This window comes from Mesorhizobium sp. M0047 (assembly GCF_040323315.1).
Taxonomy (GTDB): Bacteria; Pseudomonadota; Alphaproteobacteria; order Rhizobiales; family Rhizobiaceae; genus Mesorhizobium.
Map to the genome: position 1 here is coordinate 1 of NZ_JAMYUW010000010.1, position 110,761 is coordinate 110,761.

A 110,761-nucleotide genomic window follows, 5' to 3' on the forward strand; every position below is an offset into this window, starting at 1 on the left:
GCAGGATGTGCTCGCGGGTCTGCGGCATCGGGCCGTCGGCGGCCGACACGACCAGGATCGCGCCGTCCATCTGCGCCGCACCGGTAATCATGTTCTTCACATAGTCGGCGTGGCCGGGGCAGTCGACGTGAGCGTAGTGGCGGTTGGCCGTCTCGTATTCGACGTGCGCCGTCGAGATCGTGATGCCGCGCGCCTTTTCTTCAGGGGCAGCGTCGATCTGGTCGTAGCGCTTGTACTCGCCAAAATACTTGGTGATCGCCGCCGTCAGCGACGTCTTGCCATGGTCGACGTGGCCAATCGTGCCGATGTTCACGTGAGGCTTGTTACGCTCGAATTTACCTTTTGCCATAGTCTCTTTCCTTGGACGGCCCGGATCTTCAGTTCGGTCGAAGACCTTCAGTTCAGTCGAATGCGGGGCGATTAGCGACAAAGGCCAGAAAACACAAGCGTCTTTTGGCCGGGTGCCGTCCCGCTCAGTCCGAACCATCGATCCGATTGCTGGATGTGGCCCGGATATAGGAAAGCTCAATACCAAATGAAACGGGTGACAAGCCGATCGACTGAAGCCGCGTTAGCGCTGCCGTGCTTGCGTAATCCCCTGTCTGATCCACGGCCGGGCCATGGACCATTGCTGAAGTCATCGAGGTCTGATCTCCTGACCGGATGCATTTCATCCCACCCTCAATCCGTGGCCCGTTGTTCATGATCGTTTCGACGGGATCGTATCTCGTCAACGACACGATGATGAAACTCGCCACGTCAGGCCTGCCGTCCTACGAAGTGCTGTTTCTGCGCGGTACCGCGGCGACACTCTGGGGCTTTCCGCTGTTGTTCGCACTGGGCTACGGCAAGCAGATTCCGTTGATCTTCGACGGCCGTGTGCTGCGCAGAAACCTGCTCGAGATGGCGGCGATCCTCTGCTATGTCGTCGCGCTCGCCAACATGCAGATCGCCGATTCCACCGCGCTCGGACAGATCACGCCGCTCTTGATGCTGGTCGGCTCCTCGATCCTGTTTGGCGAACGGATCGGCGGGCAGCGCATGGCGCTGATCGGGCTCGGCTTCATCGGCGCGCTGATGGTGGCGCAGCCGACCATGCAAGGCATTTCCGTCTACGCCCTGCTGGCGCTCGGCAACGCAGCCCTTGCGGCGGCGCGTGACCTTGCCGGCCGGCGGGTTTCGGCCGAGGTGCCGGGGATGATCGTGGCGATTTCCGCCGTCGTGGTGGTGCTGATCGGCGCCGGTGCCGCGCATCTGGTTTCCGAGCGCTGGGTGATGCCCGGGATGCACCACCTGCTGCTGATGGCCGGTGCCGGATTTTTCCTGATCTTCGGCCACTTCTTCATCTTCATGGCCTACCGCGTCGGACCGACCAGTGCCGTGGCGCCGTTCTACTATTGCTTCACCGTCTGGGCGGTAATTTCAGGCCTGCTGGTGTTCGGGCAATTCCCCAACGCGCTGGCGGTCTGCGGCATCCTGCTGGTTGTCGGCAGCGGGCTGACCATCGTGTCGCTGGATCAGCGCAAGCGCCGGCTGACTGTCGTCGCGTAGCCACGCTCGTCGAGCCAAACAGCACCCGCGCCTTGCGCGGCGTTCCGGTCTACCGATCTACCGATCGTAGGAATGAAAATCTGGAGCGGGTAGCGGGAATCGAACCCGCATATTCAGCTTGGAAGGCTGCTGCTCTACCACTGAGCTATACCCGCGCCTTTCCTGAAGTACCGGATTCACCCGAAAAGCGCCATGCACTTTTCGGTCCGATTCTTCTGCGTTTCAGGGCTTCCGGGCCGGCAGTGGTGGAGAGGGTTGGATTCGAACCAACGTAGGCTAAGCCAACGGATTTACAGTCCGTCCCCTTTAACCACTCGGGCACCTCTCCAATCTGCCGCCGGAGCCATGCAACGAGGCATTCGCGCCAATCCGGACCCGAGATCTGTCTTCTCCGAAACCAGCGCAGCGCCTTATGGCGGCAAGCCCATTGGGTGTCAACCGCGCAACCAGGGTTTTTCGTTTCTGTTCGCCGGCTGCGGCGACGGGCCATATCCTTGGCCGGAGGACACGGCTATAGAAGCCAGCCATGAGCGATAAAACCAACACCCCGAAAGACACCCACTACGCCAAGCTGCGCCGCGCCTATCGCGACGAGAAAAGCGGCGGCGCACCGACGTTCAGGCCGCGGCAGCCGGTTCCGCCGGGCGAAAATGCCGCGGACGGCCTGGTGCGGCTCTATGGCCTGCACACGGTGCGGGCGGCGCTCGACAACCCGCGCCGCAAGATCAGGAAGATGCTGGTGACGCGCAATGCGGCCGAGCGCCTCGAAATCGCCGATCTCGCCGCCCTGCCCTTCAAGACGGAACTGGTCGAACCCAGGGACATCGACAAGGTCACCGGCTCGGACGCCGTGCACCAGGGCGTGGTGATCGAGGCCGAGCCGCTGAAACCGAAGCGGCTTGATGCACTTGGCGATGCCAAGCTGGTGCTGGTGCTCGACCAGATCACCGATCCGCACAATGTCGGCGCCATCATGCGCTCGGCAGTTGCCTTCGGCGCCGGCGCGCTGATCACCACGGCTCGCCACAGCCCGCAGGAATCCGGCGTGCTGGCAAAATCCGCCTCCGGCGCGCTGGAGCATATCGACCAGATCGAGGTGAAGAACCTCGCCGACGCGATCGGCCAACTGCACGAGGCCGGCTTTCAGACCATCGGCCTTGACTCGGACGGCCCGGCGGAACTCGAAACCAGCTTTGCCGGTGACAAGATAGCGCTGGTGCTGGGTGCGGAGGGCAAGGGCCTGCGCCAGAAGACGCGCGAGACGGTGACGACGCTGGCGCGGCTCGACATGCCCGGCGCCATCCATTCGCTCAACGTATCGAATGCCGCGGCGATCAGCCTTTACGTGGCGCGGACATTCTTGAAGCGCGGCTGAGCCAGAACAGCAGAAACATCTCGAAACGAAGAAACGGGTTTTCGCGACAGACGCCGGAACCCGCTCTTCGACGGGAAAGAGTTGGCGGCTTGGGAACGTTACGCCGCCCCTCGCCTGACCTATGCCGCTTTGCCCTTGGTTTCGGCTGCTCCGCTGCCGACCTCGAAATTCGCCATCCGCTCCAGCGCCCTGACCAGGGCCGAATGATCTTCCCTGGCGCCGCCATTGGCCGCGCAGGAGTTGAACAGCTGCTGCGTGGTCGAGGTGTTGGGCAGCGACACGCCGAGCGCCTTGGCACCCTCCAGCGCCAGGTTCAAATCCTTCTGGTGCAGTTCGATGCGGAAGCCTGGCGCGAAGGTGCGCTTGACCATGCGCTCGCCATGCACTTCCAGAATGCGCGAAGCCGCCAGCCCGCCCATCAGCGCCTGCCTGACCTTGGCCGGATCGGCGCCGGCTTTTGAAGCAAAAACAAGCGCTTCGGCGACGGCTTCAATGGTCAGCGCGACGACGATCTGGTTGGCGACCTTGGTGGTCTGACCAACGCCGTTGGGGCCGACCAAAGTGATGTTCTTGCCCATCTTCTCGAAGATTGGTTTGGCGCGCTCGAACGGCTTTTCCTCGCCACCAACCATGATGGTCAGCGACGCAGCCTTGGCCCCGACCTCGCCGCCCGAGACCGGCGCGTCGAGATAGTCGCAACCCAGCTCGTTGATCTTCCTGGCAAAAACCTTGGTCTCGATCGGCGAGATCGAGCTCATGTCGATCACCAGCTTGCCCTCCGTCAGGCCGGACGCGACGCCATTGTCGCCGAACAGCACGTCGGCCACCTGCGGGGTGTCCGGCACCATCAGGATGATAATGTCGGCATCCTTGGCCACGGCGGTATGACCAGAGACCGACTTCAGGCCCTTGGCGACGAGATCTGCAGGCGGCTTGGAGCGATGGTCGCTGGCGATCACCTCGTAGCCGGCGTCCAGCAGATGCCCAGCCATCGGCGCGCCCATGATGCCGAGGCCGATGAAACCGATGACTTCCATTGTGGTTCTCCAAATGACTGTGTGAAACGCCCCCTCATCCGGCCCTTCGGGCCACCTTCTCCCCGAGGGGAGAAGAGGTCGCCAACGGCGGTGCCTGTCTCTTCTCCCCACCGGGGAGAAGGTGGCCGCGCAGCGGCCGGATGAGGGGGCCTCTAGTGCTTACGCCGCCGCACTGCCCTGCCCGGCCAATTCCTTGAACCAGCCCAAGCCAGCTTCCGTGCCGGCCTTCGGCTTGTATTCCGCCCCGATCCAGCCGGAATAGCCGATGCGGTCGATGTGCTCATAGAGGAAGGGATAGTTGATCTCGCCCGTCCCCGGCTCGTGACGGCCGGGATTGTCCGCAAGCTGGATATGCGCGATGCGGCTGAGATTAGCCTCGATTGTACGGGCGAGATCCCCCTCCATGATCTGCATGTGATAGATGTCGTATTGCAGGAACAGGTTCTTCGACCCGATACGATCGATCAGCGCCAGCGCCTGTTCGGAGTGTGTGAGGAAGAAACCCGGAATGTCGCGCGTGTTGATCGGCTCGATCAGCAGCCTGATGCCGGCCTGTTCCAGCTTCTCCGCCGCGAAGGCGAGATTTTCGGCAAAGACATCCTCCAGCACCTTGCGGTCGGCGCCCGCCGGCGCGATGCCTGCCAGGCAGTTGACCTGCTGGCAGCCAAGCGCTTGCGCATAGGCGACCGCCTTGGCGATGCCCTGGCGGAATTCCGGCACGCGGTCCGGCAATGCGGCAATGCCGCGCTCGCCCTTGCCCCAGTCGCCCGCCGGCAGGTTGAACAGCACCTGGGTCAGGCCGTTCTTCTTCAGCCGGGCAGCGACGATTTCGGGCGCATGGTCATACGGGCCGATATATTCGACGCCCTTGAAGCCGGCGCGGGCGGCCGCGTCGAAACGGTCGAGGAAGTCATGCTCGCCAAAGAGCATCGACAGATTGGCTGAAAATCGTGGCATTCTTCTTGTCCTTCTTTTCAATCCAACATCACGATCGCCGTCGGCGCATCTTCCTGATGCTCGGCAAGGTCCTCGAATTCGGTGATCTTGTCGATCTCGGTGCCCATGGAGACGTTCGTGACGCGTTCGAGGATGAATTCGAGCACGACCGGAACCTGGTGTTCTTTCATCAGCCGCTGCGCCTCCTTGAAGGCGGCGGCGAATTCCTCGGGCTTGCGCACCCTGACCGCCTTGCAGCCCATCGCCTCTGCAACCGCAACGTGGTCGACGCCATAGCCGGCTTCCGGATCACCTGATCGGTTGATGTTCTCGAAGGCGAGACTGACCTCGAAATCCATCGAAAAACCGCGCTGCGCCTGGCGGATCAAGCCAAGATAGGCGTTGTTCACGACGACATGGAGATAGGGCAATCTGTGCTGCGCGCCGACCGCCAGTTCCTCGATCATGAACTGGAAATCATAGTCGCCCGACAGCGCGACGATGGTGCGGTCGGGATCGGCGGCGCGAACGCCAAGGGCTGCCGGCAAGGTCCAGCCGAGCGGGCCGGCCTGGCCGCAATTGATCCAGTTGCGCGGCTTGTAGACATGCAGGAATTGCGCGCCGGCGATCTGCGACAGGCCGATAGTGGTGACATAGGTGACGTCGCGGCCAAACGCCTTGTTCATCTCCTCGTAGACGCGCTGCGGCTTCAGCGGCACCTGGTCGAAATGCGTCTTGCGCTTCAACGTCTTCTTGCGAGCCTGGCACTCCTTCGCCCAGCCGGACCAGTCGCGCAATTTTCCTGCCGTCTTCCACTCGGTGGCAACGTCGAGCAGCATCTTCAGAGCCGCACCCGCATCCGACACGACGCCGAGGTCCGGCGCGAAGACACGGCCGATCTGGGTGGGCTCGATGTCGATATGGATGAATTTTTTGCCCTTGGTGTAGACATCGACCGAGCCGGTGTGCCGATTGGCCCAGCGGTTGCCGATGCCGAAGACGAAGTCGGCCTCCAGCATCGTCGCATTGCCATAACGGTGCGAGGTCTGCAGGCCGCACATGCCGGCCATCAGCCGGTGGTCGTCCGGGATCGCGCCCCAGCCCATCAGCGTCGGGATGACCGGAACGCCCGAGATTTCGGCGAATTCGATGAGCAGATCCGACGCATCGGCGTTGATGATCCCACCGCCGGCGACGATCAGCGGCTTCTCGGCCGCGTTGAGCATCGTCAGCGCCTTTTCGGCCTGCGCCCGCGTCATGGCCGGTTTGAACGGCGTCAACGGCTCATAGGCATCGATATCGAACTCGATCTCGGCAAGCTGCACATCGACCGGCAGGTCGATCAGCACTGGGCCGGGCCGCGAGGAACGCATCAGATGAAACGCCTTCTGCAGCACCATAGGCACCAGATAGGGCTCCATGACGGTGACCGCCCATTTCGCGACCGGTGCGGCGATGGCTGATATGTCGACGGCCTGGAAATCCTCCTTGTTCAGGCGCGCGCGTGGCGCCTGACCGGTGATGCACAGGATCGGAATGGAATCCGCGGCGGCCGAATAGAGCCCGGTAATCATGTCGGTGCCGGCCGGACCCGAGGTGCCAATGCACAGGCCGATATTGCCAGCCTTGGCGCGGGTATAGCCCTCCGCCATGTGCGAGGCGGCCTCGACGTGACGGGCAAGCACATGGCGGATGGTGCCCCTCGCCTTCATCGCCGAATAGAACGGATTGATCGCCGCGCCCGGCACGCCGAAAGCGCAGGAAATACCTTCCTTTTCGAGAACGAGAACCGCGGCATCGACAGCGCGCATCCTGGCCATTTCCAGCCCTCCACAGGGTTTGTCATTGTTGGATTGGCCAAGGATGCCAGCAAGTCAGCCATTTTTCAATTTTTTCAGAATATTTTTTCATTTCTAGAAAACTGCGACTATATCTTGATTTTATTGGATTTTCTGTTTTCCAGAAACGCATCCATCCGACCGAGTGAAAAAGTTTTTCATTGCCTGTTTGGCGAAATCGGCGAGAATGGCGACATGGAAACAACAGAAAAACGCCAGCGCGGCCGCCCGCGCGCTTTCAACGGCCCATCGGAGGCTTCGGTGCAGTCGCTCGATCGGGCGTTGCGTATCCTGGCCATCGTCGCGGAGGGCAGCGGCCTGTCGTTGAGCGAGATATCGGCGCAGAGCGGCTTGGCCGCGTCGACCGCCTACCGCATGCTGACGACGCTGCAAAACCACGGCATGGTCGAATTCGATACCAGCGATCAGTTGTGGTCGATCGGCGTCGAGACCTATCGAATGGGCGCGGCCTTCCTGCGCCGCCGCAAGCTGGTCGACCGCGCCCGTGTCGTCATGCAGGAGCTGATGGAGAGAACCGGCGAGACCGCCAATCTCGGCGTCGCCGAGGATGATTGCGTGATCTTCGTCAGCCAGGTCGAGACCCATCAGGCGATCCGCGCCTTCTTCCGGCCGGGCACACGCAGCCCTTTCCATGCGTCGGGCATCGGCAAGGCGGTGCTGGCGCATCTCGAGCCGGAGCGCGTCGGAACTATCCTGCGCAAGGCAGGGCTGCAGCGCTTCACCGACAAGACGCTGTCCGACATCTCCGCCCTCGCCCACGATCTGGCACGAATCAAGCTGCGCGGCTGGTCGGTCGACGACGAGGAGCGGCACCCCGGCATGCGCTGCGTGGCGGCCGCCATCTTCAACGAATTCGGCGAGCCGATCGGCGGCGTTTCGGTCTCCGGGCCGACCGTGCGGGTGACGCCGGAGCGGCTGGCCGAAATCGGCCCGCTGGTGCGCGATGCCGCGGCCGAGGTGACCAGGATGATCGGCGGCGTCAGCTCGGCCTGAGATCATACGAACAGCGAAAAGAGAGGCGGTGGGGCGCCCCTCTTTTCAGCTGATTGGAACGCCACCTCCTCTCAGAGCCGGCAGTAGTGACGATAGCCGTCGTGGCCGATATAGGTGTCGGAGTCGACGTCGTAGCTTGCGTAACGATCGTAGCAGCGGCGGACATGCCATGAGCCGCCGTCTTCGTCGACATAGACGGTCCGGGGCTGCTGGGAGAGCAGGCTGCCCAGTACAAAACCGCCAACGCCTGCGGCGATGCCGATACCGATGTCGCGGTTGTGATGGTTGTGGGCCGCCGAGGGCTGTACGGTGCCGAGCAGAGAGCTGGCGGCGACGGCGGTGGCGATGACGCCGGAAACGAGTGTGCGCGTGAACATGATGATCTCCTTGCTTCGTTGACCGAGGCGATCCATCCGCCTCTTGATCATCTGTCGTCGCGGCAAGGAAAAAGGTTCGAATCTTTTTTCGATTTTTCTGGAACGGCTTGGTTCGCTTGGGCCGAGGTCGTGCTGGCGGCCAGTTCGGCCCGCAGAGATCGGCGAGGACGTTGACGATGGCCAATGTCCTCTTTGCTAGGGAGATCGGTAGCTTCGCCGGCGGTGCCTACTTCGTGGCTACTCTCTCACCCCATGCCCGTGACGTGGCGAAGCCAGAAGGCGAGCGCGATGAAGCCGATGATGGTGGTCACGCCGGCCCAGTCGACATTGGCCTTCTTCACATCGTTGATGATCTTCACCAGCAGCATCCAGGCTACGAAGATGATCGGGAGAATGATGACAAATCTGATCATGCCACACCCCTGCTCGAAGCGATTGCAACGTTTCCATATGTAGGAAACAATCCGGCGGTTTTCAGGATGCCCTCCCCGACAGCCCATACGACATGCCTGATAAAACGGAGTTTTGTCTTTACTGGCGCAACAAATATGCTAACCGGAGCGCCGTGCCCTTGTAGCTCAGCTGGTAGAGCAGCGGTTTTGTAAACCGAAGGTCGGCGGTTCGATTCCGTCCGGGGGCACCATCCCTGTTATTCCCTTTCGCCGAAGCCTCTACGCTCCTTCTTCTGCCTATCCCTGAAATCGTTGTCATTTTCGGCGTACACGGCATCCCACACGAGCCTCGACGACGTTCGGGAACAGTTCGGTCGGTTTACCGCTAACCGCAATTCGATCGGTATGCTTTGCTCACTGCTCAAGCGCTTCGATATTCGCGAGGACGCGCTGGAGCAGCGACACGAGTGTGTCGACCTCCTCCGGCGACAGACCTTTCATGATATCGGCATTGCCCTGCCGCAGTATCGCGCGGCCAGCCGGCAATCGCGCAAGCGCTTCGTCCGTCAGCGATATCAGGCTCGAGCGCCCGTCGCGCGGATCGGGCTCACGCTTGACGATGCCATCGCGCTCCATCCGGGCGAGCATCTGAGCCATGGTCGGCTGCTCCACCTTCGCCCAACGCGCGAGTTCCGTCTGTGACAGTCGTTCTCCATCCTTGAGTGCCACCAGTACGGGCAACTGCGCCGTGGCGAAGCCGAGGTCGCGCAGCCGCGCGTCGCCGATACGGCTCAGTTCGCGTGCGATACGGCTGAAGTAATGGCCAGGATGGCGAAGCGGCTCCCAATCATCATCGGTATTGGGCATTGCATAGGCTCCTATGTTCATTTACATAGGCTCCTATGTACATGGAGGTTGATGATATGGCAATGGATCGGATCGCGATCATCGGCGGCGGCCCCGGCGGGCTGTTGCTGGCGAGACTGCTGCAATTGGGCGGTCTCTCCCCCGTCGTGTTCGAGCGGGATGCGCATGCCGGGGAGCGGCCGCAAGGCGGATCGCTCGACCTGCATGACGAAACTGGCCAACGCGCGATGCGGCTGGCGGGCCTAGAAGCCGAGTTCACCACTGCGGCCCGCCCCGAGGATCAGGGGGACCGGCTTTACGACGTTGACGGCACCCTGCTGTTCGACCGCAACGGGCCCGCTGACGATCGGCCCGAAATCGATCGGACGATCCTGCGTCAGATCCTTCTGGATGCGCTCACGCCCGGCACGGTGCGCTGGGGACATCGCGTCCTCGAAATCACGCCTGCCGACGATGGCCATGCGCTGATCGGCGATAGGTGGTGCGAGCGCTTCGATGTGGTGGTCGGCGCAGATGGCGCATGGTCGCGCGTTCGACCGCTGCTCAGCCATGCCGTGCCAGCCTATGAAGGCGTGACATTGGTCGAACTGGGCTTCGACGTGGAACGGCATCCCGCCATCGACGCACTGACAGGCAGTGGCAAGATGTTTGCGGTCGGCAACAATCGCGTCCTGATCACCCAGCGAAACGGGCTCGGCCATATTCGCGGATATGCCGGCCTGCGCCTGGACGAGGCGACCGCGCGGAACTGGCAGGCGGTGTCGCCCGAAAGGGTGCGCGCAGAGTTGCGTGAGCCCTTCGCCGAATGGGCTCCCGCGTTGAAGGAAATCATCGAGACCGGGGATTTCATCGCGGTCCGTCCACTCTATGCGCTGCCTGTCGGGCATCGCTGGACCAGTCGTTCGGGGCTGACTCTCCTGGGCGATGCGGCGCACCTGATGTCTCCCTTCTCGGGTGAAGGGGTGAATCTCGCGCTCGCCGATGCGGTTGATCTCGCCGAGGCATTGACCTCGGGCCACGGCTGGCAGGCCGTCAACGGATATGAAGAGGCAATGGCGGGACGGGCTGCCATCGCGGCGGTAGGGGCTGCTCAGGGCCTGAGCGGCGCCTTCTCGTCCGAGGGAGCTAGTCCGGTTCTGCAACATTACTTGTCACGGGTGAATGAACATTGACAGCCGACAAGGTGGTTGGACCCCGGTGGCACCCAGTTCACTGGCGGTAACTTAGTTACTGGCAGTCACAAGAGGCACCGATAACTTTGCAGCTTGATGAGCTTTCGTGCCCTTCTTCACCGGGCACGCGAGGTCGACTTTATGGATGTCGCGCTGTCCTACGTCGCCTTGTTCTATCTCGGCTGGATCGCGAGCGCCGGTCCAACATAAACGATGCAGCTAGCTTAGTAGGTCCGCCATTTCAAACCCCAATCGCCGCCACCAATATCCGGTTCTGCCTCCGTATCGCCGCGCGCAGTTCCGGTATCTTCGCCGCGTCGCGCCTCGCAAACTCAATGAACATCATGTTCATGTTGTTGAAGACCAGTTCGCCGAGCGCTGTCCCGTCGATGCCGCACCAGACCGAGCGCCTGCAGCCGGGCGATGAGCGCGCGGATCTGCTTGGTGAGCGCGCGGTCGAGCGCGGCGTAGGCTTGGCCGAACGGGCCCGGTTCCATCGAGCTCTGCGAAAACAGGACGGGTATCCTGTTATTAGGCGACATCATCTCTGTCGGCCCGCTGATCGATCGACTTCTATCACTCGGACATCCCCGACTTCATGGCGACGCTCACGCGCCTGCGCGACCTTGGTGTCCGTCCGCCCCGATATCTTTATGAGGCGCTCGCAATTTGGGCAGACGCGTTCGCCCTCGTGAACGTATTCCTCACCCTCACTGACTTATAGACATAAGCGGTCCAGATGCCGGTCCCTACAAACGACGCTATGGCTGCCAGCAACGCATCACCTGCGAGCACCTTGTTCACCGGATCGCCCAGAACTGACGCGATCCAGATGGTGTCGAGGATGAATACGACCGGAATTGCCAGCCACTGGAGCAGAAACAATTGCGGAAAGCGGTGGCTTCGCCGCAGCATCGAAACGAGCACAACCAACTGAAGTGCCAGAAATGCCAGATTGAGAGCAACCTCGCCATACACCGCCAGGGGCCCATTCGAGAGAGTCATGAGTTGCTGGTAGCCGTCGGCCGAATTGGCGAAGTCGGCGAGTGTGCGCAGCGGTGACAATGCCTGGCCGATCGCCAGCAGCATCAGCCAGCCGCCGATGCCTACAAGAGCCGCAGGATTCTGTGACGGCTTCGTGGCTGATCGAACAGCAAAGAAAACAGGCACGCCGATCAACAGCAGCATGATCGCCCAATGCCAGATGGAAAACGCCCCCATTTACCCCTCCCCTATTTATGCCCCTATAAGTTGTACAAGATTTCAAATTCAACTCAAGAGTCGAGCCTCGTCTGAAACCAAGTCTTATGCCGAGCGGCGATTTCTCCTGTCTGCTCCTGACTCCTCACACCCCGATCGCCGCTACCAGTAGCCGGTTCTGCCTGCGTATCGCGGCGCGTACCTCCGGGGTCCTCGCCTCGTCGCGCTTCGCGATGAACATGGTGTCATGTTGCTGAAATCAGTTCGCCGAGCGCTGCCCTCGTCGATATCACTGCCGTATAAGGCCAAGCGCCTACGGCCAGGCGACCAGGGGCAAATCCGCGCGGTGAGCGAGCGATCGGGGCCCGGTACAGGCCTGGCCGAACGGGCTGTCGGGCAGTTGTGTCGAGATCGCCATCGCCTGCCGCCACATCTCCTGGGCCAGATAGTGCAGCGAGGTGCTTGATAGGATGTCGATCACCTTCCGATTTTTTGACACATTTTGTGATTTGCACGATACCGCTAACGGGGCTCTGGTAGGCGCAGGCCTTTCCGGCTTCAGGCACTTGGCGGAATGGGCGGGGCGGGGTGAAAGGTGGCCAACCATGGCCCAGGCAAGCACCATTGTCTTAAGCGGCGACTATGGCTACACCCAGTATAAGGCATCCGGCCTGCCCGCCGACACCACCATCGATGCCACCGACGCCTCGTGGATCGTCGCCAATCAGGGAAGCCCCACCAACCTCTATCCCTTCGCGGTCGTCAACCCCGGCGCCAACCTCCTGGCATTTGGCGGCACGATCAACGGCACGGTCTCCCAAACCGGCGACTGGGAGGACATTTACGTCAACTCCGCCGCAGTCCGTATAAATTCAGCCCACAACTTTGTCATCGACGATTGGACGGTTACCCAGCCCTGGGATGGCATCCGTGTCGGCGGCACGGGCACCTTCGTCATCGAAGATAGCTATGTCGGCTACTCCCGCGACGACGCGGTCGAGGACGATGACGTCATCGGCGGCACGATCAAGGATTCCCTGTTCGACCACGTGTTTTCCGGAGTGAGCCTTGGCGACGGTGATGTGGATGGGTCTGACAACACGGTCATCATGGATGGCATGCTTCTGGGCATGGGAGAGTACCTTCGCAAAGGCGAGATGACCCACGGTTCGCCGTTTAAACTCGACAAGGGGACAGGCTCTAACGATATCGTGCCCAGCCTGCACTTTATCGATTGTGTGGTGGCGATCACCGACGTGAACCACAACGGCATGGAGCGGCTGCAGCGGGCCTGGGACAAGACGGTCGAGTCGCACGGCAACTACTATCTCAACCTCTCTGACACGCCGCTGCCGTCCAGTTATCCAATGCCGCCCGACGGTTGGACGGTCCTTCAAGGCCAGGCGGCGCGCGATTACTGGGCCAACGCCAAGGCGGTCTGGCATGCAGCCCATGACGGGACTGACCAGCCACCGTCACCGCCGACCCCGCCTACCGACCCGACCACGGGAACTACCGGGGACGACACTTTTTTCGGCACTGCCGCGGCCGATACCTATGATGCTTTGGCTGGCAACGACATACTGTGGGGCCGGGGTGGCAACGACGTGCTCAACGGTGGCGCCGGCAAGGACACCTTCGTGTTTGACACGGCCTTTGGCCCGGACAATGTCGCTACGCTCCCCGACTTCCACGCAGCGGACGACGCGCTCTATCTCGACAACGCCGTCTTCACCAGCCTCGGCCCCGGTTCCTTGTCCAGCCCGACGCAGGTGAACTCGTCCTATTTCGAGTTGCGCCAACACGCCACCAGCCATAACGATTACCTGCTCTACAACCAGACCACGGGCATTCTGTACTATGACCCCGATGGCTCGAAATCGGCCGCTCAGGTGGAAATCGCCCACCTACAGGCCGGGGCGGTCCTGACCTTCCACGACGTGTACGTCATTTGATCGCCGAGGCGATCGCACATGGCACTACGAAGCGCGGGCGTGAGGTCCGACGAACTACGCCGGATTCTGTGAAGGGTTATTGGCGGATCCGACTGCAAAGATCCCTCCCCTAGAGATGCCGCTATGGGTTGCACTTCAGGTTCGACTCAAGAGGGCTGGGCACCGTCGCCTTCCAACGATCGATGCCGCCGCCTGTTCCTGGCAATTACACCCCAATCGCCGCCACCAGTATCCGGTTCTGCCGGCGTATCGCCGCGCGTAGCTCCGGTATCTTCGCCTTGTCGCGTTTAACGAACTCGATGAACATCATGTTCATGTTGTTGAAGATCAATTCGCCGAGCGCCGCCCCGTCGATGTCCTGCCGCACAAGGCCGAGCGCCTGCAGCCGGGCGATCAGCGCGCGGATCTGTTCGGTCAGCGCGCGGTCAAGCGCGGTGTAGGCCTGGCCGAACGGGCTGTCGGGCAGTTGCGTCGAGATCGCCATCGCCTGCCGCCACATCTCCTTGCTGAGATAGTGCAGCGAGTGCTCGATATAGATGCCGACCAGCGTGTCCAGCGCATCGCCGACATTGGCCGGCGGCCTGGCGACGACGCCCTGCCCGGCATTGAGCACCTCGTTGACTTCCAGCGAGACGATGGCGCCGAGGATGTCACCCTTGTTCTGATAGTAATTGTAGATGGTGCCGATCGAGACTTCGGCCTGGGCAGCGATGGCCTCGATCTTGGCACCCTCATAACCGGCGTCGCGGAAAAGCTCCGCAGCCGCCTCGATGATGCGGCGGTGCCGATCCGCCTTTTGCCTTGCCCGCAATCCGCTCATCTTAGCCTCTTGCCATAAAAACAGAATTGACTCAATTTTAGAATTGGTTCAATTTTTTGCAAGAAGCCAAAAAGGCAAGGGAGAACACTCGATGTCCGCTAAACCTGCATCCAGGAATCCGCTTTCCACTCTGAAGAGCCATCTGCATGCGGCGTGCGCCGCCACGGCACTGCTGCTCGGGGCCAGCAGTCTCGCCCAGGCCGCCGACCTCAACGCGCTGATCTGGTGCGATCATGCCGATCCGGCGTTGCTGCAACCCTTTGAAGAGGCCAATGACGTCAAGGTCAACGTCAAGGAATTCGAGGGCACCGGCGCTGGGCTCGCCATCGTCGAGCAGTCGCAGCCCGGCGACTGGGACGTGATGGTGATCGACAGCATCGACGTGCCGCGCGGCGTCGAGAAAGGCCTGTTCGAGCCGCTGCCGGAAGACAGACTGCCGCTGGCCGACCTGTTCCCGCAGGTGAAGATGGACGGTTCCACCGTGGTCGGCGGCAAGCGCTACGGCATCACCGAAAAGTTCGGCTACAACACGATCGGCTACAACAAGACCAAGGTCGATCCGGCCGACATGCAGTCGATGGCGGCGCTGACCGGCGACAAGTACAAGGGCAAGGTCGCCATCTACGACTACTATCTGCCGGTCATCGGCATGGCCGCGCTGGCCATCGGCAAGAAGACGGCCGAGCTGACCGAAGCCGACCTGCCCGCCCTCAAGGATGAGCTTCTCAAGATGAAGGCGAACGCCAAGCTGGTCGGCGAAGTGACCGCCAGCCAGACGGCGCTGGCGACCGGCGAGGTCGACATACTTGTTGGTGGCGGCGAATGGGTGACGGCGGGGCTGGCCAAGGAAAACCCGGCGCTGGACTTCTCCATTCCCAAGGAAGGTGCGGTTCTGTGGTCGCAGTCGCTGGCCATGTTCAAGGACTCCAAAAACAAGGACATGGCGCTGAAATTCATCCAGTACATCATGGGCCCGGAAGGCCAGGCGCGGCTTGCCACCTCGTCCTGCTACTGGGGCATGCCGGCGAACACCAAGGCGACGCTGACCGACGAGCAGAAAAAGATCCTGCGTTTCGACGAGCAGCCGGGCTTCCTCGCCCGCGCCCAGTCCTATCCGGCGCCGAACGCCGATCTCGACAAGAAGATGCAGGATATGTGGACCGAAATACTGCAGGCAAAATGAGCGATTGCGGCTGATGAAGTCAATTGGAAGCAACGGGCGTGCCTTGCCCTGGGCGCTGGTGACGCCGGCGCTCAGCTGGACGCTTTTGTTCTTCGTGCTGCCCTTCATCGCCATGGGGCTGTCCAGCCTGACGGCGCATGAGGGCGGCGGCTTCACGGCGTCCAACTACAGCCAGTTCTTCACCAACCCCTCCTACTGGCAAGCGATGGTGAACTCGCTTGAGGTGACGGCGATCGTCACCGTCGTCTCCGTGCTGCTCGCCTACCCGTTTGCCTGGATCCTGGCGGAACAGGTGCCGGAACGCTGGCAACGGCTGGCGCTGATGCTGGCCGTGCTGCCGTTCTGGACCTCCTATGTCGTGCGCTCCTATTCCTGGCTTCTGGTGCTGGCGCAGAACGGCGTGGTCAACCGGGCGCTGACCGGCACCGGCCTGTTCAGCGAGCCGCTGCAACTCGCCAACACGCGCTTCGCCACCGTCACCGGCTTCGTGCATTTCTTCGTCATGCTTTTGACGCTGACGATCTTCGCCAACCTCAAGCAGCTCAGCCCGAGCTACCGCAAGGCCGCCGCCGATCTCGGCGCCGGGCCGGTGCGCACCTTCCTGCATGTCGTCCTGCCGCTGACCTTGCCCGGCATCATGGTTGGCGCCTTCCTCACTTTCGTGCTGTGCATCGGCGACTACATCACACCGCAGATCCTGGGCGGCAACAACGAACTCCTGATGCCGCAGCTGGTGATGATGCAGATCGGCCGGCGCGGCGACTTTCCGCTGGCCTCGGCGCTGTCGATCATCCTGATGGCGGTGGTCACCTTTGCCTATCTCGGCTGCGCGCGCTGGCTTAAGATCGAGCGGGCCTGAGATGGGCAGGATCGTCCGCATCGCCTCGTGGCTCTACGCCGTCCTGATCTACGGCTTCATCTTCCTGCCGGTGGTCGTGCTCGTGCTGTTTTCGTTGCAGGCCACGTCGTTTCCGATCCCGCCCTTCACCGGCCCGTCGTTGCGCTGGTACGATGCGGTTCTCTCGGACCCGCGGCTGACCTCGGCGCTGGCCAATTCGCTGCTGGTGGCGTCCATCTCGTCGCTCGCCGCCGTCACGCTCGGCTTCCTCTCGGCCTGGGGCTTTGCCCGCTTCGTCCTGCCCGGATCTGGCCTGCTGCGCGGGCTGATCACGCTGCCACTGACGGTCAGCTATCTCATCATCGGCATGGGGCTTCTGGTGCTGTTCAACTGGGCTGGCGTGCCGAAATCGCTGCTTGCGGCAGGGATCGGCCATGTCGTGATCAACCTGCCGCTGTGCTTTGCCATCATCTACAGCCAGATGGGCGACCACCAGATCAACATCGAACGCGCCGCGCGCGATCTCGGCGCGCCGGAATGGAAAGTGCTGCTGTTGATCACCGTGCCGGTCATGGCGCCGGCAATCTTCGCCGGCTTCTTCCTGTCGATGACCTTCTCGTGGGACGAGTTCGTCATCTCTTTCCTTTTGACCCGTTTCGACACGACCTTGCCGGTGGAAATCTGGAACCTGCTGCGCTCCGGCCTCAACCCGAAAACCAATGCCGTCGGCTCGCTGGTCTTCGCCGTCTCGATCGTGCTGGTCGTGCTGTTCGAACTGACATTGCTGCGCAGGAGAAGAGCATGACTGCACCCCTGGTCGACATAAGTTCCGTATCGCATCGCTTTGGCCAGCAAATCGTGCTGAAGAATGTCTCGCTCAAGATCGAGCCGGGCAGCTACACGATCCTGCTCGGACCCTCAGGCTCCGGCAAGACGACGCTGCTGTCCATTCTGGGCGGCTTCGTCACGCCCAGCGAAGGCAAAGTGTTCATCCGCGGCGAGGACTGCACCTCGGTGCCGCCGGCCAAGCGCCCGACGACGACGGTGTTCCAGGACTACGCGCTGTTCCCGCATATGAGCGTCGGCGGCAATGTCGGTTTTGGGCTGCGCATGCAGGGCGTCGACGGCGCGACCCGGGCTGCAAAGGCACGCGAGGCGCTGGCGCTGGTTGGGCTGGCCTCCGCTTTCGACAAGAAGCCGCATCAGCTCTCCGGCGGCCAGCGGCAGCGCGTGGCGCTGGCGCGTGCGCTGGTGATCGAACCGGCGGTGCTTTTGCTCGACGAGCCACTCGGCGCGCTTGACCTCAAATTGCGCCGGCAAATGCAGGACGAGTTGAAGGCGATCCAGAAGCGCGTCGGCACTGCCTTCATCCACGTCACCCACGACCAGGAAGAGGCCATGGCGCTGGCCGACCATTGCGTGGTGATGAATGACGGGCGCATCGAGGACGAAGGCCCGCCCGAGCGCGTCTATGCGCGGCCGGCGACGCGCTTCTCCGCGACCTTCATGGGCGAAAGCACGATCCTCGCCGGCACGGTTGCGGAGGCCAAGGACAGGACCAGCACGGTCGCGACGCCGGTCGGGCGGATTTCACTGCCCTGCACGTTGCCGGTCGGCTCGGCCGTCGGGCTCGCCATACGGCCGGAGCATCTCGTCTTCGGCGTGGGCAGCGGCGGTGTCAGGCTGGGTACGGCCGAGGTGAGCGACATCGTCTTCCAGGGCAGCTTCAAGCGCGTGCTCGCCGTTTCCGTCGAAGATCCGTCGCTACACTTCATCGCCAGGCTGCCGCCTACCGCCACCGTCCAGCCCGGCGACACGGTCGCGATTTCGTGCGATATCGGCGCGATCATCCTTTTGACGGATTGAACATGGGCACGCTTCGGCTCATCGACGCGCCAGACTGGTACGAGACCATCCGCATGGCCGACGGTGTCACGCTGGTCCACGAGCCGTGGATCAAGCCATTCTTCCGCTGCAACATGTGGCATGTGCGGGGCCGCGACCGCGATCTCCTGTTCGACACTGGCCTCGGCCATTTCAGCCTCAGGCGTCATGTGCCGCTGGTGAGCGAGCGACAACTGACCTGCGTCGCCAGCCACACGCATTTCGACCATATCGGCTGCCACCATGAATTTCCCGACCGCTGCGTGCACGCGGCCGAGGCTCAAATCCTCGCCGATCCGCGCAACGAATGGACCGCCGCCAGCACCTACGCGACGGACGAGATGTTCGAGGGCATGCCGCAAGGTTGGGACACGGCACGCTACGGCATTCTACCCGCACCCGCCGGTCGTCTGCTCGCGCATGGCGATGTCATCGATCTCGGCGACCGCGCTTTCGAGGTGATCCATACGCCTGGCCACTCGCCCGGCGGCATCGCGCTTTACGAAAACAGGACGGGCATCCTGTTATCCGGAGACATCATCTATGACGGCCCGCTGATCGACGATGTCTACCACTCCGTGGTCGATGACTATATCGCAACCTTGCTGCGCCTGCGCGACCTCGACGTCTCGGTCGTGCATGGCGGCCATTTCCCGAGCTTCGGAAAGGTGCGCTATCGCCAGCTTGTCGACGAGTACTTGGCACAGAAGCGGCAAGCCGGCTGCCATCTGCGGCAGCGTTCATAGCTGAGCATCCGTTGGCGCAACAGCTGGAATGTCCGCTCAATATCCGGCACCCGGTCTTCGCTTCCAGCCAGGAAGCACATGCCCGGCCAGGTCAGGTCCGAGTTACAGCGCCCTTTGCGGACAAGGCGCCCCGGCGGCATCACCACAGCGCGACGCCGTGGGTTGAGGCCGGAAGCTCGTCTCTTCGGACTGGCGCACCAGTTCGGCAAAGAGCAGCGCGAAGCTTCCCAGCATCAGAAAGACGATGATCAGGCGTGTTACCGGCAATATGACGGCCTCGACTGGCTAGCCCCACGCCACCCATCCGATGCCCGGCTAACATGACGGGTCCGGCTTTACGAGAGCTTAAGCCCGGTCTTAACCATCACATTCGCGCAGCCTCTGACATGACGCGCGAACGGCACGTCCGCAACCCGCCGTTCTGCCGTCGCCTTGCCATCCGGGATAGCCACGGCATCCGGGATAGCCACGGCATCCGGGATAGCCACGGCATCCGGGATAATGCCTCTCTTTGCAGACCTGGCCCGCCCATGCTACCCCGGCGCTGGCGCGGCCCAGCAACAGCGTGCTGCCAACCGGTCGTCGTCGGGGAACCATGAGCAAAACCGCCAGCCGCATCGCCTTCGTCTCGTCCGACACCGCCGACGCCAAGACGGCGCTGGAAAGCCTGTCGGCGCGCTATGGCCAATCCTCCGTCGAGGATGCCGAGATCGTCGTCGCGCTTGGCGGTGACGGCTTCCTGCTGCAGACGCTGCGCGAGACGATGGGGACCGGCAAGAAGGTCTACGGCATGAACCGTGGCACCATCGGTTTCCTGATGAACGAGTACCGGTCCGGCGGGCTCACCGAGCGGATCGCGGCCGCGGTCGCCGAAACGATCCGCCCGCTGGAGATGCTGGCCGAGACCTCGGCAGGCGAAACGCTTTCGGCGCTGGCGATCAACGAAGTCGCGCTGTGGCGGCAATCCTATCAGACGGCCAAGATCCGCATCACCGTCGATGAGCAAATACGGCTTGAGGAACTGAGCTGCGACGGTGTGATGATCGCGACGCCGGCCGGGTCCACCGCCTACAATCTTTCCGCGCACGGGCCCATCCTGCCGCTCGACGCGCCACTGCTGGCGCTGACCCCGGTCAGCCCGTTTCGCCCGCGCCGCTGGCGCGGCGCGCTGCTCTCCAACAAGGCGACCGTGCGCTTCGACATCCTCGAGCCGGAAAAGCGGCCTGTGAACGCCGCCGCCGACCATACGGAAGTCAAGGCGGTGACCTCGGTCACGGTCAGGGAATCGCCCACTGCGACGGCGACGTTGCTGTTTGATCCCAATCATTCCTGGAACGAACGCATTCTCGCCGAACAGTTCCGCTATTGAGCCGGCGCCGCGACCGACACCTCGATTAAGCATCCCGATTAAGGTTACAACTTCACAATCGCGCCAATCACGGCCGTTTCTGTTGACAAATCGAGGGCTTGCTCCTAATTGCAATACCAATCTTGCAGGCGCGTGGCGCTTGCCGCGATAGACGCCGTTAGACGCCGTTGCGCTTCCCCGAACCAGCCAAAGACAGCAACAATTGTCCTCAGACACCACGACCGCTCCAGAAGCGTTGACCTTTTCAGACCTAGGCCTGTCGCCGAAGGTTCTTTCCGCAGTCACCGACGCCGGCTACACGCAGCCGACGCCGATACAGTCAGGTGCCATTCCGCACGCGCTTCTCGGCAAGGACGTGCTGGGCATCGCCCAGACCGGCACCGGCAAGACGGCATCCTTCGTGCTGCCGATGCTCACAAGACTGGAAAAGGGCCGCGCCCGTGCCCGCATGCCGCGCACGCTCATTCTCGAGCCGACACGTGAGCTTGCCGCGCAGGTCGAGGAAAACTTCGTCAAATACGGCAAGAACCACAAGCTCAACATCGCGCTCTTGATTGGCGGCGTGTCGTTCGACGAACAGGACAAGAAGCTGGAGCGCGGCGCCGACGTGCTGATCGCGACGCCCGGCCGCCTGCTCGATCACCGTGAGCGTGGCAAGCTGTTGCTCAATGGCGTCGAGATCCTCGTTATCGACGAAGCTGACCGCATGCTCGACATGGGCTTCATCCCCGACATCGAGCGCATTTGCGAGATGATCCCGTTCACCAGGCAGACGCTGTTCTTCTCGGCGACGATGCCGCCGGAGATCACCAAGCTCACCGAAAAATTCCTGCATGCGCCGGTTCGCGTCGAGGTCTCGAAGGCCGCGTCCGCAGCGACCAACATCATCCAGCGCCTGGTCAAGTCCGGCTCCAAGCCATGGGACAAGCGCGAGACCTTGCGCAATTTGATCAAGGCAGAGGATGCGGAGCTGAAGAACGCCATCATCTTCTGCAACCGCAAGGTGGAAGTGTCGGAACTGTTCCGCTCGCTGCTGAAGTATGATTTCGACGCCGGCGCGCTGCATGGCGACATGGACCAGCGCGCGCGCATGCAGATGCTGGCCAATTTCCGCGATGGCAAGCTGCGCTACCTGGTCGCCTCCGACGTCGCCGCGCGCGGTCTCGACATCCCCGATGTCAGCCACGTCTTCAATTACGATGTGCCGATCCATGCCGAGGACTACGTTCACCGCATCGGCCGCACCGGACGCGCCGGGCGCTCTGGAAAATCCTTCACCATCGCGACCAAGTCGGACACCAAGTACATCGACGCCATTGAGCGGCTGATCGGCAACAAGATCGAGTGGCATGATGGCGACCTGTCGACAGTGGTCGCCAGCGAAGGCGAGGACGATGCTCCGCGCCGCGGCAAAGGCGCGCCGCGCCGTGCCGGCCGCAAGGACGACGACCGCAAGGAGCGCAAACCACGCGAACGCCACGCCAGGCCCAGCGAAGAACCGGCACCGGAAACGGTCCGCGAGGATCAGCCCAATGTGGCCGAGGGCGCGGTCGCCGACATCGGCGAACGCCGCTCGCGCAAGGACGCGATCCGATCGGAAAACACCGAGCGCAAATCATCCGATCGCAACGAGCAGCGCGCACCGGAACGCGGCGACACCAGGCCGCAACGCGACAGCAACCGCCCTGCCCGCCAACGCCACCAGGAAGACAACGACTCCACCGTCGGCTTCGGCGATGACATGCCGGCCTTCATGAAGATCGTCGCCAAGGTCTGATACGCCAGCGCTGCGCGTCCTCTTGGACGCGCAAAAGCAGCCGTTTGCGCTGGAATCGGCAATTTGCCGATTCGTATCGCCAGATCGGCACCGAGATCGACAAATCCATCGGAAAGCTGGAGGTCAACCTCGTCCCGAGGATAGGTCCGCATGTAATCCGCGATGACCCATACGGGGAAATCCGGACCGAACAGAACTGCTGCGCTCACGCGCAGGATGCCCGACGGCTCCGATCGCTGGTTGCGGATTGCAGTGCTCGCCAGACAGGAGCAATCAATTGTCGGGAAGCGGCGCCGGTGTGTCACTCAAGGTCCGCAGGTAAGCGATGAGGTCAGCTCGCTGCTTCTCGTCCTGCATACCCGGGAAAATCATATCTGTTCCGGGCAAAGCGAATGCCGGATTTGAGATAAAGGAATTGAGCTCCTCAAAGGTCCAAGTGCCGCCGGCTTCCTTTATAGCTGACGAATACGGGACATCGCTTTGTGAGGCCTTCGGCCGCCCTACGACGCCCCACAGATTGACCCGTTTGGGGATCTTAAGGTTCGGCGATGCAAGATGACAGGCCCCGCACGTTCCGTCGAAAATTTCCTTGCCTGATTCAGCGCTTGCCGATGCAAGTCGCGCCAAAATCGGCGCAACGGCCGGTCGTCCGGCGCCATGACTGCGCAAGTAGGCCACGATGTCATCGTGACCCCTGAGCTTGGCCAAATGTATGGGCGGATTTCCATTCGATGTCAGTGCGTTGACCTCTGCCCCGGCGTCCACAAGATGAATGACGCACTGAAGGCAGCCATTTTCGGCAGCCACGTGCAGCGGCGTCTGCGCTTTCGCCACCTGATTTGGATCGGCCCCATTGTCGAGCAACAGCTTCACGATCTCGGCGTGCCCAGCCTTGTTGGCGGCGTAGAGTGGCGTTCTTTGCCAGCTGACGGGCAAATTGACGTCCGCGCCATGATCGATCAGAAGTTTGGCTAACTCGACATTTCCGCCTTCGCAGGCGATGTAGAGCGCCGTAACGCCGTCAATTTCGTTAACAGCGGCGCCTTTGTCCAAGGCGGAAGCCACCGCCGCGACGTCGCCATTCCTGACAAGATCACCTAAGTTGCTCGCCTGGGCGGGCAGTGTAAAAAGGCAAAGGACGCATGAAGCTCTTGTCACCCACATGCGTCCTCGCTTGATCATTGTATCCTCCCTGAAGAGAGTTCCATGACGGGTTGATCTAGAACAAGGGCTTGCTGGTGGTGACACGGCTAGCCGAGAATGGCCGCTTTCGCCTCGGAAGCAGACATGTTGATCCAACCATGCCCGTTTATGAATTCACGCCCTAAAGCGTGTCGCGTCCGAACGGATTCAGGCAACCCGCTTTAGGTCTTTGTGTCATGCATGTCGTTGTCCCATAACCGAGGTTGGGCGACATGCATTAGCCAGCCTGGCTCGCCCGTCACATCGGTCCAGGCATCATCTTGGTCGGCTTCTCCAGCATCGGAAATTCGGCCTTACTGCATTTCACGTTCGGGTTCGTCGGACTGAACATCCCGTTCGGGTTGTCCGTCAGCCAGGCGTGAAGATCATAGTGCACGAACTCCCGCGGGATGAGCGGATAGTGCCCCTCCATCGGTCCCATGAAGGTTTGGCCGAAAAGCTTCGGAGGTTCCTTGATGTCTGGCGTCAGAGGCACCAGCCATTCCGCACCCACCAGGCGCAAACCCTTCTTGGTCGGTTCGTAAATGAGCACATTGGGGTGCATCGGGTCGAGTTTTTGGCCGACACTCGGGACGTTGACGAAATGGATACCCATGGCGCCTTTCGGGTAATCCATCGCACCCGCTATCTTTTCGCCGCTGTAGTAGACGCAGCCGACTGTCGACAGATAAAGATCGCGGACGGCTGCGGTGTAGTCTTCATATTTGGCGAGCGACTTTTTCAAGGCATCGATGTCGGCCTTGTTGGCGTCCTCGGCCCGCGCCGTAGCGACGCCCAACCATGCGCTCATCAGGCCTGTTAAAGCAAGGACGCCGCAGCGCCCAAGACTGGCTGTTCTTGGCATGCATTCCTCCCAGATTTTCTCATCTGGCCGTGCAAGACCCGAGGCGGAAAAATTTCTGAGTGCGCGGCCAGTTGCACCGCCTCATCCCCTACGGAACGGCAATTACGCTATTCCTTTCCGTGGTTGCGGGGAAGTTTTTATTTAGCATAAACTAATGTTCTGGCGCGAATCCGAAGAGCGCCCTTAACAGCCCAAACAAAAACGGCCCCAACGCGGGGCCGCTTCGCATTCCTCGCCGAACAGATCAGGTAAGCGGCGACAGCTGGATTTCGACGCGGCGGTTCTGAGCGCGCCCTTCGGCCGTAGCGTTCGATGCGACCGGACGCGTCTTGCCGAAACCGGTGACGGCGAAGCGGCGCTGATCGACGCCCTGGCCGGACAAATAGTTGGCGACCGCCAGGGCGCGGCGCTGGGACAGGTCGAAATTGTGCTGATCCCCACCAGTCGAATCGGTGTGGCCGAACACATCGACCGTGGTCTGCTTGAACTTCTTCAGCACCAGCGCGACCGAATTCAGCACCTGGTAGAAGCCGGGCTTCACTGCGTCCTGATCCGTATTGAAGGTGATATCGGAGGGCATGTTGAGGATGATCTGGTCGCCGCTACGGGTGACGCTGACGCCGGTACCCTCGAGTTGCCGGCGCAGTTCGGCTTCGTTCTGGTCCATTGTGGCGCCGATGGCACCACCGGCAAGCGCACCGATGCCCGCGCCGATCAGCGCGTTGCGGCGGTCGTTGCCGCCGGCAAGCAGGCCAAGGCTGGCACCCGCCAGGGCGCCAAGGCCAGCACCGGCAGCGGTGTTGGAAATCTTCTGGTCGCCTGTATACGGATCAGTGGTGGTGCAGGCACTCACGAGCACAGCCGTCGCCACGACGACGAGCACAGTCTTTTTCATAGGATGGTCCCTCTCCAAGTCACGCCTTGCGGTGGCGCCAAATCAGCCCTTCCGGCGACTTGTACCATGAATTGCGGCGAAAAACGGAACGGCAAAAACGCCGCCCACGGCTTTTCCGGGGATCACACCCCGGCGACGGCGCCGCATCGCCACGCCGGGGTGGCCTGAATTAGGCTACCAGAGATTCTTGCCATCGATGACCACCACTTCGACCTTGTCCAGATCGAAATCATCGAACAACCGCGAATTGACGCTGATCTTGGGATTCTCGAAATTAGGCTCGCCCGTCGACCAGTCCGGCGTTTCCGTGAAGGTGCCGCAGCCGCAGGTAGCGCAAAACCCATGCTTTACCGTTTTCGACCCCCATCGGTAGAAAGAAACGTTCTCCATCGGGCTGGTGAGCTTGAATTGCGATGGAATGTAGTAGGCCCAGAGCGAGCCGCGTTTCGAGCAGAACGAACAGGTGCATTGCGTCACAGTCTGCGGTGCCTGCGAAACCTCAAACGTCGTCGCCTTGCAATGACAGCTTCCCTTGATGGTCATCGACGAATTCCTCTCCATTGCCCGCCACCTATGCGGCAAAGGCAGCATAAAGAAGTGCTCCTGACAACCGTCTGTCATCATGCGTCCACCGAACCACGAATGCCCGGGCTGCCCAGGCATAGACAAGCTCCGGCAAGTCAGTAGCCTGCCCCATTACACGCGGCCGCGGATGTCGTGTCGTCAATAAGAGCGAGGCGGCACGAACAGGCAGATTGTCTTGCCGGCGTCGAGACCGGCCTGATGCGCGCACCAGTGGAACTCACCGTCAGGGCTGTCCTTGACGCGCTTGTCGCTCATGGGAACAACCTCACCCGTGCCGGCGATGACATAGCCCTCGGGTTTTTCCAACACTTCGCCAGTATGAGCCGTACGACAATCATAGTTGGCGCAGCATGCGAATGGGTAACTCCAGCCTAGTGGCTTTGCCGCTGTCGGTGTGGCGTCATGCGCAAAGGCAGGTGCCGTCAGCATTGCGATTGCGGCAATTGCGAACAGGGAAAACAAGAGTCGGCCGGCCGGTTCAGCGGCATGGGCCGATCTGGAAGTGGCAGCAGACATGGAAGCGTTCCTTTCAAACGAGCATCAAGCAGTTCGCTTGCCCGTTCCCGGAACGTGTCTTCCCAGCGGCCAGATCGTCAGCTTGCAGATATGCCGCGCCCGGCCATAAATGCTTTTTGTCTCCCCTCAATGCCGTGATGGTGAGCGCAAATGTGAGTCGGCGCAAGAAATTGCTGCGTTCACGAGTACCGCGGCGCATGCCAACCAATCATCCGCTACCGACCGCTGAAATCAACTTCCCGGCAAACAGGTGTCGAATAAACGGGATCGGTGCCGTGTGGTTCCAGCCTATGGCTGGTTGGCGATCACATGCTCTTGATATTGAGGCAGGCCGTCGGCATTCTCTCCTCGTCCTGGGGCGCAGGGTTCGGGTCCATCAGCACCGGCAGCGCATGAGCCGCCGTTTGCAGGCCGGCCTCACCTGAATATGAGCATACCCTTAGTCCAGGTCCGCCACTGCTTCGCCGGCACCGCCTTCGATGCGCTGCGACAATGAGGCCTCCATGAAATCGTCGAGGTCGCCATCGAGCACGCTCGACGGGCTGGTGCTCTCCACGCCGGTGCGAAGATCCTTCACCAACTGATAGGGCTGCAGCACATAGGAGCGTATCTGGTGACCCCAGCCAATATCGCTCTTCGAGGCTTCGGTGGCGTTTGCAACCGCCTCGCGCTTCTTCAGCTCCTCCTCATAGAGACGCGAGCGCAGCATTTCCCAGGCCTTGGCCTTGTTCTTATGTTGCGAACGTTCGGCCTGGCAGGCGACAGCGATGCCGGTCGCAAGGTGGGTGATGCGCACCGCGGAGTCGGTGGTGTTGACGTGCTGGCCGCCGGAGCCGGACGAGCGATAGGTATCAATGCGAACATCGGATTCGGAAACGTCGATCTCGATCGTGTCGTCGATGACCGGATAGACCCAGACGCTGGCGAAGGACGTATGCCGACGTGCGTTGCTGTCATAGGGCGAAATACGCACTAACCGATGCACACCGGATTCGGTCTTCATCCAGCCATAGGCGTTGTGGCCCTTGATCATCAACGTGGCGGACTTGATGCCGGCCTCTTCGCCGTCATGCACCTCCAGGACCTCGACCTTGAAGCGGCGCCGCTCGGCCCAGCGCGTGTACATGCGCAGCAGCATCGACGCCCAATCCTGGCTTTCGGTGCCGCCGGCGCCGGCATGGATTTCGAGATAAGTGTCGTTGGCGTCGGCTTCACCCGACAGCAGCGTCTCAACCTGGCGGGCCTTCGCTTCGCCCTGCATCGAACGGAGCGCGGCTTCGGCTTCGGCGATCACGCCCTCGTCGCCCTCTTCCTCGCCGAGTTCGATCAGGCCGATATTGTCTTCCAGCGCCTGCGTCAGCCCTCTCACCGAGGCGATGCCTTCTTCGAGGCTCTGACGTTCGCGCATCAGTTTCTGCGCTTCCAGCGGTTCGTTCCAGAGACTGGCGTCCTCGGCGCGCACATTGAGGTATTCAAGCCGTTTTATGGCCTGATCCCAGTCAAAGATGCCTCCTCAGCAGGGTGATCGCCTGCCTGATCTCGTCGACAATATTCTGCGTTTCCGCGCGCATGGCTGGCTGTTCTGTCCTGTGTTTGCTGAAATCGGTCGGCGCGATACATAGGGAGGCCGCCGCCGGCTGTAAAGCAAAATGGGCTGGCGCAAGGCCAGCCCACCCGCCCATGAAAGTCGTCAGTAGAGGCCGCCGCCGCCGGACTGGATGGCTTGATTGGCCTGTGGCGACAGCGCGCCACCTGTGGCATTTGAGCCGTCGGCGCCCATGCCGATCACCCAATAGCTGTCAGCAGGACCGGTACCCGGCTTGAAGGCTTCCGTGATGGTGCCGGGATCACCCGCTGCGGCGCGCATGCCGGTCTTGCGATTGATGGCGACCAGACTCATGCCGTCCGGAACCTTGAAGTCGACATTGGGCGTGCCATCCAGCGCCACCCGCATGAAGTCCTTGAAGATAGGTGCTGCAAGACCACCGCCGGTGGCGCCATGACCAAGGCCGCGCGGCGTGTCGTAGCCCATGTAGAGACCGACGACGAGATTGGGCGTGTAACCGATGAACCAGGCGTCCTTCTCGTCGTTGGTCGTTCCGGTCTTGCCGGCGATGTGGCGGCCGAGTTCGCCGATGGTGGCGCCGGTGCCACGCTGCACGACGCCTTCCATCATCGAGGTGATCTGGTAGGCGGTCATCGGATCGAGCACCTGCTCGGAGTTGTCGACCAGTTCCGGCTCGGGCTGGTTCTGCCATTCGGTCGCATTGCACCCCTGGCAGCCACGTTCGTCCTGCTTGAACACCGTCTTGCCGTAGCGGTCCTGGATGCGGTCGATGAGCGACGGTTTGATCGACTTGCCGCCATTAGCCATGATCGAATAGGCCGACACCATACGCATCACGGTCGTTTCGCCGGAGCCCAGCGCCATCGGCAGATAGGGGGCCAGATGGTCGTAGACACCAAAGCGCTCGGCATATTCGACGACCAGCTTCATGCCCATGTCATTGGCAAGCCGCACCGTCATGAGATTGCGCGACTTCTCGATGCCGGAGCGCAGGGTCGCCGGGCCCGCGACGGTGCCGTCGTAGTTCTTCGGCGTCCAGGTCGTGTTGCCGCTCTGGATGGTGATCGGTCCGTCCATGATCACCGAGGCCGGCGTATAGCCATTGTCGAGAGCCGCCGAATAGACGATCGGCTTGAACGAGGAGCCCGGCTGGCGCATGGCTTGCGTCGCGCGGTTGAATTCGGACTGAGCGTAGGAGAAGCCGCCGACCATGGCCAGCACCCGGCCGGTATGCGGATCCATGGCGATCAGGCCGCCTTCCACTTCGGGGACCTGGCGCAGGCTGTAGGCGCTATCGGAGCCATCGTTCTTCTGCACGAAGATGACGTCGCCCGGTTTCAACACCTCTGCCGGCGACTTGGCCTTGACGGTCTTGCCGTCGACCACATGGCGCATGGCAAAACCCATGTCCTCCTTGCTGACGGTGCCTTCGACGCGTTCCTTGGCGATCTCGCCCGACGCCTGGCGCGCTGGCTGAAGGCCGATCGACAGACCGGTCGCCGAACTGTCGAGCACGACGGCGAGCGACCATTCCGGAACATCCTCCAGCCCCTTGACGCTGCCCAGCGGCACGCCCCAGTCGCCGGACACGTCGATTGACGTCACCGGCCCGCGATAACCGCGCAGGGTGTCATATTTCATCAACCCGTTCTGCATCGACTTGCGGGCAATGAGCTGGATCTTCGGATCAAGGGTGGTGCGGACGGAAAGGCCGCCCTCGTAGAGCGCATTCTCGCCGTAACGGGCAATGATCTGGCGGCGCACCTCTTCGGTGAAGTACTCGCCGGCAAACAGATAGTTGCCGTTCCGGCGCGGCGTCACGCCCAGCGGCTCGGCCTTGGCCTTGGCACCTTCCTCACGCGTGACATAGCCATTCTCGACCATCTGGTCGATGACCCAGTTGCGGCGCTCCAGCGCGCGATCGGTATGCTTGAAGGGGTGATAATTGTTCGGACCCTTCGGCAGGGATGCCAGATAGGCGGCCTCGGCCACGCTGAGCTCGTTGACCGACTTGTCGAAATAGGTCAGCGCCGCACCGGCGACGCCGTAGGCGCCGAAGCCGAAGAAGATTTCGTTCAGGTAGAGTTCGAGAATACGGTCCTTGGGATAGGCCTGCTCGATGCGGAAGGCGAGGATCATCTCCTTGATCTTGCGCTCGTAGGTCTGGTCCGAGGACAACAGGAAGTTCTTCGCCACCTGCTGGGTGATCGTCGAGGCGCCGACCTGGCGCCTGCCGGAGCCGAAATTCTGCAGGTTGACGATGATGGCCCGGCCGAGACCGGTCACGTCGATGCCGGGATGATTGTAGAAGTTCTTGTCTTCCGCGGACAGGAAGGCCGCCTTGACGCGATCCGGTATGGCCTGGATGGGCAGATACAGGCGCCGTTCGCGGGCATATTCGGCCATCAGCGCACCATCCGACGAATGGATGCGGGTGGTCACCGGCGGCTCGTATTTGGCCAGCACCTCGTAGTCGGGCAGATCCTTCGACAAATGGCCAATGTAGATCGCAACGCCCGCCGCGACCAGAAGGGCCAGCGTCGTGCCGATGCCGAAAAAATAGCCAATAAGACGAATCATACCCGCTCCAGTCCTTGGTTCGGGAATTTCCTAAACGAAGCCGCCTTTCGCGCAAGCATTCGAGCCGGTCCCAATCCGTAATCGAAAACCCTTGTCGCCACCATGTGGGCAAAATACGGCAATGCCGGATTTCGCGGCCTCGAGCCGGAAATAAAAGCACCCTGTGTTGTCGTCGCGCAACGCCGCCTCTGGTTGCAGAAGCCGCCGGGCATGTCAGCCTCCGGTTCCTGGTCCCGCCTTGGCTGAAGCGAAAAGCGCTACGGCGTTGGTTATGCTCTGGGCCGCCTTGCCGCGCCAGTCGGCGTTGAGCAGTTGGGCTTCGTCCTTGGCGTTCGAGAGGTAACCGAGTTCAACCAACACGGACGGCACATCGGGTGCCTTCAGCACCTTGAAGCCCGCCGAACGCTGCGGATTGTTGATAAGCCCGACGCTGGTCGACAGCTGGCCGACCAGCGTGTGAGCGAAACTCATCGAGAAATTGTGCGTTTCGCGGCGGATCAGGTCGATCAGGATGTCGGTGACTTCCTTGCTGTCGTTCTTGATCTCCATGCCGGCGAACTGGTCGGAGAGGTTCTCACGGTCGGCAAGCGCCTGCGCCTCGGGATCGGAAGCCTTGTCGGAGACGGTGTAGACGGTGGCGCCGCGGATGCCCTTGACGCTGATTGTGTCGGCATGGATGGAAATGAGGAGGTCGGCCTCGTGCTGGCGGGCAATGCGCACGCGATCGTCCAGACGCAGGAATTCGTCGGTGTCGCGCGTCATGAACACATCGTAATTGCCGACGGCGGCTAGTTTGTCGCGCAACTCCGTGGCGAAGGCCAACGTCACGTTTTTCTCGATGGTGCCGTTCAGGCCCTCGGCGCCGCCGTCGATGCCGCCATGACCTGGATCGATGACGATGGTGAAGCGATGGCCCGGATTGGAGACCGGTCCAGTGCCGACCCGCTCGCCCTTGTCGGTCGAAACCGTCGATCCGGTGGTCAGCGCCTGATTGGCAAGTGCGGCATCGAATTCGCGCTCGGAAGCCGCCGACATGTCGATGGCAATGCGGTAGCCGGTTCCGTCCTCGTTCTTGAGCACATCGAGCTTGTCGACGGCGAAGGGCCCCTTGCCGGTGACGATCAGCCGCGAAACGCCCTCCCCGAGATCGCCCAGGCGTACGCCCTTGACCAGGCCGCGTGCCTTCAAATCCTTGGCGTCAATGGCGAATCTCGTATTCGCCAGGTCGATGACAAGGCGGTTGGGACCGCGCAGCAGGAACCATTTGATATCGGGCTCGCGGTCGAAATCCATGACGATCCGCATCTTGGTGGCGTTGCCCGCCATCTTGTAGCCTTTTGCCACGGCCGGAGCGTCGGCGGCTTGGGCAATCGAGGAAAAGGCAGACGAGATCGTCAGCAGCAGCAAGAAACAGAAAGTGGCCAGAATCCGACTGCCGACACGACATCCCTTGTCTGTGAAGTCTGCCGGTCCCATCTTTCGTCCAGTCGCTCCCGGTTTGGCGCCAGGCGCCTGGTCGTTTCGTCGAAGTGCCGGTTAGGCCGCGAACTCGATTAACGATTGGTATCCAGAGAAGGTTAACCAAGCCTTTTCATGCAAGGGTCGAACCAGACTTACGCAACGGAACTGCTTTTTGCCGGCATCGGAAATCGGGGTTGCCTTCCACCCCGCCAAATCATAAAAGCGATGGTGGATCACTGCAATCCTGGAACCGCCCTCCTCCGCAGCTTCCTGCTACAGGGTCAGATGAAAAAGGCGGCTCCTTTCGCTTCACGCGAAAAGGCTCCAGGTGATCGCGACGAATTTCGCAGGTGTGCGCCCGTGGCGGGGGAATCGCCTGCGTGAGGAAAACGGCCGGGTTTGTTCCCGTGCCGGCTCTGTATGAGCAAACAAGCTGGTCCGGTTCGTCCGGGCTTTGGTTCAAAAGGTTCTGCTGGTGACGATGGCTTCAAGCGCAATCATGGAAAGGTCCGCATCAAACCGCGCCAGTATGGCTGCGGGCGGCACCGCCATGGCGCTCAAGCGGCGGCCGGCGGACGTTAAGATATCCGGCACCCACACTCCAGACACGCAGCAGCAGGCATTGCCTCGCAAGCTGCGGCTGACGGCTGCCGGGGGGAAACGAAATAATGCCCAACAAAATGCTGATAGACGCCTCCCACCCGGAGGAAACACGCGTTGTCGTCGTTCGCGGTAACCGTATTGAAGAATTCGACTTTGAATCCCAGGACAAGAAGCAGCTTAAAGGAAACATCTACCTAGCCCGCGTAACGCGCGTAGAGCCCTCCCTTCAGGCAGCCTTTGTCGAATATGGCGGGAACCGTCACGGTTTTCTCGCCTTTAGTGAAATTCACCCCGATTACTACCAGATTCCGGTCGCCGATCGTCAGGCACTGCTGCGCGCGGAAGCGCAGGAGGCCGAGGACGAGGAGAACGAGGACGGCGATGGCGAAGATCGCCAGAGCCGCGATCGTGGACGGCGCGGTCGTCGGCGCGGCGGCAAGACCCGCGACCGTGGTGAGCACAAGCGCGATGCAGCCGAATCCGGCGAGGCAAGCGAAGCTGCCGGGGCAAGCGAAGATAACGACAATGGCGCCGACGCTGTTGCCGAGGACATTTCCCACACATCCGAGATCATCGAACATGCGGCCGATACGTCGGAACATGCCGATGCGTCCGGACATGAAGGAGCTGAGCAGGACGAAGGCGAAACCCGCGAAGGCGGTCCGACATCGATCGCAGCCTCCGTCGAAGCCGATGTGATTTCCGAATCCGTCCCGCAGGCCGAACAAAACAGCGAAGCTACGTCAGGCGACAGTGATCGCGGCATGCTGGAAGAAGTGCAGTCCTCGCATCCGGATGATCATGAGATCGAATCGGTCGGTGCCGAGGATGCGCTGGAAGAAGTGCGCAACCGGCGCAAGCCGGTGCGCCGCCAGTACAAGATCCAGGAAGTGATCAAGCGCCGGCAGATCCTGCTTGTGCAAGTCGTCAAGGAAGAGCGCGGCAACAAGGGCGCGGCGCTGACCACCTATCTTTCGCTTGCCGGCCGCTATTCGGTGCTGATGCCGAACACGGCGCGCGGCGGCGGCATTTCGCGCAAGATCACCAGCGCGGTCGACCGCAAGCGCCTCAAGGAGGTCGTTGCCGATCTCGAAGTGCCGCAGGGCATGGGCGTCATCCTGCGCACCGCCGGCGAGAGCCGCACCAAGGCGGAGATCAAGCGCGATTACGAATATCTGATGCGGCTTTGGGAAAATGTCCGCAGCCTCACCTTGCAGTCAACGGCGCCTGCCCTGGTCTATGAGGAAGGCAGTCTGATCAAGCGTTCGGTGCGCGACCTCTACAACAAGGATATCGACGAGATTCTTGTCTCCGGCGAGGAAGGCTATCGCGAGGCCAAGGACTTCATGCGCATGCTGATGCCGAGCCACGCCAAGGTGGTTCAGCCTTTCCGCGACACGACGCCGATCTTCGTGCGCAACGGCATCGAGGCGCAACTCGACCGCATGCTGCAGCCGCAGGTGACGCTGAAGAGCGGCGGCTACATCATCATCAACCAGACCGAGGCGCTGGTTGCCATCGACGTCAATTCGGGCCGCTCCACCAAGGAGCACTCGATCGAGGACACCGCGCTCCACACCAATCTGGAAGCGGCCGAGGAAGTCGCACGCCAGCTCAGGCTGCGCGATCTCGCCGGCCTGATCGTCATCGACTTCATCGACATGGAGGAGAACCGCAACAACCGCTCCGTCGAGAAGCGGCTGAAGGATCACCTCAAGAACGATCGCGCGCGCATCCAGGTCGGCCGTATCTCGCATTTCGGCCTGATGGAGATGTCACGCCAGCGCATCCGCGCCAGCGTGCTGGAATCGACCATGAAGCCCTGCCCGCATTGCGGCGGCACCGGCCATGTGCGGTCCGATTCGTCGGTAGCGCTGATGGTGGTGCGGGCAATCGAGGAGTTCCTGCTCAAGGATTCGCGCAGCCACATCACCGTGCGGACACCGGCGGCGACGGCGCTCTACGTGCTCAACCACAAACGCGGCACGCTTGTGGAACTCGAGAGCCGCTTTGGGCTGACGATCACCATCGAGGCGGACGATTCAGTCGGTGCGCAGCACTATGCGATCTTCCGCGGCGCGCTGGCCGAGAAGCCGGAAGGCTTTGTCGAGGCCCGCAGCTTCCCGACCTATGTCGAGCCGGAAGAGCCCGAGGACGAGATTGTCGTCGTCGAGGAAGACGATGAGGCGCCGGTGCAGGCCGAACAGCCACGCCCGCAGCCGCAGCAACAACCCCGACCCGCTGCCGGCGGTGAGGAAGGCGAAGGCCGTGACCGCAAGCGTCGCAAGCGCCGCAGACGTCGCGGCGGCAAGGATCGCGACCGCGAACATGGCGCGCCAACGGACGGCGCTGTCATTTCCGCTCCAGCCGGCGAGTTCACAGAATCCGCCGCCAGCGACAGTGACGCGGAAGCGGGCGACAACGCCCCTCTCGGTGTTGCCGAAACGGCTGAAACTTCGGATGAAGGCCAAGGTAAGAAGCGGCGGCGCGGCAAGCGCGGCGGCAAGCGCAACCGCCGTGAAGACGGCGAAGGCGAGGCCGAGGCAAGCACTGGCGAAACTGCCGACGCATCTGAAGGCGAAGTCACGGTAACCGAGGCCAGCGAACCTCTGGTCGCCGCACCGGTCGAAGAGCCGGCGGCGCTTGCTCCGGCCAATGACGACGCGCCCAGCACCGAGAAGCCGAAGAAGCCACGCCGCGCCGCCAAGCCGAAGAAGGCCGCGGCCGAGGTCGTCGCCGAGGAGCCGGCCGCCGAGGCGGAGGCTCCCGTCGAAACGCCGGCCACTGCGTCAGACGAGGCCATTACCGTCGAGCAGGCACCGAAGGCCCGCCCGTCGCGGCGCAAGCCGGCCGCCGTCAATGCGCCAGTCGTGCCGGTGGTGTCCTCGACCGTAGCCGAAGAAGCGGCCGCGAAAACCGAGGACAAGCCGAAGCGTGCAGGCTGGTGGCAGCGAAAAGGGTTTTTCTAAGCCTTTCAGTCGCTTGAAGTGATTTTCTGACAAATAAATCCCGCGCTGTTTCGAAAGACGGCGCGGGATTTTTGGTAGCGAGGGGCGGGTTCCCCGCTATCTGTTCTTGCCCGGCAGGTCCGACGTGGTCGTCGTCGTGCAGTTGTTACAGTCGGTCCCGCCCTGCTTCACCTGACCATGTGGTCCTGAAGTCGTGGTGGTCGTTGTCGTCGTGCCACTGTTGTCCGGGTTGGCGCTGTCATTTGTTTTTCCGCCATTTCCCTGTCCGGATGTGGTTGACGTATTGCTGTCAAATCCATTCTTCACGGCAGACGCGGGAGCGGACGCTGCGAGCGCGAGTGCCAAAGCCGCCGCGAAAGTAAGGATCGTTTTCATCTATTCCTCCACTGAGAAGCCTAAAGGCGACGCGTCTTTTTTGAGAGGCCGCATCTTTTTTTCTGAGGCAGAGGCACGTGAGAGGCAGAGGCACGGCCTGATGCCGCAAAGAACTATGAGACCCTTTCCAGCGAAGGGGGCCATTCCCCGTTCGATAGTATTATGGTCAATGGCCGGGAACTGATCGAACGATATATGTCGTTCGGGTTAGACGGTGCCGCGGCAGGCGCTGTGGGCATTCGCCGGCAAATCCAAGATTCCAAAACTCACCCACTACCGATTTTTCACATCTGCCGTTCCGATCCGCCGCGAGATGCTAAAGCGCTTCTTTGATTCTACGCATGTCGTTGTCCCAAAACCGCGCGCACTTTTGGGCGACACGCATCAAGGCGCAGAAGATCGACCAGTTCATCATCCTGGCCAGCTTTTCCAGCGCGATCGACCCCAGCTTGGAATTGCCGTTGGCGTTGAGGCCGGGCGACCAGACGGCAAGCGACGCCACGCCCGGGACGATGCCCAATATGCCGCCGCCGACGCCGCTCTTGCCGGGGATGCCGACGCGGAAGGCGAAGTCACCGGAGCCGTCATAGTGGCCACAGGTTAGCATCATGGCGCCGATGCGTCGCGCCCGCTCGGCCGACACCACGGAATGCCCGGTCGCCGGATTCTTGCCGCCATTGGCCAGGAAGCGGCCGGCCAGCGCCAGTTGCCGGCAGCTCATGGCGATGGCGCAATGATGGAAATAGACGCCCAGCGCCAGCTCCGGCGCATGGTGGAGATTGCCGAAGGATTTCATGTAGTTGGCGAGCGCGAAGTTACGATAGCCGGTGGCGCGTTCGGACGCGGCGACCTCGCGGTCGATGATGATCGTTTCGTCATCGGCGAGGAACTGGACGAAGCGCAGGATTTCGCCGATCGCTTCGCGCGGCTCGTGGCCGGCGAGCAGGATGTCGGAAATGACGATGGCGCCGGCATTGATGAACGGATTGCGCGGAATGCCGTTCTCGTGCTCGAGTTGGACGATCGAGTTGAATGGATTGCCCGAAGGCTCGCGCCCGACCCGCTGCCACAGCGCGTCGCCGACATTGCCGAGCGCCAATGTCAGGGTGAACACTTTCGAGATGCTCTGGATCGAAAAGGCCTGTTCGGCATCGCCCGCCATCAGCATGCGGCCGTCATTGGTGACAGCCGCGATGCCGAACTTCTTCGGATCGACCTTGCCCAGTTGCGGAATATAGGACGCGACGTCGCCACGATCGGTGCGTTCCGCCATTTCAGCGGCGACTTCGGCCAATGCCTGATCAAGTTTCGTAGCCTGTCCGAGCTCCGGCATGGCGCTACCTCAACCAGCGTTCAATGCGCGCCATCGCTTCGACCATGTCGTCGTGGCTGCCGGCATAGGAAAAGCGCATGGTTCGATGTCCCGCCTGGGTATCGAAGTCGCGGCCGGGGGTTGCCGCGACATGCGCCTCAGCCAGCATCTTTCGCGCAAAGGCCATGCTGTCATTGGTGTGCCGGGTGACATCGCAAAAGGCATAGAAGGCGCCGTCCATCGGGGCTGCCAGCGGAAAGCCGAGCTCAGGCAGGCGTCTCATCAAGAACTCGCGATTCCAGCCGTAGCGGGCCTTCACCGCTTCCAGCTCCTCGGTCGCCTTGAACGCCTCGATCGCTGCGATCTGCGACAGTTCCGGCGGCGAGATGTAGAGGCTCTGGGCGACACGCTCGACCGGCCGCACAAGATCTTCGGGCAGCACCATCCAGCCGATACGCCAGCCGGTCATGCAGTAGTATTTGGAGAAGGAATTGATCACCGTCACGCTATCCCCATAGGCGAGCGCCGTGGCGTCGGGAGCGGCGTAGGCCAGCCGGTGGTAGATCTCGTCCGAGATCACGGCGATACCAAGTTCCTCGGCGGTCCGTACCAGCGCCGCCAGGTCATCGGCCGGTATGACCGCGCCGGTCGGATTGGCCGGACTGGCGAACAGAACGCCTTTCAGCGGTTTCTCGCGATGCGCCGTTTCCAGGTGGCCGGCATGCAGGTAGGCGGCGTCGCCGAGTTCGATCTCGACCACCTCGATGCCGAGTGCTGCCATGATGTTGCGATAGGCGGGATAGCCGGGAGCCGCGATGGCGACGCGATCGCCCGGATCGAACATTGCCAGGAAAGCGAGGTTGAAGGCGGCCGAGGATCCCGTGGTCACCGCGATCCGGCCGGGCTCGATGGCGAGCCCATAGTGATCGGCGTAGTGTTCGGCGATCGCCTCGCGCAAACCTGCCAGTCCCAGCGCGTCGGTGTAGCCGATGCGTCCGTCCTGCAAGGCCTTGGCCGCGGCCGCGCGAACCAGAACCGGTGCGGGATCGGAAGGCTGGCCGACGGCCATCGAAACAACCGGCACGCCTGCTGCCTTCAGCCGGTTTGCCTCGGCCAGAATGTCCATGGCATGGAAGGGCTCGACATTGCCACGGCGTGAGAGCGAAACGACCATTTTATCCCTGTTCCCGACGATCAAGCGCGCCAAGCCCCTGACGCATACGCCGCACAAATGCCCGATTGATGTGAGGATCACAAGTTGAGGAAGTTTCCTGCGCCGACTTTTCATCTTTCGCCCGCTCGTCTACCAGTGGAGCCATCATGTTGAGCCGACCCAGATCGACGATTGCCCGGACTGCGCGCGTCTTCGCGACGCTTTCGCTTGGCGTTGCGGTCGCAGCGGCAAGTTCGGTCAGCGCCTTCGCCCAGAACGTGCCGGTGGTGCGCGACGCCGAGATCGAAGCGCTGGTGCGCGACTACGCACGGCCGATCTTCAGGGCGGCGGGGCTGTCAAATGACGGCATCGACATCGTTCTGGTCAACGACCAGAGCTTCAACGCCTTCGTCACCGGGCGCCGGCTGTTCATCAACACCGGTGCGCTGATGACGGCCGAGACGCCCAACGAGATCATCGGCGTCATTGCCCACGAAGCCGGCCATATCGCCGGCGGTCACCAGCAGAAACTGCGCGACCAGCTCGAACGCGCCAAGACGATGGCCATCATCGCGACGTTGCTTGGCGCCGGCGCCATGGTCGCCGGTGCTACCACCAACAGCCGCGGCCTTGCCGGCGCCGGCATGGGCGTGGCGGCCGGCGGCGGCGAGATGGCACAGCGCAGCATCCTCGCCTATCAGCGCACCGAGGAGATGACGGCCGATCGCTCGGCTATCACCTATCTCAACGCCACCGGCCAGTCCGGCATGGGCATGCTGAAGACCTTCCGCCGCTTCCAGACGGCGCTGTCGCTTTCGGGCGCGCAGGTCGATCCCTACCGGATCAGCCATCCAATGCCGCAGGACCGCATCTCCAATCTGGACGTGCTGGTGAAACAGAGCCCCAATGTCGATAGGCTGGACCCTCCCGCCCTGCAGCAGCGTCATGACATGATGCGGGTGAAGATCGCCGTCTACATGGATGGCCAGGCGGCTGCGTCGCGGCTGATGCGAAAGATGCAGGGAACACTGGCCGCACAGTATGGTGACGCTCAGTCGACCTACCTGTTCGGCAACATTGCCGCCGCCCTCGCCAAGACCAATGCATTGATCAAGGCGCAGCCGAAGAACGCCTATTTCCAGGAGCTGCGCGGCGATATCCTCATGAAGGCGAACAAGCCCAAGGATGCGGCCGAGTCCTATGCGAAGGCGGTCAGCCTCGATCCGGCGCGGTCCGGATTGCTGCCTGTCTCCCTTGGCCAGGCGCTGATGGCCGTCGGCACGCCCGACTCGCTGAAAAAGGCCGTGGTGCAGATCAACAACGGCCTCGAGCGCGACAAGGAAAATTCGGCCGGCTATCGTTATCTGGCGCAAGCCTATGGCGAGCTGGGTGATATACCGGGCGCCGAACTCGCCACCGCCGAAGGTCACTTCTATTCCGGCAACTACAAGGATGCCAAGATTTTCGCCATGCGGGCGCAGCAAGAGATGAAGCGCGGCGAGCCGCGCTGGCTTCGCGCCCAGGATATCATAAACTACAAGCCATCAACCAAGATCAAGTGAACCTTCCGGCCACGAGCTGCGACACAGCCAGGCCGGGAAACAGGTAGAAGGAACGGAACGATGAAAAAGGCACTGCTGCTGGGCACCACGGGGGTTGCGGTCGCGTTGGCCATGCTGGCTTTCGGATTCGTGGCCGGAAGCCCGCAGATTGCCAAGGCCGGTACGACGCAGCCCGTCGAGACGGTAGCGGCCGACACCAAGATCGACCGCAGCGAGGTGGAAGGCATCATCCGCGACTATCTGCTCAAGAACCCGGAAGTCCTTCTGGAGGTCCAGGACGCACTCGAGGCCAAGCAGAAGGAAGAGCAGCGCATCGCTCATCTCGGCGTGATCAAGAACGCCAAGGACCAGATATTCAACTCCGCTTTCGATGGCGTCGTCGGCAATCCGAACGGCAAGGTCACCATCGTCGAGTTCTACGATTACAATTGCGGCTTCTGCAGACGCGCCATCGAAGACATGAGGGCGCTGACCAAGTCCGATCCGGACCTGCGCTTCGTGCTCAAGGAATTCCCGATCCTCGGACCGGATTCGCAGAAGGCGAGCGTCGTCTCGATGGCCTTTCACCTGATGCACCCGGAAAAATACGGCGAGTTCCACAATGCGCTGCTAGGCGGCCAGGGACGTGCCACCGAGGCGGCGGCCATCAAGGTCGCGCTGTCGCTCGGTGCCGACGAAGCAACGCTGCGCGAGAAAATGAAGGACCCAAGAATCACCGAGGCCTTCTCCAAGACCTACGATCTTGCCAGCAAGCTGGCGATCACCGGAACGCCGTCCTATGTCGTCGGCAACGAGGTGGTATTCGGGGCGCTTGGGCAGGAAGTGCTGGCCGAAAAGATCGAGGCGGCGAAAGCCGCCCTCTGATCTTGCTACCAACCTATTTTTCTCACGGGCACATTTCCGCCTGTTGTGGACAGTGAAAGAACGCACTTGCGCTCTTTCCGCGGGCGGGTATGCCCATTATAGAGGGCCCAGCGCGTCGACTTGATGTCAGCGCCGGAAAAGGTCGGCTTTTTTGAAAACGGTTTTCGTTCTGAACGGTCCCAATCTCAACGCGCTCGGCAAACGCGAGCCTGGCATCTATGGCGGCAAGACGCTTGCCGCCATAGCCGAAGACTGCAAACAGGCCGGCACGGCACTTGGACTCGAAATCGATTTCCGCCAGTCGAATCACGAGGGCGACCTTGTCGACTGGATTCAGGAAGCCGGCGACAAGGCTGTCGGAATCGTCATCAATCCTGGCGCTTACAGCCATACCTCGATCGCCATCCACGACGCCATCCGCGCTATCGCGCCGTTGCCGGTGGCAGAAGTCCATCTTTCCAACATCCATGCGCGGGAACCATTCCGCCACGTCTCCATGGTCGCGCCGGTTGCCGTCGGCATGATCTGTGGCTTTGGGCCGCTCGGCTATACGCTGGCGCTGCAGGCGCTGGCCGCACGCCTATGACCGGCCAACAAACAGAAGGCTCGAAAATGTCGATAAAGAAGAACGGTGTTGACCAGCAGCTGATCCGCGATCTGGCGGGCATACTGAACGACACCAATCTCACGGAGATCGAGGTCGAGCTGGGCGACCTGAAGGTGCGGGTCTCACGCCAGGCGCCCGCCGTTCACGCGATCGCAGCACCGCAGCCGGCCTATGCGCCGGCAACAGCTCAGCCAGCCGCTATGGCCGCCGCCCCGGCGGTGGCCGACGTGTCGAAGAACGCGGTCACCTCGCCCATGGTCGGCACTGCCTATCTGGCACCGTCGCCCGACGCCAAGGCGTTCATCGAAGTCGGCCAGAAAGTCAAGGAAGGCCAGACGCTGCTGATCATCGAGGCGATGAAGACGATGAACCAGATCCCCTCGCCGCGCGCCGGCACGGTGACGGCGATCCTTTTCGAGGATGCGACGCCGGTCGAATACGGTATGCCGCTCGTCGTGATCGAGTAGAGCGGACCTGATGTTCCAGAAGATCCTCATCGCCAATCGCGGCGAAATCGCCCTTCGGGTCCTGCGTGCCTGCAAGGAACTCGGCATTCAGACGGTGGTAGTTCATTCGACTGCCGATGCCGACGCCATGCATGTGCGGCTCGCCGACGAGAGCGTCTGCATTGGCCCACCGCCATCGCGCGACAGCTATCTCAACATCCATCAGATCGTCGCGGCTTGCGAGATCACCGGCGCCGACGCAGTGCATCCGGGCTACGGCTTCCTGTCCGAGAATGCCAAATTCGCGGACATCCTGGCCGCGCACAACATTACCTTCATCGGCCCGACCGGCGACCACATTCGCATCATGGGCGACAAGATCGAGGCCAAGCGAACTGCAAAACGCCTCGGCATTCCGGTGGTGCCCGGTTCGGACGGCGCGGTCACCGATCAAAAGGAGGCCAGGCGCATTGCCGCCGAGATCGGCTATCCCGTGATCATCAAGGCATCCGCAGGCGGTGGTGGGCGCGGAATGAAGGTCGCCCTTACCGAGGCTGAACTTGAGATCGCCTTGCAGACAGCGAGCAGCGAAGCTGGAGCGGCCTTCGGCGACGATGCCGTCTACATCGAAAAGTACCTGGAAAAACCACGCCATATCGAGGTGCAGGTGTTTGGCGACGGCTTTGGCCGCGGCGTGCATTTCGGCGAGCGCGACTGCTCGCTGCAGCGTCGCCACCAGAAGGTCTGGGAGGAGGCTCCCTCACCGGCCCTCAACGCCGAAGAACGGGCTCGTATTGGCGGTATCTGTGCCAAAGCCATCGCTGATCTCGGCTATTCCGGCGCCGGCACGATCGAATTCCTTTATGAGGATGGCGAGTTTTATTTCATAGAGATGAACACGCGCCTGCAGGTCGAGCATCCGGTGACGGAAGCGATCACCGGCATCGATCTCGTGCATGAACAGATCCGCGTTGCGTCCGGCGGCGGCCTCTCGGTGAGGCAGGAGGACATCAAGTTCAACGGCCATGCCATCGAATGCCGCATCAATGCCGAGGACCCGCGTACCTTCACGCCGTCTCCCGGCACGATCACGCACTTCCACACACCGGGCGGCCTGGGCATACGCGTCGATTCCGGCGTCTATTCGGGCTATAAGATCCCGCCCTATTACGATAGCCTGATCGGCAAGCTGATCGTGCATGGGCGCAACCGCGTCGAGTGCATGATGCGCCTGCGCCGCGCGTTGGACGAATTCGTCGTCGACGGTATCAAGACGACGTTGCCGCTGTTTCGCGATCTCGTCGGCAATGCCGACATCGCCAATGGCGAGTATGATATCCATTGGCTGGAAAAATATCTGGCCGAGGAAGAGTAACGCGGAGACGCGATGACCCGTCCCTACGCGCCCGGCTATCGCATTCCCACCGACCTTCTGCTCAAGGCCTATGCGTCGGGCGTGTTCCCGATGGCCGAAAGTGCCGGCGACCCGGAAGTGTTCTGGGTACGGCCGGAGACGCGTGGCATCATACCGCTCGACCATTTCCACACACCGAAAAGCCTTAGGAAAGCGATCAAGAAGAGCCCTTTCGACATCCGTTTCGATTTCGACTTCGAAGCGACGATCGACGGTTGCGCCGAGAAGCGCGCCGAGCGCCGGTCGACCTGGATCAATGCGCCGATCCGCGAAGCCTATGTCGAACTGCATCGGATAGGGCATTGTCATTCGGTCGAGGCGTGGCGCGACGAGCGGCTGGTCGGTGGCCTCTATGGTGTGTCGCTCGGCCGGGTGTTCTTTGGCGAGAGCATGTTCGCCAGGGAGACCGACGCTTCCAAGATCTGCCTTTATTATCTCGTCGAGCGCCTGAAGGCGCGGGGCTTCGCGCTACTTGATACGCAGTTCACCACCGAGCACCTCAAGCGCTTCGGCGCGGTCGACGTGCCGCGCGGCAAATACGAGAAGATGCTGGCCGATGCGCTCAAGGGCGAGGCCGTATTCTACCCCTGACGATTAGCCCCGACTTCGATCGGCGTCTGCGCATGGAACATCATCTTCCAGCCATTGGCGCGATGGACGTAGCCAGTGCTGACCAGCGCCGCGTAAGGCTCCCCGTTCTCACGTGTCGCGTGCGCCTCGTAAGTCAGCATGACGATGTCGCTGCCCGGCTCGATAATTCCCTTGAGGTCGATGTTCAGATCGCGCCAGCGATTGGGTTTGGTTGCGGTCTTGGCGAGATCGGCATTATCCATCGCCTTTGCCATCTGCGGAAATGCTACAAGGCATTCGGTGTCGGCATTGGCGGCATAATAGGCCGCGTCGCCTGTCCAGAACCCCTTTTCGAGCTCAAGCAATTCTGCCTTGCTGGCCGTGATGCGCTTGCTGGCTGACATCGGAAGATCCTCCTTACGCATAGATGCGCAGTCTTCCGTGGCCCAACGCTTGGTGATCGGGACGGTTCCGGAGGATCAGTTGGCGTCGGTCGAATCGGGATCCGAAGTGTCCGGCTCAGTCACATCCGGTTCTGTCACATCCGGCGCTGTCAGGTCCTGCTCTGTCGCGTCCGGGGTTGCCGCAGGTTTCGGCTTGGCTGCGGCGGGCTTCGAAGCGTCGGCTTTGGTGGCGTCAGCCTTGGCGCCGTCCGGCGCCGGGACATCCGACTTCTGTTTGCATTCCTTCAGCCAGACGTCGTAGACGGCATGCTCGACGGCGTTGAGGCCGGGGCTTTCGGCAAACATCCAACCGGTGAAGATGCGGCGGATCTTGCGGTCGAGCGTGATCTCGTCGACCTCGACGAAGGAATCTGTCCTCGGCTCTTCGTTCTGCGGCCGCGAATAGCAAACGCGTGGCGTCACCTGCAAGGCACCGAATTGCACTGTCTCGTCGATATAGACATCGAAGGTGATGATGCGGCCGGTGATCTTGTCGATGCCGGCGAACTCGGCGACGGGATTGGTGACCCGCTCCGATGCCGCGGGCGGTGCCGGCGCCGGTGCAGCGGGTTCAGGCGAGGCGGCAAACGCCACCGTGCCAACGCCAAGACCGGCGGCTAGTATCATACCGCCCATCGATGTCAGGTTGAAAAAGCTCATGCAATGGTACCGGTGGTTCGCGCCCGGGCGACACTATCGATCGCCAAGGCTAGTCGCCGTTTTCTGATCAGCAAGCAGCTAAACACCAATTGTGGCGATAAAGGACCGTCCTGCACCCTGTAGCTACGATCCGGGTGTCCAGGCGTCGTAGTCGCCAGTAACCTGCGGGCGATGCTGATTGGTCAGCACCGAGCCCTTCGGGCGATAGGCAGCCGGGCTGCCGGTCAGGTTGGGCTGATGAGGCTTCTGCCAGTCGCGCGACTTGTAGTCTTCGCTTGCCGGCGCGACATCGACGCGGTGATGTATCCAGCCGTGCCAGCCGGGCGGTATGGCTGAGGCCTCCGAATAGTTGCGGTAGATGACCCAGCGGCGCGTGCGGCCTTCCGAATCGATACCGCCTTCGTAATAGACATTGCCTGCTTCGTCCTGGCCGACCTTCTTGCCATGCCGCCAGGTGTGCAGGCGCGTTCCCAGCGTCTGGCTGTTCCACCAGGTGAAAAACTGCGTCAGGAAAGTCTTCATCTTTAGAACCCTCGCGCCGGCAGGCCGTTTCCTGCTTATGGCGTCAGCCCTTGGCGAAGGCAAGGCTTTTGCCACGGGGAACGCCCAATTGGCTTGCCAAAACGCGACACAAGCCGGTGATCTCCTCCGTCGCGGGATGCGCGCTTGCCAAGCCGTTGCGGTCTTTCTAAAGCTCTGCGCGCGCCTTGCGGGTATCCAAGCCGGCAGCAGGCCAAAGGAGGTGAAGATTGGCCACGGAATTGCCGTCCACCGACATCCGCATCAGCACCGAGCTGATTCGCCGCCGCAAGGGCGGCACGCCGATCGTCTGCCTGACCGCCTACACCTACCCCATCGCCCGTCTGCTCGACGACCATGTCGATCTGCTTCTGGTTGGCGACAGCGTCGCCATGGTGCTGCACGGGCACAAGACGACTCTGGGAGCCTCACTCGAGATGATGATCGCGCATGGGCAAGCGGTGATGCGCGGTTCGGCCAAGGCCTGTGTCGTCGTCGACCTGCCGGCTGGCAGCTATGAGGGTACGACGGCGCAAGCCGTCGCTTCGGCGCGACGCGTTGTTGGCGAAACCGGTTGCCAGGCGGTGAAACTCGAAGGTGGCGTCGACATGTTCGGGCAGATCGCAGCCATCGTCGCCGCCGGCATTCCGGTCATGGGACATATCGGCCTGCAGCCACAATCGGTCGAAAAGGACGGCGGCTACAAGATCAAGGGCCGCACCGAGGAGGCTGTTGCGGCTTTGCTTCGCGATGCGCTTGCCGTCGAAAGCGCCGGGGCATTCTCTGTCGTCATCGAAGGCACGGTCGAGACGGTCGCAGCCGATATCACCGGCCGCATCGCCATTCCCACCATCGGCATCGGCGCCAGCGGCGACTGCGACGGCCAGATCCTGGTCATCGACGACATGGTCGGGCTCACCGTCGACCGGGTGCCGAAATTCGTCAAGGAATACGCCGATCTGCGCAGCGTGATCTCGCATGCGGCCGAAGTCTATGCGGCGGAGGTGCGAAGCCGGGCATTCCCCGGCCCCGGACATGTCTTTTCGGCGACAAACAGCAGGGACGACACATGAGCCGGCCACTCGTTGTCGACAGCGTCGCCGCACTTCGCGCGCAAATCCGCGACTGGCGGCGCGACGGTCTTCGCGTCGCCATGGTGCCGACCATGGGCGCACTGCATGACGGGCACATCTCGCTGGTGAAAATCGCGCTGGAGAGAGCCGAGCGCTGCGTCGTGTCGATCTTTGTCAACCCGACACAGTTCGCGCCGACCGAAGACCTCGACAAGTACCCGCGCCAGCTCGCCCGCGACCTCGATCGGCTCGGAATGGCGAGGGCCGACCTTGCCTTCACGCCTATGGTTGGCGAGATGTATCCCGCCGGCTTCGCCACGAGAATCTCCGTCGGCGGCTCCTCGGCCGGGCTCGAAGCGGTCTTTCGGCCGACCTTTTTCGACGGCGTCGCCACAGTGGTGGCAAAGCTCTTGCTGCAGGCAACGCCCGACTATGCGATCTTCGGCGAGAAGGACTACCAGCAGCTTTGCGTCGTCAGGCAGCTCTGCCGAGACCTCGACCTGCCCGTCGAAATCATCGGCGCACCGACGATCCGCGACGCGTATGGTCTCGCCATGTCGTCACGCAATGCCTATCTCGACGAGACCGAACTGAGGATCGCCCGCCAGTTCAACGTGACATTGCGCGACACTGCAGCGGCTCTAGCGGCAGGCGCCGCCCAGGGCCACGCAACCGAAGAGGCCAGCCGTGCCCTGATCGCGGCCGGTTTTCAGAAGGTCGATTATGTCGAGGCACGCGAGAGCCTGACGCTCGCGCCATGGCGTCGTGACCGCGAAGGGCGCCTCCTCGCAGCAGCCTGGCTCGGCAAGACCAGGCTGATCGACAATGTGGAGATCCCCTCTACATAGCTCGATGCGAAGTCCTGCTGCTTCGGCGCGGCGGTTTTCTGGCCGCGTCTACCGCTCTCCTAATCGTCTGCTGCCTCTGGCGAACAATTGGCCTACGAGGATACCGACAATACCAGCGCAGGCTTTCACGACTGCGTCGGCAAGCTCCGCGTGGCGACCGGGGTCGACGATCTGAAGCAGTTCCAACATGCCGGCGGTCACAATCACGAAGATCACCACGTGATAAAGTCGGTTGGGGAAGCCGAGCCCCAGGGCGAAGCCCAACAGTATGTAAGCCAAGGCGCGCTCGACATTTGCCTCAGCGAAGTGCGGCCGCATCTGGATTGGCGACAAGGTTGCGAAAACGATGATGGCGAGCAGCGTCAGCGCGGCAATGCGGGACAGTTTGGTCATGTCACTGCATATCCGTCGTAAGCCGGCACAGCAAACGCCGGGATGACGCAGGTCCGGATCGCTGCCGCCATGCTCGAACTACTCTTCGCTCGGCATATGCAGATACATCGACTGGATGCCGATCCGGCCCGGTCCGGTGAAGCGGTTGACGATAAAGTTCATATTGGCACCGAAGAAGCCGCTCGACAGGCGATCGATCTTGGTTTCCATCCCGACCGAAACATCCTTGAACAGCCAGCCACCAGGCTCGATGTCGATGGTCTCGCCGGCGGCGAGCGTCTTTTCGAAGACATTGCCATAGCCGTGCAGCCAGACGATGCCGTCCCCGGAATCACCGCGAAACCGGTCGATGAAAAAGCCGCTCTGTCCGAACAGCATCGTCGCCAGGCCACGCACACGCTCGAAAGAGTACTCGACATTGCCGGTCGCAGCGAGAAACTGGTGCTCGCGCACCTGTATCTCGTCGCCACGCTGGAGATGGATCGGCACGATGTGGCCCGGCCCATCGCGGCTGAAGGCGATAATGCCCGCCCCTGACGCCTCGGTGACGAATATCTGCATTCCGGCCATCATGCGCTTCAGCGCACCCTTCAGCGATTTAAGGCCGATGGTGATTGTGGAATTCTTCCACAAAAGGATGTGGTGCTCGAAATAGACTGGCATCCGCGTCACATCGACCGAAAGCACCGGCACCAGTTCGCCGGCTATATGGTAGGTGACGCCACCAAAGGTCTCGTCCGACACCTGTGTCGGCATCAGTTCCGGCAAGCTCGGCATAAATTTCCCCCCTCGCCGTCGCGCCCTTGGATGCGGACGCTGGCCCAAGCAGCGTTGATACGCCTGCCGAGGCAGGTCAAATCAAAAACGCGAGACAATTGCCGACCGGACACGCCGGTCTATCCGAGCGGCTTCTCAAAACTCAGCGTCGTCGGCCTTGAGCTGTCGCGGGATTCCGCCGCACCGCCGACGGGCAGGAACCCTTTCGATCGGTAGAAGGCGATGGCGCCGCTATTGGCCTCCTCGACCTCGACGCGCAGCACTTGCGCTTCCGGGAAACTGTCCTCGATCTCATCGAGCAGCGATTGCCCGATGCCGCGCCTTTGGCAGTCCGGATGGACGTAAAGCTGGTTCAACAGGATGACCTTCGCATCCGCAGTGGCGGCGGCGAAAGCCATGCCGCCGATGCGCTTGCCGTCATCGGCCACCAGGAACTCCGAGTTCGGCCGTGTCAGCCGCGAACGAAGCGAGGCAATCGAGTGCCATTCATCGGTGATCTCGGTCACCTTGGCAGCGCCGTAAATGGCGTCATAGGTCGCATGCCAGGTCTCGACCAGCAGCGTCCGCACAGCGGCAAGGTCGCGCTCTCCGGCGGTGCGAACGAACACCGCCCTACTCGATGCCCAGCTTGGCCTTGACGAGGTCGTTGACCGCTTGCGGATTGGCCTTGCCGCCGGTCGCCTTCATCACCTGGCCAACGAACCAGCCTGCCATGCTCGGCTTGGCGCGCGCCTGTTCGACCTTGTCGGGGTTGGCAGCGATGACCTCGTCGACAGCCTTCTCGATGGCGCCGGTGTCGGTGACCTGCTTCATGCCACGGCTTTCGACCAGCTGGCGCGGATCGCCGCCCTCGGTCCAGACGATCTCGAACAGGTCCTTGGCGATTTTGCCGGAGATGGTCCCATCCTTGATGAGATCGATGACCGCGCCCAGCTGATCTGGCGAAATCGGAGCGTTTTCAATGCCTTTTCCGGCCTTGTTCAATTGTCCGAGCAGATCGTTGATGACCCAATTGGCGGCGAGCTTGCCGTCGCGGCCGGCGGCGACCTTCTCGAAATAGTCGGCGATCGGCTTTTCCGAAACCAGGATCGAGGCGTCATAGGTCGAAAGGCCGAGCGACGAGATCAGCCGCGCCTTCTTGTCGTCCGGCAGTTCCGGCAACTCCCTGGCCAGCGCATCGACATAGGCTTGGTCGAATTCCAGCGGCAGAAGATCCGGATCGGGGAAATAGCGGTAGTCGTGCGCCTCTTCCTTCGAACGCATCGAGCGCGTCTCGCCCTTGACGGCGTCGAACAGCCGCGTTTCCTGGTCGATCTTGCCGCCGTCCTCGAGGATGGCGATCTGCCGGCGTGCCTCGTAGTCGATGGCCTGGCCGATGAAGCGGATCGAATTGACGTTCTTGACCTCGCAGCGCGTGCCGAACTCACCGCCCGGCTTGCGTACCGAGACGTTGACATCGGCACGCATCGAACCTTCGTCCATGTTGCCGTCGCAGGTGCCGAGATAGCGCACGATGGTGCGCAGCTTGGTGACATAGGCCTTGGCTTCGTCGGCCGAGCGCATATCCGGCTTCGAGACGATCTCCATCAGCGCCACGCCCGACCGGTTGAGGTCGACATAGGACATGGTCGGATGCTGGTCGTGCATCGACTTGCCCGCATCCTGCTCCAGATGCAGCCGCTCGATGCCGACCTCGATGTCCTCGAATTCGCCCTGGCGGTCGGGACCGACCGAGACGATCACCGTGCCCTCGCCGACGATCGGCTGCTTGAACTGCGAGATTTGGTAACCCTGCGGCAGGTCGGGATAAAAGTAGTTTTTCCGGTCGAAGACCGACTTGTGGTTGATCTGCGCCTTCAGCCCAAGGCCAGTGCGGATCGCCTGCTTGACGCATTCCTCGTTGATGACGGGCAACATGCCCGGCATCGCCGCGTCGACCAGGCTGACATTGGCGTTGGGTGCCGCTCCAAAGGCGGTCGAGGCGCCGGAAAACAGCTTTGCTTCCGAGGTGACCTGCGCGTGGACCTCGAGACCGATGATGATCTCCCAGTCGCCGGTGGCACCGGAAACAAGGCGCTTGGCGTCGGGCGTGCGGGTGTCGATGAGGGACATTGTGGCCTGCGTATTGGAACTACGGATTATGCGTTTACGCATATTTTGGTGTGCAACTTCGCTAGTGCAAACCGTTCAACGAGACAAGCGCAAAGCCACGGACTGGCCTTTTCAGCCGCTTTCGCCTATAGGACGCCCATCCCAATGGAGAGTGGATGTCCACTTACGCTCAGTCCCGGTAAGGCCCTGACCTCCTAGCGAGGCAGGGCAGAAAACCTGAAACCCCGTGCCGTGACGTTTCGCGGCGGCGGCATTTTCTGTTTTCCCGGAAACTCTCCCATGGATATTTCGCGCATTGAACAGCGCATCCTGCACCTGCTCGCGCAGGGCGGACGCATTGAAATCGAAAAGAACGAGAAAAAGCGGATCGCCTCCGTCAAATGCCTGACCCGTGACGGCTGGCATTATCCGGGCGTCGATCTCGACATGTTTCGAAAGCTGAAGCGGAAGAAGGCCGTTTCTTCGTCGGGCGGTGGACCCTACCGCATCACCCGGCGTGGGCTGGAACTCGTCCGTTCCGAACTCGACAACAGGTAGACACGGCTCCGCCGGTCGGTGCTCCGGCCGGCGGTTCCCTCCACCGCTCAGGCGGTGGCGATATAGGCCCTGATCTCTTCGGCCTCGCGCTCGACATCCTCGATGCGGCGCTTGACCACGTCGCCGATAGACACGATGCCATCGAGCATGCCGTCCTTTTCCACCGGCAGATGGCGGAAACGGCCTCGGGTCATGATTTCCATCACCTCGTTGACGGTGTGGTTCTCGTTGCAGATCTTCACCTTGGGCGTCATCGCCGAACGCACGGCTATATCGAGCGCGGCACCGCCTTCCTTGGCCAGAACCCGCACAATGTCGCGCTCGGAAAGAATGCCGACGATCTTGTGGTCACCATTGGTGATGACCAGCGCGCCGATCCTGTGTTCGGACAGGATGCGAATGGCTTCGCTCAGCTTTTCGTTCGGCCCGAGCGTCAACACATCATGGCCTTTTTTCTCGAGAATTGCCTTCACCGTCATGGCTTCCTCCTCTGCTTTTTGCCCGCCGGTTCCAGCCTGACCGGCTTTCACATAAGAGTGAATATCGTGCGCCGTGATCGGTTGCATTTCAAGTGCGGTGGTCGGTGTTCTCCCATTCCGGCCCCTGCCACCGCCTGTCGAACCAGCGCAGGCCGAAGAAGCCGGCGACGAAGCCGCCAATATGGGCTTCCCACGCGATCTGGCCCTCTACACCCGGGGCAAAGCCAAGCAGGCCGGTGGCAAGATTGATGATCATCCACACGGCGAGGAAGATCACGACGCCGCGATAGCGCAATACCAATGCGATCGGCAGCACAGGACCGGCGAAGGCAGCCTTGCCGGCCGAGCGATCGGTGCGGAAACCAAACCGCGCCGCAGCTCCCATCATGCCTGATATGGCTCCCGAGGCACCGACCAGCGGCGCCTCTCCATAAGGATGCATCGCCCAGAAAAGCGCGACCGAAGCCAGCCCGGTTACGGCAAAGAACAGCGCGAACCAGAGCGTGCCCAAACGATTTGCCAACGGCGAGCCAAAGGCTGCAAGCCAGACCATGTTGATGGCAATATGTGCAAAGCTACCATGCATGAAGGCATAGGTGAACGGCCGGGAAAACAGGAACCAGTCGAAGCCGTATTGTCCGGTGTAGAGAACCGGGATGAAAGCCCCGTCGTACAGCAATAACATCTGCTGTGCTTCGTTCAGCACATATTGCTGCAGCAGATAGACGGCGACGCAAATGCCGATCACCGCCAGCACCACCGGGGGCAGGTTGAACACCGGCTCACGCCGCCGCGGCGGCGCGTCGTCCACCTGTTGTGTTTCCGAAGGGTCTGCCGGTTCGCTCATGCGCATCTGATCCAGGATTCCTGCGCGTCCTTTAGAGCAAGGATGCTCGCGTTGGAACAATTCTGTTTCCCGGACAGCGAATGCCCCGCACCAGGTCGCCTTCATTTGCTAAAAGACCGAAAGGAAGCGAAGCGGAAATGCTCCGGGATGCGAAAAACTCGCAACGAGCGTTCTCGGAAGCGATGATCCCCCTCCCTAGAATGCCGCCAATTCCAAAGGGGTCCCCACATGATCAAGCATCTTCTTTCCCTGGCCGTCGCTGGCATCGCCAGTCTCGTCACCGCCGCTTCGGCGCAGGGCATATCCGGCGCACCAGCTCCCTTCGACAAGGGCGGCGTCAAGATTGCCGTCGTCAGCTTCCTCGGCTCCGGCGACTGGCTCCAGGCATTCGAGGCCGGCGTGAAGCGCCAGGCCGACGCGCTTGGCATCGAGGCCAACATCTCGCAGGCGCGCAACGACATCAACACCGAGCGGCAGTTGATCCAGCAGGCGATCAATCTCGGCGTGCAAGGCATCATCATCAACAACGGCCAGCCCGAAGCAATCAAGGACGTCGCACAGGCGGCGCTTGACGCCGGCATTCCGGTGGTGGCCTACGACACCAATCTCGACAATCCAAAGATCCCGCAGGTCGAACAGTCCGACGCCGACATGGCGCGCCTCGTGCTCGACCAGGCGGTCAAGGACCAGGGCCAGAAATTCGATGGCGGCGTCCTCTATGTCGCCGGCTTCGCGCCGCTCGATCGCCGCTACGCGGTCTGGAAGGATTTCGGCAAGAAGTACCCAGGCATCAAGGAAGTCGCCACCTGGGGCGTGGTCAACGACACCGTCGCCGCTTCGGTCGCGGACCAGACCAAGGCCGTGCTCACCGCTAACCCAACGCTTTCGGTTGTCTTCGCTCCATGGGACGAATTCGCTCGTGGCGTGAAGCTCGCCATCGACGAGCTTGGCGTTGCCGACAAGGTCAAGATTTACGGCGTCGACATCTCGACCTCGGACATCCAGGCCATTCTCGAACCGAGCAGCCCGTGGGTGGCGACGGCGGCAACCAATCCGGCCGTGGTCGGCGAGGCTTCGTTGCGTGCACTTGCCCAGTTGATCGCCGGACAGAATCCCGGCCATTCCGTGCTGATCCAGCCGACGCTCGTCACCAGGAAGGATCTCGTCGACAACAACATCAAGACGATCGAGGACCTGCAGGCGAAGTTCCCGGCCTTCAAGGACAGCGACGCGGCAAAAGCACCCTGGATACCTGCATCCAATTGAAATCCGGCATCTTCCTTCAGACAATCAGCAATCGGAACAATCATCCCCGGCCTGACCGGGGATGATCACGCTGGAATGCCCGACGGCGACCGCATCTGCGCCTCCACCCGCTCCGACAGTCAGGAGGCGCCGGCCCGACCTTGCGAAAGACGATCATGAGTTCTGTCCCTACCCCCGACTATTTCAGCAACATGCGCCTGATCGGTCATTCCGATCAGGGTGGGCGGCCGGACGGATTGCAGGTGATGGTGCATCGGGGCTTCGCCTATGTCGCGCATCCCTGGTCGCAGGTTTTTCCATCATCGATGTGCGCGATCCCAAGAATCCGGGCGGGACCGTGTTCGTGCCGGCGCCGCCGAATACCTGGACGATCCATCTACAGACGCATGAAGACCTGTTGCTGGTCGTCCATGCGCGCGATCTGTTCGCCGACGCTGCTTTCGCGTTCGATGAGAAGGTCTATTACACCAAGTCGATCCGCGAGACGATCGGCACCGCTTCCGGTTCGGGCTCGGCGCGGACCTGGTCGGCCGGAATGGCCATCTACAATATCTCGAAGCCAACGCAGCCTCGCCAGATCGGCTTCTTCCCGGTCGATGGCATCGGCATTCATCGCATCTGGTATGTCGGTGGGCGCTACGCCTATGTGTCGGCGCTTCTCGACGGCTACAGCGACTACATTCTGCTCACGGTCGACCTTCAAGATCCGACACGGCCCGTCGAGGCCGGTCGCTGGTGGATTCCCGGCATGCATCTCGCTGGCGGCGAGACACCGGGCTGGCCCGACGGCCGCCGCTACGCGTTGCATCATGCGGTCGTCGAAGGCGACACCGCCTATGCCTGCTGGCGCGACGGCGGGTTGACCGCCCTCGATGTCGCGGACCCTGCCCTGCCGAAGCTGATCACCCACAAGAACTGGTCGCCGCCCTATGGAGGCGGCACGCATTCGGCGCTGCCGCTGGTCAAGCGCGGTCTGCTCGTCGTCGCCGACGAGGCCGTGCTCGACCATGAGGAGGATGGGCGCAAGCATACCTGGATCTTCGACATACGCGATCCGGCGAATCCGATTTCGATCTCGACGCTGCCGACCCCGGACGAAACCGACTACACTGCCAAGGGCGGACATTTCGGCCCGCACAATCTGCATGAGAACCGACCGGGCAGCTTCGTGTCCGACACGCTGATCTTTGCAACCTACCAGAATGCAGGGGTGCGCGTTTTCGACATCTCCGACCCCTATCGGCCGAAGGAGACAGGAGCGCTGGTACCGCCGGCTCCCAGCCGCATGGTCGACAAGCGTCCGAACCGGCCACGAGTGATCCAGTCGACCGATGTGTTCGTCGACGCCAATGGCATCATCTATTCGCCCGATTACAATGCCGGGCTGGCAATCATTGAATATGACGGTTGACAGACGCGACCGTGCCCCGTTGGCTTGCCTGCCTTTCCCAGTTCACACCCAATCCATAACCGGCTGAACCACTTGTCCCTCACCGCCGCCCCCATTGCCGTCGCTGTCGCCGGGATCGAGAAATCTTTTGGGCCGACGCGCGCGCTCGCCGGAGCCGATCTTGCCGTCGCGGCCGGGGAGGTGGTGGCGCTGATGGGCGCCAATGGCGCCGGCAAATCGACGCTGGTGAAGATCCTTTCGGGCTCGCATGTGCCCGACGCGGGAACGATCACGCTGGGCGGCAGGATCGTCGCCTTCGGCTCGCCCAGCGCCGCCAAGGCTGCCGGCATCGCGACTGTCCATCAGGCGACAGACCAGGCCGGCGCCGCTGGATTGACGGTTGCCGAGAACCTTCTGCTCGATGAACTTTGCCAGCCCGGCGGGCGCTTCTTCGTCTCGGCCACGTCTATCAGCAGGCGTGCGCGCGCCATCGCGGCGCTGATCGATCTCGACCTGCCGCTCGACCGCGACTTCGTCGATCTGCGGCCGGCGGAACGGCAATTGGTCGCCATCGCCCGCGCCGTAGCGGCCAAGGCCTCGGTCCTCATTCTCGACGAGCCTACATCCAGCCTCTCTGCCACGGAAGCGGACCGGCTCTTCGCCATCATCCGGCGGCTGCGGGCCGGCGGCATGGCAATCCTCTACATCTCGCACAGGCTTAGCGACCTTGCCGCCATCGCCGACCGCGCCGTCGTCATGCGCGGCGGTCGCATCGTCGGCGCTTTTGCCAAGCCGATCGATTTCCCTGCCGCCGTTGCGACCATGATCGGCCGAACATTGGAAGCCGTCATCCACGACGGCAAGACGTCGATGGCCCCGATCGTCGCCTCCATCAAGGGCGCGCGGCTGATTCCCGGTGCGCGGCCTTTCGATCTCGACCTGCGCTCCGGCGAGGTCGTCGCGCTGACCGGCACGCTCGGCTCGGGCAAGAGCCGGCTGCTGCGCGCGCTTTTCGGCCTGGAAACGCTGGCGCAGGGCAGCTTCGTGCTCGACGGAAAACCGTGGCTTTCGAACGGACCGGCGCGATCGATCGAAAACGGCGTCTTCATGGTCGCCGAAGATCGCTGGGCATCGTCGCTCTTGCCACCCGAGATTCCGGGCGCCTCGATTGCCGGCACGATCGCCTTGCCGCATCTGCGGCGTTGGTTTCCCAGCGGTCTGCTGCGGGTCGCGCGCGAGCGCAAGGTCGCCTCTGAGGCGATCGCCCGGCTCGGCATCAAGGCGCGCGGACCCGACGACACGCTCGATGAGCTTTCCGGCGGCAACCAGCAGAAGGTCGTGCTCGCCCGCTGGCAAGCGGCACCTTGCCGGCTGCTGTTGCTCGACGAGCCTTTCCAGGGCGTCGACGTCGGCGCGCGTGCCGACCTGATCGCCGCGATCCGCAACAGCCAGAGCGATTCCGCCACGCTGATCGCGACAAGCGACACCGAAGAGGCGCTGGAGGTTGCCGACCGCATCCTCGTCATGCGCGATCATTCACTTCACGAGGCCGGTGACGGCCATGGCTCGCTGACAGACCAGATCGGCAAGGTCGAGAGCGAAAAGGCCGGAGATCATCGATGACGAACCTGACGACCGAGCAACCGGCCGCACCGCGCACATCGTTCTTCCGGGAGACGCGCCGCTACGCGCTCTTCGTGCTGCTGGCACTGATGGTGATCGGCTTCTGGTATGCACAGCCCGCCTTCATCCGCTCGGCCAACCTGTTCTCGATCCTGCAGGCGGTTTCTGTCGTGGCGATCCTCGGCGTCGGGGTTTCTATCACAATGTCGGCCGACGGCTTCGATCTCTCGGTAGGCAGTATCGCCGCCTCGTCGGTGATGGCGGCGAGCTACGCCATGGTCGTCTGGCAGCTGGACGCTGCTGAGACCATGGTGCTGATCCTGCTGATGGGCGCCTTCATCGGCCTCTTGAACGGGCTGCTGATCGTGCGTGTCGGCGTTCCCGATCTTCTCGCCACGCTGGCGACGATGTTCCTGCTCGCCGGCCTGCAGCTGATCCCGACAGGCGGCCGCTCGATCACCGCCGGCATGGTGCTTCCCGACGGCTCATCGGTCCCTGGTGCTTACGATCCGGCCTTCCTGATCCTCGGCCGGTCGCGACTCTTCGACACGATCCCCTTGTCCGTCGTGGTCATGGCGGTCGTCGCCGTCCTCGCCTGGTTTCTGATGGAGCGTACGCGCTGGGGCCGCGTCTTCTATGCGATCGGCGGCAGCGAAACGGCCGCGCATCTTTCCGGGGCGCCGACCAAGGCATACCGGCTCTGGGCCTATATCCTGTCCGGCACGCTTGCTTCGCTTGGAGGCCTGATCGTCGCTTCGCGTGTCGGCCGCGGCGACGTCTCAGCCGGCAACTCGCTCCTGCTCGATGCGGTGGCGGCCTCGCTGATCGGCTATGCCGTGTTGGACAAGCGCCGCCCGCATGTGATCGGCACGGTAGCCGGCGCGATTTTCGTCGGCGTCCTCCTGAACGGCCTCACTATGCTGAACGCGCCCTATTACACGCAGGACTTCGTCAAGGGCGTCGTGCTGGTTGGCGCGCTCGCCCTGACCTTCGGCCTGGGGAAGAAGCGCTAGCTCCCAGTGGTTTTTCCCTCCCTCGTGGTAAGATCGAGGGAGGGATCAGAACGATCAGTTGGATGGGATCCAGCTTGCGGTCGCTGCGTCGCTTTGGCCGAATGCAGGTAGCTTGGCGTCGAGATCCTCGATCGTCTTGATGCTGTTCTTGCGCAACTCCTCCTGGGTCAGCAGGACCGGCTTGACGACGATGTTGTGGCCGGGATCCTCTCCCGCGATCAGCTTTGCCGCCGCCCGCACCGAAACGGCGCCGACCACGGCCGGGTTGGTGGCCGCGGTGGCGACCCATGGGCTGCCTTCTGCAGTGATCTCGGTGATATCGGCGGTCGACACATCGGCCGAATAGATCTTCACCTTGTTCGAGATGCCGAGCTCATCGGTGGCGAGTTTCACGCCGCGCGCGAACTCGTCATAGGGGGCAAAGACGACGCTGATGTCGGTATTGGCCTGGAACGCCGCCTTGGTCTGGTCGGCGGTCGACACCGCGGTCGTGTCATTGACCGTTCCCCAGCGGGCTTTCTCGACGATCCCGGGATTGGCCTTCTTGGTCTCCTCCCAGATTTCATTGCGACGGTCGAGCGGCGCGAAACCGGCGACGTAGACATAACCCGCCTGGAATGAGGTACCGTTGTCCTTGAGGGCCTGGCCGAGGGACGCCTTGGCCAACTCGTGATCGGATTGTTCGACTTGCGGGATTTTCGGATTGCCGAGATCGACGTCGAAAGCCACAACCTTGATGCCGGCGTCGAGGGCCTTCTGCGCGACATCCTTTAAAGCTTCCGGCTGGCCATGGTCGATGATGATCGCCTGGACGCCGAGATTGATCGCCTGTTCGATCTGGTCACGTTGTGCCGCCGCATCCTGCCGGCCGGAAAAGACCGTGAGATCGATGTCGAGCGCTTTCGCCTGTTTCGTCGCACCGGCCTGGTAGGCCTGAAAGAAATCGCCGGCGGAGATGAAGGTGACGAGTGCCACCTTCACGCCGCCCTTGTCGAAGGGCGCCGGCGCTCCGGCCAACCCGGCGGCCTGTGCCGCCCCGGCCGGAATGGCACAGGCGAGCAGGCTGGCGGTGATCAGTCCAAGAACGGAAGTCTTCATGAAGGTCCCCAGAAAATAACGCCGACAAGGCGCGTCTCCGACCGCGGGATCGCCGCCGTCGCGCCTCAAGGAGCGAATGCGCAAGAGTACAGCGGCAATCGAGCCGTTCGGAACGCAGATTTTTCTCTTTCGAAGCGCGTGATTGGCAAATGTTGCCGTTGCTTGTCGCAGGCTTGGGCGATGCCGCGTTGTCGATCGTCGGGATTGTTCCAGCATCGCGGCGAGTGGAAATCTCAGCCCGCCGTTAACCCCGAATCGCTGGGCGCGAATCAAAAAAGAAGCCGTTCAAGGTTTCCCCTGAAAGGCTGGTCGAGCCCCCTGCTCCCCTAAAACTCTGACTGAAGTGCTGCCGATCGTCGCGAAACGACCGCTTCTGGAGTGGTTTTTGTGTGCCACGGGGCTTGCTTCGATGCAACGTAAACCACTTGTTAACCTTAACGGCCCCGACCCGTGAACAAGTGTTAACGACGCTGGCACGCTTCCTGCTCCGCAACGCATGTAGGTCATCGGAGGGCGCCCTTCTGTTCACCGATGGGACATCAGACGACAGATTGCGCGGAGCAGCATAATATGAACCAGAATGGATCGATCACGCTGTTCCACTATTGGAATCGCCTGCGTGACGGACGCCCTGCCCCGAAGCGTTCGGAGGTCGAGCCGGCCGATATCAAGTCGCTGCTGGCCGACACCTTTATCCTGGAACGGGACACGCGCGGGCAAGCCGTGTTCCGGCTGGCCGGCACCAGGCTTTGCGCCTGCTATGGCCGCGAACTCAAGGGGTTTTCCTTTCCATCGCTGTGGCGCGAGAAGGATCAGCGGCTCGTCTCGCGGCTGATCCATGGTGTCTTCGAGCAGAAGTCGGTCGTGCTCATCACCTATGAGGGCTTCAGCCGCAACGGGCGCTCCAACAAGTTCGAGCTGCTCGCTTTGCCGCTTGACGGCGGCGTCGAAAATCCGCGCTGCCTGGGCGTCATCAGTGCCGTGGAGAAGCCCTTCTGGCTGGGCGCCGACCCGATCACCGACGCGCTGATCGATTCGATCCGCGTCATCGACCCGGAGAAGGAGCTCCTGAACAACCGTCCGGCGATCGATGTTCCCTCGCTCGTTCCCGATGACCTCGGGGCACCCGAGACGATCTCGGCGCTCGGCCGGGCGCGCCGCATCCGTCATCTTGTCGTCTTCGATGGCGGGCGCGAGGAATAATCCGCAGTTTCGCGTCTCGGTAACGTCGCCCAAAAGTGCGCAGCGGTCTTGGAACAACGACATACATACAAAGGGAAGAGCCTAAAAGCGCCCGCTTTTCCCCTTTGTTAACCTGCTTTGTTGTACTTCTTTGATGAAGTTCTCGCATCGACGCGTGGGACGCAAACAGGGTGAAGGCAGTCATGAGGTCAGCGGCGATCGACTATGCGCCGTCCCAAGCTGAAAGGCGTAACTTCCAGCGCGTCCGCGTCAAGATTTACGGGCGCTTCATGCTGGAAGACCGCACCGAGCACCCCTGCCAGGTCGTCGACATGTCGCCGGGCAATGTAGCATTTCGCACCGACCGCATCGGCATGCCCGGCGAAAAAGTCATCGCCTACATCGATCATATCGGCCGCATCGAAGGTGTCGTCACGCGCACCTTGCAGGACGGTTTCGCAATGACCGTCATCGCGTCGGATCGCAAGAAGGACAAGCTTGCCGCGCAATTGACCTGGCTTGCCAACAAGCATGAACTCGACCTGCCGGAAGACCGTCGCCACGAGCGCGTCGCGCCGCGCAATCCGACCAGCGTTCTGCAGCTCACCGATGGCCGCCAGTACCAGTGCCGTATCATCGACCTGTCGCTTTCCGGCGCCGCGGTCGAGATCGACGTCAAGCCGGCAATCGGCATCCAGGTCATGCTGGGCACCATGCGCGGGCAGGTCGTCCGCCACTTCGAGGATGGCGTCGCCATCGAATTCGCCGTCATCCAGCGTCCCGAAACGCTCGATTCCGAATTCAACGCGCCGCGCGTCTGACAAGACCAGCAACGCTTAATGAAGCCGGCCCTTTGCGGCCGGTTTTTGCGTTCGCGACATCGCCGATTGAGATGTTTCAGCCAGGCTCGAGGCCGTTGCCTGCAAGGCCTGCATGACATCGAGCCCGAGGATCAGCTTCGAAATCCCAAATGATTTAATACTCAAATGATTCAAATTTTATGTTTATTCTACTGGCGTTTTACTCAATGTCTACTTCGTGCCTTTGCCTCAAATAAATCCACATGTGGCAATGTCTCCTTCGAACGGGGAGACTACAACAATGAAGAAAACGAGGCGCAAGCTGTTGCTGATGGCAATGGCGATGCAGCTTTCCGCCTGGGGATCAGCATATGCCGCGGGACCGGCCTATATGCACACCGGCGGACGTACCACGCAGCCTGTCGGCCATTATGAGTTCTGCCAGCGCATAGCTGGCGAATGCAGCGAAAGAACCCCCAAGGGCGCGCCGGTCGAGCTGACCCGCAAGCTGTGGGCGACGATCGTCAACGTCAACAATTCCGTCAACACCCGCATCAAGCCGCGCACCGATATGGAGAACTACGGTGTCGAGGAATACTGGGCCTATCCGGATAATGGCTATGGCGATTGCGAGGATTACGCGCTGGAAAAGCGTCGTGAATTGATGGATGCGGGCGTGCCCGCCGGCAATCTGCTGATGACCGTCGCGCGCCAGCCGAATGGCGACGGTCACGCGGTGCTGACCGTGCGCACCAGCCTGGGAGAATTCATCCTCGACAATCTGGAGACCAAGGTCCTGTCCTGGACGGACACCGACTACACCTATCTCAAGCGCCAGTCCGACCAGAATTCCGGCGTTTGGGTGACGATCAACGACGGCCGCTCCGACGCGGTCGCGAGCGTCCGCTAGATATCACAGATCAAGCGCGCCGCATGAGTGCGAAGCGCTTAAGGAGAAACCCGGTCGAGTCCCCACCCTCCCCGTCCCCAACGACCGGGTGAAAGGAGCCGGCCCCGTCCCCGGGCCGGCTCCGCCATTTCTGGATCACCTATAGAAATCTCGGTAACGGAGATCGAGTTGATCGGCATCAAGTTTTGAGGTATTAAAAACCTGTGGAGACGGTCTACTGTCCGTCTGGAAACCATCGTTGGTTGCCGTACGGATGTTGATCACAAGATCATCATCTACCGCTGAAATACTGCGGAGTGGCACTCTAGAGGGTGCTGTCTCGTGCGAGGGATCTCCCTTCCGAATGAGGGGCAATCTTTTACAGGGTTGCTGCACATCCGCTTCATGTTGATGAAGCAAAAGGATGTGCGAAATGTGCAAATCAAACACGCTGGCAAAACTCAGGATTGCGCAAGCCGACAAGCAGAATTGGCTATGCTTCTACTGCGACTTTCCAATGTGGGACGGAGATTCGGCGGCGTTTTCTGAGCGTTATCATCTCTCTATCGGATTGCTCGACCGTTTCCTCTGCACCGCTGAACATCTGACGCCCAGGATGGACGGCGGCGAAGACGCGCAAGAGAACGTCGTTGCTGCTTGCAAGTTTTGCAATCAGACCCGCCATAGGATGCGAAGTGTGTTGTCGCCTGCTGCGTACCGGCGGTACGTCCGAAGGCGAATAGCGGCAAGGAAATGGCATCCGCCTGAATGCCGTCATTTGTTAAAATGGCGCTCAGGCGGTCCTCCGGAAGTTTCGCGGCCGCTGCGAACGTCGGACAAGGCCAGTCCCTTGTCCGTGATCCAGCTTTCAAATGGCAACTGATCGCTGCAGTATGAGCGATCAAATTGCCACCTCTGGATCACCGCGATGTTGGAAATCCCGGAAGATCGCTGCGAGCGCCATCGCCTGTACAAGGCCATCGACGATGCCTTCAAGGCGGGCGATTTCGATGGTCTCGGCATGGCTTTGGGTGGCTCGCCCCGGTGGTTCGACGAGCGCATGTCGTTTGAGCTCGGGCTCGGGCATCCGCTGGAATATGCAATCTATTGGAGCCCCGTCGGTTTCATCTCGACCTTGCTGGATGCTGGCTCGGATCCGAATTATCAGGATCACGGCGGGTTTCCGTCCCTCATCGCGGCGCTGTCCACCGACCGGGCCGACAGGCTGGACATCATGCGGGTATTGATCGAGGCCGGTGCCGACCCCAATATGCGGGGTGTGAACGACTGGACGCCGCTTCACTATTCGGTGGCCATCGGCAGCGTCGATGCGATCCGCCTGCTTTTGGCGGCCGGCGCCGACCCGACGCTCGAAACCCGCATCGATCACTACAGGACAGCCATAGAGGAGGCCGACATTGCCGGCTTTGACGCCGGTGCGTCCTTGCTGCGCGATGCGATAGCCGGGCCCGGCTCCAACCGCCGGTGAGTTAGGCCGCGATGAAAGCCAAACTGGCCTCAGGCCTCCTTCAAGCCCGCCTTGAAGCGCTTGCCATTGGCAACGTAGTGTGCGGCCGAGCCGCGCAACTTCGCCACGGCCGCGTCGTCCAGCACCCTGATTGCCTTGGCAGGCGAGCCGACGATCAGCGAATTGTCCGGGAATTCCTTGCCTTCGGTGACCAGCGCACCCGCACCGACCAACGAATTCCTGCCGATTTTCGCGCCGTTCAGCACGATGGCGCCCATACCGATCAGACTGTTGTCGCCGATCGTGCAGCCATGCAGCAAGGCGCGATGGCCGATCGTGCAGCCCTCCCCGATCGTCAGCGGAAAGCCGGGATCGGTGTGCATGACCGTATGTTCCTGCACATTGGTGTCGGCGCCGATGACGATGGGCTCATTGTCGCCGCGAATGACGGCGCCGAACCAGAAGCCGGCATTGCGGCCGACCCGAACGTCGCCGATCAGCGTCGCATCGGGCGCGATCCAGTTGGTCTGCACATCCGCGAAACTGGGCCCCGTTCCATCGATCGCGTAGAGCGGCATGTCTTGGTCTCCGAATCGTCTCAGCCTGGCAAGTCGGAGCCTAGGAGACGGATCGTCCATGAGGCAATGGCAAGCACGACCACGCCCAGCGCCAAGGACCAGACAATCGCCGTGCAGCCGCAGGACATCAGCGCCATCATCGAAATGCGGCGCTCGCGCCGGGCATCGATCGCATCGTTGACCAGCATGAACGGCCCGGCACACGCGGTGGCGAGCAGCGAGCGCAAGATATGGGACGGCGACACATAGGGTTCGGTGAAGGCGACCTTGCGGCCCGAAACCAGTTCCATGGCCGATCCGGCCATCCCGCAGGCGGTCAACCCGACGACAAAAGCGAAGAGCGTGAGTTCCAGCGGTCCCATCTTAACTTCCCATTTACCATGAAATTGCACAGTCGTTCCATGAAGGCTGCAAAAGCCATGCCGTGCGACGTGTACCGCCCAGGGACACAGAGGCGGCTGGGATCCGAGAACCGAGATGAAACAGGCAGCGCTCGCCAACGAACTCACCGTGGTCGATTCCAGGCTGATGAAGCGGGTGCTCTACGCGTTCACGGCGCTGGCTCTGCTGTCGGCAGCGATCAGCCTCGGCGGCAAATGGTTCGGCCATTCGATCGCCATGGCCGGATACACCGACGACGCAACAATCCACCAGGTGGTGATCGGCAACAATGTCATCGCCGTGCCGGCCAACGCCATCCGTTTCGCCCAGGCCAGGCGCGACGGTATCGCCTCGCGGCTCGATCTCTATCTGCGCTACCCCCAGATGGACGGCTACAGCGAGGCCGCGCGCGACGATTTCAACCACACCGGGGCAGCCAAGAACATCGTCTTCCTGTCTTTCGAACAGCGGATGATGTCGCGTGACATGAGTGGCCGCTTCGCGCCGATCTACAGCGCGTTGATCAACAAAACCGGCATTGCGGGGCCTGGCGGCACGACGGTGTACGGTTTCAACGAGAAATCAGGCTATTTGAACGAGGTGCTGGTTGTCGCCGAGCGCCCCGGCAAGGACCCGTTCGTGGCACGTTGCCTGAGCGGGCCGAGTGCCGACGAATCGCTGGCGCCGTGCGAGCGCGACATCCAGGTCGGCGACGAACTCAGCCTCACCTATCGCTTCCCAAGGGAGTTTCTGGGTGATTGGCAGACGCTTGACGCGGCAATCGCCACAGAAGCCGGGCGTGTCCTGAAAACAGGACATTAGAATAGAAAGCGTCGGGAGATCCGGCTGGCCGGCCGCATTCGAGGCGCAGCCGGCCAAGCGCAAGGTGCTGGCTCAGGCCAGATCGATGTCGAGGATTGCCATCGAAAAATTGTAGTCGCCGTCGTCTTCGTCCTTGAAGACGATGCCGAGGAATTCGTCACCGACATAGACCTCGGCTGAATCTTCCTTGCGCGGCCGTGCCTTGACCTCGAGCTTGGGGTTCTGGAAGACGCGCTTGAAATAGGCGTCCAGCTTTCTGATTTCGTCCGGCTTCAACAGTCTTCTCCGATCATCGGGCTTGCTCGTTCGAGCGCGCTTCTGACACGTCGACAATGGCGATGTAAAGGCAAGCGGCCCGATAAGGCGAGACAACCGCCACTCATGCCCACGGCCGGAATCCGGCAGCAGGCGGCGGCCTTCTGAAAATCAGATGTCGAAGCTGACGACCTGATCCATCGTCTGCGACGGCAGAAGCTGGTCCATCTGGCGCGACGGCTGATCGCAGCCGGTCTCGCCAACGACGCGAGCCGGTACGCCGGCAACCGTCTTGTTGTGCGGCACTGGCGACAGCACCACCGAGCCTGCCGCAATCTTCGAGCAATGGCCGATTTCGATGTTGCCGAGGATCTTGGCACCAGCGCCGATCAGCACGCCGTAGCGGATCTTGGGATGACGGTCGCCGCCGGCCTTGCCGGTACCGCCCAGTGTTACGCCATGCAATATCGACACATCGTCCTCGATCACCGCGGTCTCGCCGACCACAAGGCCGGTGGCGTGGTCGATGAAGATGCCCTTGCCGATGCGCGCGGCCGGGTTGATGTCGGTCTGGAAGACCGAGGACGAGCGGCTCTGCAGATAGAGCGCGAAATCCTTGCGGCCCTGGTTCCACAGCCAATGCGCCAGGCGATGCGTCTGGATGGCGTGAAAACCCTTGAAATAGAGCACCGGCATGATGAAGCGGTCGCACGCCGGATCGCGGTCGTAATAGGCTTGGATGTCGACGCGCACGGTCGTCGGCCAGTCCTTGTCGTCGGCCAGCATGGATTTGAAGGTCTGGCGGATGAGATCGGAGCCGATGTCCTGGTGCGCCAGCCGTTCGGCCAGGCGATGGATGACCGCTTCCTCCAGGCTGTCCTGGTTGAGGATGGTCGAATAGAGGAACGCGGCGAGCAATGGGTCGCGGTTGACAGCCTCCATCGCTTCGTCGCGGATCGAACGCCAGATCGGGTCGACCGGCTTCAATGCGCTGTGTCGGGAAATGCTGATGCTGTTCATCGCCGTCTCGTCCTGCGCCCTGCCGGGCTTGCTTGTTGTGCTTGCCTGTTGTCCGGCCGCACATATAAGTCAAATCATAGCACGATTGAACTCAATTTTCCTCAGTGCATTGTCAAATGGATTTGGTTCGCGGGAATTCAATCAGCCATGGAAAACGAACCCTTGATCGATGACGCTCTGAAGAGCGAGCTTTCAGCGCTCTACCGGGGACCAGGCCGCCATTACCACAACCTTGCCCATATCGAAGCGATGTTGGCGCTTGCAGGTGACTATCGGGCGGCGCTCGGCGACCCCGGAACCGTCGAAGCGGCGATCTGGTTCCACGATGCCATCTATGACAGCAAGGCCAAGGACAACGAGGCGCAAAGTGCTGCCCTAGCCGAGAAGAAGCTGGCGGGCCGCGCGGACCCTTCCCGCCTCAACCGCATCTCGGCGATGATCGTCGCCACCGCCACACACCAGGTGCCGCCGTTTGACGACGCGACGAGCACACGCGACGCAAGTCTTTTCCTCGATATGGATCTGTCGATCCTGGGTGCCGCGCCGGACGCCTTCGACGCCTATGAGCGCGCCGTACGACGCGAGTACGCCTGGGTGGAGGGGCCGATGTGGCGGGCCGGGCGCAGTGCCGTGCTGAAGAATTTCCTCGCCCGCCCACACATTTTCCACACGGAGGAATTCCGGCAACGCTTTGAACGGCAGGCCCGCGAAAACATGGCGCGGTCGCTGGCGGCTCTCGCCACAGGCTGAGGGCAGTCACGTCCCGCTCCCCTCGCCGTCCGCTCAGAGCGGATTCTCGGCATAGAACTCCAGCACACGCTGCTTGAAGGTCTTGTCCCCGACAGCCAGCATGTGGTCGCGGCCCAAGATGTGAAAGGCCCTGGCGTTCGGCATCAACGCCGCGAGTTCATCGGGCGAGCCGCCAATGTCGTCGGTCGTGCCGACAGCTACCAGCGTCGGCTGGGCGATGCGGGCAATATCCTGCTCGCTCAGCAGTTCGCGCGATTTGGCAATGCAGGCGGCCAACGCACGGCGATCGCTGCGGGTCTGGTCGGCGAAGGCGCGAAACGATCGGCCGCGCGGATGGCTTGTCGCGGCCGGATCATCGGCAAGCAGGGCCGCGGCGATCGGATCCCAATCGCCGACACCATCGATCATGCCGATTCCAAGACCTCCGAAAACCAGCGTCGCCACCTTTTCCGGATCCGACAGCGCCAGGAACGCCGCGATGCGCGCGCCCATCGAATAGCCCATGACATGGGCGCGCTCGATGCCGAGGTGGTCGAGCAAGGCGGCGGCATCCGAAGCCATCTTCGCCGGCGTATAATCGGCCTCCTCATAACTCTTCGACGACGAACCATGGCCGCGGTTGTCGAAGGCGATGGCGCGGTAACCGGCATCGTTCAGCGTCTTGAACCAGCCGGGCGACACCCAATTGACATAGTGGCTCGAAGCGAAGCCGTGGATCATGAGCACCGGATCGCCCTCGCCCGATGCCGGCTGGCGGTCGAGGAAGGCAATGTCGAAGCCGTCGTGGGTGAAAAGCTGCATCGGCGATCCCGCCTGCCCACTCAACCGCCGCCGCCATTGGGCGCATCGCCATTGTCGGCGGGCGGCACGCCGGGGCTAGACGCTGTGCCCACGGCCGGATGGCGCACCAGGTCGCCATATTCGATGCCGTTGCTGGCGGCCGTGCCGGCCTTGAGTTCGAGCACGAAACGTACCGGGACACCTGGCGAAATAACGGCGTCGGATTGCGGCTCACCGCGCTTGATCGCCCGGATCTTGCCGTCCTGGCCGACAAAGATCAGATCGAGCGGCATCGGCGTGTTCCGCATCCAGAAATTGACCTGCTGTGGCATCTCGAAGACGAACAGCATGCCGTGATCGTCGGGCATGTCCTGGCGATACATCAAACCGGCTTCGCGCTCTGGATCGGTGTCGGCGATTTCGATGGAAAAGGAGCGATCGCCGCCTTTCGTCACCACGACCAGTGGCGTCGGGTCGACCGCAAGGATCATCGCCCGACTGTCCGCCGCGGTCGGCCGTTCGGAATAGAAGAAGGCGCCTGCGGCGATGATGACGGCAATCACGGCGCACACCACGCCCGCCGCCAGCCAGTTCCTGTGAGCCATTCGAAATCCTCAGCCGGAAATCGTCCTAGTGCGAGACCGGCAAGGTCCCCATATCGGGGTGAATTTCGGCGGCCATAAGGCCTTTGTCGCCGCGTCCGAAACGAACCAGAACGACTTGGCCTGGCCGAAGCTCGGTGATGCCGTAGCGGCGCAAGGTCTCCATGTGGACGAAGATGTCCTCGGTGCCCTCGCCGCGGGTCAGAAAACCAAAACCCTTGGTGCGGTTGAACCACTTCACCAAAGCGCGTTCGAGACCGCTTTCCGGCGTCACCGCGACATGGGTGCGCTGCTCCTGCATCTCGGCCGGGTGAACCGCTGTGGTGAGATCCATGGAGAGAACCCGGAAGGCCTGCAATCCGCGGTCGCCATGCTTGACGAGGCAGACCACGCGCGCGCCCTCCAGGGCCGTCTGAAAGCCGTCCTTTCGAAGACACGTCACATGGAGGAGGATGTCGCCCGAAATGCCGTCATCCGGGAGGATGAAACCATAACCCTTGGCCACATCGAACCACTTGATCACGCCGGCAATTTCGAGCAGGTCGGCGGCGTCACCGCCTTCGTCACGCTGCAAGGCATCGCCTAGAGGTTCGTCCCGCCCCATGAAAGAGGCCTTTTCCCCCATAAGAATGCCCCCTCTTTTAAAGAACACCGCAACTGATTCTTGGGGACCAGATTAACACTGCCGCTTCCGGTGTGTGCAAGACCTGCCGTGCCTTTTTTCACGGTTCAATGGGGTGAATACCGGATTTGTTCTTTGCCGGCATTGCGCGCTGCCGCATGATTGCCCTTTGACGGGGTCGACCCTATGTTGCACCGCAATGCAATTCACGAGGAATCCTCATGCGCTATCTGCACACCATGGTCCGCGTCGCCGACGTGGATGCCTCGCTTGACTTCTACTGCAACAAGCTCGGCCTCAAGGAGGTGCGCCGCTACGAAAACGAGCAAGGCCGCTTCACGCTGATCTTCCTCGCCGCGTCGGAAGACGAGCAAAGCGGCATCGCCGACAAGGCGCCGCTAATCGAACTGACCTACAATTGGGATCCGGAAGACTACAAGGGCGGGCGAAATTTCGGCCACCTCGCCTATGAGGTCGACGACATCTACGCCACCTGCCAGCATTTGATGGACAACGGCGTCATCATCAATCGGCCGCCGCGCGACGGCAATATGGCCTTCGTCAAGTCGCCGGACGGCATTTCGATCGAACTGCTGCAAAAGGGACCGGCGAAGCCCAAAGCCGAGCCTTGGGCCTCGATGCCGAACACCGGCACCTGGTAGCGATCACGCCATCTTGAGTGGGGCGGCCATGCGGACAAGCCGGCCGCCTTTGCCGTTCTGATCGACGGCACCTATCTACCTGCTTATCGCGCCTGCCCGCCGAGGCCGGCGCTTACCAGGAGAATTCATTCATGCCGACCAGCCGTGCCGATATTGCCACCGAGCATGCCAGCCGCTACCTGCAGCAATTGTGCAAGCACTGGGCGCACAAATTCCCGGTCGAGTTCGATCCCGCCCATGGCACCATCGATCTCTCAATGGGCCGCACGGTTCTGGACGCAGACGCGACCGCGCTGCATATCACGGTTTCAACTGACGAAGCCGGATCGATCGAACGGCTGGAAAGCGTCGTCGCCGATCACATCAAGCGCTTTGCTTTCCGCGAAGAGCTGACCTTCGACTGGAAACCCGCGCCGGCGGCATAAGCGCCTATTCGTGCACGACTTCTGGCGAAAACCGGCACCCACTTTTCGGGATCGTGCTTCACTTCCCATCGGCCTGAGCGGCCATCGCCAGCAGCGCCTGCACCGAGCGCCAATTGCGCGCCGTGCCTGGCACTTTCAGGGTGCGCGGGATCAGCCCGGCAAACACCGATTTGCCCAGTCCATCCGGCGCATGCAGGTAGAGCGCATCGCCCTTGACCTCGAAGCGTTCGGGCCCTGTGCACTTTTCGGCCAGCCGCGCCACCTCATCGGCGGTCGGCTCGCGTTCCAGCACATAGGCATGGAGCCTCGTGTGGTCCGCAGCCACGTCCGGATAGGGATTTTCGTTCACCAGCCGCTCGAACCATGAGAGATCGCGCACCATGATACGGGAATGGAAGCCCCATTTCTTCTCGAAGGATGCTTCGAGCTGTTTCGTCAGCGTAACCGCATCGGCCGTCTTCGCGCGGAACACGGCATTGCCGCTCTGCACATAGGTGGCGACATCGGAAAAGCCGAGATCCTCGAAGAATGATCGCAACTCCGTCATTTTGACGATGCGGTTGCCGCCGACATTGATGCCGGAAAACAGCGCGACGAAGGTTTTTCTGGCACCCCTCATATGATGAACCCGGCCAAGGTCTCGTTATCGGTGATGTCCTGGTACTGGACGCCTTCTGCCTCGAAATTCGCCTTGAGCAGGTCGAAATTGCGGCGGTCCTTGGTTTCGATGCCGATCAGCACCGAACCGAAATTGCGCGCCGATTTCTTCAGATATTCGAAACGGGCGATGTCGTCGTCCGGACCGAGCAGTTCGAGGAAGTCGCGCAGCGCGCCCGGCCGCTGGGGGAAGCGGATGATGAAGTATTTCTTCAGGCCCTCGAAGCGCAGTGCCCGTTCCTTGACGTCCGGCAGCCGCTCGAAATCGAAATTGCCGCCCGAGACCACGGCGACAATGGTCTTGCCCCTGATCTCCTTCCTGGAGAAATCCTTCAGCGCATCGATCGCCAGGGCGCCGGCCGGCTCCAGCACGACGCCCTCGACGTTGAGCATCTCGATCATGGTGGCGCAGAGCCGGTTTTCCGGGATCAGCCGCACGGTGTCGGCAGGAAAATCCTTGAGATGCCGTAACGGCTCGCGGCCGATCTCGGCCACCGCCGCGCCATCGACGAAATTGTCGACTTTGGCGAGCTTGAGCCGTTTTCCCGCAGCGAGGCTCTCTCGCAGGCTCGGTGCGCCGGCTGGTTCACAGAAGACGAAGCGCGCTTCCCGGCCCTGATCGGCGAAAAAGTGAGTGACGCCGGCGGCGAGCCCGCCACCGCCGACCGGCAGCATGACGATGTCGGGCATGCGGGCGCCGGGCATCTGGTCCGCAATCTCATAGGCGACGGTCGCCTGGCCCTCGATGATGTCCTTGTGGTCGAAGGGCGGCACCATATGGGCGCCGGAACTTTCGGTGAATTCGAAGGCGGCGCGATAGCAATCGTCGAAAAAGTCGCCAACCAGCCTGATCTCGACGAAATCGCCGCCGAACAGCCTGGTCTTGTCGATCTTCTGCTGCGGTGTCGTCACGGGCATGAACACCACGCCCTTCTTGCCGAAATGGCGACAGACGAAAGCAAAGCCCTGCGCATGGTTGCCGGCGGACGCGCACACGAACAGTTCGGCCTCGTTGCCCGCCGCCAGCGTTTTGCGGAAGAAATTAAAGGCGCCGCGGATCTTGTAGGAACGCACGGGCGACAGATCCTCGCGCTTCAACAGCACCCGCGCGCCGGTCTTTTTCGACAAATAGTCGTTTTCCTGCAGCGGCGTTTCCGGGAAGATCTGACGGATCGCGGCAGCAGCGCCAGCAACGCGGGAAGAGAAACTGTTCATTGGAAACCTCTTCGCGGCGCATGTCGTCGGCAGACCTCGTCACCGATTGGGCTGCGCACCGTCAGTTGTTGGCGTTATGCTACGATGCAGCACGAACCCGCCTATTGCATATCCGGCCTTGCGACGCCATCGTCCCGCCATTCATGTCTTCTCGCAACGGGCATTCGCAAAAGCTTTGCAAGCTCTTGAAGGCGTTTTTTGATGCATTGGTGGCGGTCGGCCTGAAATCCTGTCTCTGCCAAAACCGGCGCGTCGACGGTAGATGCGGCTCATTGTGCGCACCAGGGAGGCGTTCCTCGCGTCATTTTGGCTTTCGCGCAACACTGCGGCGGCTGTAGCCGGGCGCTGATCACATTTCGATGGGACACGACTTAGTTCCGCCGCACTCTCCCTGTCCGGGAGGTGTCGCGGGGGTAGACAGGCCTTTCGGCCGGAGTTGGAATTTCAAGCGTGCCTTTGAAGAAGATCTTTACCGTTGTCCTTGCCTTGTTCGTCACCGGCTGCGCCGGCTCGCAAACACAGGAACTGCTGGGTAGCGCCATGGTGTCCGCCCCGGTGACGGAGATCGCCGGCAACCACAGCATCTTTATCGCCACGACGCGCAAGAAATCCGACGATCCCAATAAGGTTTTCGACGGCGAGCGCTCGGCGACGCTTAACTACGCGCGCGTCAACGTCACCGTTCCGGGGATCCACGAGACCGGCCAGATCGAGCGGCGCTCGCGCGGCAAGTCGGACGACCCGGCCAAATATTTCATGGCCTCCGAGGTCGTCGGCTACGACACGCAGCCGAAATTCTCCAGCGCCCTCAACGCCGACATCGCGGCGCGCGGCGGCCGCGTCATGGTCTTCGTGCATGGCTACAACACCGGCTTCGACGCCGCCGTCTATCGCCTCACCCAGATTGTCCACGATTCCGGCTATCCCGGCACGCCCGTGCTGTTTTCCTGGGCATCGGGCGCCAGGACCACCGACTATGTCTACGACAAGGAAAGCGCCAGTGCTGCCCGCGACCAGCTGGAAGTGACGCTCAGGATGCTGCAGCAGTCGGGCGCCCGGCGCATCGACATAGTCGCCCACTCAATGGGAACCTGGGTGACCATGGAAACGCTGCGCCAGATGGCCATCAGCGGCGACCGCGATCTCGGTGGCAAGCTCGGCGACGTGGTGCTGGCCTCACCCGACATCGACGTCGACGTGTTCAAGAGCCAGATGCGGCGCTACGGCAAGCCCGACAAGCCGTTCATCCTGCTATTGTCCGACGACGATCGGGCCCTGAGGCTCTCAGGCCTGATCGCCGGTTCGCGGCCGCGCGTCGGCGACTACAAGGATGCCGCCGATCTTGCCTCCTACGGCGTGACCGTCGTCGACCTCTCCACGGTCAAGGGAAGCGACAGCTTCAACCATACGAAATTCGCCGACAATCCAACGCTGGTGAAGATGATCGGCCAGCGCCTGCGCGAGGATGACGGCTTTGCCAGCGACCGTGACGTGACCGACCGCATCGGCCTGCTCGGCCAATAGATGGGGTCCCGCGGTTTCGCCGTGCCTGTTCAGTATTGCGGACGTATGGACTCACTTTGAACTGGACCGCGCCGGTCTCTGGCTCTATCGGAATAGCCAGCGACGTCACGCGTTTGACGTCCCCCTTTATGGGAGCCGGCGCGTGACCGTGCGTTCGAAGAGTTACCTCGTCGTTGCTATCGCGCTCGCCGTGACCGGCTGCGCCGGCCAGAACACGCATGACCTGCTCAACAGGACCGCCGTCTCGGTCCCCGCTTCCGACATCGCGGCGACGCATGAGATCTTCGTTGCCACGACCCGCCAGAGGGCAATCAAGGATCCGCGACAGGTGTACGACGGCGATCGCTCGCTGACCACCAGCTTTGCCCGTGTCGACGTCACCGTTCCGAAAAGCCATCAGGTCGGCGCCATCGAGCGGGCCAAGGGATCCGCAAACAGCGCACCAGCCAAGGACTTCACCGCCAGGGACGTCACCTTCTACGAAGGCGCGCCGCAATTCGCCAAGGCGGTCGGCGCCGACATCGCCATGCGCGGCGACCGTGCGCTGGTTTTCGTGCACGGCTTCAACAATGGCTTCGATGACGGCATCTATCGGCTGACCCAGATCGCCCACGACACGAAATATCCAGGTACGCCCGTTCTGTTCTCATGGGCGTCGAGTGCCAAGACGACGGGCTATCTCTACGACAGGGATAGCGCAAACGCGGCGCGCGACGATCTTGAAGCAACGCTGAGAATGCTTGCCAAGACCAAGGTGAGAAGCATCGACATCATCGCCCATTCGATGGGGACGTGGTTGACCATGGAAGCGTTGCGGCAACTCGCCATCACCGGCGACCGCGATCTCGGCGGCAAGCTCGGCTATGTCATTCTGGCCTCGCCTGATATCGACGTCGATGTGTTCAAGAAACAGATGATCCGCTACGGCAAGCCGGACAAGCCGTTCGCCATCCTGCTTTCGGGCGACGACCGCGCGCTCAAGCTTTCGGCCCTGATCTCCGGCGACAAGCCGCGTGTCGGCGACTACGGCAATGCGGCCGACCTTGCCAGCTATGGCGTATCGGTTGTGGACTTGAGCAAACTGAAGTCTGGCGATCGCCTCAACCACGCCAAATTCGCCGATAACCCGATCCTGGTGCAACTGCTCGGCAACCGGCTGCGTGCACCGGCTGGCCTGGCCTCGGACGAACCCGACCCGACACAACTCAACAATCTCGGTCAGGGCCTCGGCAAGGCCGTCGGCTCGGTCGCCGAGATCGTCATCACCACGCCGTTCAAGGTGCTGACGATCGCCACGGGTGGGTGATCGGCGGACGAGTCACCCCAAGGTTGCTAAACGAACAGATCGACCTTCTGGAACGTCGTCACATCGATCAGGCCGACATCGGAAATCCTGAGCTCGGGAATGACGACCAGCGCCAGCAGCGAGTGCTGCATATAGGCGTTGTTTAGCGAACAGCCCATCTTGCGCATCGCCTCGGTGAGCTTGTCCGCCTTGGCCGCGACGATTTCCGCCCGCTCGTCCGACATCAGCCCGGCGATCGGCATTTCGACCAGCGCCAGTTCCTTGCCCTTGGAGAACAGCACGACGCCGCCGCCGACCTCGCCCAGACGGTTCACGGCCAGCGCCATGTCCTGCTTGTTGGTACCGACGCAGATGATGTGGTGGGCGTCATGCGCCACGCTGGACGCCATGGCGCAGTCGGCCATGTAACCGAATCCGGAGACGAAGGCGTTGGTAACGCCGCCCGTGCCTCTGTGGCGCTCGACCAGCGCGATCTGGCAGACATCATTGCGGCGATCCATGGCGACCAGCCCGTCCTCGACCGGCAGATCGGCCTCCAGTGCCCGCGTCGGCGCCTGGTTCTCGATGACGCCGATGACGCGCACCCGCACCTCGTTGGCACCCTTGGGAGCCACGATGTCGAAGTCGCCGCCCTTCAGCTTCTTGCCAAGCTTGACGGTATTCTTCGCCGTCTTCGGGTAATCATAGGCCGGAATATCGATTTCGAGCTTGCCGCCCTTGGCCAGCCTGACACCGCGTGAATAGACCTCGTCTATGGTCATTGCGGCGAGATCCGAGACGATCAGCAGATCGGCCAGCCGACCCGGCGCAATCGAGCCGATCTCGCGTTCCAGTTTGAAATGCCGGGCGGTGTTGAGTGTCGCCATCTGGATCGCCATCACCGGCTTCAACCCCTGTTGGATGGCGTGGCGCACCACGCGGTCCATGTGGCCTTCATGAACCAGCGTGCCGGAATGGCTGTCGTCGGTGCACAGGATGAAGTTGCACGGGTCGATGCCGCTCTCCGTCACTGCCTTGATCTGCGAGGCCACGTCGTACCAGGCCGAGCCCAGCCGCAGCATCGCCTTCATGCCCTGGCGCACACGCGCAATGGCATCCTCGGCGCGCGTGCCCTCGTGGTCGTCTTCCGGGCCGCCTGCGACGTAGCCATGGAAAGGCAGGCCGAGATCGCGCGAGGCATAGTGCCCACCGACCGTCTTGCCTGCCTTGACCGTCGCGGCGATCTCGCCCGACATGACCGGATCATTGGCGGCGACGCCGGGGAAATTCATCACTTCTCCCAGTCCGATGATGTTTTCCCAAGTCATCGCTTCCGCCACATCGGCGACCGTCAGTTCGGCGCCGGCATGTTCCAGCCCCGGCGCCGAAGGCACGCAGGACGGCATCTGCACATGCACGTTGATCGGCATGGCGACGGCCTCGTCATGCATCAGCCGCACGCCTGGCAGCCCCAGTACATTGGCGATCTCGTGCGGATCGATGAACATCGACGTGGTGCCATGCGGAATGACAGCCCGGCAGAACTCGGTCACCGTCACCATGCCACTCTCGACATGCATGTGCGCGTCGCAGAGGCCGGGCACCAGATAACGCCCGCCTGCGTCGACCACCTTGGTGACGCCCTGGCCGATGGCGTGGCTGGCATCAGGCCCACAAAAGGCGAAGCGCCCGCCGGCAATGGCGATGTCGGTGCCGGCGATGATCTCGCCCGAATGGACGTTCACCCAGCGGCCGTTGCGGATAACGAGATCGGCGGGTTTGCGCCCCATGGCGACATCGACCAGATGCGTCGCCATCTCGGTCCAGGGTTTGGGTTTCGTCGCATGCCCCGACGGCTTCTTTGTCATGAAAGACTCCTGTTTGCCCGACTGTGCCAAGCCGATGTGGTTTTGGCCAGCGCTGAACGATCTTTGCCCCAGTCGATCAACGGATTACGCCGTCTTCACCACATATTGGTCGCAGTCGGAAATGGAATTCCGTTTTGTGGCAAATCAGGTTACCCTTCCCGCAAGGACATTTCTGGATCGCCATTTCGGGGAGTTCGATGCGTCGCCTGGTGGTCGCAAGTGCCGTTTTTCTTGTCGCTTCGGCCGTGCCGGCTTTGGCAGCCGACCAGATGGTCGACGTGCCGATGACAGCGCCGGGCTTCGACTGGACGGGCTACTACGCCGGTCTGCAGGGCGGCTATGGCTGGGGCCGATCCGATATATCAACGACGGAAGGCGCGCCGTTTTCCATCACCCCCGATATTGATGGCGGCTTCGTCGGCGGCCATGTCGCCGGCCTGTGGCAGTTCGACCAGGCGGTGCTAGGCGCCGAGGCAGAGCTCAACTATTCGTCGATCGAAGGCACGACGGAATCGGGCCTGGGAAGCCCATTCGGGACCGACATCAAATGGTTCGGGTCGGTCAACGCCAAGGCCGGCTACGCCATGGATCGCCTGCTGGTCTACGGCATTGGCGGCGTCGCCTTTGCCGGCATCGAGACATCGCAAGTCGCGGGTCCGGCGTTCGCCAGCACGCGCACAAATGTCGGTTGGACCGTTGGTGCCGGCGTCGACTACGCATTGACCGACAAGTTCGTCGTCGGCGCGCAGTATCGCTACTATGATTTCGGCTCCGAGCACTACGACGTGGCGGAACCCTTCAACGATCGCGATCAGAACGTGAAGCTCAACACGGTCGGGATCAATTTGAGCTACAAGTTCTGAACCAGCCCACTGTTATCACCAAGCCGCCCGGGCCGCACGTCCGGCCAAGGCCAAATAACACGACTTGACGGCCTGTGTCTGGCGTCTGAAAAGGGCTGGCCTGCGGACGTGGCGGAATTGGTAGACGCAAGGGACTTAAAATCCCTCGATCTCTGATCGTACGGGTTCGATTCCCGTCGTCCGCACCAGATTGAATTCCAACGATTATCGCATTCTGCGGTGGTGGATGCCCAAGAAAATCATTCGTGGGAAGCTGTGCGGGTAGCCGGAGCGTGCGCAAGATTTGACTTTGAGCGGGAATCGGAGCTTGCCTTGAATCTGACCTGGCCCTGCCACGAAACTACACCAATGCAAGAGCTCTTGAATCTGCCGGCGCCGAGGTCACCGCCGAGAACGGCGGCGGCGCTGACTTGAGGCTGCGGAAGGATCGGGTATGATTGCCACGATGTTTCGATGGGGCGCGATCCTTGGCGTCATCGGCTTTATCGGCGGGTTCGTGGGGCCGATTGTCTTCACGCCCGAAGCAAACCAGGGCCCGCTGCTCGGCATCTTCATCACAGGTCCGCTGGGCTTCGTGCTCGGCCTGATTGTCGGGCTGGTGCTTTCACTTCAGCCGAGGCGTTACTGAAATCGTCAAGCACTTCAGTGCGATCGAATCCGCATGCAGCGTGCCTCGTCCTGGCGTTGATAATCAGGCACGCAGGTGAAGAACACCGGCCGGCGGTCGCGGCCCGACTCGCAAATAGCGATTCAATTAATTAGCGCGTGCTTAATCAGATCCGGAGGATTTTAACGAATCGTTGACCGCGCTGTCCCAGAATAGGACGGCGCGGTCAAACCCAACCGGACTGCGCAGGCGGCTCCGGCACTGAGCGCCCGCCGGACTGTCGGAGCCGCCACCTTACACTACAATATACCAGCAATGGTTGAATCAACCGTTACCGCACGTTCATTCGAGTGCGCGCCGCACCGAGGGGGCCGCCCTGCTTTCGGCGGCGCTTTGCTCTGGGACCGTTGCTTCGCGGGACAGGACTTAAGTCGCAGCTGAAAATGTTGTCGGAACCTTCCGCCCATTCCGCTGTTCTTGCAGCAGCTTTTTCGGGACGGAGGCGTCGCTTGCAAAACGTTACGGCAGAGCAGTCGCGAGCAGCACGAGCGCTCTTGAACTGGTCGCGCGCTCGACTTGGCGCGAAGTCCGATGTCAGCGAAGACACCATCCGCGAGTTTGAGAATGGCAACAGAATTCCCCGCAACGGCAACCTTACTCGCATTCGCCGAGCATTGGAGGCCGCCGGTGTTGTCTTCACCTCTGGATCGCCGTCGCTAAACTACCCATCTGGTGATGCGGTTTAGCATAGGCTGCTCAAGGAAATGGAGACGCCGTTGGCAGGTGCTCCTCGACCACAACAATTGAATTGAAAATTCGGTCAAGGAACGCGGCCTAGCGATTTGCGCGATCCTTCGCCATGACGTTGAAAAGTACAAAGCATGCCATCAGCGATACGAAAGCGCCTATGAGGTCGTCGCCGGCCAGCCCCGAATTGTAGACCAAAGCAAACGCCAATACGGACATTTTCCCTACCCGGGTTTCAAAGCCTCGATTGAGATTCAACTTTCACGCAGCGCTAATGTTCCACTGCAGCGGCCCTATCGCTGGAATGAAGACGACTGTGCCGAGCACAATGCGTTTGGCCGTTGCATGAAAAGTCATGTCCAAGCCCCTAAGGTTGCAGCCGGCGTTCTATGTCCGCAACCAGAAGCTGCATTGCTTCAAATCAAAATCATCGGCAGACTGACAAAACCGAATGAACGCGCGCCAGATGGCCGCGCGCAGGTGAAATTGAGAATCCCAGCTTCCGTTGCTTTTCTGCGGATGGGCCTGCGGCATTCCAACTCAATATATTTGAATGCCAAGGCGCTCACGCCTTCGCCACCTCACCACAGCTCGATAGCTGGCGTCATCTTCAGGCACTTGAAGGGTAAAACGGTCGGGAATTGTGATGCTGGGGTCAACCCGCAATTCCGCACCGTGAGCGTGTTGATTCCGAACGCAGCAATCGATCTTCGCATCGTCCGTGATGATGGTCGCATCCTTCAGGACAATCCCACGTGTGTGAGAGCGTCGCTCCATCGGCGGATCGGTTGGGGTCATCGCGTTTTCTTCCCGTAAATCAGCGGTGAACGGTCGATGAACTTCAACGCATGACTCGCAAAACCATGATTCAATCAGCTATCACTAAAATGGTTGCCAAAACGCAAAGCCGACGCCCTTCTCGGTTTGTCTGCTCGAGAAGACCTCCGGTGGCCGTCAGTTGGTCTGCTTTGGTGACGCTGTGGTCCAGCGCCCGATGCCTGCAGGGCGCCGGATCGCCGCCAAGGGTCAGGCGGGGATCGGGTTCAGCTTCAAGTGCTGAATCAGAATAATGGTCTTGGCGTCGATGATGCGGCCGTCGGCAATGCCGGCCAGCGCCTCGTCGAGCGGCATTTCCAGAACCTCGATGTCCTCGCCTTCGTCCGCCGCACCGCCGCCTGCCGAGATGCGGTCAGCGGGCGAATAACGGGCGATGAAGAACCAGAGCCGTTCGGTGACGCTGCCCGGGCTCATATAGGGCGAAAACAGCCGCTCCACATTCTGCAGCCGGTAGCCGAGTTCCTCCTCCGCTTCCTTGCGGATACAGGTTTCCGGATCGTTTTCGTCGAGCAGCCCGGCACAGGCCTCGATCAGCGGCTCGCGGTGACCGGTGACGTAGGCGGGATAACGGAACTGGCGCACCAGGAGCACGGTCGAGCGCGAGGGATCGTAAGGCAGGATCACCGCGCCGTCGCCGCGATCATAAGTCTGGCGCACCTGCGTCTCCCACTCCCTGTCACGCCGGCGGTAGTCGAGGACGGTCTTCTTCAGAACGGCCCAGTCGTCGGAGAGAATTTCCTCCGAACGGATGCGAACGCGATCTTCCATCATGATCTCCATGCTTTCGGGTCGAGGCCTAGCCGCGAACCAGCGTTTCGGCAATGCCCTCAGTGATTGGTCCAGAACCCGTTTCACCGCCTCGTGTCTGGCGTAGACGCGAACGGTTGCCTAAATAGCTGCTACCCCTCCCCGGAGCGCTTTTCATGACAATATCGCTTTTCCAGCCGATCACCCTCGACGGCCTTACCTTTCCCAATCGCATCGCTGTCGCGCCGATGTGCCAGTATTCGGCCGAAGACGGCTCGGCCGGCGACTGGCATCTCTACCATTGGATGAACCTTGCCATGTCCGGTGCCAGCATGGTCACCGTCGAGATGACCGATGTCGAGCGGCGCGGACGCATCACGCATGGCTGCCTCGGCCTCTATTCCGAAGACAATGAGGCAGCTGCCCGCCGGGCGCTCGACGCGGCAAGACGCGTCGCCGCTCCCGGCACGAAGTTCGGCTCCCAGCTTGCCCATGCCGGCCGCAAAGCCTCGAATCGCAAGCCGTGGGAGGGCGGCGGACCGCTGCAACCTGATGAAGACCCCTGGCAGACAGTCTCGGTCTCGGCCATCGCTTACGACACCGGCTGGAACGTGCCACGGGCGCTGGAGGACGAAGAGATCCTGCAGCTCATCGAACGCTTCGCAGACGCGGCAAGGCGCGCCGAACGCGCGGGCTTCGACTTCCTCGAACTGCATGCCGCGCATGGCTATCTGATCTTCCAGTTCCTGTCGCCATTGTCCAACCAACGCACCGATCGCTGGGGTGGCTCGCTTGAGAACCGCATGCGTCTTGTCGTCGAAATCGCCAAGGCGGTGCGGAACGCGACGCCAAAACTGATGCTGGGCGCGCGGCTTTCGGTGAAGGATTGGGTCGATGGCGGCTTCGACGTGGAGGATGCGATCGAAGTGGCGAAAGCACTCAAGGACGCTGGCGTCGCCTATCTCTGCTGCTCGAGTGGCGGCAATTCTCCGTTGCAGAAATTGCCCACCGGTCCCGGCTACCAGGTGCATCTGGCAGAGGCTGTGCGCAAGGCCGCCGGCATTCCCACCCGTGCAGTTGGCCTGATCGACGATCCGAAGCAGGCCGAAGCGATCGTTGCCGAAGGCCGCGCCGACATGGTGGCGCTGGCGCGCGCCTTCCTGGCCGATCCGCGCTGGGGGTGGCGTGCGGCGGCAACGTTCAGCGAGACAATCCACCCGGCGCCCCAGCTTGCGCGCTCAGTGACCACGATGCAGCACTGGATGAAGGCGGCGGGCTGACCGGCCCGTTCTGCCGACGCCAACCTGCACTCTACCCTGGACTGTTCGCCCCGCTTCAATTCTCGCCGCAAACTGTTACGGTCGGTGAGGCTGCGGCGGGCGCGGTCGGGCTTGGGAGGAAATCATGTCGTTGAGGGCATTCTTGCCGGTTGCAGCGCTGACCGTTGTGGCCGGACTTTGGATCGGCACATCGGCGCCGGCCGGCGGACAATATTGCGAGGGCACGGTGCACGGCCTTTCCGGTCGCTACAATCTGGCGACCGGCAGCGGCTTTCTCGCCGTGCGGACGCGGCCGAACTCGTCGTCGCGGATGGTCGGGCAGCTGTTCAATGGCGATCATACCGAGATCTTCGACCGACGCGGCAACTGGTATCAGGTCGAAATCGGCGGCCGGACCGGCTGGGCAAACGCACGCTGGCTGCGCAACGACTGTGGCTACTGAGACGCCGGTGCATGTCACCCAAAAGTGGATCCGGTTTTGGGATAGCGACATGCATCAAACGAAGACCTAAGGCGCGTCGCAAATGCGACGCGTCTTTTGGGCGCAGCCTGAAGGCCATTGTTGCAACCAAATTGACTGCTTTGCGTTGCGGCCATCATGGACGACAAACCTTTTGAAGTGCCGGTCGTCGTCGAACTTGGCCACGTCGGCAAATATCGCCATATCCGCAGCGCCAAGGAGGCGGCGGAATGCTTGATGACCGCGTGGCCGCTCAATCGCGGGCCGCGCCATCGTGATGCCCTCGACACTTGCCTCAAAGTGCTGGAAGGTTATCGTTCGACTGCGGATGCGCGCCGGGCGCTGATCGAAGCTGCCAAGGAATCGGAAGTTCTGGTGCCCGACGACAAACTGCCCGACGACCGGCTGCATTGAGCGGTCGGACCTTTCAACTGGAGGCTTTCATGGCGAAACTGACTTACAAGATCGTCGAGCATGACGGCGGCTGGGCCTACAAGGTCGGAGCGACCTTCTCGGAGACGTTTCCCACCCATCAGGACGCATTGCGCGCCGCCGAAATCGCTTCGGCCGAGCAACGGATCGCCGGAGCCACGGACGGCATCCAGTACGAGGATGCCGATGGCGAATGGCATGAGGAACTGGCCGACGGTCGGGATCGGCCGCAGACAGAGGTTTCCGATTAAGTCTACAGTCAATTTTTGGCTGCATTGAGCGGGACGCCAGCCGCAGACGTCCGGAGAGGAAACGTCCCGCAGCCAGCAGCCGCTACGTGGCCCTATTTGCCGCAGTACTGATCGTTGACGTTCTGCCCGGAATTAGCGTCTGGACCGGGCGTGTGATCGGCACATGGGCCAATCCCGCCGGTGTTGCCCAAAGTGTTCAACCCGGACCTATCTGCATTGATGCTGCCGGTGGTGTTGGTATCGACAGCCGTCCGATCTTGATTGCCGAACAACCACCAGCGATGGTTGGAATAGTTGCTGTCCGACGACTGCGCCATCGCCGATGTGGCGAGACCGATGGTCAGGACGGATGCTGCGAGAAGTTTTGTGTACATCGCTTTTACTCCTATCTTGGTCGCCTTGGAGCGACAGGATAAAAGCCAGCAGTCAGCCGAACGGTTCCTTGAAATTGTCGTGAAGCCGGTTTGATATCGAATCGGAGAACGCACGGGTCGCAAGGCGTTTGATGAAGGCAATGACCCGGTCCGGCTCGACGAATTGAGGCATGTGGCCGACGCCGTCGATCGATTCAAAATCAAGTCTTTCGATCCTGCTCCGCAATGGCTCGCCATGGGTACGGACATCGATGACGCGGTCGGCTGTTCCGAAAAGAATGCCGGCCGGCATGACGATTTCGCCATAGCGCCGCTCGATGCGACCGAGATCTTGCTCGACCGCGACGACATCGGACGACGTGGCGTAGAAATGGGCCGGCCTCAGCCCGAGCCAACCACCTCCGTCGACCATGTAGTCAGCAGAAAAAACCTGAGGCGCGAAGATGAATTCCATTGTCGGCCGCGCATATCGGAGACTTGTCGGTATCGCCATGGTGTAAGCCATGATCCAGCGCCGCAGACGCGAGGGAATGTAGAGCAAGCCGGACTTTTCGCGCATGCCGGCCTCCAGATGGGTCAATGGCGCCAAAAGCGCGATGCCGGAAATCGCCTCGGGGTGCTCCACGGCCAAGGTCAGCGCGACGGCGCCGCCCAGAGAGTGGCCGACCACCAGCGGCCTTTCCAACCCCAGGGCTTCAATGAAGCGTCGCACGATCTCGGCCTGTTCGGGCAGTCGACCCGTGGCGCCGCTCGCGCGCTCCGAATAGCCCGACCCCGGCCGATCGAGCGCGATCAACCGGTAGCCCGGGCCGAACCGCCCGAACAGAGTGTGCCGGAAATGATGGAGTTGAGCGCCAAGCCCGTGCACAAAGACGATCGGGCGCCCCCACCCTGGTCGACATAATGAATGCGGTTGCCGTCGATCTCGATGAATTTTCCGACCGGCGGCACCAGCCGTTCGGCTTTAGCCGCGATCCACAGCGTCGCCACCACCAAACTGGCGACCCACAGGATCGCTATCAGGAGCAGCGTGCCCAAAAGCCATGACAGAATCGGTAAGATCATCGTTCACCCGCACCTGAGCCCGCATGAGCTTAGCTGCCTGCGATCCAGGTGCAACCTTCCCTCGAACCGCGAGCGCGAAGGCCGCACACTTCGACGGTCGACTTCTGTGGCGCGGCACCCTGTCGGGCATGCAATGGATATCTCGGTTTATGGGTGCAGATTGTTCACTGTCCGGGCGGCATTGCGGCCGCCGCCGAGCCGCGCTATCTCAGGCCACCCGTCATGCCGGAGCCCTCCATGCCTGAAATCGTAACCGCCGCCATGCTGGTCATCGGCGATGAGATCCTGTCTGGCCGAACCAAGGACAAGAACATCGGCCATCTCGCCGATATCATGACGGCGATCGGCATCGACCTGAAGGAGGTGCGCATCGTCCCGGACGAGGAAGACGAGATCATTGCTGCGGTGAATGCCGTGCGCGCCCGTTACACTTACGTGTTCACCACCGGTGGCATTGGCCCGACGCATGACGACATCACGGCCGATTCCGTCTCCAAGGCTTTTGGCGTGCCTTGCGAATACGATGCCAAGGCCTATGCACTGCTGGCGGCAAGCTACGCCGCGCGCGGCATCGAGTACACGGAGGCCCGCAAACGCATGGCACGCATGCCACGCGGTGCCGATCTCATCGACAACCCGGTGTCCGTCGCACCCGGCTTCCGTATCGGCAACGTCCATGTCATGGCCGGTGTGCCGTCGATCTTCCAGGCCATGCTCGACAATGTCGTGCCGACGCTAAAGGCGGGTACGAAAATGCTGTCGGCAACCGTGCCCTGCCCATTCGGCGAAGGCCTAATCGGCGGACCGCTTGGCGATATCCAGAAAGCCCATCCAGACACGATCATCGGCTCCTACCCGAAATATGGCGACGGCAAGTTCTGGACCGAACTGGTCGTGCGTGCCCGCAGCCAGTCGGCCCTGGATGCCGCGTGTGCCGATGTCGAGGCAATGGTCACCGGGTTCGCAACCAATTCCGGTTGATCTGGTCCAGACCGGAACCAAGCACGACGCTGCAACGTTTCCTCCGCACGAGTTCGGTAGCTCGCAGATTGAGGGATCATCATGCGCTTCAAAACCATCGTCGCCATTCTGCAGAACGAGCAGGACGCGGAGCGCGTGCTCGACTGCGCCATTCCGCTCGCCACCCGGTTCCAGAGCCATCTGATCGGTATCCACGCCGAAACGCTTCCCGTGCCTTACACTTCGGCCACGGGCTTTCCGGACACGGAATTCCTGCAGGTTTCGGCCGACATGAATCGGGAGCGCGCTAAAAAACTGGAGGCGACTTTCCTCAAGCGTATCGAGGATTCCGGCCTGTCCTTCGAGTGGCGAAGCCTTGAGAGCTTTTCGGGCGACAGCGCGCTGACCGGCATTTCGAGCGTGCGCGCCGCCGATCTGATCATTGCAGCGCAGCGCGAAACGGGCGGTGACCCGAGCGCGGATGTCGATACGCTGGTCTATGATGCCGGCCGGCCGGTGCTGGTGGTGCCGCTTGGGGGGCCGCTGATCACCACCTTCAAACACGTGCTGCTCGCCTGGAACGGCAGCAAGGAGGCGGCGCGCGCCGCTTTCGACGCGCTGCCCTTCATCATCGAAGCCGAGAAGACCGACATATTGGTCATCGACCCGCCTGAAACGCTCGACGACAGCCCGGAGGCCGCCGGCGCCGAAATCGCGTCGGCGCTATCGCGCCACGGCGCCACCGTCAGTGTCTCGCTGCAACAGTCGGGCGGCAATTCGATCGACGACATCATCCAGACCAGGATCGCGGAGACCGGCGCCGATCTGCTGGTGCTCGGCGCCTACAGCCACTCCTGGCTGCGACAACTTCTGTTCGGCGGCGTGACCCGCAGTGTGCTGCGCACCGCGCCAGTGGCAGCCTTCCTGTCGCGTTGACGCATGTCGCGCAAAAATGGTCGCGGATTTTGAGACGATGACATGCAGACTTGAAGCGGATCGCATGAATCTGTTTTGATGCGACGCGTTTGAAGTCCACAGCGATCGCTCAGGCCTGCCCTTGCCAAGGCCCCTGCTCTTGCCAAGACCGCTGCTCTTGCCAAGACGGGGGCTTTCCAGCTAATTCCGCGCGCATTCCCCTGTTTCTTGCGCGCGATCCCCGCGTGCTGCGGAGTGCGCGACATGTCCCTTCCCGAAAAAGCCTTTCCGGTCTCCTGGGACCAGTTCCATCGTGACGCCCGCGCGCTCGCCTGGCGGCTTGCCAGCGCCAACAAGGGCCAATGGAAAGCGATCGTCTGCATCACCCGAGGCGGGCTGGTTCCCGCTGCGATCATCTCACGCGAACTCGGCATCCGGGTCATCGAGACGGTCTGCGTCGCCTCCTACCATGACTATACCAGTCAGGGGCAGATGCAGGTCCTCAAAGAGATTACACCGACCTTGCTCACCGAAGATGGTGCCGGCGTGCTGATCATCGACGACCTGACCGACACCGGGAAGACGGCGGGCATCGTGCGCGCGATGATGCCGAAGGCGCATTTCGCCACCGTCTATGCCAAGCCGAAAGGCCGGCCGCTGGTCGACACATTCATCACCGAAGTCAGCCAGGACACCTGGATCTATTTTCCATGGGACATGGGCTTCACCTACCAGAAGCCGATCGCCGACGACCACGCCGGCTGATTCGCAACAACCTGCCTGTTACAGATCGGCAGCTTGCACCGGGCGCTATTTGCTTTCGCAAACGGGCCCGGCGGGCCAGATATTTTGTGAAATCGACATCTATCGACGGAACTCAACCGGGCGAACGAAATTTTTTACTTTTATTGCCGACAATTAGCCGTAAGATTCGTGAGACGGCAAACGATTCCGGAGGCTGGGGCTAGCTTCTTCGATGTTGACGAGGCCAACGACGCATAATCATCTGGCCGAAAGGGTCCGACGGCTCTTCGGCACGGCCCCGTGCCGGCTGCAGGTTGCCGCCCTACCCTGGCGCGATACCGGAAACGGTGTCGAGATCATGCTGATCACCAGCCGCGACACCGGCCGCTGGGTATTGCCCAAGGGTTGGCCCGAGGCCAGGGAGCCGCTCTGCGAGGCGGCTGCGCGCGAGGCCGGCGAGGAAGCCGGACTGCGCGGGACTGTCTCTCATCTCGAAGCCGGCCGTTACTTCTACGCCAAGGTGCTGGCTTCCGGCGAAGAAGTGCCGTGCGAGGTCCTGGTGTTCCCGCTGCACGTCGACAAGGTCGCCGACCGCTGGAAGGAAAAAAACTCCCGCACCCGCAAATGGGTCAGTTCCAGCGAAGCGGTGCGCATGATCAACGAACCCGACCTTTGCCAGATCATCGCCTATTTCTGTGCCGACCCGCACAGCTTCCCCTGAAGGGACATTGAACGGCCACGGCGCCGCGCCTCAACGTGAATGCTTTGCTAAGGAATCAAGGATACGATTCGGCAGCTCTGGTATTTTTCATCGATGGCGAACCCTGCAAATCCGAACCAGTCCGGCCAGCCCCAGCGCGAGCATCGTCCGCGCGTGCTCAAGGGCGGGTCGATCATTACCGGAATTTCGAATTCGGAAGTCGGTTGCACGCTGCGCAATCAGCACGAAAGCGGCGCCGAACTGAAGATACCGCTCGAAGCCCGCGTTCCCGATCGCTTCCTTCTCTATGTGCCGCTCGACGGCATCGCCTATCGATGCGAGGTTCGCTGGCGGCACAACGACCGCCTCGGAGTGCAGTTCACCGGCACCGAGCCAAAACCCCGGCTTCACTACGGCTGATCCTGCCTGGACCTGGCGTGGCAAGCTTGGGCCTCAGCCCCGAGCCGCTGGCAATCGAACCACTGCCAATAGTGTGCGCCTTGCCGCATCCACGTTTCCCATTGGGCGGCAAATTGCGATCGCAGCGCCGGCTTTCTATCCCCGTTATCCACATGTGTGACACACAAGATGTTGGGGTCACAAAAGCTACGCAAACGAATCCTTGACGGCGCAAAACGAGTCGCCTTTTATAGGCCATGCGCTTCTGTTGAGAGTGCGACCGGAAAGTTCTGAGCCCGGTCTTTTTCCCGGATTATGTGCGTTTTTGCTCGCATTTCCGCCCGTTTACGAGGCCGGCGGAAGCGTTGGAATTGTGGGGCGGTTGGGGACAATTGGGACAATTGTCGGGCTTGAATAAATTGTCTGTTAACACTATATTTAGTGTTTGCAGGTAGGTTCGACGCTAGATAGTGTGAATTTTCCCTCAAGTGAGGGAATCGAAAAAAAATCAGTTTTGAGGGACCCGTGGGGTTCGCCAGCGCGTTGGACAGTAACTTCGCAAGGAGTTTTGACCAGCAGGGTCGGCGGAGACCGCGAAATGGAGAGCCGGCCGTTTTCGAACGCCGGCAGACGGCGGACATGCGCGTTTCGCATTGGGGGCAGAAATCCCCTGACGAAAGCGCTATATGTAGACAAAAGGGACCGGACCAATGCGCATCGAGCGTCGTTTCACCAAGCCAGGACAATCTGCCTATGCGGAGATCGAATTCCGCAAGGCGCTTTCGGAGATCAAGAATCCGGATGGTTCGGTGGTGTTCCGCTTGGACAACATCGATGTGCCGGCGCAATTCTCCCAGGTTGCCGCCGACATCCTGGCGCAGAAGTATTTCCGCAAGGCGGGTGTCCCCGCGCGCCTGAAGAAGGTCGAGGAGAACGACGTCCCCTCCTTCCTGTGGCGCTCCGTCGCCGACGAGGCCGAACTTGCCAAGCTGCCGGAAGCCGAGCGCTACGGCTCCGAGATCGACGCCCGCCAGGTGTTCGACCGGCTGGCCGGTACATGGACCTATTGGGGCTGGAAGGGCGGCTACTTCAAGGCGTCGGAGGAAGACGCGCGCGCCTTCCGTGACGAGCTAGCCTATATGCTGGCGACGCAGCGCGTGGCGCCGAATTCACCGCAATGGTTCAACACCGGCCTGCACTGGGCTTATGGCATCGACGGCCCGAGCCAGGGCCACTTCTATGTCGACCCGTTCACCGGCAAGCTGACCAAGTCGAAATCCTCCTACGAGCATCCGCAGCCGCACGCCTGCTTCATCCAGGGCGTGCAGGACGACCTCGTCAACGAGGGCGGCATCATGGACCTCTGGGTGCGTGAAGCGCGTCTGTTCAAATATGGCTCCGGCACCGGCTCCAACTTCTCGCTGCTGCGCGGCGAAGGCGAAAAGCTGTCGGGCGGCGGCCGCTCGTCCGGCCTGATGAGCTTCCTCAAGATCGGCGACCGCGCGGCAGGCGCCATCAAGTCGGGCGGCACGACGCGCCGCGCCGCCAAAATGGTCATCGTCGACGCCGACCACCCCGATATCGAGGAATTCATCGACTGGAAGGTCAATGAAGAGCAGAAGGTCGCCTCGCTGGTGACCGGCTCCAAGATCGTCAAGAAGCATCTCGAAGCGATCATGAAGGCCTGCGTCAACTGCGAAGGCAATGGCAACGACTGCTTCGATCCGTCGATCAACTCCGCGCTGAAGCGCGAGATCAAGGCGGCCAAGAAGTCCGCCGTGCCGGAGAACTACATCTACCGCGTCATCCAGTTCGCCAAGCAGGGCTACAAGTCGATGTCGTTCAAGACTTACGACACCGACTGGGATTCGGATGCCTACCTCACGGTTTCGGGCCAGAACTCCAACAATTCGGTGTCGCTGAAGGACAATTTCCTGCGCGCTGTCGAGGACGATGGCGACTGGCACCTGACCGCCCGCAAGGACGGCAAGGTGCTGAAGACGCTGAAGGCCAGGGATCTCTGGGAAAAGATCGGCTATGCCGCTTGGGCATCGGCCGATCCGGGCCTGCATTTCAACACGACGATGAACGACTGGCACACCTGCGCTTCCGCCGGAGCGATCCGGGCCTCCAACCCGTGCTCGGAATACATGTTCCTCGACGACACGGCCTGCAACCTGGCCTCGATCAACCTGCTGCCTTACCGCAATGCCGACGGCACCATCGACATCGCCGCCTACGAGCACACCGTACGGCTGTGGACCATCGTGCTGGAAATCTCCGTGATGATGGCGCAGTTCCCGTCGAAGGAGATCGCCAAGCAGTCCTACGAATACCGCACGCTCGGCCTCGGCTATGCCAATATCGGCGGTCTGCTGATGACCTCGGGCATTCCCTACGATTCCGACGAGGGCCGCGCCATCTGCGCCGCACTCACCGCGATCATGACGGGTGTCGCCTATGCCACATCGGCCGAGATGGCTTCCGAGCTTGGCGCCTTCGCCGACTACGACCGCAACGCGCAGAACATGTTGCGCGTCATGCGCAACCATCGCCGTGCCGCCTATGGCGAAAAGCAGGGCTATGAGAAGCTCGCCGTCAATCCGGTGCCGCTGGTCGCTTCCGACCTGAAGCAGCAGGACCTCGCCGCCCACGCCAAGGCCGCCTGGGACCGCGCCATCGAGCTTGGCGAGGAGCATGGCTACCGCAATGCGCAGGCGACCGTGATCGCGCCGACCGGCACGATCGGCCTGGTCATGGATTGCGACACCACCGGCATCGAGCCCGACTTCGCCCTGGTGAAGTTCAAGAAGCTCGCCGGCGGCGGCTATTTCAAGATCATCAACCGCGCCGTGCCGGAGGCGCTGCGCACGCTCGGCTACTCCGAAGCCCAGATCGGCGAGATGGAGGCTTATGCGGTCGGCCACGGCAATCTCAACCAGGCACCCGCCATCAACCCCGGCGCGCTCAAGGCAAAGGGTTTCACCGACGAGAAGATCGCGGCGCTCAACGCAGCCTTGAAGTCCGCCTTCGACATCAAGTTCGTCTTCAACAAGTGGACGCTCGGCGCCGACTGGGTGAAGGAGACGTTCGGCTTCACCGACGAGCAGCTCAACGACTTTTCGTTCGAGATGTTGCCGGCGCTCGGCTTCTCCAGGAAGGACATCGAGGCCGCCAACATCCATGTCTGCGGTGCGATGACGCTGGAAGGCGCGCCCTTCCTCAAGCCCGAACACCTGGCTGTGTTCGACTGCGCCAGCCCGTGCGGCAAGGTCGGCAAGCGCTCGCTTTCGATCAACAGCCACATCCAGATGATGGCGGCGGCGCAGCCCTTCATCTCCGGCGCCATCTCCAAGACCATCAACATGCCCAACGATGCCACGGTGGAAGACGCCAAGGGCGCCTACATGCTGTCATGGAAGCTGGCGCTGAAGGCCAACGCGCTCTATCGCGACGGCTCGAAGCTGTCGCAGCCGCTCAATTCCTCGCTGCTCGCCGATGTCGAGGACGACGAGGACGAAGCTCTTGAGCAGTTGATCGCCGCACCGGCGGCAGCGCGCGCGGCACAGATCACCGAGCGGATCGTCGAGCGCATCATCGAACGCGTGTCGCGCGAGCAGGAAAAGCTGCCCAGCCGCCGCAAGGGTTACACGCAGAAGGCCAAGATCGGTGGCAACACCATCTTCCTGCGCACCGGCGAATATGACGATGGCCGCCTCGGCGAAATCTTCATCGACATGAACAAGGAAGGCGCGACGCTGCGTGGCCTTCTCAACAACTTCGCCATCGCCATCTCGCTCGGCCTGCAATATGGCGTGCCGCTCGATGAATATGTGCACGCCTTCACCTTCACCAAATTCGAGCCGGCCGGCATGGTGCAAGGCAACGATGCCATCAAGAGCGCGACGTCGATCCTCGACTACGTGTTCCGCGAACTGGCGATCTCTTATCTCGGCCGCAACGACCTCGCCCATGTCGACCAGTCGGACTTTTCCAACACCGCGCTTGGCCGTGGCATCAGCGAAGGCAAGACGGATGCGGTCTCCAAGGGCCTGACCCGTGGCGCCTCGCCGGTGAAGCTGGTGTCGCGCGTCAGCGGCAACGATCCGAAAGGCTTTGCAGCCCCTTCGGGAGCCCCTGCCCGCTCGGTGCCGACAGCCTTTTCCGGCTCCAACGTGCTGGCGCTGAAACCGGCAAGCGACGAAGCGGTCGCCTACAAGCGCGACTACGAGGAGCGGGCTAGGGAATTGGCCGAGGACATCGCTTTCGAGGAAGCGGCTGCTTCGGACGCCACGGCAGGCTTGTTCACCGACGCCGCGGCCGTCGAGGCGGCCGAAGCCAAGAAACTCGCCAACGACCGCCGCGCCAAATCGCTGCTCCAGGGCTACACCGGCAATTCCTGCTCCGAGTGCCAGAATTTTACCATGGTGCGGAACGGGACCTGTGAGAAGTGCGACACGTGCGGTGCGACGAGCGGGTGCAGCTGAGGGCTGATGCCACCCACCTCGGCTTCTTCCTATTATTACTTACTACTTACTAGCGGTGCGCGCATAGTTTGGTAACATTTCCAGCTAAACGGCCTCGAAAGACACGACAGTACGCCTCAAAACGTTTTCCGCCGTTCCGAGAGGTGGGTGACCGAGGCTCTTAGGTGAAGGAACAATTTTTCCGGATGCAAAAGCGTCCGGAAAAATCCTCTATGGAACAAACAGAGAATTGACCGCATGGCGGGCATTTCGCCCGACGTACAACTCACCACGGCTCTCCTTTCACTACGGAGTAGCCTGACAGGAATTTAATCGAAGCCGTTAGCGCCCAAGCGCCTCAAAAATTAGATGGAGTCGAAATTGTCGAATAACTGGAAATATGATCGCGCCAAGAATGCCATCGATGCGCGTATCAAGGACGTGACACGTCATTGACATCCATACCTTAGAGATCGCAGGCGCCAGCGCGCTGATGATACCATTGAAAATTTGTTGGATCCGGACCGGCAAGCCACGAACGAATTTGCCGCTCTAATGAACCGAACATGGCCGGCATTTCTTCCACGGAGACTTGGTAAGTCACGATCCGCAAAGAAAGGCCAGTAACCCTCGTTAGAGCCGGGGCGAATAAGTAACTCTTGGCGTCCTGCGGATACGTCATTTTTGCGAGCGGGTCTTCATAGACCCAACTCGTCGCTAGGCCACCAAAAACCCTGAAATCGCCATCGCTTATATATACGTCGCCAGCGGTCAGCTTCTCTTCATAGACATAAAAGGGCCCATCCTTGCGCACGGCTTTGCTTGGATCTGGCTTTGCGCCTAATCGACTTGTGCTACGGCAGAACAGATCTAGTTTCGGGGCCCGCACATCGGCTTCAATGGCTACGACAGGACCTCGTTTCCTCTGCTCCATGGGCCATATCCGATCCAGCTTTATGAAGATCGTATCGACCTGACGCACTCGCCCCGTTGCCGGCGAATACCGCGCATAGTCGAACCGTGGCTTTTGGCTTGGGGATTCCGGATCGAAGGACGCGTTCACGTTGTCGGGGATGTTCAAAACAAGGTCGCCAACCTGGACAAGTTGCGATGCGTTAGCAGCAAAAGAAGAAACCATGCAAACCATTGCGAAGGCGCCTAGTCGTACCAAAAGGCGCCTACGTGGTCTGAGATTCATACGTCACACCCACGAAGTATCGAAGCTGCTGACGCCAGGCTAGATGCCGACTCGCCATGTCGGATGACATCGAGCTTCAGTCGGAAGCAGTCGCTTCGGTTGACGAAGGCCCTTTCAATGTTGGACGAGCAGCCGATCGGATATCCGCTCGTCCTCAATGCAACCCGCAGTGCGGGTATCGTCGCGGATGCAAGCAGGGCGTAGGTCAAGCCGATCGATCTGATGGCGCTATTCATCGCTGCATCCCGTCAAAGTGAAGGCATCCCACGCCGAGCCGTCTGGGTTGGCGTTGGCGAAATCGGCCCATTCGGTAAAAGCCACGCCGAATTCCGGCAAGAGCAGCCCTTTCGGCGTGGGTGTCGCTTCGCGCGAATTCAGCAGCTCGGCGCCGCCGCCGGTCAGGGCGTAGACTTGGCCATCCCATATCCTGCACAGCCCGCTGCCATCCTGCAGGCCCGCTTCGCGGTCGTCGTCGGTGCAAATGTGGCGGATGGTGCCGAGCGGGAATGAATTCTTGCCGTTGGTCCAGGTGATGTCGGCCGACAGGCTTGTGTCGGTGTTCGGCACGGTCAGCGAAAACACCTGCGCCGTCAGCGCCGCCGGCTCGTTGTCGAGCGGCCGAAATTGCATGACGGCGCCCGAGCGCGGTTCCCGATAGGTGGCGTGGCTCAGCAGACAGTCCTTGGCGTTAGCCGCCTGCATCGGGCCAAGCAGGCCCAGAAAAACGAAGGCCAGTGTGCGGGTGATCATCAGATGTCCCTGGGAAAGCGTTGCCTGGGTACTGGCCCGCACAGTCGCATCATCCGGGCAAAAGCATAAGCGAAATCCGGAACAGCTGCGTTTATCCGCTCCTGGACGAAACATATCCCTTGATCCCCAACAGTCTGTATGGTCGAGCGCATCGGCGATAGAGAAAAACCCGGTGATGCAGCGTTTGGTGATGACGATGGCGATGTACGCATTCGCGGGCGGCACGGCACTGGCCGCGGCGCCCTATGTCGGGACATGGTCGAGCGACCGGTTGAACTGCCACGCGGCCGCCGACGTCCAGCGCAAGACCGTCTTCACTGTGGAACAGACCGTGTTGTCGCTTCCCGAATTCGGCTGCGAGCACGCGATATTTCGCAAAACCCCGACGGGCTGGGTCGTGCAGGCAAGCCAATGCTACGGCTCCGACCCGTCGCTCGAGGAGCCGTTCACGCGTATCATTCATATCGTGAGACATGGCGCCACGCTGCGGTTCACCTGGCCTGGCTTCGACAGCGGCCCACTCGTACGCTGCTGACGGATCCCGGCGCCTCAGAACAGCCCGACCAGAAAGGCGGCGCCGCCGAGCAAGCCAGCAGAACAGACCCACAGCAACCAGAGCCCGCGCACCCGGCATTCGAGCACCGCCGAACCGGGATTGGCGGGGTCATAGTGCACGTCGACCTTGCTGCCCTCGACATACTGCCGCGCCTGACCGCCGACGAGGCCGGGCAGCGAAGCCGTCACGGTGGCGCCAAAGGTCACGCGATCGGCGCTGTAGCGCTGACCGGAGACGCCATAGGAGTAAACGATACGGGATTTGAAGACGGTCCGCCGGCGTCGATAGCCTTCATGGGTTCGCAGCGCCTGCAGGCCTGAGGTGTCGATGCGGCCGGCGGCGACCGGCCATTTTGCCGCCTGCTCGGCCATCGATTTCTGGGCGAAGCCCATGCGCAGGGCAAACAGGCCCATGAACAGCAGCAGCGCACCTGCGCCGAGGTTCTGCGGCTTGGGCAGATGGGGCCCGATCGCCTCCAGGACACCACCGACGGAAAACACCAGTGCCACCGCGCCGATCACCAGCCCCGCCGAAAGCTGGACCATGAACTTGAAGGCGCCTTCCGGCATGGTGCTCTCGATGACGGCTTTGCCCGGAGCCGCCGGATCATAGAACACTGTCACCTGAGCGCCCTTGGGAAACCGCGCAAGCGTCTCCGTGACTTCGAAATTTCCAAGATTCTCCTGCACGCTGTAGCGCGAACTTTGAAATGTCTTGCCGCCAACCTTGTACTCGAAGGTGATGGCCGGGAAATTGCGCATCTCGGTGGAATCGCTGCTATCCGAGCCGCTGCCAGAGCTGCGGACCTCGCGTGCCTCGACGCGCGAGGAGATGATCTTTCCCGGCGCCGGTAGCCAGCGGCTGAGCGCCTGCACCTCGCGCCATTTCAAGAAAGTAATGAGCGACAACATGCCGGCGACCGCGCAGGCAAAGCCGACAAGCAGAATCTTGAGCTCCAACTCGTCTCCCCCCAGGAGTGCAGGAACCTGCACATAGACAGCAACGCGGCAGCAATGTCTTGTCTATTCGCGAAACCTCCCCTCGGAATTGGAAACGACTGTCTTCCGTTGATCTGGATCAACGCACATTCACCGCGTGTGCTGTCTTCTCGATATCAATCGAAGGGAGAACCAACGTGTCGACTTACGATCTCATGATTACCGCTCTGGTCTTGACCTATTTCGGATCATTCTCCGCAGTCCTGGCCTATGTCACCTTCGATGAATCGCATCGCCGGCCACGCTGATAAGATGGGCATATGCGGCGACTGCTCATCGCGGACAGGCACCGGCGTTCAGCCGACGCGACAGTGGCCCTGGCAGCGCAAACAGCAACAGTCCGCGGCGCGTCACGATGGGCCTCACGGCCAGGAAATTGTTCCATTCTTCGCCATCGCAGCCGGCGTGCCCTTTGATCCCGGTCGCATCATAGCGGTCCAAAGGGTTCCGGACCTGCAGACTGCGTCAGTCGGCTTCGGCGACGGAAACCCGGCCTCCGGCCCAGGCGCGCCATTGCCGCTCGTCGCCGTGGAAAACGTTGAGATCGATGCGGCCGGTGACGCCATGCGACAGGCCGGAGCCGGAATACTGCCAGAACAGCCATTTGCGGTCGGGGTAGACCTTTGACGGGTGGCGCGCCACCGCCCGCACCCAAAACGGATAATCGAGAAAGGCGCCGCGCAGATTGTCGCGATAGAAATCAGGCGCGGTGTAGATGATGGGCCGCTGGCCGTAATAACGCTCCAGCCTGTCCATGAACACCTGCATCTTCTCCAGCACCTTCTCGCGCGAAGGCCGCCGCTTGCAGCTGGACTCGCCGTTCCACTCGACGTCGACCACCGGTGGCAGCGCGCCTTCGACCCTGGGCACGTTGCGGATGAACCAGTCGGCCTGCTCGCCCGCCGTGCGGCACCAGTAGAAGAAGTGATAGGCGCCGCGTTTCAGGCCGGCGGCGTCGGCATTGCGCCAGTTCCTGTTGAACATCGGATCGAGATGGTCGCCGCCGTCGGTCGCCTTGATGTAGGCGAAGTTGGCGCCCTGGGCGCGTAGCTTTTCCCAGTTGACGTTACCTTGCCAGCGCGAGACATCGACGCCGTGCACGGCAAGGTGGCGGGGCGAAGCCTTGCCGAAATTGATCGGCTTGGCGTCGCGAAAACCATAGCGCGTGACGGGCCCGGCAAGCATCGGCGGTGCTGCGCGGCTCAGCAGCCTCGGCGGTGATACCAGGGCCGCCGGCTCGACCATCGGCTCGACGCTGTCCGACGGGTCAGGTGCTGAAAGTGCCACCGTCTCTTCTTCGGCCAGGCCGAAAGGCCGGGGGCTCTCGTCTACCGGCGCCGTTTCCGCCCGTGGCGCGCGCCTGGTCGCGGACGCAGGCACTGCCGCGATGGGTGCCGGCGGTCGCACCACCGAGCTGGTTGTTTCGCTCGACGGTTTCTGCAAATCAAGGGCATCGACGCCGGTCGTCGACGTGCAGCCGGCAAGGCATAGCGATGCGATCAAGAAACTGATGGCGCCCGGAATCCGCATCTGGACCTGTACTCAAAACACAATAGACCGAGGGCGAAACGACAGCCGACGGACAAACCGGACCAGTTATGAATGAGAAATTACCAATAAAGTTTGAATCAATTTTTTTCACGTAGGCCAAACAGCGAAATCTGGCTCTCCGCGCAAGGGATCGGCCAGCCTTGTGGGCAAAGCCGCTACGGCTTTCTGAATACCCCAATCATCGGCCCCAGATTCCAGTAGTCGTCATTGCGGCCGATGGCCGGCGCAAACAGGCTGGATATCGTGCCGTCGAGGAACAGCGCATTGTCGCAGCCGAGCGCGTCGCGGAAAAGACGGGCGAAGGCGTGGAAGGTCACCGTGCCGTTCGAAATCGCGAAGACGACGACGCCATCCCTACGCACCCCGACACCGTCGCGGATCTTGCGCGAGGTGCCGTCGGCCTGGAATTTAGGGTGCAGCTTGCCGTCGATCACCAGCATCGGCCCGGATTGCGTCGCATAGTCAACGGGCGGACGCCTTTTCACAAAATCCTTGGTGGCGCGGACCGCCGCCTTGCCGTCGCGCATGTAGAAAATGCCGTTCGGCTGCAGCGAAAAATTGCCGGTTCCCGACCCGGTCTTCACAGAAGCCATTTCCTGGCCCTGCTCGACATAAAGACCGACCGGCGCGAGGTTCGGATGATACATGCCGGCATTGATGCCAAACAGCATCGTGCGCCCGGCGGCCTGCTGCGAGGAACTGAGATTGTGCAGCGACTGAAACGGCTTGCCCGCCGGGTCCTTCCAGAACAGTTCGACCCGATATCGTTTCGGATCGACCTCGCACACGAGATAGCTGGTCGCCTCGAAGGCGAAGTCCCGGCATGGCGGCAGCGAGGCAACCCACTGGCCAAACCCCATGCCGAGTGCCGCCACCGACGGCAGCGCGCTCTTGGCCAGCGCCAGCAGCGGCGGCACCGATTGCAGAAGGGTCAAAAAATCCATGCGCGTACCGAAATCCAGATTCGGGGTCCGGTACGGATATAGCCCGTTTCAAGCGAGACTGTGAAAGTGCCCTAAACGAGCCAGCCCATCGCGACGCCCAGCAGCAGGACGACGCCGAGCACGCCGCGATAGATGACGAACGGCCAGGCCGAAAAACGCTCCAGCACACGCATCAGGCCCCAAATGGCGAAGAAGGCGGAGATCGAGGCGACAACCAGCCCCACGGCAAGGACCGACCAGCCATGGGAGTCGAGATGGACCTTGTGCAGTTCCCAAAGCTCCTTCAGGCCGGCGAGCGCAATCGCGGGCAGCCCGAGCAGGAACGAGAAACGTGCCGCCTCGGCCCGCTTGAAGCCGAGCCCCAGTGCCGCGGTGAGGGTCGAACCTGACCGGGACACGCCTGGAATCAGGGCGCCGATCTGGGCGATGCCGACAAGCAGCGCGTCAGCCAGTGAGGCTTCATCCACAGTGCGCCGGTGGCGCGCAAGAATCTCGGCCAGCGCCAGCAGGATCGCCATGACGATGCAGGCCCAGCCGATCACCGTCAGGCTGCGCAGCGGCGAATTGCAGGTATTGAGCACGCCCGACAGCGCCACCCCGGCGATGACGATCGGGATCGTTGCCAGCACGATCCACAACGCCAGCTTGAAATGCCTGTCAGCGAAATCGCGTCGCGCCAGGGCATCGAGCGAACCAACCAGGATGTCCCTGACGTCACCCCAGAAATAGCTGATCACCGCGGCAAGGGCCGCGAGTTGCATGGCGGCGGAGAAGGCCGAACCCGGATCCTGCCAGCCAAGCACAGCCGGCACGATGCGCATATGGGCGGTCGAGGAAATCGGCAGCAATTCGGTGATGCCTTGCACCACGCCAAGGATCGCCACCTTGGCATAGCCCAGGCCGACGAAGCCCGTGTCCAGGCCTTGAGTGCAGATGTCGACCAATGGCGAATTCCATGCATGAGAGATCGGCTGGTGCGGACCGACCGGTCGAGGTCAATCCCCGGCAAGCCTTATAGTCATGGGCCAGATAATCAATTTACGGATTTGTAAGCTGGTGCGTCGGGGTGTGAGCGATTGAAAACCGGCCCAGCTTGGGCCGGCTTTACAGGAAAATCGCAAGGCGATTACGGGCAGAGCCAGAGTTTCTGGCATGCCCTGGCGATCACGTGCGCCGGCGGAACGACGGGCTCATCGACGGCAGGCCGGCGAACCCGTTCGAGCAGCATGCGCACCTGTTCGGGGCGCACACGATCGCGCTCCATTACAAGCAGGACCATCGGATCGCTCAAAAGCTCGTCCAGGGTGCTGATGCTGTCGTTCATCCGTCGTCTCCTCGTTACCCGCACCCCGTAAATAGGAAGACAAAGATGGCCCGCCAATGACGCTTTGCCGGCTATCTCGTGTTGATTTGGATTAAATTTTGTTCAGGGGATTCTTTCCTTTCACACAAGAGGAGAAGGAAAAGCGTCAACCTGGCGGCGGGGCGCCTTCGTGCTGCGGCAGGTCGTCATCGAGCACCAGCCAGGGCTGCTTCGAGGCCGTGAAGATATGCATTTGCGGTTTGAAAACTGTGGGGTCGTCGAGTGAACCGGAGGTGATGCCGATGATGCCTGCGGAATCGCGGCGAGAGAACATCGTCGTGCCGCAACTCGGGCAGAAGCCACGCTTGAGGTCCGGCGAGGAGTTTATCGTCGCCAGCGGCCCGTCGACCGTCAAATCGTCGATGCGAAACAGCACGCGTGCGTTGAACGCGGCGCCGATCGCCTTCTGGCACACCCGGCAATGGCAGACGCGTTCGTTGATGGGAGCCGCGTCCGTGCGGTAGCGCACCGCCTTGCACAGGCATCCGCCTTCATATCTTGCCATCGCCGGGATCCGTTGCTGGGGAGAATAAGCCGCAAGGGTAGCGGCGGAGCCGATTGGGTCAATTCAAAAGCTTTGATACAACGTCATCGATTATGGTGATGTGGGTGGGACTGAAGTCATGATGGCATCTTCGGCGGAGTAATCGCGGCTCTGGCGCATGAAACCGCCGAGCGAAGCGATGGGCGCGTTTCCGCCGGTCGCCGGGGCATTCGACTTGTTAAGACAGCATATCTGATCGAGAAACCGGTGTTCTTGTCGACGTGTCAGTGGCGCTTGGCTTGCACCAGATAGGCCTCGATCTCGGTCTCGCCGAGCCACTTTGCCGCTTCCAGCCGATGCAGGCCCTCGACGAGGATATGACGCTTGCCGTCATGGCGGACCTGGATCGGTGTCTTCATGCCGTTTTCGAGAATGTCCTCGGCCAGATGGCGGACAGTCTCGGGATGCAGCGTCTTCTTGCGCGCCGTCGGCACGTAGATCTCGTCGACCTTGACCTTTTGCACTCTGAGCATGCCGACCCCCGTGGCGGAAACGCCGCCCTTTGTGGAGATAGTCTCTTTGACCACGGGGGCCAAGGGCGCGGCTAACGAATGCTGGCCCGATCGTTTCCATTTGACGCTGGACCGGCAGATCGCCGAAATGGCGGCCTTCGAACTTCTCCGGTGTTCATGACCCAACTGCCGACCGAGTTCCCCGATTTCGGACTGACGCCCGAGCAGCGCCGGCACGCGGTGCGCGGCCACTACTATGAATGGCCTGGCATGGATGGCGAGCGCGGCGAGATCTGGTGCTACAGCGACCGGTTTTCCTATCGCGCCGGCGAAACGGCAGCGCTCCATGTCAGTTCGACGGCCTCGCAGTTCAACATTGAGATCGTCCGAGACGGTGGCACCGAGACCAAGGTGTTCGAGAAGACGGGTATCGCGGCGCGCAGGCAGGACACGCCCGACCAATGTTCGGTCGAAGGCTGCGGCTGGGACGCCTCGTTCGAATTCCGCGTCGAGGCGGACTGGCCATCCGGCGCCTACCGGGTGACGCTGACCGCCGATGGCCGTGACGGCAAGCCGATCCATTGCCACCATATTTTCATCGTCACGCCCCTGCCCGGAAAGAAGCCCGGCCGTGTGCTGCAGGTGGCGGCGACCGGGACCTGGCTCGCCTCCAACACCTGGGGCGGCTCCAACCACTACCAGGGTATCACCGGGCCGGACCGCAACCAATATTCGCCCATCGTGTCGACGCAGCGCCCCTGGTGCCGTGGCTTCGTGGTGCTGCCGAAGGATGCACCACGCGTGCCGCTGGAAGTCGCCGTACCGCCGAAGACGGTGCCGCGCTATCCGCACATGGAATGGGCGCTCGCCACCGGCCATTCGAAGAAATACGCTTCGTCCGGCTGGGCCAGTTACGACAGCCACTTCTTCGGATTCGCCGAACAGGCCGGCTATCAGGTCGATCTCGCCAGCCAGCACGATCTGCATTTTTCGCCGGAAATTCTCGACGGCTATGACTGCGTTGTCTTTGTCGGCCATGACGAATACTGGACCTGGGAAATGCGTAACGCCGTCGACAGCTATGTGACTCGCGGCGGCCATGCGGCGCGCTTCGCCGGCAACTTCATGTGGCAGACGCGGCTGGAGGATGAAGGTCGCCGGCAGGTCTGCTACAAATATCGCGCGCGCGCCGAGGATCCCGTCTATCGCGGCGGTGATGTCACGCGCGCCACCAATTCCTGGGAAGCGCCGGAAATCGGCCGGCCTGGGTCGGCGACATTCGGGCTCAATGCGACGCGCGGCGTCTATGCCGGCTGGGGCGGTTGCGCGCCGCGCGGCGTGCGCGGCTTTCCGGTCTATCGGCCAGAGCACTGGGCCTTCGCCGGCACTGGTATCTATTATGGCGACCTGCTGGGCGCCGACAGCCATGTCTATGGCTATGAGGTCGACGGGCTCGACTTCGAAATACGCGGCGGCCTGCCCTACCCCACGGAAACCAGCGGCGCGCCTGAGGGCCTGCAGGTTCTCGCCGTCGGCATGGCCAGTCAGGTGGAAGAAAGTGCCGATATACCAATCGAGGACCAGTTCCTCACCGATGAGGACGGTCGCTTCACCGCCGAAACGCTGTTCGGCGAGGCGAGCGATGCCAATCTGGAAAAGGTCAAACGCGGCAACGGCATGATCGTCAATTTCCCGCGCGGCAAGGGCGAGGTGTTCCACGCCGGAAGCTGCGAATGGGTCGCCGGCCTGCTACGACAAGACCCGATGGTCGAACGCGTCACAAAAAATGTCCTCGATCGTTACCTCGGAAAGTCCTGACATGTCGAAAGCCCAGACCGCCGCTCAAGACACGGAAGCTCGCCGAGAATCGCACCTGTTCTATTTGTCGAGCCTGCGCCGGCCACTGATCGACCGCGCCGAAGGCATCTACATGTGGACGCAGGACGGCCGCCGCTTCATCGACGGATCGAGCGGCCCGATGGTCGCCAATATCGGCCATTCCAACCGCAATGTGCTCGACGCCATGAAGCGGCAGATGGACCGCGCTACCTTTGCCTATCGGCTGCATTTCGAGAACGAGCCGGCGGAAGAGTTGGCGCGGGAACTCGCCGGCAAGCTGCCGGAAGGTATGGACCGTATCTTCTTCGTCTCGGGTGGCTCGGAAGCAACCGAATCCTGCATCAAGCTGGCGCGGCAATGGGCCGTCGCCACCGGCCAGGCCAGCCGCTGGAAGGTGATCACCCGCTTTCCCTCCTATCACGGCGGCACTTTGGGCTCACTGTCGATCACCGGCGACGATGCGCTGGCCGAAACGTTCGAGCCGATGATGCGGGTGATGCCGACCGTGCCGGCGCCGAACGCCTGGCGCGACCGCGACAACCTTTCGATGGAACAGCGCGGCATCCGTTATGCCGACATGCTGGAGGAGAAGATCCTTGCGGAAGGCCCAGACAGCGTGGTCGCCTTCATCATGGAGCCGATCGGTGGTGCTGCGACCTCAGCCCTGGTGGCGCCGGACAGCTATTATCCGCTCATCCGCGAGATCTGCGACCGCTACGGCATCCTGCTCATCCATGATGAAGTGATGAGCGGCGCCGGCCGCACCGGCAAATTCCTCGGCGGCGATCACTGGAACTGCAAGCCCGACATTGTCGCGCTGTCCAAGGGACTTGGCTCGGGCTATGCGCCGCTTGGCGCATTGGCCGCACCGATGCGGCTGGTGCAGCCGCTGCTTGCCTCCGGCGGCTTCCAGCACGGCCATACCTATGCCGGCAACCCGCTGGCCTGCGCCGCCGGCCTGGCTGTCCTTGGTGAAATGGACCGGCTCGACCTGATCGCCAACGCGGCTGCCATGGGCGACGTGCTGATGGATGGGCTGAAGGCGCTGGCCAAGCGGTTTCCGTTCATCGCCGACGTGCGCGGCAAGGGCCTGCTCACCGGCGCCCAGATGGTCGCCGATCCTGAGACCCTGAGGCCGATCGACCAGACCAAGAAGGCCACGCAGCGGCTGCTCGACCTCGCCTATGAACGCGGGCTGATCATCTATGGCCGCAGGGTCAAGGGCGGCGTCGACGGCGACAATTTCATGGTCGCGCCGCCGATGATCGTCACTAGCCAGCAGGTCGGCGAGATCGTCTCCATCATCGGCGACTCGCTGGAGGTTTTGGCCTCCGAGCTCGACCTGCCGATCGAAGGCCAGGGGTAAAAGAATGGCACCGCGCAAAGTCATCATCACCTGCGCCGTCACCGGCTCGGTGCACACGCCGTCGATGTCGCCCTATCTGCCGGTGACACCGGACCAGATCGCCGCCGACGCGATCGCGGCGGCCGAGGCCGGCGCCTCTATCCTGCATCTGCACGCCCGTGACCCCAGGGATGGCCGCCCGACCGCCGATCCGGATGTCTACATGCAGTTCCTGCCGCGCATCAAGCAGGCGACCGATGCGGTGATCAACATCACCACCGGCGGCTCGTCGTTAATGACCTTGGACCAGCGGCTGGCTGCACCGCTGCGGGCCGAGCCCGAAATGTGCTCGCTCAACATGGGCTCGATGAATTTCGCGCTGTTTCCGATGCTCGACAAGCCACGGGAATGGCAGCACGAATGGGAGCCACAGCTGCTCGAAGCGACGCGGGACACAATCTTCAAGAACACCTTCGCCGATATGGATGGCGTACTTGAGAGGCTGGGCAAGGGCTGTGGCACGCGCTTCGAATTCGAATGCTACGATGTCGGCCATCTCTACTCGCTGGCGCATTTCCGCGACCGCGGGCTGGTGTCGGGACCGCTGTTCATCCAGTTCGTGCTGGGCATTCTGGGCGGCATCGGCGCCGATCCCGACAATCTCGTCCATATGAAGCGGATCGCCGACAAATTGTTCGGCGACAGCTACCAGTTCTCAGTGCTGGCCGCCGGCCGTCAGCAGATGCCGCTGATCTCGATCGCAGCAGCCATGGGCGGCAATGTCCGTGTCGGCCTGGAAGACAGTCTCTATGACGGCCGTCAGCTGGCGAAGTCCAATGCCGATCAAGTGCGCCGCATCCGTGGCATTCTCGATGGGCTGTCGCTGGAGGTCGCCACCCCCGCCGAAGCGCGCGACATGCTGGCGCTGAAGGGTGGCGACCGGGTGGCGTTTTGAGATGTAATTGAGATGGTAGCGTCCAGTCCCGCCCCCCTCTGTCCTGCCGGACATCTCCCCCTCAAGGGGGGAGATTGGCTGTCACAACGGCTTTCGCAAATCTCCAGCGTCAGGGGATGGGCGGCAAGGCCAAAGCTGCCAATCTCCCCCCTTGAGGGGGAGATGTCCGGCAGGACAGAGGGGGGCGCCTGGGCGCCGGACCTCCAATGACTGCCTCGCCCAAAATCGCCCTCCGCCCTGGCCGGATCGACGACGTCGAAACCATCCACGCATCGATCCTGAAACTTGGGACCCACATCGGGGCACCGGAAGAGATCATCTCCACCGCCGACGATCTCCGCCGCTATGGCTTTGGCGAAAAACCCGCCTTTTCGACCCTGATCGCCGAAGTCGGCGGCGAGTTCGCCGGTCTCTGCCTATATTTCCCGATCTTTTCGACCTGGATGGGGCGGCCTGGTGTCTATGTGCAGGACCTCTATGTCGAGGACCGTTTTCGCGGCCGCAAGATCGGCGAGCGGCTGCTGCGGCACGTTGCGGCGCAGTGCCGGAAAGACGGCGGCGCCTATCTCCGTTTGTCCGTCGACACCGACAATGAGGGTGCCAAGTCCTTTTATGAAAGGCTTGGCATCGCCTGGTCGAGCTACGAGCAGACGCAGAAGATCACCGGCGAGGCCTTTTTCGCCTTCGCCGATGCGACCGAAAATGGGGAGCAGGAATGAAAACTTTCTATGCCGAGGAACAGAAGCGCCACGACCCCAAGGCCTTTCTTTCGAGCGGTGCGGCGCAGCCCAATCCGGAACAGCCGGAACGCGTCGAGAGGTTATTAGCCGGCGCAAAAGCAGCCGGTTGCGAGATCGTGCGACCGCGCAATCACGGGCTCGGACCGGTCGCAGCGGTGCACACACCGGAATATCTGCATTTCCTCGAACATATCTACGCTCGCTGGCAGCGCATCGAGGGCGCGTCGGTTGAGGTGATCCCCAACATCCACCCGATCGCGCGCAGCGGCTCCTATCCGGCTTCGGCGGTCGGCCAGGCCGGCTACCACATGGCCGATACGGCTTGCCCGATCTCCGGCGAGACATGGCAGAGCGCGCTGTGGAGCGCCTGGAGCGCAGTCGAAGCCGCCGAGGCGGTGATGTCAGGCGCATCAGCCGCCTACGCGCTGTGCCGCCCGCCCGGCCACCATGCCTTTGCCGATGTCGCCGGCGGCTTCTGTTTCATCAACAACTCGGCCGTCGCCGCGCAGGTTTTACGCAGGACGGCTTCGCGCGTCGCAATCCTCGATGTCGACCTGCACCACGGCAACGGCACGCAAGGCATCTTCTATGCACGGCCCGATGTTCTCACCGTCTCGCTGCATGCCGATCCGGTGCGCTTCTATCCGTTCTTCTGGGGCCACGCCGACGAGCGCGGCGAAGGGGCTGGCCTTGGCTACAATTTCAACCTGCCGCTGCCGCGCAAATCCACTGATGCGGCGTTTCTCCAAGCGCTTGAGGTGGCATTCCAGCGCGTCCGTGCCTTTTCGCCCGACGCGCTGGTCGTGGCACTCGGCCTCGACGCGTTCGAGGGCGACCCGTTCGGCGGACTTTCTGTGACGACACCGGGCTTCGCGCGCATCGGCGAGGCCATTGCCAAGCTCGGCCTATCAACGGTGATCGTCCAGGAGGGCGGTTATCTCTGCGACGAACTCGGCGACAATCTCACCGCATTCCTCACCGGCTTCGGCAGCAAGTCGCGGTGATCTCACCCTGACCACGCGTCAGGGTCGCTGCTGCCTGAGCATGGCGATGACCCGATGTACGCTCTCCAGCGTCTCTTCGATTTCGGCCGCCGTATTGTAGTGGGCAATGCCGATGCGCACGACACCTTGCTCAGCCGGAATGCCGAGTTGGTGGACGATCTCCCAGGCGTAGTTGTGGCCAGACCACAGGAAGATATTTTCGGCGTTCATCTGTCGCACGATCGTCTCCGGCACGATGCCGTGGACGGTGAAGGAGACGGTCGGCACGCGCTCGCCAATCCGCTTCGGATCGGTGATGCCGTGGATGGTCAGACCCTCGATATCGGACAGACCTTCGATCAAGCGTTGCGCCAGCGGGTTTTCGTAGGCGATCGACAGATCGAACGCCTTGGCAATCTTCTGCCTTCGCGATCCACCCTCGCCCGATGCCGCGCCAAGATCGGCAAAGTAGTCAATCGCAGCCGTGAGACCGGCCATCAGTTCGATCTGCGGCGTGCCGAGTTCGAACCGCTCCGGCAGGCCATTCGACGAGCAGCGGCATTTGTAAGGTTTCAGGCCATCGATGACGTCGCGCTGCCCCCACAAAATGCCCATATGCGGACCGAAGAACTTGTAGGCCGAGCAGATCAGGAAATCGCAGCCAAGCTCCTGCACGTCGATCAGGCCATGCGGCGCGAACTGGACGGCGTCGACATAGACCAGCGCACCGGTCTGTTTCGCAATGGCGGTCAGCGCCTTCACGCGATTGATGGAACCGGTCAGGTTGCTGGCATAGTTCAAGGCGACCAATCGCGTCTTGTCTGAAAGCAGGCCAGCCAGCGTCGCCTCTTCGACCTGCCAGCTCGTTTCGTCGAACGGCAGCCAGCGCACGACGAGCCCGAGATCCTCGGCCAGTTGCAGCCAGGGCGAGACGTTGCCCTCGTGGTCCATACGGGTGAGGATGATCTCGTCGCCGGGCTGCATCGCGCGGCCGAGCGTGCGCGATATGTGATAGGTCAGCGTCGTCATGTTGGCGCCGATGATGATTTCCTCGGGGCTCGCCGCACCGAGGAAATCGGCCATCGCCTGATGCGCCTCGTCGACGACAGTTTGCGCGGCAATCGTCGTTTCGAAATAGCCGCCAAGGTTGGCGTTGGTGGCCAAGAGACAGCGCGACACGGCATCCGCTACTGCCTGTGGCACCTGCGTGCCGGCAGGATTGTCGAGATAGATGCGGCGACGGCCCTTGTCGGTCAGGGACAACGCCGGAAATCGTTCGCGGACCAGCTCTATCGGAAAATTCATTGTCGCCCCGCTCCCTTGGAATTATCGAGTATTCGGCCACGTCCAATCCCGTTCAGGGACAGGGATTGCCGACCCGCTGATGGATCGCATCCACCGCCTTCTGCATCTCTTCGGTCCAGACGATTTCCACGGAAGATAGCGCCATGTCGAGCTGCGAAAGGGTCGTGGCGCCGACGATGTTGGAGGTGACGAAGGGCCGGCTTGAGACATAGGCATTGGCAAACAATGCCGGCTCCAGGCCAAAGGAGCGCGCCAGCTCATTGTATTCGAGCTGCACTTGCGCCGCGTTGGGCGTCTCATAGCGCTGGCCACGATTGAACAGCTGCGAGCGCGACCCCTGCGGGCGCGCGCCATGATCGTATTTGCCGGTCAGATAACCTTGCGCCAGCGGCGAATAGGGAAGCAACGATACCTGCTCGCGTTCGCAGACCTCGGCGAGGTTCACCTCGAAAGTGCGGTTGACGAGATTGTAGGCGTTCTGGATCGACGCAACGCGCGGGCCGATCCCTTTGTCAGCCTCGGCAAGGAAACGCATCACGCCCCAGGAACTCTCGTTCGACAGGCCGAAATGGCGGATCTTTCCCGCCTTCACCAGATCGTCGAACACGGCAAGCGTCTCGGCGATCGGTGTTTCGTCGGCCGGTGCGCCGACAGAATCGGCGCGCGGCGATACAGCACCGATGCGTGTCGGATTGGCGCCCCAAGGGATGTCCCGTTCCGGCCAATGGATCTGGTAGAGGTCGATGTAGTCGGTGCCGAGCTTGGCCAGCGATTTTTCGATGGCGTCAAAGATATCGGCGCGCACCAGTCGCGACGGCCTGTCGCCGCGAAACCACCGGTTGGCCGTGCGACCGACGACTTTGGAGGCAAGGATCACCTTATCGCGGTTGCGGTTGGCCTTCATCCAGCTGCCGATGATCTTTTCGGTCCACCCTTGCGTCTCCGCCTTGGGCGGGATCGGGTAAAGTTCGGCGGTGTCGATGAAATTGACGCCGCGCGAGAAGGCCAGGTCCATCTGCGCATGGCCTTCGGCCTCGGTGTTCTGCTGGCCCCAGGTCATGGAGCCCAGGCAGATCTGGGTAACAAGAAGGTTGGTCCGACCGAGACGGCGTTTGTGCATGGAAATCTGCTCCGGAGGAAAATGGTGCGGCAGCGCGGGGAGGAAGTCCCATCCTACGGAAACCAGAGGCGCTCTCCAAGCCTCGCCAGACCGACTTTTGCGTGAGCCAGCGGCGTTCAGCGGCGAGCGGCGGCCACCGCGCGCCGCTTGGCCTCGTCGATCAGCATGTTGGCGACCTGCATGCGGATCATGGCGCGCTGGCGCAGATGCGGCGCGACACGGTCCGGATGATTGGCAAAGGCAAAACTGCGGCGCATACGGCTGAAATCGGCGATTTGCTTGGGCTGGTTGAGACCAAGTTCGACGGAGATGGATTCCGGATCGATCGGCGGCAGCTCCTCCTCGGGCTTTGGCTCTTCGCCTGCCAGAGCCAGCTTCGCATGATCGAGCAAGGCGGCGAATTCGGACGCCAGATCGGCGCCGGCCTCGCGATATTCGGCGGCGGAAACTTTTATGCGGCCGGAATGAAGTTCATCGGCCACCGAGAGATAATCGAACGGGATGGATGGACGGGCGCCGGCATCGTCGATCCCAACTCCGTCGCCCTTGTCGGAGGCAACGAAGAGGTCGTCGAGCAACGAAGCGAAATCACGCTTGGCGCCAGTGCCGATGTCTGCCTCCCCTTGCCCAACTGTGCAAGCTTCAGAGCATATAACCGGCTCGTTAAAATTGCATGCCGTCGATCTTAACGAATTTAGCCGTTGCGCGGCTGCGCCGCTTCAACTCCTCAACCCCAGAATGAAAAGCCGGACCGCACTTTCATGCGGTCCGGAATTCGCCAGGAGTGGCGAGGAAAAACCGGCCATGTAGCCAGCATTCGAGGCTACGATGCGCGTCTGCCAAAAGTTTCGGTCGGTTCAGGAAATGGCGAAAAAAATCGCCAAGACATGGCAGGCATGCAAATGCTGCACTGCACAATCGTCGCGATTCAGCTATACTGGTGGCCGTGGAGGACCAATTAGGGGCTTGAATCATGAGTTTCTTCACTGAAATGTTCGCCCGGCCGCGGCCGCAGGAGCATCTGAGATACCGTTCGGCGCTCGCACTGCTCGATGCGATGAGCAATGCCGACCGCGCCGACATCGGTATCAAGCCGGCCGATTTCCCCCGCATCGCCCGCGAAATGTCCGTTCGCTAAACGTATCGAGCCGCGAGATGTCCCGGATCAGTCCGGGACTTCTCGAAGACATCGATCCGTTAGCGCGATCCCAGGAACGTCGCCTTGCCCAGCGGCACGCCGTTGTGGCGAAGGATGTCGTAGGCGGTGGTGAGGTGGAAATAGAAGTTGGGCATGGCCACATGCAGCAGATACTGCAGGCCCGGCATCGAGCTTTCGCGTCCGCCAAGCTTCAATTCGATTATCTTGTCGTCCGAGCCGTCGAACTCGGCCGCCGAAAATGTCGCCAGTAGGTCCAGGGTCTTCGCGATGCGCGCCTGGACATCGGCGAAACTCGCCTCGTTGTCCTCGTATCTGGGCACCTCGCGCCCGGCGAGCCGTGACGGCGCGCCCTTGGCATGGTCGGTGGCGATCTGCACCTGCCGGGTCAAAGC

General features: G+C 61.8%; 115 protein-coding genes, 4 tRNA genes and 3 pseudogenes (1 of these 122 cut by a window edge). 59 read left to right on the top strand and 63 right to left on the bottom strand.

Features of this window, described 5'->3' with window-relative positions:
* Positions 1–349: GTP-binding protein (locus NKJ89_RS11570; RefSeq protein ID WP_352602456.1), on the bottom strand; the 349-nt coding region annotated here is incomplete at its 3' end.
* A 314-nt stretch (positions 350–663) separates the two neighbouring features.
* Between NKJ89_RS11570 and NKJ89_RS11575 the strand changes: the two genes are divergently transcribed.
* The gene (locus NKJ89_RS11575) at positions 664–1,551 is read left to right on the top strand and encodes a DMT family transporter (RefSeq protein ID WP_352602458.1); all 888 of its coding nucleotides are present in this window, start codon (positions 664–666) and stop codon (positions 1,549–1,551) included.
* Between the two features lie 81 nt (positions 1,552–1,632).
* Here NKJ89_RS11575 and NKJ89_RS11580 read toward each other — a convergent pair.
* Positions 1,633–1,706: transfer RNA gene (locus NKJ89_RS11580), tRNA-Gly, on the bottom strand.
* Positions 1,707–1,794: 88 nt separating this feature from the next.
* A tRNA-Tyr gene (locus NKJ89_RS11585) sits at positions 1,795–1,879 on the bottom strand.
* Positions 1,880–2,077: 198 nt separating this feature from the next.
* On the opposite strand from NKJ89_RS11585, the gene rlmB reads away from it, so the two are divergent.
* Complete coding sequence (gene rlmB / locus NKJ89_RS11590) at positions 2,078–2,926, top strand: 23S rRNA (guanosine(2251)-2'-O)-methyltransferase RlmB (protein ID WP_352602460.1); 849 nt, start codon at positions 2,078–2,080, stop codon at positions 2,924–2,926.
* A 119-nt stretch (positions 2,927–3,045) separates the two neighbouring features.
* Here the strand turns inward: rlmB and NKJ89_RS11595 are convergent, their stop codons facing one another.
* The 3 genes from NKJ89_RS11595 to gcl form a co-directional block, all read right to left on the bottom strand.
* Positions 3,046–3,963: a 2-hydroxy-3-oxopropionate reductase gene (locus NKJ89_RS11595; RefSeq protein WP_352602461.1), complete on the bottom strand. Its 918-nt coding sequence runs from the start codon at positions 3,961–3,963 to the stop codon at positions 3,046–3,048.
* 159 nt (positions 3,964–4,122) lie between these two features.
* The gene (otnI, locus tag NKJ89_RS11600; RefSeq protein ID WP_352602463.1) at positions 4,123–4,920 is read right to left on the bottom strand and encodes a 2-oxo-tetronate isomerase; all 798 of its coding nucleotides are present in this window, start codon (positions 4,918–4,920) and stop codon (positions 4,123–4,125) included.
* A gap of 17 nt (positions 4,921–4,937) precedes the next feature.
* Positions 4,938–6,719, bottom strand: a complete 1,782-nt coding sequence (gene gcl, locus NKJ89_RS11605; RefSeq protein ID WP_352602465.1) for a glyoxylate carboligase — start codon at positions 6,717–6,719, stop codon at positions 4,938–4,940.
* A 213-nt stretch (positions 6,720–6,932) separates the two neighbouring features.
* Here gcl and bhcR point away from each other — a divergent pair, with 213 nt between their 5' ends.
* Complete coding sequence (gene bhcR / locus NKJ89_RS11610; RefSeq protein WP_352602467.1) at positions 6,933–7,751, top strand: HTH-type transcriptional regulator BhcR; 819 nt, start codon at positions 6,933–6,935, stop codon at positions 7,749–7,751.
* A gap of 71 nt (positions 7,752–7,822) precedes the next feature.
* Here bhcR and NKJ89_RS11615 read toward each other — a convergent pair whose 3' ends face one another.
* Both NKJ89_RS11615 and NKJ89_RS11620 read right to left on the bottom strand, forming a co-directional pair.
* On the bottom strand, positions 7,823–8,128 hold the full coding sequence (locus tag NKJ89_RS11615) for a BA14K family protein (protein WP_352602469.1): 306 nt from the start codon (positions 8,126–8,128) through the stop codon (positions 7,823–7,825).
* 245 nt (positions 8,129–8,373) lie between these two features.
* Positions 8,374–8,541 (bottom strand): hypothetical protein, encoded by a 168-nt coding sequence (locus NKJ89_RS11620; protein ID WP_352602471.1) that lies wholly within the window; start codon positions 8,539–8,541, stop codon positions 8,374–8,376.
* A 154-nt stretch (positions 8,542–8,695) separates the two neighbouring features.
* Between NKJ89_RS11620 and NKJ89_RS11625 the strand changes: the two genes are divergently transcribed.
* Positions 8,696–8,771: transfer RNA gene (locus NKJ89_RS11625), tRNA-Thr, on the top strand.
* 163 nt (positions 8,772–8,934) lie between these two features.
* Here the strand turns inward: NKJ89_RS11625 and NKJ89_RS11630 are convergent.
* Complete coding sequence (locus NKJ89_RS11630; protein ID WP_023759357.1) at positions 8,935–9,387, bottom strand: MarR family winged helix-turn-helix transcriptional regulator; 453 nt, start codon at positions 9,385–9,387, stop codon at positions 8,935–8,937.
* Positions 9,388–9,449: 62 nt separating this feature from the next.
* Here NKJ89_RS11630 and NKJ89_RS11635 point away from each other — a divergent pair, with 62 nt between their 5' ends.
* A complete protein-coding gene (locus NKJ89_RS11635) occupies positions 9,450–10,559 on the top strand; it encodes an FAD-dependent oxidoreductase (protein WP_352602473.1) in 1,110 nt (369 codons plus the stop codon).
* Positions 10,560–10,891: 332 nt separating this feature from the next.
* On the opposite strand, the gene NKJ89_RS11640 is transcribed toward NKJ89_RS11635, so the two are convergent.
* The 3 genes and pseudogenes from NKJ89_RS11640 to NKJ89_RS35750 all read right to left on the bottom strand — a co-directional run.
* Entirely contained in the window at positions 10,892–11,056 is a 165-nt protein-coding gene (locus NKJ89_RS11640; protein ID WP_023759360.1) for a hypothetical protein, read from the bottom strand.
* A 154-nt stretch (positions 11,057–11,210) separates the two neighbouring features.
* Complete coding sequence (locus tag NKJ89_RS11645; RefSeq protein WP_352602475.1) at positions 11,211–11,780, bottom strand: DUF2569 family protein; 570 nt, start codon at positions 11,778–11,780, stop codon at positions 11,211–11,213.
* Between the two features lie 124 nt (positions 11,781–11,904).
* Positions 11,905–12,222, bottom strand: a pseudogene (locus NKJ89_RS35750) (TetR/AcrR family transcriptional regulator); the annotation flags it as partial.
* A gap of 142 nt (positions 12,223–12,364) precedes the next feature.
* Between NKJ89_RS35750 and NKJ89_RS11650 the strand changes: the two are divergent.
* Positions 12,365–13,714 carry a calcium-binding protein gene (locus NKJ89_RS11650; protein ID WP_352602477.1) on the top strand — a complete coding sequence of 450 codons (1,350 nt, stop codon included), beginning with the start codon at positions 12,365–12,367 and terminating at the stop codon, positions 13,712–13,714.
* 205 nt (positions 13,715–13,919) lie between these two features.
* Here NKJ89_RS11650 and NKJ89_RS11655 read toward each other — a convergent pair whose 3' ends face one another.
* Positions 13,920–14,534: a TetR/AcrR family transcriptional regulator gene (locus NKJ89_RS11655; RefSeq protein ID WP_023759364.1), complete on the bottom strand. Its 615-nt coding sequence runs from the start codon at positions 14,532–14,534 to the stop codon at positions 13,920–13,922.
* Positions 14,535–14,625: 91 nt separating this feature from the next.
* Between NKJ89_RS11655 and NKJ89_RS11660 the strand changes: the two genes are divergently transcribed.
* Genes NKJ89_RS11660 through NKJ89_RS11680 form a run of 5 tightly spaced genes read left to right on the top strand, consistent with a single transcriptional unit; the run spans position 14,626 to position 19,185 of the window.
* Entirely contained in the window at positions 14,626–15,717 is a 1,092-nt protein-coding gene (locus tag NKJ89_RS11660) for a polyamine ABC transporter substrate-binding protein (RefSeq protein ID WP_352602479.1), read from the top strand.
* 13 nt (positions 15,718–15,730) lie between these two features.
* Positions 15,731–16,576, top strand: coding sequence for an ABC transporter permease (locus tag NKJ89_RS11665; protein ID WP_352602481.1), 846 nt, complete (start codon positions 15,731–15,733; stop codon positions 16,574–16,576).
* Position 16,577: 1 nt separating this feature from the next.
* On the top strand, positions 16,578–17,360 hold the full coding sequence (locus tag NKJ89_RS11670; RefSeq protein WP_352602483.1) for an ABC transporter permease: 783 nt from the start codon (positions 16,578–16,580) through the stop codon (positions 17,358–17,360).
* Entirely contained in the window at positions 17,357–18,421 is a 1,065-nt protein-coding gene (locus NKJ89_RS11675; protein WP_352602484.1) for an ABC transporter ATP-binding protein, read from the top strand. The genes NKJ89_RS11670 and NKJ89_RS11675 overlap by 4 nt, the downstream gene beginning before the upstream one ends.
* Positions 18,422–18,423: 2 nt before the next feature.
* Positions 18,424–19,185, top strand: coding sequence for an MBL fold metallo-hydrolase (locus tag NKJ89_RS11680; RefSeq protein WP_352602486.1), 762 nt, complete (start codon positions 18,424–18,426; stop codon positions 19,183–19,185).
* 102 nt (positions 19,186–19,287) lie between these two features.
* Here the strand turns inward: NKJ89_RS11680 and NKJ89_RS11685 are convergent, their stop codons facing one another.
* Positions 19,288–19,452, bottom strand: a complete 165-nt coding sequence (locus tag NKJ89_RS11685) for a hypothetical protein (RefSeq protein ID WP_164748845.1) — start codon at positions 19,450–19,452, stop codon at positions 19,288–19,290.
* A gap of 328 nt (positions 19,453–19,780) precedes the next feature.
* Here NKJ89_RS11685 and NKJ89_RS11690 point away from each other — a divergent pair, with 328 nt between their 5' ends.
* Together NKJ89_RS11690 and NKJ89_RS11695 are read left to right on the top strand one after the other, a co-directional pair.
* Positions 19,781–20,554 (top strand): NAD kinase, encoded by a 774-nt coding sequence (locus NKJ89_RS11690; protein WP_352602488.1) that lies wholly within the window; start codon positions 19,781–19,783, stop codon positions 20,552–20,554.
* Positions 20,555–20,756: 202 nt separating this feature from the next.
* Positions 20,757–22,331 (top strand): DEAD/DEAH box helicase, encoded by a 1,575-nt coding sequence (locus NKJ89_RS11695; protein ID WP_352602490.1) that lies wholly within the window; start codon positions 20,757–20,759, stop codon positions 22,329–22,331.
* A gap of 273 nt (positions 22,332–22,604) precedes the next feature.
* Here NKJ89_RS11695 and NKJ89_RS11700 read toward each other — a convergent pair whose 3' ends face one another.
* From NKJ89_RS11700 to NKJ89_RS11735, 8 genes are all read right to left on the bottom strand, one after another.
* The gene (locus NKJ89_RS11700) at positions 22,605–23,513 is read right to left on the bottom strand and encodes an ankyrin repeat domain-containing protein (protein WP_352602492.1); all 909 of its coding nucleotides are present in this window, start codon (positions 23,511–23,513) and stop codon (positions 22,605–22,607) included.
* 259 nt (positions 23,514–23,772) lie between these two features.
* Entirely contained in the window at positions 23,773–24,378 is a 606-nt protein-coding gene (locus NKJ89_RS11705; protein ID WP_023759375.1) for a hypothetical protein, read from the bottom strand.
* 244 nt (positions 24,379–24,622) lie between these two features.
* On the bottom strand, positions 24,623–25,273 hold the full coding sequence (locus tag NKJ89_RS11710; RefSeq protein ID WP_352602494.1) for a YiaD family glycine zipper/OmpA-like lipoprotein: 651 nt from the start codon (positions 25,271–25,273) through the stop codon (positions 24,623–24,625).
* A gap of 174 nt (positions 25,274–25,447) precedes the next feature.
* Positions 25,448–25,816, bottom strand: coding sequence for a GFA family protein (locus tag NKJ89_RS11715; RefSeq protein ID WP_352602496.1), 369 nt, complete (start codon positions 25,814–25,816; stop codon positions 25,448–25,450).
* Between the two features lie 180 nt (positions 25,817–25,996).
* Positions 25,997–26,374: a hypothetical protein gene (locus NKJ89_RS11720; RefSeq protein WP_023759378.1), complete on the bottom strand. Its 378-nt coding sequence runs from the start codon at positions 26,372–26,374 to the stop codon at positions 25,997–25,999.
* A gap of 439 nt (positions 26,375–26,813) precedes the next feature.
* A protein-coding gene (gene prfB / locus NKJ89_RS11725) for a peptide chain release factor 2 (RefSeq protein ID WP_156938544.1) occupies positions 26,814–27,945 on the bottom strand; the annotation gives its coding sequence in 2 pieces (ribosomal slippage) (positions 26,814–27,878 and positions 27,880–27,945; 1,131 coding nt in all).
* Positions 27,946–28,064: 119 nt separating this feature from the next.
* On the bottom strand, positions 28,065–30,521 hold the full coding sequence (locus NKJ89_RS11730) for a penicillin-binding protein 1A (RefSeq protein WP_023759381.1): 2,457 nt from the start codon (positions 30,519–30,521) through the stop codon (positions 28,065–28,067).
* A gap of 213 nt (positions 30,522–30,734) precedes the next feature.
* Positions 30,735–31,997, bottom strand: coding sequence for an N-acetylmuramoyl-L-alanine amidase (locus tag NKJ89_RS11735; protein WP_352602498.1), 1,263 nt, complete (start codon positions 31,995–31,997; stop codon positions 30,735–30,737).
* A gap of 653 nt (positions 31,998–32,650) precedes the next feature.
* On the opposite strand from NKJ89_RS11735, the gene NKJ89_RS11740 reads away from it, so the two are divergent.
* Positions 32,651–35,554 (top strand): Rne/Rng family ribonuclease, encoded by a 2,904-nt coding sequence (locus tag NKJ89_RS11740; RefSeq protein WP_352602500.1) that lies wholly within the window; start codon positions 32,651–32,653, stop codon positions 35,552–35,554.
* Positions 35,555–35,650: 96 nt separating this feature from the next.
* Here the strand turns inward: NKJ89_RS11740 and NKJ89_RS11745 are convergent, their stop codons facing one another.
* The 3 genes and pseudogenes from NKJ89_RS11745 to NKJ89_RS11755 all read right to left on the bottom strand — a co-directional run bounded on the left by NKJ89_RS11745 (position 35,651) and on the right by NKJ89_RS11755 (position 38,415).
* Positions 35,651–35,929, bottom strand: coding sequence for a hypothetical protein (locus tag NKJ89_RS11745; protein ID WP_352602502.1), 279 nt, complete (start codon positions 35,927–35,929; stop codon positions 35,651–35,653).
* A gap of 394 nt (positions 35,930–36,323) precedes the next feature.
* Positions 36,324–37,262: pseudogene (locus NKJ89_RS11750) on the bottom strand (glutaminase); the annotation flags it as partial.
* Between the two features lie 4 nt (positions 37,263–37,266).
* Complete coding sequence (locus NKJ89_RS11755) at positions 37,267–38,415, bottom strand: pyridoxal phosphate-dependent aminotransferase (protein WP_352602504.1); 1,149 nt, start codon at positions 38,413–38,415, stop codon at positions 37,267–37,269.
* Positions 38,416–38,561: 146 nt separating this feature from the next.
* Between NKJ89_RS11755 and NKJ89_RS11760 the strand changes: the two genes are divergently transcribed.
* The 6 genes from NKJ89_RS11760 to aat all read left to right on the top strand — a co-directional run bounded on the left by NKJ89_RS11760 (position 38,562) and on the right by aat (position 43,878).
* Positions 38,562–39,956, top strand: a complete 1,395-nt coding sequence (locus NKJ89_RS11760) for a M48 family metalloprotease (RefSeq protein ID WP_352602506.1) — start codon at positions 38,562–38,564, stop codon at positions 39,954–39,956.
* A 60-nt stretch (positions 39,957–40,016) separates the two neighbouring features.
* The gene (locus NKJ89_RS11765) at positions 40,017–40,820 is read left to right on the top strand and encodes a DsbA family protein (protein WP_352602508.1); all 804 of its coding nucleotides are present in this window, start codon (positions 40,017–40,019) and stop codon (positions 40,818–40,820) included.
* Positions 40,821–40,971: 151 nt separating this feature from the next.
* On the top strand, positions 40,972–41,406 hold the full coding sequence (gene aroQ, locus NKJ89_RS11770) for a type II 3-dehydroquinate dehydratase (protein ID WP_023759389.1): 435 nt from the start codon (positions 40,972–40,974) through the stop codon (positions 41,404–41,406).
* A gap of 26 nt (positions 41,407–41,432) precedes the next feature.
* A complete protein-coding gene (accB, locus tag NKJ89_RS11775) occupies positions 41,433–41,894 on the top strand; it encodes an acetyl-CoA carboxylase biotin carboxyl carrier protein (protein ID WP_023759390.1) in 462 nt (153 codons plus the stop codon).
* Between the two features lie 10 nt (positions 41,895–41,904).
* The gene (gene accC / locus NKJ89_RS11780; protein ID WP_023759391.1) at positions 41,905–43,248 is read left to right on the top strand and encodes an acetyl-CoA carboxylase biotin carboxylase subunit; all 1,344 of its coding nucleotides are present in this window, start codon (positions 41,905–41,907) and stop codon (positions 43,246–43,248) included.
* Positions 43,249–43,260: 12 nt separating this feature from the next.
* Positions 43,261–43,878, top strand: coding sequence for a leucyl/phenylalanyl-tRNA--protein transferase (gene aat, locus NKJ89_RS11785; protein ID WP_023759392.1), 618 nt, complete (start codon positions 43,261–43,263; stop codon positions 43,876–43,878).
* Here aat and NKJ89_RS11790 read toward each other — a convergent pair.
* From NKJ89_RS11790 to NKJ89_RS11800, 3 genes are all read right to left on the bottom strand, one after another.
* Positions 43,869–44,261 (bottom strand): hypothetical protein, encoded by a 393-nt coding sequence (locus NKJ89_RS11790; RefSeq protein ID WP_352602510.1) that lies wholly within the window; start codon positions 44,259–44,261, stop codon positions 43,869–43,871. The two genes, aat and NKJ89_RS11790, sit on opposite strands and share 10 nt — an antisense overlap.
* Before the next feature lie 75 nt (positions 44,262–44,336).
* Entirely contained in the window at positions 44,337–44,960 is a 624-nt protein-coding gene (locus NKJ89_RS11795; RefSeq protein ID WP_352602512.1) for a DUF2155 domain-containing protein, read from the bottom strand.
* A gap of 123 nt (positions 44,961–45,083) precedes the next feature.
* A complete protein-coding gene (locus NKJ89_RS11800) occupies positions 45,084–45,482 on the bottom strand; it encodes an NADH:ubiquinone oxidoreductase subunit NDUFA12 (protein ID WP_352602514.1) in 399 nt (132 codons plus the stop codon).
* Positions 45,483–45,709: 227 nt separating this feature from the next.
* Between NKJ89_RS11800 and panB the strand changes: the two genes are divergently transcribed.
* Both panB and panC read left to right on the top strand, forming a co-directional pair.
* The gene (gene panB, locus NKJ89_RS11805) at positions 45,710–46,552 is read left to right on the top strand and encodes a 3-methyl-2-oxobutanoate hydroxymethyltransferase (RefSeq protein WP_352602516.1); all 843 of its coding nucleotides are present in this window, start codon (positions 45,710–45,712) and stop codon (positions 46,550–46,552) included.
* Positions 46,549–47,400, top strand: a complete 852-nt coding sequence (panC, locus tag NKJ89_RS11810; protein ID WP_352602518.1) for a pantoate--beta-alanine ligase — start codon at positions 46,549–46,551, stop codon at positions 47,398–47,400. Before panB ends, panC begins: the two co-directional genes overlap by 4 nt.
* Before the next feature lie 48 nt (positions 47,401–47,448).
* Here the strand turns inward: panC and NKJ89_RS11815 are convergent, their stop codons facing one another.
* The 4 genes from NKJ89_RS11815 to gatB all read right to left on the bottom strand — a co-directional run bounded on the left by NKJ89_RS11815 (position 47,449) and on the right by gatB (position 50,682).
* Complete coding sequence (locus tag NKJ89_RS11815; RefSeq protein ID WP_352602520.1) at positions 47,449–47,793, bottom strand: VanZ family protein; 345 nt, start codon at positions 47,791–47,793, stop codon at positions 47,449–47,451.
* 78 nt (positions 47,794–47,871) lie between these two features.
* Complete coding sequence (locus NKJ89_RS11820; RefSeq protein ID WP_352602522.1) at positions 47,872–48,570, bottom strand: AIM24 family protein; 699 nt, start codon at positions 48,568–48,570, stop codon at positions 47,872–47,874.
* 119 nt (positions 48,571–48,689) lie between these two features.
* Positions 48,690–49,178 (bottom strand): GNAT family N-acetyltransferase, encoded by a 489-nt coding sequence (locus tag NKJ89_RS11825; protein ID WP_352602524.1) that lies wholly within the window; start codon positions 49,176–49,178, stop codon positions 48,690–48,692.
* A 4-nt stretch (positions 49,179–49,182) separates the two neighbouring features.
* Positions 49,183–50,682: an Asp-tRNA(Asn)/Glu-tRNA(Gln) amidotransferase subunit GatB gene (gene gatB, locus NKJ89_RS11830; protein ID WP_352602525.1), complete on the bottom strand. Its 1,500-nt coding sequence runs from the start codon at positions 50,680–50,682 to the stop codon at positions 49,183–49,185.
* A gap of 279 nt (positions 50,683–50,961) precedes the next feature.
* On the opposite strand from gatB, the gene NKJ89_RS11835 reads away from it, so the two are divergent.
* The gene (locus NKJ89_RS11835) at positions 50,962–51,219 is read left to right on the top strand and encodes a YjhX family toxin (RefSeq protein WP_023759402.1); all 258 of its coding nucleotides are present in this window, start codon (positions 50,962–50,964) and stop codon (positions 51,217–51,219) included.
* A gap of 47 nt (positions 51,220–51,266) precedes the next feature.
* Here NKJ89_RS11835 and NKJ89_RS11840 read toward each other — a convergent pair whose 3' ends face one another.
* Complete coding sequence (locus NKJ89_RS11840) at positions 51,267–51,698, bottom strand: CBS domain-containing protein (protein ID WP_023759403.1); 432 nt, start codon at positions 51,696–51,698, stop codon at positions 51,267–51,269.
* An 88-nt stretch (positions 51,699–51,786) separates the two neighbouring features.
* A complete protein-coding gene (locus NKJ89_RS11845; RefSeq protein WP_352602774.1) occupies positions 51,787–52,545 on the bottom strand; it encodes a rhomboid family intramembrane serine protease in 759 nt (252 codons plus the stop codon).
* A 228-nt stretch (positions 52,546–52,773) separates the two neighbouring features.
* Between NKJ89_RS11845 and NKJ89_RS11850 the strand changes: the two genes are divergently transcribed.
* The 4 genes and pseudogenes from NKJ89_RS11850 to NKJ89_RS11865 all read left to right on the top strand — a co-directional run bounded on the left by NKJ89_RS11850 (position 52,774) and on the right by NKJ89_RS11865 (position 57,837).
* Positions 52,774–53,811 carry a substrate-binding domain-containing protein gene (locus NKJ89_RS11850; RefSeq protein ID WP_352602527.1) on the top strand — a complete coding sequence of 346 codons (1,038 nt, stop codon included), beginning with the start codon at positions 52,774–52,776 and terminating at the stop codon, positions 53,809–53,811.
* A gap of 155 nt (positions 53,812–53,966) precedes the next feature.
* Positions 53,967–55,222, top strand: a pseudogene (locus NKJ89_RS11855) (LVIVD repeat-containing protein).
* Between the two features lie 72 nt (positions 55,223–55,294).
* A complete protein-coding gene (locus NKJ89_RS11860; RefSeq protein ID WP_352602529.1) occupies positions 55,295–56,824 on the top strand; it encodes a sugar ABC transporter ATP-binding protein in 1,530 nt (509 codons plus the stop codon).
* Positions 56,821–57,837, top strand: a complete 1,017-nt coding sequence (locus NKJ89_RS11865; RefSeq protein ID WP_352602531.1) for an ABC transporter permease — start codon at positions 56,821–56,823, stop codon at positions 57,835–57,837. Before NKJ89_RS11860 ends, NKJ89_RS11865 begins: the two co-directional genes overlap by 4 nt.
* 54 nt (positions 57,838–57,891) lie before the next feature.
* Here NKJ89_RS11865 and NKJ89_RS11870 read toward each other — a convergent pair whose 3' ends face one another.
* The gene (locus NKJ89_RS11870) at positions 57,892–58,935 is read right to left on the bottom strand and encodes a substrate-binding domain-containing protein (RefSeq protein WP_352602533.1); all 1,044 of its coding nucleotides are present in this window, start codon (positions 58,933–58,935) and stop codon (positions 57,892–57,894) included.
* Between the two features lie 570 nt (positions 58,936–59,505).
* Between NKJ89_RS11870 and NKJ89_RS11875 the strand changes: the two genes are divergently transcribed.
* The 5 genes from NKJ89_RS11875 to NKJ89_RS11895 all read left to right on the top strand — a co-directional run bounded on the left by NKJ89_RS11875 (position 59,506) and on the right by NKJ89_RS11895 (position 63,295).
* The gene (locus NKJ89_RS11875; protein WP_352602536.1) at positions 59,506–60,138 is read left to right on the top strand and encodes a PAS domain-containing protein; all 633 of its coding nucleotides are present in this window, start codon (positions 59,506–59,508) and stop codon (positions 60,136–60,138) included.
* 182 nt (positions 60,139–60,320) lie between these two features.
* A complete protein-coding gene (locus tag NKJ89_RS11880; RefSeq protein WP_352602538.1) occupies positions 60,321–60,938 on the top strand; it encodes a PilZ domain-containing protein in 618 nt (205 codons plus the stop codon).
* A 280-nt stretch (positions 60,939–61,218) separates the two neighbouring features.
* Entirely contained in the window at positions 61,219–61,827 is a 609-nt protein-coding gene (locus NKJ89_RS11885; protein ID WP_352602540.1) for a transglutaminase-like cysteine peptidase, read from the top strand.
* Positions 61,828–62,239: 412 nt separating this feature from the next.
* Positions 62,240–62,689, top strand: a complete 450-nt coding sequence (locus NKJ89_RS11890) for an HNH endonuclease (RefSeq protein WP_352602542.1) — start codon at positions 62,240–62,242, stop codon at positions 62,687–62,689.
* 45 nt (positions 62,690–62,734) lie between these two features.
* Positions 62,735–63,295, top strand: a complete 561-nt coding sequence (locus NKJ89_RS11895) for an ankyrin repeat domain-containing protein (protein ID WP_352602544.1) — start codon at positions 62,735–62,737, stop codon at positions 63,293–63,295.
* A 29-nt stretch (positions 63,296–63,324) separates the two neighbouring features.
* On the opposite strand, the gene NKJ89_RS11900 is transcribed toward NKJ89_RS11895, so the two are convergent.
* A complete protein-coding gene (locus NKJ89_RS11900; protein ID WP_352602546.1) occupies positions 63,325–63,852 on the bottom strand; it encodes a gamma carbonic anhydrase family protein in 528 nt (175 codons plus the stop codon).
* Positions 63,853–63,872: 20 nt separating this feature from the next.
* Positions 63,873–64,214, bottom strand: a complete 342-nt coding sequence (locus tag NKJ89_RS11905) for a DUF6949 family protein (RefSeq protein WP_352602548.1) — start codon at positions 64,212–64,214, stop codon at positions 63,873–63,875.
* 115 nt (positions 64,215–64,329) lie between these two features.
* Here NKJ89_RS11905 and NKJ89_RS11910 point away from each other — a divergent pair, with 115 nt between their 5' ends.
* Complete coding sequence (locus tag NKJ89_RS11910) at positions 64,330–65,055, top strand: hypothetical protein (RefSeq protein WP_352602550.1); 726 nt, start codon at positions 64,330–64,332, stop codon at positions 65,053–65,055.
* Positions 65,056–65,127: 72 nt separating this feature from the next.
* On the opposite strand, the gene NKJ89_RS11915 is transcribed toward NKJ89_RS11910, so the two are convergent.
* Together NKJ89_RS11915 and cysE are read right to left on the bottom strand one after the other, a co-directional pair.
* Positions 65,128–65,331, bottom strand: a complete 204-nt coding sequence (locus tag NKJ89_RS11915) for a DUF3126 family protein (RefSeq protein ID WP_006200852.1) — start codon at positions 65,329–65,331, stop codon at positions 65,128–65,130.
* 150 nt (positions 65,332–65,481) lie between these two features.
* The gene (gene cysE, locus NKJ89_RS11920) at positions 65,482–66,330 is read right to left on the bottom strand and encodes a serine O-acetyltransferase (RefSeq protein WP_127415464.1); all 849 of its coding nucleotides are present in this window, start codon (positions 66,328–66,330) and stop codon (positions 65,482–65,484) included.
* Positions 66,331–66,477: 147 nt separating this feature from the next.
* Here cysE and NKJ89_RS11925 point away from each other — a divergent pair, with 147 nt between their 5' ends.
* Positions 66,478–67,080 (top strand): HD domain-containing protein, encoded by a 603-nt coding sequence (locus tag NKJ89_RS11925; RefSeq protein WP_352602552.1) that lies wholly within the window; start codon positions 66,478–66,480, stop codon positions 67,078–67,080.
* A gap of 33 nt (positions 67,081–67,113) precedes the next feature.
* Here the strand turns inward: NKJ89_RS11925 and NKJ89_RS11930 are convergent, their stop codons facing one another.
* Genes NKJ89_RS11930 through NKJ89_RS11940 form a run of 3 tightly spaced genes read right to left on the bottom strand, consistent with a single transcriptional unit; the run spans position 67,114 to position 69,087 of the window.
* Positions 67,114–67,881 carry an alpha/beta fold hydrolase gene (locus NKJ89_RS11930; RefSeq protein ID WP_352602554.1) on the bottom strand — a complete coding sequence of 256 codons (768 nt, stop codon included), beginning with the start codon at positions 67,879–67,881 and terminating at the stop codon, positions 67,114–67,116.
* A 20-nt stretch (positions 67,882–67,901) separates the two neighbouring features.
* Positions 67,902–68,465 carry a DUF192 domain-containing protein gene (locus NKJ89_RS11935; RefSeq protein ID WP_352602556.1) on the bottom strand — a complete coding sequence of 188 codons (564 nt, stop codon included), beginning with the start codon at positions 68,463–68,465 and terminating at the stop codon, positions 67,902–67,904.
* 25 nt (positions 68,466–68,490) lie between these two features.
* Complete coding sequence (locus NKJ89_RS11940) at positions 68,491–69,087, bottom strand: cold-shock protein (protein WP_032907472.1); 597 nt, start codon at positions 69,085–69,087, stop codon at positions 68,491–68,493.
* A gap of 218 nt (positions 69,088–69,305) precedes the next feature.
* Here NKJ89_RS11940 and gloA point away from each other — a divergent pair, with 218 nt between their 5' ends.
* Positions 69,306–69,746, top strand: a complete 441-nt coding sequence (gene gloA / locus NKJ89_RS11945; RefSeq protein ID WP_023759421.1) for a lactoylglutathione lyase — start codon at positions 69,306–69,308, stop codon at positions 69,744–69,746.
* A 131-nt stretch (positions 69,747–69,877) separates the two neighbouring features.
* Positions 69,878–70,171 carry a DUF2218 domain-containing protein gene (locus tag NKJ89_RS11950; RefSeq protein ID WP_352602558.1) on the top strand — a complete coding sequence of 98 codons (294 nt, stop codon included), beginning with the start codon at positions 69,878–69,880 and terminating at the stop codon, positions 70,169–70,171.
* A 58-nt stretch (positions 70,172–70,229) separates the two neighbouring features.
* On the opposite strand, the gene NKJ89_RS11955 is transcribed toward NKJ89_RS11950, so the two are convergent.
* The gene (locus tag NKJ89_RS11955; RefSeq protein WP_352602560.1) at positions 70,230–70,790 is read right to left on the bottom strand and encodes a DUF1697 domain-containing protein; all 561 of its coding nucleotides are present in this window, start codon (positions 70,788–70,790) and stop codon (positions 70,230–70,232) included.
* Entirely contained in the window at positions 70,787–72,043 is a 1,257-nt protein-coding gene (gene ilvA, locus NKJ89_RS11960; protein WP_023759424.1) for a threonine ammonia-lyase IlvA, read from the bottom strand. Before ilvA ends, NKJ89_RS11955 begins: the two co-directional genes overlap by 4 nt.
* Positions 72,044–72,493: 450 nt before the next feature.
* Between ilvA and NKJ89_RS11965 the strand changes: the two genes are divergently transcribed.
* Complete coding sequence (locus NKJ89_RS11965) at positions 72,494–73,567, top strand: alpha/beta hydrolase (RefSeq protein ID WP_023759425.1); 1,074 nt, start codon at positions 72,494–72,496, stop codon at positions 73,565–73,567.
* 142 nt (positions 73,568–73,709) lie between these two features.
* Entirely contained in the window at positions 73,710–74,873 is a 1,164-nt protein-coding gene (locus NKJ89_RS11970; RefSeq protein ID WP_352602563.1) for an alpha/beta hydrolase, read from the top strand.
* Between the two features lie 26 nt (positions 74,874–74,899).
* Here the strand turns inward: NKJ89_RS11970 and ade are convergent, their stop codons facing one another.
* A complete protein-coding gene (gene ade / locus NKJ89_RS11975) occupies positions 74,900–76,720 on the bottom strand; it encodes an adenine deaminase (protein WP_352602565.1) in 1,821 nt (606 codons plus the stop codon).
* A gap of 197 nt (positions 76,721–76,917) precedes the next feature.
* Here ade and NKJ89_RS11980 point away from each other — a divergent pair, with 197 nt between their 5' ends.
* The 4 genes from NKJ89_RS11980 (at position 76,918) to NKJ89_RS11995 (ending at position 78,936) form a co-directional block, all read left to right on the top strand.
* Complete coding sequence (locus NKJ89_RS11980) at positions 76,918–77,583, top strand: outer membrane protein (RefSeq protein ID WP_352602567.1); 666 nt, start codon at positions 76,918–76,920, stop codon at positions 77,581–77,583.
* Between the two features lie 102 nt (positions 77,584–77,685).
* Positions 77,686–77,771, top strand: a tRNA-Leu gene (locus tag NKJ89_RS11985).
* Positions 77,772–78,016: 245 nt separating this feature from the next.
* Complete coding sequence (locus tag NKJ89_RS11990) at positions 78,017–78,211, top strand: hypothetical protein (RefSeq protein WP_050589529.1); 195 nt, start codon at positions 78,017–78,019, stop codon at positions 78,209–78,211.
* A gap of 422 nt (positions 78,212–78,633) precedes the next feature.
* Complete coding sequence (locus tag NKJ89_RS11995) at positions 78,634–78,936, top strand: helix-turn-helix domain-containing protein (RefSeq protein ID WP_352602569.1); 303 nt, start codon at positions 78,634–78,636, stop codon at positions 78,934–78,936.
* 541 nt (positions 78,937–79,477) lie between these two features.
* Here NKJ89_RS11995 and NKJ89_RS12000 read toward each other — a convergent pair.
* Positions 79,478–79,735 (bottom strand): PilZ domain-containing protein, encoded by a 258-nt coding sequence (locus NKJ89_RS12000; RefSeq protein WP_031260248.1) that lies wholly within the window; start codon positions 79,733–79,735, stop codon positions 79,478–79,480.
* Positions 79,736–79,963: 228 nt separating this feature from the next.
* Positions 79,964–80,542 carry an NUDIX domain-containing protein gene (locus NKJ89_RS12005; protein WP_352602571.1) on the bottom strand — a complete coding sequence of 193 codons (579 nt, stop codon included), beginning with the start codon at positions 80,540–80,542 and terminating at the stop codon, positions 79,964–79,966.
* A 155-nt stretch (positions 80,543–80,697) separates the two neighbouring features.
* Between NKJ89_RS12005 and NKJ89_RS12010 the strand changes: the two genes are divergently transcribed.
* From NKJ89_RS12010 to NKJ89_RS12025, 4 genes are all read left to right on the top strand, one after another.
* A complete protein-coding gene (locus NKJ89_RS12010; RefSeq protein WP_352602573.1) occupies positions 80,698–81,801 on the top strand; it encodes an NADH:flavin oxidoreductase/NADH oxidase in 1,104 nt (367 codons plus the stop codon).
* Between the two features lie 124 nt (positions 81,802–81,925).
* A complete protein-coding gene (locus tag NKJ89_RS12015; protein ID WP_023759463.1) occupies positions 81,926–82,243 on the top strand; it encodes an SH3 domain-containing protein in 318 nt (105 codons plus the stop codon).
* 153 nt (positions 82,244–82,396) lie between these two features.
* Entirely contained in the window at positions 82,397–82,675 is a 279-nt protein-coding gene (locus NKJ89_RS12020) for a DUF982 domain-containing protein (RefSeq protein WP_352602776.1), read from the top strand.
* A 29-nt stretch (positions 82,676–82,704) separates the two neighbouring features.
* Positions 82,705–82,944 carry a DUF2188 domain-containing protein gene (locus NKJ89_RS12025; RefSeq protein ID WP_023759465.1) on the top strand — a complete coding sequence of 80 codons (240 nt, stop codon included), beginning with the start codon at positions 82,705–82,707 and terminating at the stop codon, positions 82,942–82,944.
* Between the two features lie 92 nt (positions 82,945–83,036).
* On the opposite strand, the gene NKJ89_RS12030 is transcribed toward NKJ89_RS12025, so the two are convergent.
* The 3 genes from NKJ89_RS12030 to NKJ89_RS12040 are packed head-to-tail and all read right to left on the bottom strand — an operon-like array spanning position 83,037 to position 84,383.
* On the bottom strand, positions 83,037–83,318 hold the full coding sequence (locus tag NKJ89_RS12030) for a hypothetical protein (protein ID WP_352602574.1): 282 nt from the start codon (positions 83,316–83,318) through the stop codon (positions 83,037–83,039).
* 52 nt (positions 83,319–83,370) lie between these two features.
* Positions 83,371–84,186 (bottom strand): alpha/beta fold hydrolase, encoded by an 816-nt coding sequence (locus NKJ89_RS12035; protein ID WP_352602576.1) that lies wholly within the window; start codon positions 84,184–84,186, stop codon positions 83,371–83,373.
* Positions 84,111–84,383, bottom strand: a complete 273-nt coding sequence (locus NKJ89_RS12040) for a hypothetical protein (RefSeq protein ID WP_352602578.1) — start codon at positions 84,381–84,383, stop codon at positions 84,111–84,113. Before NKJ89_RS12040 ends, NKJ89_RS12035 begins: the two co-directional genes overlap by 76 nt.
* A gap of 237 nt (positions 84,384–84,620) precedes the next feature.
* On the opposite strand from NKJ89_RS12040, the gene NKJ89_RS12045 reads away from it, so the two are divergent.
* The 6 genes from NKJ89_RS12045 (at position 84,621) to NKJ89_RS12070 (ending at position 92,588) form a co-directional block, all read left to right on the top strand.
* Positions 84,621–85,364 (top strand): competence/damage-inducible protein A, encoded by a 744-nt coding sequence (locus NKJ89_RS12045; RefSeq protein WP_352602580.1) that lies wholly within the window; start codon positions 84,621–84,623, stop codon positions 85,362–85,364.
* 81 nt (positions 85,365–85,445) lie between these two features.
* Positions 85,446–86,279 (top strand): universal stress protein, encoded by an 834-nt coding sequence (locus NKJ89_RS12050; protein ID WP_352602582.1) that lies wholly within the window; start codon positions 85,446–85,448, stop codon positions 86,277–86,279.
* A 243-nt stretch (positions 86,280–86,522) separates the two neighbouring features.
* On the top strand, positions 86,523–87,023 hold the full coding sequence (gene gpt, locus NKJ89_RS12055; RefSeq protein WP_352602584.1) for a xanthine phosphoribosyltransferase: 501 nt from the start codon (positions 86,523–86,525) through the stop codon (positions 87,021–87,023).
* A 211-nt stretch (positions 87,024–87,234) separates the two neighbouring features.
* Positions 87,235–87,723, top strand: a complete 489-nt coding sequence (locus NKJ89_RS12060; RefSeq protein ID WP_352602587.1) for an NUDIX hydrolase — start codon at positions 87,235–87,237, stop codon at positions 87,721–87,723.
* Between the two features lie 93 nt (positions 87,724–87,816).
* Positions 87,817–88,122 carry a PilZ domain-containing protein gene (locus NKJ89_RS12065; RefSeq protein ID WP_352602589.1) on the top strand — a complete coding sequence of 102 codons (306 nt, stop codon included), beginning with the start codon at positions 87,817–87,819 and terminating at the stop codon, positions 88,120–88,122.
* Between the two features lie 689 nt (positions 88,123–88,811).
* A complete protein-coding gene (locus NKJ89_RS12070; protein ID WP_352602591.1) occupies positions 88,812–92,588 on the top strand; it encodes a vitamin B12-dependent ribonucleotide reductase in 3,777 nt (1,258 codons plus the stop codon).
* A gap of 445 nt (positions 92,589–93,033) precedes the next feature.
* Here NKJ89_RS12070 and NKJ89_RS12075 read toward each other — a convergent pair whose 3' ends face one another.
* Together NKJ89_RS12075 and NKJ89_RS12080 are read right to left on the bottom strand one after the other, a co-directional pair.
* Positions 93,034–93,705, bottom strand: a complete 672-nt coding sequence (locus tag NKJ89_RS12075) for a hypothetical protein (protein ID WP_352602593.1) — start codon at positions 93,703–93,705, stop codon at positions 93,034–93,036.
* Between the two features lie 288 nt (positions 93,706–93,993).
* On the bottom strand, positions 93,994–94,515 hold the full coding sequence (locus tag NKJ89_RS12080) for a hypothetical protein (RefSeq protein ID WP_352602595.1): 522 nt from the start codon (positions 94,513–94,515) through the stop codon (positions 93,994–93,996).
* 175 nt (positions 94,516–94,690) lie between these two features.
* On the opposite strand from NKJ89_RS12080, the gene NKJ89_RS12085 reads away from it, so the two are divergent.
* Positions 94,691–95,050, top strand: a complete 360-nt coding sequence (locus NKJ89_RS12085) for a hypothetical protein (protein ID WP_352602597.1) — start codon at positions 94,691–94,693, stop codon at positions 95,048–95,050.
* Between the two features lie 14 nt (positions 95,051–95,064).
* Here the strand turns inward: NKJ89_RS12085 and NKJ89_RS12090 are convergent, their stop codons facing one another.
* The 7 genes from NKJ89_RS12090 to NKJ89_RS12120 all read right to left on the bottom strand — a co-directional run bounded on the left by NKJ89_RS12090 (position 95,065) and on the right by NKJ89_RS12120 (position 100,944).
* On the bottom strand, positions 95,065–96,030 hold the full coding sequence (locus NKJ89_RS12090) for a DUF3592 domain-containing protein (protein ID WP_352602599.1): 966 nt from the start codon (positions 96,028–96,030) through the stop codon (positions 95,065–95,067).
* 504 nt (positions 96,031–96,534) lie between these two features.
* Entirely contained in the window at positions 96,535–97,599 is a 1,065-nt protein-coding gene (locus NKJ89_RS12095; protein ID WP_352602601.1) for a glycoside hydrolase family 25 protein, read from the bottom strand.
* A 176-nt stretch (positions 97,600–97,775) separates the two neighbouring features.
* Positions 97,776–98,564, bottom strand: a complete 789-nt coding sequence (locus tag NKJ89_RS12100) for a phosphodiester glycosidase family protein (protein ID WP_352602603.1) — start codon at positions 98,562–98,564, stop codon at positions 97,776–97,778.
* 71 nt (positions 98,565–98,635) lie between these two features.
* Complete coding sequence (gene uppP / locus NKJ89_RS12105; protein WP_352602605.1) at positions 98,636–99,508, bottom strand: undecaprenyl-diphosphatase UppP; 873 nt, start codon at positions 99,506–99,508, stop codon at positions 98,636–98,638.
* Positions 99,509–99,690: 182 nt separating this feature from the next.
* Positions 99,691–99,888 (bottom strand): hypothetical protein, encoded by a 198-nt coding sequence (locus tag NKJ89_RS12110; RefSeq protein WP_023759485.1) that lies wholly within the window; start codon positions 99,886–99,888, stop codon positions 99,691–99,693.
* Between the two features lie 145 nt (positions 99,889–100,033).
* On the bottom strand, positions 100,034–100,432 hold the full coding sequence (locus tag NKJ89_RS12115) for a GFA family protein (protein ID WP_352602607.1): 399 nt from the start codon (positions 100,430–100,432) through the stop codon (positions 100,034–100,036).
* A gap of 263 nt (positions 100,433–100,695) precedes the next feature.
* The gene (locus tag NKJ89_RS12120; RefSeq protein WP_013532091.1) at positions 100,696–100,944 is read right to left on the bottom strand and encodes a ParB N-terminal domain-containing protein; all 249 of its coding nucleotides are present in this window, start codon (positions 100,942–100,944) and stop codon (positions 100,696–100,698) included.
* A gap of 156 nt (positions 100,945–101,100) precedes the next feature.
* Between NKJ89_RS12120 and NKJ89_RS12125 the strand changes: the two genes are divergently transcribed.
* From NKJ89_RS12125 to NKJ89_RS12145, 5 genes are all read left to right on the top strand, one after another.
* A complete protein-coding gene (locus NKJ89_RS12125) occupies positions 101,101–102,741 on the top strand; it encodes a N,N-dimethylformamidase beta subunit family domain-containing protein (protein ID WP_352602609.1) in 1,641 nt (546 codons plus the stop codon).
* 1 nt (position 102,742) lies between these two features.
* A complete protein-coding gene (locus tag NKJ89_RS12130) occupies positions 102,743–104,128 on the top strand; it encodes an aminotransferase family protein (RefSeq protein ID WP_352602611.1) in 1,386 nt (461 codons plus the stop codon).
* A 4-nt stretch (positions 104,129–104,132) separates the two neighbouring features.
* Complete coding sequence (gene kce / locus NKJ89_RS12135) at positions 104,133–105,062, top strand: 3,5-dioxohexanoate:acetyl-CoA acetone transferase (RefSeq protein WP_352602613.1); 930 nt, start codon at positions 104,133–104,135, stop codon at positions 105,060–105,062.
* A gap of 206 nt (positions 105,063–105,268) precedes the next feature.
* Positions 105,269–105,781 carry a GNAT family N-acetyltransferase gene (locus NKJ89_RS12140; RefSeq protein WP_352602615.1) on the top strand — a complete coding sequence of 171 codons (513 nt, stop codon included), beginning with the start codon at positions 105,269–105,271 and terminating at the stop codon, positions 105,779–105,781.
* The gene (locus tag NKJ89_RS12145) at positions 105,778–106,806 is read left to right on the top strand and encodes a histone deacetylase family protein (RefSeq protein ID WP_352602617.1); all 1,029 of its coding nucleotides are present in this window, start codon (positions 105,778–105,780) and stop codon (positions 106,804–106,806) included. Before NKJ89_RS12140 ends, NKJ89_RS12145 begins: the two co-directional genes overlap by 4 nt.
* Before the next feature lie 18 nt (positions 106,807–106,824).
* Here the strand turns inward: NKJ89_RS12145 and NKJ89_RS12150 are convergent, their stop codons facing one another.
* From NKJ89_RS12150 to NKJ89_RS12160, 3 genes are all read right to left on the bottom strand, one after another.
* A complete protein-coding gene (locus NKJ89_RS12150; RefSeq protein ID WP_352602619.1) occupies positions 106,825–108,090 on the bottom strand; it encodes a cysteine desulfurase-like protein in 1,266 nt (421 codons plus the stop codon).
* A gap of 52 nt (positions 108,091–108,142) precedes the next feature.
* Complete coding sequence (locus NKJ89_RS12155; RefSeq protein WP_352602621.1) at positions 108,143–109,210, bottom strand: aldo/keto reductase; 1,068 nt, start codon at positions 109,208–109,210, stop codon at positions 108,143–108,145.
* 116 nt (positions 109,211–109,326) lie between these two features.
* Positions 109,327–109,788 (bottom strand): hypothetical protein, encoded by a 462-nt coding sequence (locus tag NKJ89_RS12160; protein WP_352602623.1) that lies wholly within the window; start codon positions 109,786–109,788, stop codon positions 109,327–109,329.
* A 395-nt stretch (positions 109,789–110,183) separates the two neighbouring features.
* Here NKJ89_RS12160 and NKJ89_RS12165 point away from each other — a divergent pair, with 395 nt between their 5' ends.
* Positions 110,184–110,348: a DUF1127 domain-containing protein gene (locus NKJ89_RS12165; RefSeq protein ID WP_023759496.1), complete on the top strand. Its 165-nt coding sequence runs from the start codon at positions 110,184–110,186 to the stop codon at positions 110,346–110,348.
* 59 nt (positions 110,349–110,407) lie between these two features.
* Here the strand turns inward: NKJ89_RS12165 and NKJ89_RS12170 are convergent, their stop codons facing one another.
* Positions 110,408–110,761: the 3' portion of a DUF1993 domain-containing protein gene (locus NKJ89_RS12170; protein ID WP_352602625.1), read on the bottom strand. Its footprint extends 153 nt past the window's final position; 354 of the gene's 507 nt are visible here — the last part of the coding sequence; its start codon lies off the right edge, out of view; its stop codon occupies positions 110,408–110,410.

Coding starts and splice junctions, on each gene's coding strand:
- NKJ89_RS11575 (WP_352602458.1), top strand. CDS start 664: ATGCATTTCATCCCACCCTCAATCCGTGGCCCGTTGTTCATGATCGTT.
- rlmB (WP_352602460.1), top strand. CDS start 2,078: ATGAGCGATAAAACCAACACCCCGAAAGACACCCACTACGCCAAGCTG.
- NKJ89_RS11595 (WP_352602461.1), bottom strand. CDS start 3,963: ATGGAAGTCATCGGTTTCATCGGCCTCGGCATCATGGGCGCGCCGATG.
- otnI (WP_352602463.1), bottom strand. CDS start 4,920: ATGCCACGATTTTCAGCCAATCTGTCGATGCTCTTTGGCGAGCATGAC.
- gcl (WP_352602465.1), bottom strand. CDS start 6,719: ATGGCCAGGATGCGCGCTGTCGATGCCGCGGTTCTCGTTCTCGAAAAG.
- bhcR (WP_352602467.1), top strand. CDS start 6,933: ATGGAAACAACAGAAAAACGCCAGCGCGGCCGCCCGCGCGCTTTCAAC.
- NKJ89_RS11615 (WP_352602469.1), bottom strand. CDS start 8,128: ATGTTCACGCGCACACTCGTTTCCGGCGTCATCGCCACCGCCGTCGCC.
- NKJ89_RS11620 (WP_352602471.1), bottom strand. CDS start 8,541: ATGATCAGATTTGTCATCATTCTCCCGATCATCTTCGTAGCCTGGATG.
- NKJ89_RS11630 (WP_023759357.1), bottom strand. CDS start 9,387: ATGCCCAATACCGATGATGATTGGGAGCCGCTTCGCCATCCTGGCCAT.
- NKJ89_RS11635 (WP_352602473.1), top strand. CDS start 9,450: ATGGATCGGATCGCGATCATCGGCGGCGGCCCCGGCGGGCTGTTGCTG.
- NKJ89_RS11640 (WP_023759360.1), bottom strand. CDS start 11,056: ATGGAACCGGGCCCGTTCGGCCAAGCCTACGCCGCGCTCGACCGCGCG.
- NKJ89_RS11645 (WP_352602475.1), bottom strand. CDS start 11,780: ATGGGGGCGTTTTCCATCTGGCATTGGGCGATCATGCTGCTGTTGATC.
- NKJ89_RS11650 (WP_352602477.1), top strand. CDS start 12,365: ATGGCCCAGGCAAGCACCATTGTCTTAAGCGGCGACTATGGCTACACC.
- NKJ89_RS11655 (WP_023759364.1), bottom strand. CDS start 14,534: ATGAGCGGATTGCGGGCAAGGCAAAAGGCGGATCGGCACCGCCGCATC.
- NKJ89_RS11660 (WP_352602479.1), top strand. CDS start 14,626: ATGTCCGCTAAACCTGCATCCAGGAATCCGCTTTCCACTCTGAAGAGC.
- NKJ89_RS11665 (WP_352602481.1), top strand. CDS start 15,731: ATGAAGTCAATTGGAAGCAACGGGCGTGCCTTGCCCTGGGCGCTGGTG.
- NKJ89_RS11670 (WP_352602483.1), top strand. CDS start 16,578: ATGGGCAGGATCGTCCGCATCGCCTCGTGGCTCTACGCCGTCCTGATC.
- NKJ89_RS11675 (WP_352602484.1), top strand. CDS start 17,357: ATGACTGCACCCCTGGTCGACATAAGTTCCGTATCGCATCGCTTTGGC.
- NKJ89_RS11680 (WP_352602486.1), top strand. CDS start 18,424: ATGGGCACGCTTCGGCTCATCGACGCGCCAGACTGGTACGAGACCATC.
- NKJ89_RS11690 (WP_352602488.1), top strand. CDS start 19,781: ATGAGCAAAACCGCCAGCCGCATCGCCTTCGTCTCGTCCGACACCGCC.
- NKJ89_RS11700 (WP_352602492.1), bottom strand. CDS start 23,513: ATGATCAAGCGAGGACGCATGTGGGTGACAAGAGCTTCATGCGTCCTT.
- NKJ89_RS11705 (WP_023759375.1), bottom strand. CDS start 24,378: ATGCCAAGAACAGCCAGTCTTGGGCGCTGCGGCGTCCTTGCTTTAACA.
- NKJ89_RS11710 (WP_352602494.1), bottom strand. CDS start 25,273: ATGAAAAAGACTGTGCTCGTCGTCGTGGCGACGGCTGTGCTCGTGAGT.
- NKJ89_RS11715 (WP_352602496.1), bottom strand. CDS start 25,816: ATGACCATCAAGGGAAGCTGTCATTGCAAGGCGACGACGTTTGAGGTT.
- NKJ89_RS11720 (WP_023759378.1), bottom strand. CDS start 26,374: ATGTCTGCTGCCACTTCCAGATCGGCCCATGCCGCTGAACCGGCCGGC.
- NKJ89_RS11730 (WP_023759381.1), bottom strand. CDS start 30,521: ATGATTCGTCTTATTGGCTATTTTTTCGGCATCGGCACGACGCTGGCC.
- NKJ89_RS11735 (WP_352602498.1), bottom strand. CDS start 31,997: ATGGGACCGGCAGACTTCACAGACAAGGGATGTCGTGTCGGCAGTCGG.
- NKJ89_RS11740 (WP_352602500.1), top strand. CDS start 32,651: ATGCCCAACAAAATGCTGATAGACGCCTCCCACCCGGAGGAAACACGC.
- NKJ89_RS11745 (WP_352602502.1), bottom strand. CDS start 35,929: ATGAAAACGATCCTTACTTTCGCGGCGGCTTTGGCACTCGCGCTCGCA.
- NKJ89_RS11755 (WP_352602504.1), bottom strand. CDS start 38,415: ATGGTCGTTTCGCTCTCACGCCGTGGCAATGTCGAGCCCTTCCATGCC.
- NKJ89_RS11760 (WP_352602506.1), top strand. CDS start 38,562: ATGTTGAGCCGACCCAGATCGACGATTGCCCGGACTGCGCGCGTCTTC.
- NKJ89_RS11765 (WP_352602508.1), top strand. CDS start 40,017: ATGAAAAAGGCACTGCTGCTGGGCACCACGGGGGTTGCGGTCGCGTTG.
- accB (WP_023759390.1), top strand. CDS start 41,433: ATGTCGATAAAGAAGAACGGTGTTGACCAGCAGCTGATCCGCGATCTG.
- accC (WP_023759391.1), top strand. CDS start 41,905: ATGTTCCAGAAGATCCTCATCGCCAATCGCGGCGAAATCGCCCTTCGG.
- aat (WP_023759392.1), top strand. CDS start 43,261: ATGACCCGTCCCTACGCGCCCGGCTATCGCATTCCCACCGACCTTCTG.
- NKJ89_RS11790 (WP_352602510.1), bottom strand. CDS start 44,261: ATGTCAGCCAGCAAGCGCATCACGGCCAGCAAGGCAGAATTGCTTGAG.
- NKJ89_RS11795 (WP_352602512.1), bottom strand. CDS start 44,960: ATGAGCTTTTTCAACCTGACATCGATGGGCGGTATGATACTAGCCGCC.
- NKJ89_RS11800 (WP_352602514.1), bottom strand. CDS start 45,482: ATGAAGACTTTCCTGACGCAGTTTTTCACCTGGTGGAACAGCCAGACG.
- panC (WP_352602518.1), top strand. CDS start 46,549: ATGAGCCGGCCACTCGTTGTCGACAGCGTCGCCGCACTTCGCGCGCAA.
- NKJ89_RS11815 (WP_352602520.1), bottom strand. CDS start 47,793: ATGACCAAACTGTCCCGCATTGCCGCGCTGACGCTGCTCGCCATCATC.
- NKJ89_RS11820 (WP_352602522.1), bottom strand. CDS start 48,570: ATGCCGAGCTTGCCGGAACTGATGCCGACACAGGTGTCGGACGAGACC.
- gatB (WP_352602525.1), bottom strand. CDS start 50,682: ATGTCCCTCATCGACACCCGCACGCCCGACGCCAAGCGCCTTGTTTCC.
- NKJ89_RS11835 (WP_023759402.1), top strand. CDS start 50,962: ATGGATATTTCGCGCATTGAACAGCGCATCCTGCACCTGCTCGCGCAG.
- NKJ89_RS11840 (WP_023759403.1), bottom strand. CDS start 51,698: ATGACGGTGAAGGCAATTCTCGAGAAAAAAGGCCATGATGTGTTGACG.
- NKJ89_RS11845 (WP_352602774.1), bottom strand. CDS start 52,545: ATGAGCGAACCGGCAGACCCTTCGGAAACACAACAGGTGGACGACGCG.
- NKJ89_RS11850 (WP_352602527.1), top strand. CDS start 52,774: ATGATCAAGCATCTTCTTTCCCTGGCCGTCGCTGGCATCGCCAGTCTC.
- NKJ89_RS11865 (WP_352602531.1), top strand. CDS start 56,821: ATGACGAACCTGACGACCGAGCAACCGGCCGCACCGCGCACATCGTTC.
- NKJ89_RS11870 (WP_352602533.1), bottom strand. CDS start 58,935: ATGAAGACTTCCGTTCTTGGACTGATCACCGCCAGCCTGCTCGCCTGT.
- NKJ89_RS11875 (WP_352602536.1), top strand. CDS start 59,506: ATGAACCAGAATGGATCGATCACGCTGTTCCACTATTGGAATCGCCTG.
- NKJ89_RS11880 (WP_352602538.1), top strand. CDS start 60,321: ATGAGGTCAGCGGCGATCGACTATGCGCCGTCCCAAGCTGAAAGGCGT.
- NKJ89_RS11885 (WP_352602540.1), top strand. CDS start 61,219: ATGAAGAAAACGAGGCGCAAGCTGTTGCTGATGGCAATGGCGATGCAG.
- NKJ89_RS11890 (WP_352602542.1), top strand. CDS start 62,240: ATGTGCAAATCAAACACGCTGGCAAAACTCAGGATTGCGCAAGCCGAC.
- NKJ89_RS11895 (WP_352602544.1), top strand. CDS start 62,735: ATGTTGGAAATCCCGGAAGATCGCTGCGAGCGCCATCGCCTGTACAAG.
- NKJ89_RS11900 (WP_352602546.1), bottom strand. CDS start 63,852: ATGCCGCTCTACGCGATCGATGGAACGGGGCCCAGTTTCGCGGATGTG.
- NKJ89_RS11905 (WP_352602548.1), bottom strand. CDS start 64,214: ATGGGACCGCTGGAACTCACGCTCTTCGCTTTTGTCGTCGGGTTGACC.
- NKJ89_RS11910 (WP_352602550.1), top strand. CDS start 64,330: ATGAAACAGGCAGCGCTCGCCAACGAACTCACCGTGGTCGATTCCAGG.
- cysE (WP_127415464.1), bottom strand. CDS start 66,330: ATGAACAGCATCAGCATTTCCCGACACAGCGCATTGAAGCCGGTCGAC.
- NKJ89_RS11925 (WP_352602552.1), top strand. CDS start 66,478: ATGGAAAACGAACCCTTGATCGATGACGCTCTGAAGAGCGAGCTTTCA.
- NKJ89_RS11930 (WP_352602554.1), bottom strand. CDS start 67,881: ATGCAGCTTTTCACCCACGACGGCTTCGACATTGCCTTCCTCGACCGC.
- NKJ89_RS11935 (WP_352602556.1), bottom strand. CDS start 68,465: ATGGCTCACAGGAACTGGCTGGCGGCGGGCGTGGTGTGCGCCGTGATT.
- NKJ89_RS11940 (WP_032907472.1), bottom strand. CDS start 69,087: ATGGGGGAAAAGGCCTCTTTCATGGGGCGGGACGAACCTCTAGGCGAT.
- gloA (WP_023759421.1), top strand. CDS start 69,306: ATGCGCTATCTGCACACCATGGTCCGCGTCGCCGACGTGGATGCCTCG.
- NKJ89_RS11950 (WP_352602558.1), top strand. CDS start 69,878: ATGCCGACCAGCCGTGCCGATATTGCCACCGAGCATGCCAGCCGCTAC.
- NKJ89_RS11955 (WP_352602560.1), bottom strand. CDS start 70,790: ATGAGGGGTGCCAGAAAAACCTTCGTCGCGCTGTTTTCCGGCATCAAT.
- ilvA (WP_023759424.1), bottom strand. CDS start 72,043: ATGAACAGTTTCTCTTCCCGCGTTGCTGGCGCTGCTGCCGCGATCCGT.
- ade (WP_352602565.1), bottom strand. CDS start 76,720: ATGACAAAGAAGCCGTCGGGGCATGCGACGAAACCCAAACCCTGGACC.
- NKJ89_RS11980 (WP_352602567.1), top strand. CDS start 76,918: ATGCGTCGCCTGGTGGTCGCAAGTGCCGTTTTTCTTGTCGCTTCGGCC.
- NKJ89_RS11990 (WP_050589529.1), top strand. CDS start 78,017: ATGATTGCCACGATGTTTCGATGGGGCGCGATCCTTGGCGTCATCGGC.
- NKJ89_RS11995 (WP_352602569.1), top strand. CDS start 78,634: ATGTTGTCGGAACCTTCCGCCCATTCCGCTGTTCTTGCAGCAGCTTTT.
- NKJ89_RS12000 (WP_031260248.1), bottom strand. CDS start 79,735: ATGACCCCAACCGATCCGCCGATGGAGCGACGCTCTCACACACGTGGG.
- NKJ89_RS12005 (WP_352602571.1), bottom strand. CDS start 80,542: ATGGAAGATCGCGTTCGCATCCGTTCGGAGGAAATTCTCTCCGACGAC.
- NKJ89_RS12010 (WP_352602573.1), top strand. CDS start 80,698: ATGACAATATCGCTTTTCCAGCCGATCACCCTCGACGGCCTTACCTTT.
- NKJ89_RS12015 (WP_023759463.1), top strand. CDS start 81,926: ATGTCGTTGAGGGCATTCTTGCCGGTTGCAGCGCTGACCGTTGTGGCC.
- NKJ89_RS12025 (WP_023759465.1), top strand. CDS start 82,705: ATGGCGAAACTGACTTACAAGATCGTCGAGCATGACGGCGGCTGGGCC.
- NKJ89_RS12030 (WP_352602574.1), bottom strand. CDS start 83,318: ATGTACACAAAACTTCTCGCAGCATCCGTCCTGACCATCGGTCTCGCC.
- NKJ89_RS12040 (WP_352602578.1), bottom strand. CDS start 84,383: ATGATCTTACCGATTCTGTCATGGCTTTTGGGCACGCTGCTCCTGATA.
- NKJ89_RS12045 (WP_352602580.1), top strand. CDS start 84,621: ATGCCTGAAATCGTAACCGCCGCCATGCTGGTCATCGGCGATGAGATC.
- NKJ89_RS12050 (WP_352602582.1), top strand. CDS start 85,446: ATGCGCTTCAAAACCATCGTCGCCATTCTGCAGAACGAGCAGGACGCG.
- gpt (WP_352602584.1), top strand. CDS start 86,523: ATGTCCCTTCCCGAAAAAGCCTTTCCGGTCTCCTGGGACCAGTTCCAT.
- NKJ89_RS12060 (WP_352602587.1), top strand. CDS start 87,235: ATGTTGACGAGGCCAACGACGCATAATCATCTGGCCGAAAGGGTCCGA.
- NKJ89_RS12065 (WP_352602589.1), top strand. CDS start 87,817: ATGGCGAACCCTGCAAATCCGAACCAGTCCGGCCAGCCCCAGCGCGAG.
- NKJ89_RS12070 (WP_352602591.1), top strand. CDS start 88,812: ATGCGCATCGAGCGTCGTTTCACCAAGCCAGGACAATCTGCCTATGCG.
- NKJ89_RS12075 (WP_352602593.1), bottom strand. CDS start 93,705: ATGGTTTCTTCTTTTGCTGCTAACGCATCGCAACTTGTCCAGGTTGGC.
- NKJ89_RS12080 (WP_352602595.1), bottom strand. CDS start 94,515: ATGATCACCCGCACACTGGCCTTCGTTTTTCTGGGCCTGCTTGGCCCG.
- NKJ89_RS12085 (WP_352602597.1), top strand. CDS start 94,691: ATGCAGCGTTTGGTGATGACGATGGCGATGTACGCATTCGCGGGCGGC.
- NKJ89_RS12095 (WP_352602601.1), bottom strand. CDS start 97,599: ATGCGGATTCCGGGCGCCATCAGTTTCTTGATCGCATCGCTATGCCTT.
- NKJ89_RS12100 (WP_352602603.1), bottom strand. CDS start 98,564: ATGGATTTTTTGACCCTTCTGCAATCGGTGCCGCCGCTGCTGGCGCTG.
- NKJ89_RS12110 (WP_023759485.1), bottom strand. CDS start 99,888: ATGAACGACAGCATCAGCACCCTGGACGAGCTTTTGAGCGATCCGATG.
- NKJ89_RS12115 (WP_352602607.1), bottom strand. CDS start 100,432: ATGGCAAGATATGAAGGCGGATGCCTGTGCAAGGCGGTGCGCTACCGC.
- NKJ89_RS12120 (WP_013532091.1), bottom strand. CDS start 100,944: ATGCTCAGAGTGCAAAAGGTCAAGGTCGACGAGATCTACGTGCCGACG.
- NKJ89_RS12125 (WP_352602609.1), top strand. CDS start 101,101: ATGACCCAACTGCCGACCGAGTTCCCCGATTTCGGACTGACGCCCGAG.
- NKJ89_RS12130 (WP_352602611.1), top strand. CDS start 102,743: ATGTCGAAAGCCCAGACCGCCGCTCAAGACACGGAAGCTCGCCGAGAA.
- kce (WP_352602613.1), top strand. CDS start 104,133: ATGGCACCGCGCAAAGTCATCATCACCTGCGCCGTCACCGGCTCGGTG.
- NKJ89_RS12140 (WP_352602615.1), top strand. CDS start 105,269: ATGACTGCCTCGCCCAAAATCGCCCTCCGCCCTGGCCGGATCGACGAC.
- NKJ89_RS12145 (WP_352602617.1), top strand. CDS start 105,778: ATGAAAACTTTCTATGCCGAGGAACAGAAGCGCCACGACCCCAAGGCC.
- NKJ89_RS12150 (WP_352602619.1), bottom strand. CDS start 108,090: ATGAATTTTCCGATAGAGCTGGTCCGCGAACGATTTCCGGCGTTGTCC.
- NKJ89_RS12155 (WP_352602621.1), bottom strand. CDS start 109,210: ATGCACAAACGCCGTCTCGGTCGGACCAACCTTCTTGTTACCCAGATC.
- NKJ89_RS12165 (WP_023759496.1), top strand. CDS start 110,184: ATGAGTTTCTTCACTGAAATGTTCGCCCGGCCGCGGCCGCAGGAGCAT.